104 protein-coding genes, 4 tRNA genes and 1 pseudogene (2 of these 109 only partly in view) are annotated in these 115,343 nt (G+C 42.8%); 29 read left to right on the top strand and 80 right to left on the bottom strand.

What is annotated here, in order from left to right:
- From UQW94_RS13850 to UQW94_RS13785, 14 genes are all read right to left on the bottom strand, one after another.
- A protein-coding gene (locus UQW94_RS13850; RefSeq protein WP_025767307.1) for a lysozyme inhibitor LprI family protein crosses the window boundary here: on the bottom strand, positions 1–303 show its 5' portion. 114 nt of this gene lie to the left of the window's left edge; 303 of the gene's 417 nt are visible here — the first part of the coding sequence; it begins with the start codon at positions 301–303; the stop codon falls past the left edge of the window.
- A 714-nt stretch (positions 304–1,017) separates the two neighbouring features.
- Complete coding sequence (locus tag UQW94_RS13845; protein ID WP_031781085.1) at positions 1,018–1,425, bottom strand: hypothetical protein; 408 nt, start codon at positions 1,423–1,425, stop codon at positions 1,018–1,020.
- Between the two features lie 112 nt (positions 1,426–1,537).
- The gene (locus tag UQW94_RS13840) at positions 1,538–1,999 is read right to left on the bottom strand and encodes a GNAT family N-acetyltransferase (RefSeq protein ID WP_062907560.1); all 462 of its coding nucleotides are present in this window, start codon (positions 1,997–1,999) and stop codon (positions 1,538–1,540) included.
- Between the two features lie 695 nt (positions 2,000–2,694).
- Positions 2,695–3,153 carry a hypothetical protein gene (locus tag UQW94_RS13835; protein ID WP_213970109.1) on the bottom strand — a complete coding sequence of 153 codons (459 nt, stop codon included), beginning with the start codon at positions 3,151–3,153 and terminating at the stop codon, positions 2,695–2,697.
- Between the two features lie 134 nt (positions 3,154–3,287).
- A complete protein-coding gene (locus tag UQW94_RS13830) occupies positions 3,288–3,797 on the bottom strand; it encodes an AAA family ATPase (protein WP_322142293.1) in 510 nt (169 codons plus the stop codon).
- Positions 3,798–5,133: 1,336 nt separating this feature from the next.
- The gene (locus UQW94_RS13825; protein WP_167415294.1) at positions 5,134–5,529 is read right to left on the bottom strand and encodes an ACT domain-containing protein; all 396 of its coding nucleotides are present in this window, start codon (positions 5,527–5,529) and stop codon (positions 5,134–5,136) included.
- A gap of 138 nt (positions 5,530–5,667) precedes the next feature.
- Entirely contained in the window at positions 5,668–6,177 is a 510-nt protein-coding gene (locus UQW94_RS13820) for an N-acetyltransferase family protein (RefSeq protein ID WP_322142292.1), read from the bottom strand.
- Between the two features lie 143 nt (positions 6,178–6,320).
- The gene (locus tag UQW94_RS13815; RefSeq protein WP_322142291.1) at positions 6,321–6,848 is read right to left on the bottom strand and encodes a hypothetical protein; all 528 of its coding nucleotides are present in this window, start codon (positions 6,846–6,848) and stop codon (positions 6,321–6,323) included.
- 244 nt (positions 6,849–7,092) lie between these two features.
- Positions 7,093–7,470: a DUF6979 family protein gene (locus UQW94_RS13810; protein WP_322142290.1), complete on the bottom strand. Its 378-nt coding sequence runs from the start codon at positions 7,468–7,470 to the stop codon at positions 7,093–7,095.
- Between the two features lie 587 nt (positions 7,471–8,057).
- A complete protein-coding gene (locus UQW94_RS13805; RefSeq protein ID WP_021448821.1) occupies positions 8,058–8,540 on the bottom strand; it encodes a hypothetical protein in 483 nt (160 codons plus the stop codon).
- Between the two features lie 150 nt (positions 8,541–8,690).
- Positions 8,691–9,272 (bottom strand): hypothetical protein, encoded by a 582-nt coding sequence (locus tag UQW94_RS13800; protein ID WP_322142289.1) that lies wholly within the window; start codon positions 9,270–9,272, stop codon positions 8,691–8,693.
- Positions 9,273–9,427: 155 nt separating this feature from the next.
- Positions 9,428–9,754, bottom strand: a complete 327-nt coding sequence (locus tag UQW94_RS13795; RefSeq protein ID WP_322142288.1) for a hypothetical protein — start codon at positions 9,752–9,754, stop codon at positions 9,428–9,430.
- 136 nt (positions 9,755–9,890) lie between these two features.
- Complete coding sequence (locus UQW94_RS13790) at positions 9,891–10,877, bottom strand: hypothetical protein (protein WP_050633414.1); 987 nt, start codon at positions 10,875–10,877, stop codon at positions 9,891–9,893.
- 163 nt (positions 10,878–11,040) lie between these two features.
- Entirely contained in the window at positions 11,041–12,192 is a 1,152-nt protein-coding gene (locus UQW94_RS13785; protein WP_213964663.1) for a hypothetical protein, read from the bottom strand.
- Between the two features lie 216 nt (positions 12,193–12,408).
- Between UQW94_RS13785 and UQW94_RS13780 the strand changes: the two genes are divergently transcribed.
- Together UQW94_RS13780 and UQW94_RS13775 are read left to right on the top strand one after the other, a co-directional pair.
- Positions 12,409–12,693, top strand: coding sequence for a type II toxin-antitoxin system RelB/DinJ family antitoxin (locus UQW94_RS13780; protein WP_038141525.1), 285 nt, complete (start codon positions 12,409–12,411; stop codon positions 12,691–12,693).
- Complete coding sequence (locus UQW94_RS13775) at positions 12,690–12,968, top strand: type II toxin-antitoxin system RelE/ParE family toxin (RefSeq protein ID WP_322142287.1); 279 nt, start codon at positions 12,690–12,692, stop codon at positions 12,966–12,968. Before UQW94_RS13780 ends, UQW94_RS13775 begins: the two co-directional genes overlap by 4 nt.
- A 647-nt stretch (positions 12,969–13,615) precedes the next feature.
- Here the strand turns inward: UQW94_RS13775 and UQW94_RS13770 are convergent.
- Both UQW94_RS13770 and UQW94_RS13765 read right to left on the bottom strand, forming a co-directional pair.
- A complete protein-coding gene (locus UQW94_RS13770) occupies positions 13,616–13,918 on the bottom strand; it encodes a hypothetical protein (protein WP_213906815.1) in 303 nt (100 codons plus the stop codon).
- Positions 13,919–13,966: 48 nt separating this feature from the next.
- Positions 13,967–14,110, bottom strand: coding sequence for a hypothetical protein (locus UQW94_RS13765; RefSeq protein WP_274887024.1), 144 nt, complete (start codon positions 14,108–14,110; stop codon positions 13,967–13,969).
- Positions 14,111–14,668: 558 nt separating this feature from the next.
- Between UQW94_RS13765 and UQW94_RS13760 the strand changes: the two genes are divergently transcribed.
- Together UQW94_RS13760 and UQW94_RS13755 are read left to right on the top strand one after the other, a co-directional pair.
- Positions 14,669–14,953 (top strand): type II toxin-antitoxin system RelB/DinJ family antitoxin, encoded by a 285-nt coding sequence (locus UQW94_RS13760; RefSeq protein ID WP_005398409.1) that lies wholly within the window; start codon positions 14,669–14,671, stop codon positions 14,951–14,953.
- Positions 14,950–15,228, top strand: coding sequence for a type II toxin-antitoxin system RelE/ParE family toxin (locus UQW94_RS13755; protein ID WP_122067420.1), 279 nt, complete (start codon positions 14,950–14,952; stop codon positions 15,226–15,228). Before UQW94_RS13760 ends, UQW94_RS13755 begins: the two co-directional genes overlap by 4 nt.
- A 149-nt stretch (positions 15,229–15,377) precedes the next feature.
- Here the strand turns inward: UQW94_RS13755 and UQW94_RS13750 are convergent, their stop codons facing one another.
- The 10 genes from UQW94_RS13750 to UQW94_RS13700 all read right to left on the bottom strand — a co-directional run bounded on the left by UQW94_RS13750 (position 15,378) and on the right by UQW94_RS13700 (position 23,130).
- Entirely contained in the window at positions 15,378–15,854 is a 477-nt protein-coding gene (locus UQW94_RS13750) for a GNAT family N-acetyltransferase (RefSeq protein WP_053807561.1), read from the bottom strand.
- 134 nt (positions 15,855–15,988) lie between these two features.
- Positions 15,989–16,312 (bottom strand): DUF6572 domain-containing protein, encoded by a 324-nt coding sequence (locus UQW94_RS13745; protein ID WP_010644637.1) that lies wholly within the window; start codon positions 16,310–16,312, stop codon positions 15,989–15,991.
- Positions 16,313–16,448: 136 nt separating this feature from the next.
- Positions 16,449–17,045, bottom strand: a complete 597-nt coding sequence (locus UQW94_RS13740; RefSeq protein WP_069546263.1) for a hypothetical protein — start codon at positions 17,043–17,045, stop codon at positions 16,449–16,451.
- A 134-nt stretch (positions 17,046–17,179) separates the two neighbouring features.
- Positions 17,180–17,521 (bottom strand): SH3 domain-containing protein, encoded by a 342-nt coding sequence (locus tag UQW94_RS13735; RefSeq protein ID WP_017635398.1) that lies wholly within the window; start codon positions 17,519–17,521, stop codon positions 17,180–17,182.
- 622 nt (positions 17,522–18,143) lie between these two features.
- Positions 18,144–18,713 (bottom strand): hypothetical protein, encoded by a 570-nt coding sequence (locus UQW94_RS13730; protein ID WP_020838881.1) that lies wholly within the window; start codon positions 18,711–18,713, stop codon positions 18,144–18,146.
- A 139-nt stretch (positions 18,714–18,852) separates the two neighbouring features.
- Positions 18,853–19,569 (bottom strand): riboflavin synthase, encoded by a 717-nt coding sequence (locus UQW94_RS13725; protein ID WP_031848070.1) that lies wholly within the window; start codon positions 19,567–19,569, stop codon positions 18,853–18,855.
- Positions 19,570–19,723: 154 nt separating this feature from the next.
- Complete coding sequence (locus tag UQW94_RS13720) at positions 19,724–20,047, bottom strand: DUF6572 domain-containing protein (protein ID WP_010644637.1); 324 nt, start codon at positions 20,045–20,047, stop codon at positions 19,724–19,726.
- Between the two features lie 686 nt (positions 20,048–20,733).
- The gene (locus tag UQW94_RS13710; RefSeq protein ID WP_176314205.1) at positions 20,734–21,654 is read right to left on the bottom strand and encodes a trypsin-like peptidase domain-containing protein; all 921 of its coding nucleotides are present in this window, start codon (positions 21,652–21,654) and stop codon (positions 20,734–20,736) included.
- A gap of 730 nt (positions 21,655–22,384) precedes the next feature.
- Positions 22,385–22,786 carry a hypothetical protein gene (locus tag UQW94_RS13705; protein WP_162093827.1) on the bottom strand — a complete coding sequence of 134 codons (402 nt, stop codon included), beginning with the start codon at positions 22,784–22,786 and terminating at the stop codon, positions 22,385–22,387.
- 8 nt (positions 22,787–22,794) lie between these two features.
- Entirely contained in the window at positions 22,795–23,130 is a 336-nt protein-coding gene (locus UQW94_RS13700) for a hypothetical protein (protein WP_162093828.1), read from the bottom strand.
- A gap of 246 nt (positions 23,131–23,376) precedes the next feature.
- Here UQW94_RS13700 and UQW94_RS13695 point away from each other — a divergent pair, with 246 nt between their 5' ends.
- Both UQW94_RS13695 and UQW94_RS13690 read left to right on the top strand, forming a co-directional pair.
- A complete protein-coding gene (locus UQW94_RS13695) occupies positions 23,377–23,757 on the top strand; it encodes a hypothetical protein (RefSeq protein ID WP_203505325.1) in 381 nt (126 codons plus the stop codon).
- Positions 23,758–24,029: 272 nt separating this feature from the next.
- The gene (locus UQW94_RS13690; RefSeq protein WP_047706519.1) at positions 24,030–24,770 is read left to right on the top strand and encodes a toll/interleukin-1 receptor domain-containing protein; all 741 of its coding nucleotides are present in this window, start codon (positions 24,030–24,032) and stop codon (positions 24,768–24,770) included.
- Between the two features lie 181 nt (positions 24,771–24,951).
- On the opposite strand, the gene UQW94_RS13685 is transcribed toward UQW94_RS13690, so the two are convergent.
- Complete coding sequence (locus tag UQW94_RS13685; protein WP_258626211.1) at positions 24,952–26,736, bottom strand: NACHT domain-containing protein; 1,785 nt, start codon at positions 26,734–26,736, stop codon at positions 24,952–24,954.
- A gap of 262 nt (positions 26,737–26,998) precedes the next feature.
- Here UQW94_RS13685 and UQW94_RS13680 point away from each other — a divergent pair, with 262 nt between their 5' ends.
- On the top strand, positions 26,999–27,961 hold the full coding sequence (locus UQW94_RS13680; protein ID WP_017636093.1) for an integron integrase: 963 nt from the start codon (positions 26,999–27,001) through the stop codon (positions 27,959–27,961).
- 43 nt (positions 27,962–28,004) lie between these two features.
- Here UQW94_RS13680 and UQW94_RS13675 read toward each other — a convergent pair whose 3' ends face one another.
- The 8 genes from UQW94_RS13675 to UQW94_RS13640 form a co-directional block, all read right to left on the bottom strand.
- Positions 28,005–28,478 carry a DUF2947 domain-containing protein gene (locus UQW94_RS13675; protein ID WP_017636094.1) on the bottom strand — a complete coding sequence of 158 codons (474 nt, stop codon included), beginning with the start codon at positions 28,476–28,478 and terminating at the stop codon, positions 28,005–28,007.
- Between the two features lie 13 nt (positions 28,479–28,491).
- Positions 28,492–29,079, bottom strand: a complete 588-nt coding sequence (locus UQW94_RS13670; protein WP_130545081.1) for an HD domain-containing protein — start codon at positions 29,077–29,079, stop codon at positions 28,492–28,494.
- Between the two features lies 1 nt (position 29,080).
- Positions 29,081–29,665 carry a ribosomal protein S5-alanine N-acetyltransferase gene (gene rimJ / locus UQW94_RS13665; protein WP_225474039.1) on the bottom strand — a complete coding sequence of 195 codons (585 nt, stop codon included), beginning with the start codon at positions 29,663–29,665 and terminating at the stop codon, positions 29,081–29,083.
- 36 nt (positions 29,666–29,701) lie between these two features.
- A complete protein-coding gene (gene tyrR / locus UQW94_RS13660) occupies positions 29,702–31,246 on the bottom strand; it encodes a transcriptional regulator TyrR (protein WP_005388272.1) in 1,545 nt (514 codons plus the stop codon).
- Between the two features lie 100 nt (positions 31,247–31,346).
- A complete protein-coding gene (locus UQW94_RS13655; protein WP_005388274.1) occupies positions 31,347–32,387 on the bottom strand; it encodes a YcjF family protein in 1,041 nt (346 codons plus the stop codon).
- A complete protein-coding gene (locus UQW94_RS13650; RefSeq protein WP_213868135.1) occupies positions 32,384–33,760 on the bottom strand; it encodes a YcjX family protein in 1,377 nt (458 codons plus the stop codon). Before UQW94_RS13650 ends, UQW94_RS13655 begins: the two co-directional genes overlap by 4 nt.
- Before the next feature lie 255 nt (positions 33,761–34,015).
- Positions 34,016–34,201, bottom strand: coding sequence for a hypothetical protein (locus UQW94_RS13645; RefSeq protein WP_005376906.1), 186 nt, complete (start codon positions 34,199–34,201; stop codon positions 34,016–34,018).
- Between the two features lie 174 nt (positions 34,202–34,375).
- Complete coding sequence (locus tag UQW94_RS13640) at positions 34,376–35,893, bottom strand: fumarate hydratase (RefSeq protein WP_064354118.1); 1,518 nt, start codon at positions 35,891–35,893, stop codon at positions 34,376–34,378.
- Between the two features lie 270 nt (positions 35,894–36,163).
- Between UQW94_RS13640 and pabB the strand changes: the two genes are divergently transcribed.
- Positions 36,164–37,528 carry an aminodeoxychorismate synthase component 1 gene (gene pabB / locus UQW94_RS13635; protein ID WP_064354119.1) on the top strand — a complete coding sequence of 455 codons (1,365 nt, stop codon included), beginning with the start codon at positions 36,164–36,166 and terminating at the stop codon, positions 37,526–37,528.
- 364 nt (positions 37,529–37,892) lie between these two features.
- Here the strand turns inward: pabB and UQW94_RS13630 are convergent, their stop codons facing one another.
- On the bottom strand, positions 37,893–39,593 hold the full coding sequence (locus UQW94_RS13630) for an ATP-binding protein (protein ID WP_005376903.1): 1,701 nt from the start codon (positions 39,591–39,593) through the stop codon (positions 37,893–37,895).
- 7 nt (positions 39,594–39,600) lie between these two features.
- The gene (locus UQW94_RS13625) at positions 39,601–40,140 is read right to left on the bottom strand and encodes a heme NO-binding domain-containing protein (protein WP_005388282.1); all 540 of its coding nucleotides are present in this window, start codon (positions 40,138–40,140) and stop codon (positions 39,601–39,603) included.
- Between the two features lie 231 nt (positions 40,141–40,371).
- Here UQW94_RS13625 and UQW94_RS13620 point away from each other — a divergent pair, with 231 nt between their 5' ends.
- From UQW94_RS13620 to UQW94_RS13600, 5 genes are all read left to right on the top strand, one after another.
- Positions 40,372–40,971 (top strand): CoA pyrophosphatase, encoded by a 600-nt coding sequence (locus tag UQW94_RS13620; protein WP_005376901.1) that lies wholly within the window; start codon positions 40,372–40,374, stop codon positions 40,969–40,971.
- Positions 40,972–41,316: 345 nt separating this feature from the next.
- Positions 41,317–42,570: an aromatic amino acid transport family protein gene (locus UQW94_RS13615; RefSeq protein WP_005376900.1), complete on the top strand. Its 1,254-nt coding sequence runs from the start codon at positions 41,317–41,319 to the stop codon at positions 42,568–42,570.
- Positions 42,571–42,667: 97 nt separating this feature from the next.
- Positions 42,668–44,029 (top strand): L-serine ammonia-lyase, encoded by a 1,362-nt coding sequence (locus UQW94_RS13610; RefSeq protein ID WP_005376899.1) that lies wholly within the window; start codon positions 42,668–42,670, stop codon positions 44,027–44,029.
- 211 nt (positions 44,030–44,240) lie between these two features.
- Complete coding sequence (locus UQW94_RS13605; protein ID WP_322142286.1) at positions 44,241–45,956, top strand: EAL domain-containing protein; 1,716 nt, start codon at positions 44,241–44,243, stop codon at positions 45,954–45,956.
- A 94-nt stretch (positions 45,957–46,050) separates the two neighbouring features.
- The gene (locus tag UQW94_RS13600) at positions 46,051–46,518 is read left to right on the top strand and encodes a GNAT family N-acetyltransferase (RefSeq protein WP_025767296.1); all 468 of its coding nucleotides are present in this window, start codon (positions 46,051–46,053) and stop codon (positions 46,516–46,518) included.
- Positions 46,519–46,607: 89 nt separating this feature from the next.
- Here the strand turns inward: UQW94_RS13600 and queD are convergent, their stop codons facing one another.
- The 4 genes from queD to UQW94_RS13580 form a co-directional block, all read right to left on the bottom strand.
- Entirely contained in the window at positions 46,608–46,979 is a 372-nt protein-coding gene (queD, locus tag UQW94_RS13595) for a 6-carboxytetrahydropterin synthase QueD (protein WP_322142285.1), read from the bottom strand.
- A gap of 584 nt (positions 46,980–47,563) precedes the next feature.
- Positions 47,564–48,481 carry a hypothetical protein gene (locus tag UQW94_RS13590; RefSeq protein ID WP_318123029.1) on the bottom strand — a complete coding sequence of 306 codons (918 nt, stop codon included), beginning with the start codon at positions 48,479–48,481 and terminating at the stop codon, positions 47,564–47,566.
- A gap of 20 nt (positions 48,482–48,501) precedes the next feature.
- Complete coding sequence (locus tag UQW94_RS13585; protein WP_322142284.1) at positions 48,502–53,289, bottom strand: PAS domain S-box protein; 4,788 nt, start codon at positions 53,287–53,289, stop codon at positions 48,502–48,504.
- Positions 53,289–54,491, bottom strand: a complete 1,203-nt coding sequence (locus UQW94_RS13580) for an EAL domain-containing response regulator (RefSeq protein ID WP_322142283.1) — start codon at positions 54,489–54,491, stop codon at positions 53,289–53,291. Before UQW94_RS13580 ends, UQW94_RS13585 begins: the two co-directional genes overlap by 1 nt.
- A gap of 380 nt (positions 54,492–54,871) precedes the next feature.
- Here UQW94_RS13580 and UQW94_RS13575 point away from each other — a divergent pair, with 380 nt between their 5' ends.
- The gene (locus UQW94_RS13575; protein ID WP_005389247.1) at positions 54,872–56,497 is read left to right on the top strand and encodes a methyl-accepting chemotaxis protein; all 1,626 of its coding nucleotides are present in this window, start codon (positions 54,872–54,874) and stop codon (positions 56,495–56,497) included.
- 189 nt (positions 56,498–56,686) lie between these two features.
- On the top strand, positions 56,687–58,087 hold the full coding sequence (gene asnS, locus UQW94_RS13570; RefSeq protein WP_213892472.1) for an asparagine--tRNA ligase: 1,401 nt from the start codon (positions 56,687–56,689) through the stop codon (positions 58,085–58,087).
- 90 nt (positions 58,088–58,177) lie between these two features.
- On the opposite strand, the gene UQW94_RS13565 is transcribed toward asnS, so the two are convergent.
- On the bottom strand, positions 58,178–58,402 hold the full coding sequence (locus tag UQW94_RS13565) for a hypothetical protein (RefSeq protein ID WP_017636102.1): 225 nt from the start codon (positions 58,400–58,402) through the stop codon (positions 58,178–58,180).
- Between the two features lie 98 nt (positions 58,403–58,500).
- The gene (locus UQW94_RS13560) at positions 58,501–59,892 is read right to left on the bottom strand and encodes a PLP-dependent aminotransferase family protein (RefSeq protein ID WP_322142282.1); all 1,392 of its coding nucleotides are present in this window, start codon (positions 59,890–59,892) and stop codon (positions 58,501–58,503) included.
- Positions 59,893–60,151: 259 nt separating this feature from the next.
- Here UQW94_RS13560 and UQW94_RS13555 point away from each other — a divergent pair, with 259 nt between their 5' ends.
- The 3 genes from UQW94_RS13555 to UQW94_RS13545 all read left to right on the top strand — a co-directional run bounded on the left by UQW94_RS13555 (position 60,152) and on the right by UQW94_RS13545 (position 62,450).
- Positions 60,152–60,382, top strand: a complete 231-nt coding sequence (locus UQW94_RS13555; protein ID WP_017636104.1) for a hypothetical protein — start codon at positions 60,152–60,154, stop codon at positions 60,380–60,382.
- 245 nt (positions 60,383–60,627) lie between these two features.
- Positions 60,628–60,927, top strand: a complete 300-nt coding sequence (locus tag UQW94_RS13550) for a hypothetical protein (RefSeq protein ID WP_005376885.1) — start codon at positions 60,628–60,630, stop codon at positions 60,925–60,927.
- Positions 60,928–61,259: 332 nt separating this feature from the next.
- Entirely contained in the window at positions 61,260–62,450 is a 1,191-nt protein-coding gene (locus tag UQW94_RS13545) for an amino acid aminotransferase (protein ID WP_017636105.1), read from the top strand.
- Positions 62,451–62,543: 93 nt separating this feature from the next.
- Here UQW94_RS13545 and UQW94_RS13540 read toward each other — a convergent pair.
- Positions 62,544–63,186 (bottom strand): annotated as a pseudogene (locus tag UQW94_RS13540) (outer membrane beta-barrel protein).
- Positions 63,187–63,500: 314 nt separating this feature from the next.
- Between UQW94_RS13540 and UQW94_RS13535 the strand changes: the two are divergent.
- Positions 63,501–65,390 (top strand): DUF294 nucleotidyltransferase-like domain-containing protein, encoded by a 1,890-nt coding sequence (locus tag UQW94_RS13535; protein ID WP_017636107.1) that lies wholly within the window; start codon positions 63,501–63,503, stop codon positions 65,388–65,390.
- A gap of 8 nt (positions 65,391–65,398) precedes the next feature.
- Complete coding sequence (locus tag UQW94_RS13530) at positions 65,399–66,118, top strand: 3'-5' exonuclease (protein WP_005376881.1); 720 nt, start codon at positions 65,399–65,401, stop codon at positions 66,116–66,118.
- A gap of 70 nt (positions 66,119–66,188) precedes the next feature.
- Here the strand turns inward: UQW94_RS13530 and UQW94_RS13525 are convergent, their stop codons facing one another.
- Together UQW94_RS13525 and UQW94_RS13520 are read right to left on the bottom strand one after the other, a co-directional pair.
- Positions 66,189–68,072, bottom strand: coding sequence for a methyl-accepting chemotaxis protein (locus UQW94_RS13525; RefSeq protein WP_005376880.1), 1,884 nt, complete (start codon positions 68,070–68,072; stop codon positions 66,189–66,191).
- A 231-nt stretch (positions 68,073–68,303) separates the two neighbouring features.
- Positions 68,304–69,875, bottom strand: a complete 1,572-nt coding sequence (locus UQW94_RS13520; RefSeq protein ID WP_005394723.1) for a BCCT family transporter — start codon at positions 69,873–69,875, stop codon at positions 68,304–68,306.
- Positions 69,876–70,262: 387 nt separating this feature from the next.
- Between UQW94_RS13520 and UQW94_RS13515 the strand changes: the two genes are divergently transcribed.
- Positions 70,263–70,739 carry a MarR family winged helix-turn-helix transcriptional regulator gene (locus UQW94_RS13515; RefSeq protein ID WP_005376877.1) on the top strand — a complete coding sequence of 159 codons (477 nt, stop codon included), beginning with the start codon at positions 70,263–70,265 and terminating at the stop codon, positions 70,737–70,739.
- A 40-nt stretch (positions 70,740–70,779) separates the two neighbouring features.
- Here UQW94_RS13515 and UQW94_RS13510 read toward each other — a convergent pair whose 3' ends face one another.
- The 6 genes from UQW94_RS13510 to UQW94_RS13485 all read right to left on the bottom strand — a co-directional run bounded on the left by UQW94_RS13510 (position 70,780) and on the right by UQW94_RS13485 (position 76,782).
- Positions 70,780–71,418 (bottom strand): response regulator, encoded by a 639-nt coding sequence (locus tag UQW94_RS13510; protein WP_005376875.1) that lies wholly within the window; start codon positions 71,416–71,418, stop codon positions 70,780–70,782.
- Complete coding sequence (locus tag UQW94_RS13505) at positions 71,411–72,766, bottom strand: cache domain-containing protein (RefSeq protein WP_322142281.1); 1,356 nt, start codon at positions 72,764–72,766, stop codon at positions 71,411–71,413. The genes UQW94_RS13510 and UQW94_RS13505 overlap by 8 nt, the downstream gene beginning before the upstream one ends.
- A 151-nt stretch (positions 72,767–72,917) precedes the next feature.
- Positions 72,918–74,204, bottom strand: coding sequence for a TRAP transporter large permease (locus tag UQW94_RS13500; RefSeq protein ID WP_005376871.1), 1,287 nt, complete (start codon positions 74,202–74,204; stop codon positions 72,918–72,920).
- A 12-nt stretch (positions 74,205–74,216) separates the two neighbouring features.
- Entirely contained in the window at positions 74,217–74,756 is a 540-nt protein-coding gene (locus tag UQW94_RS13495; protein WP_053306570.1) for a TRAP transporter small permease subunit, read from the bottom strand.
- 115 nt (positions 74,757–74,871) lie between these two features.
- Complete coding sequence (locus UQW94_RS13490) at positions 74,872–75,963, bottom strand: TRAP transporter substrate-binding protein (protein WP_158156641.1); 1,092 nt, start codon at positions 75,961–75,963, stop codon at positions 74,872–74,874.
- Between the two features lie 414 nt (positions 75,964–76,377).
- Positions 76,378–76,782, bottom strand: coding sequence for a hypothetical protein (locus UQW94_RS13485; RefSeq protein WP_047103233.1), 405 nt, complete (start codon positions 76,780–76,782; stop codon positions 76,378–76,380).
- 273 nt (positions 76,783–77,055) lie between these two features.
- Between UQW94_RS13485 and UQW94_RS13480 the strand changes: the two genes are divergently transcribed.
- Positions 77,056–77,721: a DUF2982 domain-containing protein gene (locus tag UQW94_RS13480; protein WP_005376857.1), complete on the top strand. Its 666-nt coding sequence runs from the start codon at positions 77,056–77,058 to the stop codon at positions 77,719–77,721.
- A gap of 18 nt (positions 77,722–77,739) precedes the next feature.
- On the opposite strand, the gene UQW94_RS13475 is transcribed toward UQW94_RS13480, so the two are convergent.
- From UQW94_RS13475 to nrfB, 15 genes are all read right to left on the bottom strand, one after another.
- Complete coding sequence (locus tag UQW94_RS13475) at positions 77,740–78,396, bottom strand: MBL fold metallo-hydrolase (protein WP_005376855.1); 657 nt, start codon at positions 78,394–78,396, stop codon at positions 77,740–77,742.
- A 129-nt stretch (positions 78,397–78,525) separates the two neighbouring features.
- Positions 78,526–79,074: a DUF882 domain-containing protein gene (locus UQW94_RS13470; protein WP_322142280.1), complete on the bottom strand. Its 549-nt coding sequence runs from the start codon at positions 79,072–79,074 to the stop codon at positions 78,526–78,528.
- Positions 79,075–79,240: 166 nt separating this feature from the next.
- Positions 79,241–80,782, bottom strand: a complete 1,542-nt coding sequence (locus tag UQW94_RS13465; RefSeq protein WP_005376852.1) for a L,D-transpeptidase family protein — start codon at positions 80,780–80,782, stop codon at positions 79,241–79,243.
- A 153-nt stretch (positions 80,783–80,935) separates the two neighbouring features.
- Positions 80,936–82,018, bottom strand: a complete 1,083-nt coding sequence (locus UQW94_RS13460) for a DUF1513 domain-containing protein (protein ID WP_322142279.1) — start codon at positions 82,016–82,018, stop codon at positions 80,936–80,938.
- The gene (locus tag UQW94_RS13455) at positions 81,999–83,036 is read right to left on the bottom strand and encodes an imelysin family protein (RefSeq protein WP_322142278.1); all 1,038 of its coding nucleotides are present in this window, start codon (positions 83,034–83,036) and stop codon (positions 81,999–82,001) included. The genes UQW94_RS13460 and UQW94_RS13455 overlap by 20 nt, the downstream gene beginning before the upstream one ends.
- A 10-nt stretch (positions 83,037–83,046) precedes the next feature.
- Positions 83,047–84,429, bottom strand: a complete 1,383-nt coding sequence (locus UQW94_RS13450) for a di-heme oxidoredictase family protein (RefSeq protein WP_258489714.1) — start codon at positions 84,427–84,429, stop codon at positions 83,047–83,049.
- A 92-nt stretch (positions 84,430–84,521) separates the two neighbouring features.
- Positions 84,522–85,784, bottom strand: a complete 1,263-nt coding sequence (locus tag UQW94_RS13445; protein WP_322142277.1) for an imelysin family protein — start codon at positions 85,782–85,784, stop codon at positions 84,522–84,524.
- Between the two features lie 174 nt (positions 85,785–85,958).
- Entirely contained in the window at positions 85,959–86,555 is a 597-nt protein-coding gene (locus UQW94_RS13440) for a GTP cyclohydrolase II (protein WP_025767283.1), read from the bottom strand.
- Between the two features lie 271 nt (positions 86,556–86,826).
- Positions 86,827–87,003, bottom strand: coding sequence for a hypothetical protein (locus tag UQW94_RS13435; RefSeq protein WP_020480909.1), 177 nt, complete (start codon positions 87,001–87,003; stop codon positions 86,827–86,829).
- Between the two features lie 146 nt (positions 87,004–87,149).
- Positions 87,150–87,560 carry a heme lyase NrfEFG subunit NrfF gene (gene nrfF, locus UQW94_RS13430; RefSeq protein ID WP_085569796.1) on the bottom strand — a complete coding sequence of 137 codons (411 nt, stop codon included), beginning with the start codon at positions 87,558–87,560 and terminating at the stop codon, positions 87,150–87,152.
- Entirely contained in the window at positions 87,547–88,080 is a 534-nt protein-coding gene (locus UQW94_RS13425; protein ID WP_054577026.1) for a DsbE family thiol:disulfide interchange protein, read from the bottom strand. The genes nrfF and UQW94_RS13425 overlap by 14 nt, the downstream gene beginning before the upstream one ends.
- Positions 88,058–89,965 (bottom strand): heme lyase NrfEFG subunit NrfE, encoded by a 1,908-nt coding sequence (locus UQW94_RS13420; protein WP_322142276.1) that lies wholly within the window; start codon positions 89,963–89,965, stop codon positions 88,058–88,060. Before UQW94_RS13420 ends, UQW94_RS13425 begins: the two co-directional genes overlap by 23 nt.
- Positions 89,966–89,974: 9 nt before the next feature.
- Entirely contained in the window at positions 89,975–90,946 is a 972-nt protein-coding gene (gene nrfD / locus UQW94_RS13415) for a cytochrome c nitrite reductase subunit NrfD (RefSeq protein ID WP_322142275.1), read from the bottom strand.
- Positions 90,943–91,629: a cytochrome c nitrite reductase Fe-S protein gene (gene nrfC, locus UQW94_RS13410; RefSeq protein WP_017636123.1), complete on the bottom strand. Its 687-nt coding sequence runs from the start codon at positions 91,627–91,629 to the stop codon at positions 90,943–90,945. Before nrfC ends, nrfD begins: the two co-directional genes overlap by 4 nt.
- 1 nt (position 91,630) lies before the next feature.
- Positions 91,631–92,233, bottom strand: a complete 603-nt coding sequence (gene nrfB / locus UQW94_RS13405) for a cytochrome c nitrite reductase pentaheme subunit (protein ID WP_053306575.1) — start codon at positions 92,231–92,233, stop codon at positions 91,631–91,633.
- 450 nt (positions 92,234–92,683) lie between these two features.
- Here nrfB and nrfA point away from each other — a divergent pair, with 450 nt between their 5' ends.
- The gene (gene nrfA, locus UQW94_RS13400; protein ID WP_322142274.1) at positions 92,684–94,111 is read left to right on the top strand and encodes an ammonia-forming nitrite reductase cytochrome c552 subunit; all 1,428 of its coding nucleotides are present in this window, start codon (positions 92,684–92,686) and stop codon (positions 94,109–94,111) included.
- An 85-nt stretch (positions 94,112–94,196) separates the two neighbouring features.
- Here the strand turns inward: nrfA and UQW94_RS13395 are convergent, their stop codons facing one another.
- The 3 genes from UQW94_RS13395 to gyrA all read right to left on the bottom strand — a co-directional run bounded on the left by UQW94_RS13395 (position 94,197) and on the right by gyrA (position 98,261).
- A complete protein-coding gene (locus UQW94_RS13395) occupies positions 94,197–94,751 on the bottom strand; it encodes a hypothetical protein (protein WP_054701243.1) in 555 nt (184 codons plus the stop codon).
- Between the two features lie 42 nt (positions 94,752–94,793).
- Positions 94,794–95,417: a tetratricopeptide repeat protein gene (locus UQW94_RS13390; protein WP_054701274.1), complete on the bottom strand. Its 624-nt coding sequence runs from the start codon at positions 95,415–95,417 to the stop codon at positions 94,794–94,796.
- A gap of 123 nt (positions 95,418–95,540) precedes the next feature.
- The gene (gyrA, locus tag UQW94_RS13385) at positions 95,541–98,261 is read right to left on the bottom strand and encodes a DNA topoisomerase (ATP-hydrolyzing) subunit A (RefSeq protein WP_054574746.1); all 2,721 of its coding nucleotides are present in this window, start codon (positions 98,259–98,261) and stop codon (positions 95,541–95,543) included.
- A 475-nt stretch (positions 98,262–98,736) separates the two neighbouring features.
- On the opposite strand from gyrA, the gene ubiG reads away from it, so the two are divergent.
- From ubiG to yfaE, 4 genes are all read left to right on the top strand, one after another.
- Positions 98,737–99,444 carry a bifunctional 2-polyprenyl-6-hydroxyphenol methylase/3-demethylubiquinol 3-O-methyltransferase UbiG gene (ubiG, locus tag UQW94_RS13380; protein ID WP_005376820.1) on the top strand — a complete coding sequence of 236 codons (708 nt, stop codon included), beginning with the start codon at positions 98,737–98,739 and terminating at the stop codon, positions 99,442–99,444.
- Positions 99,445–99,945: 501 nt separating this feature from the next.
- The gene (gene nrdA / locus UQW94_RS13375; RefSeq protein ID WP_005376819.1) at positions 99,946–102,228 is read left to right on the top strand and encodes a class 1a ribonucleoside-diphosphate reductase subunit alpha; all 2,283 of its coding nucleotides are present in this window, start codon (positions 99,946–99,948) and stop codon (positions 102,226–102,228) included.
- Positions 102,229–102,311: 83 nt separating this feature from the next.
- Entirely contained in the window at positions 102,312–103,445 is a 1,134-nt protein-coding gene (gene nrdB / locus UQW94_RS13370) for a class Ia ribonucleoside-diphosphate reductase subunit beta (protein WP_005376818.1), read from the top strand.
- Complete coding sequence (yfaE, locus tag UQW94_RS13365) at positions 103,445–103,726, top strand: class I ribonucleotide reductase maintenance protein YfaE (protein WP_005376817.1); 282 nt, start codon at positions 103,445–103,447, stop codon at positions 103,724–103,726. The genes nrdB and yfaE overlap by 1 nt, the downstream gene beginning before the upstream one ends.
- A 96-nt stretch (positions 103,727–103,822) precedes the next feature.
- Here the strand turns inward: yfaE and UQW94_RS13360 are convergent, their stop codons facing one another.
- Positions 103,823–105,055: a CinA family nicotinamide mononucleotide deamidase-related protein gene (locus UQW94_RS13360; RefSeq protein WP_322142273.1), complete on the bottom strand. Its 1,233-nt coding sequence runs from the start codon at positions 105,053–105,055 to the stop codon at positions 103,823–103,825.
- A 191-nt stretch (positions 105,056–105,246) separates the two neighbouring features.
- On the opposite strand from UQW94_RS13360, the gene UQW94_RS13355 reads away from it, so the two are divergent.
- Entirely contained in the window at positions 105,247–106,149 is a 903-nt protein-coding gene (locus tag UQW94_RS13355) for a DUF3943 domain-containing protein (protein WP_005376815.1), read from the top strand.
- 221 nt (positions 106,150–106,370) lie between these two features.
- Positions 106,371–106,883: a glycine cleavage system protein R gene (locus tag UQW94_RS13350; protein WP_005376814.1), complete on the top strand. Its 513-nt coding sequence runs from the start codon at positions 106,371–106,373 to the stop codon at positions 106,881–106,883.
- A gap of 77 nt (positions 106,884–106,960) precedes the next feature.
- Here UQW94_RS13350 and nspC read toward each other — a convergent pair whose 3' ends face one another.
- The 9 genes from nspC to uvrC all read right to left on the bottom strand — a co-directional run.
- Positions 106,961–108,094, bottom strand: a complete 1,134-nt coding sequence (nspC, locus tag UQW94_RS13345; RefSeq protein ID WP_005386789.1) for a carboxynorspermidine decarboxylase — start codon at positions 108,092–108,094, stop codon at positions 106,961–106,963.
- A gap of 103 nt (positions 108,095–108,197) precedes the next feature.
- Entirely contained in the window at positions 108,198–109,442 is a 1,245-nt protein-coding gene (locus UQW94_RS13340; RefSeq protein WP_012841628.1) for a carboxynorspermidine synthase, read from the bottom strand.
- An 18-nt stretch (positions 109,443–109,460) separates the two neighbouring features.
- Positions 109,461–112,337, bottom strand: a complete 2,877-nt coding sequence (locus tag UQW94_RS13335) for a pyridoxal phosphate-dependent class III aminotransferase (protein WP_322142272.1) — start codon at positions 112,335–112,337, stop codon at positions 109,461–109,463.
- Positions 112,338–113,236: 899 nt separating this feature from the next.
- A tRNA-Gly gene (locus tag UQW94_RS13330) sits at positions 113,237–113,312 on the bottom strand.
- Positions 113,313–113,325: 13 nt separating this feature from the next.
- A tRNA-Leu gene (locus tag UQW94_RS13325) sits at positions 113,326–113,412 on the bottom strand.
- 78 nt (positions 113,413–113,490) lie between these two features.
- Positions 113,491–113,566: transfer RNA gene (locus UQW94_RS13320), tRNA-Gly, on the bottom strand.
- 37 nt (positions 113,567–113,603) lie between these two features.
- Positions 113,604–113,677, bottom strand: a tRNA-Cys gene (locus tag UQW94_RS13315).
- A gap of 462 nt (positions 113,678–114,139) precedes the next feature.
- Complete coding sequence (gene pgsA, locus UQW94_RS13310; RefSeq protein ID WP_005394805.1) at positions 114,140–114,697, bottom strand: CDP-diacylglycerol--glycerol-3-phosphate 3-phosphatidyltransferase; 558 nt, start codon at positions 114,695–114,697, stop codon at positions 114,140–114,142.
- A 46-nt stretch (positions 114,698–114,743) separates the two neighbouring features.
- Positions 114,744–115,343, bottom strand: the end of a protein-coding gene (gene uvrC / locus UQW94_RS13305; RefSeq protein ID WP_315956421.1) for an excinuclease ABC subunit UvrC. 1,233 nt of this gene lie beyond the right edge of the window; the window shows 600 of its 1,833 coding nt (coding positions 1,234–1,833); its start codon lies beyond the right edge, outside the window; it ends in the stop codon at positions 114,744–114,746.

The raw sequence follows: 115,343 nt of genomic DNA, 5'->3' as shown, positions 1-115,343 counted from the left end.
CATAATTCCACGAATAGTTCCGTCACGCCATTGCGTATAAACCGAATCACAGTGAGAGGACATATATGCTTGCCAATCCTGTTGAGCAAGTTTAATTGCTGCTATTAGTTCTGGATCATAAGAGTTGTGTTCAAAGCTAGAGCTTAGATATTTGTCTAATTTAACTTGTGCTGACTCTAGTTCAATAGCGGCGCATTGATTTATCTCGATTGTAGTCATCGCATTATTACAGTCAATGGACTCTTCTTCAGCTAGGGCACCAAACGAAAGACCAGCCAATATGATGATTAGACACTTATTCATCGTTTTCTCCGAAAGCACATAACGCCCTGCTAAGGGGTGAGCAACGCAATACCAAAGCCGCCGCAAACCACCTTAATCACTAAATTCAACGCATAGTGAAAATGCCACGCGTTGCGAATCCCTCTTGAGCAGTTTGTTAGGCATCTTGTCACCACAAACTACTTACCAGTTTTGCACCTAATTAACTTCCAACATGAAAGCATGAAAATAACCAACGAGAAAACAATATGAAGCGTTGGTATGCCTCTAGACAAGGCATCAGACTCTACCAAATGAGAATCAAATTCTTTGCCACACAAATGATGACCTTCAATGGTCGTTTCAATTACAAAAGGAGCCCAGAAATAAGTTACCGACATAGTAGCCAACAAAGCAATTAAGGGCGTAATCCATATAAATTTTGAACCTCTATTTTCTCGAAGAAGCCTGACTATGATGAGAATGAACAGTACTGAGCCATACATTATCGAAGCATAAAAACGCCCATCATCTCCCTGTGTGCAAGTACCCGAAACTGCACCAAGTGAAACTAAAAGACCAAACAATATTATCAATATCGAGCTGTACATTTGTAACCTTTGATGCCTAACGCCCTGTTAAGGGGTGAGCAACGCCATACTGAAGCCGCCGCACACCACCTTAATCACTTAAACCAACGCATAGTGAAAATGCCACGCGTTGCGAATCCCTCTTGAACAGATTGTTAGCTGTGAACTACAACACTAGCATTAAAATCAAAGGTCCCAAAACTGCAACAACCATCATCAAAAACCAGAGATAAATCATCAATGATAGGTAGAGCGAAAATATCCCTTTTGCAGCATTTTCCAGCTCGATACCTTTATTATTCTGTAAAAAGTACGCTAACTCTGCCCTAGGAATGGAGCCTGCAACTTTTCGAAACTTAAGCTTCAAAAGCATAAGACCCATTGAGGTAGGTACACTAAGCACCAACAGATACAACATGTAAGACATGAAGGTGTTTTCGGGAGATTTGTTACCTGACACTATAGCAGCAATAACAATGACTAAGAGTAGAGAGGAAAAACCTTTAAATGATGAAAAGACTGAGTCTCGCGTTTTAACATATAGCCAAAATAACGGCTTATCGATTATTTTCATTTGTTTCTCAAACAGCTAACGCCGCGTTAAGGGGCGAGAACGCGATACCACCTAAACTTAAACATTAAGCCATAAACACTTAAGCTGAACTTTGAGCTAGAACCGCCAAGCGTTAGGAGTCCCTCTTAAACGCTTTGTTAGGCTTATGCTGCATGAGATACTCCAGCTCATTTTCGCCAACCATTACAAAACCTAACCTTGAATACAAGTGTTTAGCGGGATTTGTTTTTAATACACTAAGCCCAACCGAACTGCCCGTAAGGTTGGCTTTACCGATTAACATTGAAATAAGAGAACTTGCTATATTTTGATTTTGGTAGTTTGGATGGATTTGAATTTGGACAAGATACCATTCGTTAGAATCTTCGTTAAATTTTGCTTTGAACAAACCAGCCGAAGAACCAGCGACTTCAATAATTTTCGCATGTTCAAATTCGTATAATATTCGACTTAAATACGCATCTTCCGTTATAGGCATACCACAATCTTTAAGGTACTTACCCATCGTTATATCACGCAGATTAAGAAGAAAGTCGATATCTGAATCTACAGCTTGTCTCAATGAATATTTCACTATTCCTCCAAGTAAGCCTAACGCCTTGCTAAGGTGTGAGTAACGCAATACAAAAACTACCGCACAGCGCCTTAATCACATAACCCACCGCAAAGTAAAAATGCCACGCGTTACGAATCACTCTTAAGCAACTTGTTAGTACATGCGCTACTTCTATTTATGCGCTCCAAGATATTGAAAAATGGCATGATATGAGAGGCTTTGAACACTGAAGTGAGACGGGCACCTACAAAACTTTACCCCTATTGAAAGACGAAAGTTGGCTAGAAGAAAAACGCACTGAACTACCCTACATTCACTAGCTTCAAATTAGAAAAGGATTCTTTCCTCGTACTTCAACAGCCACACCAATAGTTATAAAGGTTCTCTCAAAAGCCACTACGAAAATGAAGAAGCGCCAAAGAAATAGACTAAGAGTTAGAAGCCGTAAACGGTGAAATCAAAGCAAACACTCCGCACATAGTGCCACCGGAAAGAACGTGAAAGGTACAAACTGAAAGGTGTAAAGACGAGCGCCAAAACAGATAAACACCAAAACTTATGACCTTTGATGTCAAACCCGTACTAACGCCCTGTTAAGGTGTGAGCAACGCAATACCGATGCCGCCGCATATCACCTTAAACACTAAACACAACGCATAGTAAAAATGCCACGCGTTGCGAATCACTCTTAAACAGTTTGTTATGTTGAAAAATCACGCAATGCGCTCGTCGCTATCTAACATTTTTACTGGAAGCTGATTCTCAACTAAAAAATTATAAAAACGTAAATCCTCGATTAAATCCGGTGACGCTAATTCAAAATCTTGATAAGTTTGATTCTTGAATCGAAATCGTATTGTATGTTCAAACCTTTTGGTCTGTACATATAAAATCTCGCTAATAGTAGATACATTAAGATTAACGTGTAAGAAAATTAGGCAACCATTATCTAAAATAACTTCTTCCGATTCCTTAGTTTTCCTTGAGGCTAAAAAATCAACAGCCAGTGATAAAGCTGAGAAAAACGCAATATATGCAAGTTGAGTTGAAAAAGGCTCCTTTGCTATTTCAGCCAAGTAATAAGCCAACATACCAAAAAATCCAGTTCTCATTATAAACTGATTCAATATATTGATATTTAATACTCTTTTTTGCCTTAATAATGTTTTCATAGAACCTTCTCTCAACATAACGCCCTGTTAAGGTGTGAGCAACGCAATACCTATGCCGCCGCATGCCACCTTAAACACTAAAAGCAACGCATAGTAAAAATGCCACGCGTTGCGAATCACTCTTAAACAGTTTGTTAGCATGTTGTTTCCGCTACAAACTCATTCACTTGAGAGCGTGTTGTGAAACGTACTTTAGAACCGTGAAAATCTCTGAACAATTGCTGATGGAACTGTCGTGAACTTTTGGATTCGCGAACCGAGTATTCAGAAGCCCATTTTAATAATTCACGAAAATTCTTCTCCGCCTGTTCCTCAGTAAGTTGCTTCGAGCTCTCCGAACCACGAGCATAAAGAGAACTTTCACATTCAGACCATTCCAAATCCAAAAACAACAGCATGTCAGCAGAAAAAATAAGCTGTTCGGCTAAAGCACCAAATACTCCCTCAACTACCCAGTTGCATTGAGACTTTATACTAGCAATTTCATTTTCGATTGCTCCGGTGGAGCGTTTTTGATTATAGCCACCTGGCTCCCATACAATCGAGTCCAAGTTAACTTCTTGCAAATGAAGTTTTCGGGATAACTGTTTCGACAACCAACTCTTGCCTGAGCCAGAATTACCGATGATGAGAATTTTCTTCATATTACTCCCGCATGCTAACGCCCTGCTAAGGGGTGAACAACGCAATACCGAAGCCGCTGCAAACCACCTCAATCACTAAATTCAACGCATAGTAAAAATGCCACGCGTTGTGAATCCCTCTTGAGCAGTTTGTTAGTTTGCAAACCCAAAGTGTTGATTTTACGTTATTTTAAACTTTGCGAACAACAAACCTTATGTACTTTAATGCACTTAAGTCAGGCGTAGTCTCAAAGCGGCTAGTCAATGAAACCACTTGGAACAAACAACGCCGCAGAAAACGAACTCACAACACCAAAAAGTACTTTTGGAAAACCAATCTCACAATGCGGACTTTCAACAAAGTCACTGAAACCACGTGAACTTACCACACCAGAGAAAACGTCCTTGCAGCGAGTAAATCGGCTTTTGTACCAACAAACTCACAGAGCAGAGTTTCAGCAAAAAAGTTCGACTCAGTTACCCAAAAAGTCACAGCACCAAAGAACAAATCAACCGCTGAAACGATGCCAATTTTGGTTCTTTACCACGCTGATTAACACTGAAGTTAAATGCCGATACGACATGAACTTTTACCGCTAGATCTTGCGATATAGCCACGTTTTTCCTCTTGCAAACTAACGCCATGTTAAGGGGTGAGCAACGCCGACCACGAAACTTAACCTGACCATCATAAACACTGTACTTGACCAGAACCAAACATGCTAAGCGTTGGGAATCCCTCTTAAACATTTTGTTAGCTTATTACCCGCCAAGTCCAAGAAAACTAAGCAACATCTGACTTTGAAGAAAGCACTGAGCTTGATTCCTAACACTGAGCCGATAACTACAAGTGATGGGCTTTGAATTTACTTGAACCAAGCTAAAAATGCCAAGCGTGGAGACTCACGGAACTTCACCCACTGAAGCTGAAATTTTACTTGCTACTTCCAAATGTAGAACTCAAATATTAGTGCAGATTAGGCGGACTAAACATTCCCTATAGCAACCAAGACCAAGACCAAGACCAAGACCAAGACCAAGACCAAGACCAAGACCAAGAAAGACTAAAACAACACAGCTCCAAAACACCAGTAAAAACTGATTCGAGTCGGTTTTAGGTTGCACGATATTTAGCATGGTACTAATTCAACGCATTGAATTTGAGGAAGAACACCGAGCTACCATGAGCTAGATTTGTTTGATTTTGATGCTCATAAGCTAACGCCGCATTAAGGTGTGAGTAACGCGACCACGAAACTCAACCATACCACCGTAAACACTGAACTCAACGATGGAATGAAAAATGCCAAGCGTTAGGAATCACTCTTAAATGCTTTGTTAGCAATATGGCTCAACGTTATGCACTGAACTCTTCTAATGCTGATACTGCCGCTTTAGCCTTACCACTTTGAACAAAGATATGGTCGTGATAATAAGCTGCAATGACATTAGCACTAATGCCCTTTGAAGCTAATTTGCTAGCAACTGCTGCTGTAAGACCAACAGCTTCCAAACTAGAGTGAACCGTTAAAGTAATTTGGCTATACGTGCCATCAAACGACAAACCTGCATTTTCTGCCACCGACTTCTCTAGGACTAAAGTTAAGCCCTCAGATTCGATAAATGTGGCAACCGGATTTAGGTCAACATAGTTTGCTAACACGCCAGAAACTGTACAAAACACGAACTCTGATTCCATTAATTTTGGACTCATCGAGCGCAATAATTCATCTAAATCTGTGATTCCTGACATATTGATTTCCTCTTATATTGCTAACGCCCAATTAAGGTGTGAGGCACGCAATACCGATGCCGCCGCATACCGCCTTAATCACTAAAACTAACGCATAGTAAAAACGCTACGCGTGCCGAATCACTCTTAAATTGTTTGTTATAAAGCGGACTCTACGTTAAACGCCTTTTCTAACCACACCGAGCTAATGTACTGTCCATTTTTCTTTGCATACTCATTGAAAACTCCGACTTCTCTGAAACCAAACCGTTTGTGTAATGCCACTGATGCGTCGTTTGGTAATGCAACACCCGACAATACACGATGAACACCATAAGCACGAATTGATGAGAACAACTGAGTATATAGTTTAGAACCTAAACCTTTCCCTTTAGCTTCTTGTGCCAGATAAACGGTCACTTCTACGGTGTCGTCAAAAGCTGAAATTGCTCTGTACTGTTGGGAACATGCAAAACCTAGCAACACGCCGTTTTTTTTGGCTACATATAGTTGATATTTGGTAGTACTAGAAAACTGAGAAAACCATTTCTGACGATTTTCCAGAGTAAATGGAACTTCCTCAAAGCGTGCATTAGTGTGCTCAATATAAAAATTAAAGATGTCGGTGATACCAGCAACATCTTCAAGTTTACCTGTTCGAATTTCCACGAAATTTCCTTTTTCTTCGAGCTTTATAACGCCCCGTTAAGGTGTGAGCAACGCAATACCGAAGCTCCCGCATACCACCTTAAACACTAAAACCAACGCATAGTCAAAATGCCACGCGTTGCGAATCACTCTTAAACAGTTTGTTAGCACACAGATCTATTCTCAAGCTCTAATCTGTAAACATTAGATTCTTCCTGGGAACGATATTCTTTTGCTTTAACTATTGGACTACCATCATGTAAAAGGGAAGATGCAATCTTATTGGACGGTTCATTTTCTATACTGACGACTGATTCGAGTACATAATTAAAGCTATCATCTGCACCAAGATCGTAGTTAGGACCATTGTTACTCAAAAAAGACTCTATTTCTTCAATACTGATATTAACAAGTTCTTTGCACTTACCAGACCCCCTTGAACTTTCCTGTACATAGTAACCAACACTATATGTAAATGTCCGATTTTCACCATTAATATCATTTTTGGTTACAACAAATACTGAATGGATTTTTTCGCTTTCATCTAACTTGAAGAAAATCATCGCGTCGAAGTCTTGGTTAAACTCATTCAGCATAACGATGCTTGATATATCAGGATTCTTATCCGACCTCTCATATGACAAATCTCCCGAAGCGATCAACGTTTCTAATCTGTAAGCGAAATCGCTCATGTTGGCTAGATCATTAAAGAATGGTTCAGAACCCCTGTCGTCATATAAGTTTATGCGCTTATCTTTCTCGTAATCCAACAAATTATATACCTCATATCTAACGACATTCGCCTGTGTGCTAACGCCCTGTTAAGGGGTGAGCAACGCAATACCGAAGCTGCCGCATACCACCTTAATCACTTAAACCAACGCAAAGTAAAAATGCCACGCGTTGCGAATCCCTCTTGAACAGTTTGTTATGTGCTTATTCCAGCAGTCCTCGAGACCACAGTGCCACAACAACATCCATTTGGCTATTATGCACTTTAGACTCAGAACCACATGACTGAACCCAGAGTTTTTTGATGTCATTTTGCATGCCTGGATTTTCGTTTAACAGCCTAACTGCCTCTAAAGCATACTGTTTATTTAAAACTGATTTTGTATAACTTCCTTTGGGCACACCAACGACAAGGCCACTTTCAGCTAAACCTAGAAAAGCGTTTTTGGGACAACTTTTTTTGATGGAAGCGACATTGTTCTTGAACTCTTTTTCTGCAGCTGTATTCCAAGCTTCAACTGGACAGACTCCAGTTTGAGCTATGTGAGTAGCTTCTATAGCAACATCACCATATCTGTTCATTTCATCTCCTGCACATAACGCCCTGTTAAGGTGTGAGCAACGCAATACCGAAGCCGCCGCAAATCACCTTAAACACTAAACACAACGCATAGCGAAAATGCCAAGCGTTGCGAATCACTCTTAAACAGATTGTTATGTATCTTACATCAGATTTCACACTCAGCTTAGACGTTGATCACACCATTAATAAACCATTATTAGAGCATGGATAAATGTATTGCTACAGAGGAAAAACAACAATATATTGAACACTAGGACAACAAAAACACAATATGTAGTGTCATTACTTTTGGTCAAACCTATGAGGAGAACCTTATGGCTAAAACACAAAGTGGTAAAAAGAAAGTGCACGTACCAGCACACACACGTAATGGCAAAAAGGTGAGAGAGCATTACCGCTCTACTCCAAATTAATGCCTGTAAGCAAAGCCCAAGCAACTAAAACGCTTGGGCTTTTTCGATTAGAGACATAACGCCCAATTAAGGTGTGAAGCACGCGACCACCGTACTCAAATTGACTACCGTAAACACTGAACTAAACCCAAACCAAAAATGCCAAGCGTGCTGAATCACTCTTAAATTGTTTGTTATGGCGCTGAACTCAACGTTAGTTCTTGTATGTCTATTAGGTCGACTTCCCTACCCAGTATTCGCTTGTACTCAACGAGACGATGAACTGGAATCACTGGTAATTCGATACCTTGATAGAGTTTTACCACTGACTCTGAAAAGTAGATTTTAAGCTCATGCCAAGAACCATCGAGAGCTGATTGTATCTTCGTGTTTTGAGATAAGCCGATTTCAATTTTTTGATTTTGGTAAACCAGCTGGAAATACTCTAAATCCCAACCGTACTCAGTGTAATGAGTTAACGGTTTAGATATGAACTTCGATACGCGAGCTAAGACCTTGTTTGCGTCAGAATTGCGAATATAAAGATCGATATCAGCAATTTCACGACTTCCACCATGAATAGTTGCCGCTAACCCACCAACAATTTGGTATTCAACACCCTCAGCCTCCAAGAGATCTTTGAGCCATTTCAGGGCCACTTTCACTTTATCACTCATCTAGTCCCCTTAGCTGGACTTTGCCCTGCGCCATAACGCCCTGTTAAGGTGTGAGCAATGCAATACCGAAGCTCCCGCATACCACCTTAAACACTAAAACCAACGCATGATACAAATGCCACGCGTTGCGAATCACTCTTAAACAGTTTGTTATGTTCGTGACTCAACGAAGTGTTGATATTGCTTTTCTTGTACTGTCGCAAGATATAACGCTTTTTGGTAAATAGCATTGATGGCGCTGTGCATACGATCGAAAACACTGTCGCTATCCGGTAAAAAAGACACAAATCTTTGAGACTTGACTAAGAAGTCCTCTATTTTGTGCTCTAAACCAGTATGGTTGATATTGTGTGCCATATGATTTCGAATATTGTTCAACTTCGCAAAACAATCCCACAATTGCATCGTCTCTTCACAGTTATCATCACAGTACGCACGACCGAGGCTGATCACTGTAGATGTTTCTTTAAACACTCCTTTGAGTGCCTTTTGATTTGGGAAGTGATTGTTTACGTAGCTACGAATTTGCTGCTCAACGAGTAAATGACCTTTCAGAACGAGCAGCATTAAGTCACCATCATTAGGTAATTTGTCAAAAAACTGCGTAAGGTTGTCAAAATACGAATCAGTGTACGTCGACAAAAGATAATTGTAGTTATCAACTTGCTGTTGATTCCCGGACTGTTTTGCTTGCTCAAGTTCTTTAAGCCAAAATTCTCTAGTATTATCCATGTACATCTCCTAGAACATAACGCTCTGTTAAGGTGTGAGCAACGCAATACCTAAGCCGCCGCATACCACCTTAAACACTAAAACCAACGCATAGTAAAAATGCCACGCGTTGCGAATCACTCTTAAACAGTTTGTTATGTGTGTAGTTACATTTTTCACGGAGCCAATAATGAACTGTAATAGTTGCTATAGCTGCCAAACAATGGCTTGTACTGTTCAACAATAACCTCCTTGCCCTCAATACAGATCGACTTGCATATAACCTGTACAACCTCACCATGCTCTAACTTTACAGCTGCTCTATAAATGTGGATGCTTCGGCTTTTACCAGAAGCATCGGTGTTATCCCACGAAGATAGAACCACGCCGTGATGAGTATCTATAAGCTTTCCTCGAAAGAACAGCTGTTCAAAGCCAACAGCTATAACAATTCCAATACCAAGGAAAAATAATATGTATTTTGCAATTTGCTTCTTTTGCATATTAATTCCTCCAAGCACATAACGCCCTGTTAAGGTGTGAGCAACGCAATACCGAAGCTACCGCATACCACCTTAAACACTAAAACCAACGCATAGTAAAAATGCCACGCGTTGCGAATCACTCTTAAACAGTTTGTTATATTTTTTTGTCTTTAAAACCTTTTTCGAGCTTCTGTCCTAATGAAGTGATCAGTGCACGCTTTGGTTTTAAGTCTCCAGACTTTTTGTCACGCCCATATACGACTGTAATATTGGCTTTATAGTTTCGCTCAAAAGCAATTTGCTCAAGATTCTCGTCTGAGTTAAAGCTAATTGGAATCCTTTTGTTTTCGGAGATCGAAGGGATATGCGCAGCCCAGCCAGTTTTATGACGCTCCAGATCCATGCTAGTAATGTAAACATCGACGTTATTTTGAGGAATAGATACATCGCCCTCATTGAAATCATAACTTGGAAGAGCCTCCACCAACTCACTATCAAAAGTTACTATTGGTGCATCAGATGCATTGGCACCAGAGAAAAACTTAACTTCAGCTCCCTGCTCTAACTTAGCTGGTGCAATAATTTTTCTTGCTTCTTTAGCAACCTTTGTTTGACCATGCACCTCAATTGCATGAGCAATTGCAGACTGAATTGCATCTGGCGTTGTACCGTATGCTTCAGCTCCTATATTGATGAATATGTTATTGTTTGCTTGGATTGTAGCAGTGCTCTCGTCGCGCCCACCAAGCAACTTTTTCATGTGATCAAGCGCCATAGAGGCTCCTGTTACAGCAAGTATTGCTACTAGTACAATCAAGCCGTTTCGAATATTCTTGTTAGTTATTCCTGCATTCATAAGTTTTTCATGAGCCCAGTCGTTTACACCAGTCAAATGGCAATCTAGTGATTGCTGACTACCAAAAGCTAAACCAATTAGTAAGACCTCCCAAAGGCTACCTTTACTGACCTCATCAACGTAAACCTTGATGTCTTCAATAACGAGGCTGTCATCAAGGTGTTCAAGCACCGTTGGAAGCATTTTTATTAATTCTGAATACCCTTGTAGTGATGCGATAACATCATCCAACGGAATTGGTTCTTTGTTGCTGTAGTAGATTTTTTCTTGTGACTCAATATACATCTTTATCCTCAGAGCCTAACCTAGCCAATTAAAAATATAACGCCCTGTTAAGGTGTGAGCAACGCAATGCCGATGCCGCCGCATACCACCTTAAACACTTAACGCAACGCATAGTAAAAATGCCACGCGTTGCGAATCACTCTTAAACAGTTTGTTAGGCGAATTATTGCTCGTCGTTTGTGTACACTTGCCTAGAAACCAAACACCCATCATGATGGATTTGGATTGAATGATTAGCCTTTGTATCGTAGCTGTTTTGGGTTATTTGCATGGTATTAAGCAACTTTCTATCGAGTGGAACTTCCGCAAAAGGGTTGTAGTAGACATGGAGACCATCTACATGACTTTCTCGCCACTCTGATGTGTGGCAAAAATGCATATCAGAGCCTCCAACTATATCCCCAATAGGGTAACGAAGAGATATTATGTCATGGGTGGCACTAATCCGTTTTTCAGACTTACCTAGTGTATTCTTCCTTTTGTTAGCCCGAAACTGCTTGAGAGAAAACTGTCTATACTTTGTAGCTCGAATCATAGCGTCAATTTTACTTTCGACAATAGCCTTTCCAAACATGCCTGTCGTTGAAAAAATGACCGCACTTATTTCTTTATAAGAATCATTAGTAAAGATGCCCAAGTCCAATTTGGTACCATTCTTTTTCTCAACATATTGCACTTTATCTTGAACAATCTCTCCAAAATGGTTTTGTCTTGGCGGGTTAATACCAAACAACACTCGATTAATCGCCATATTATTTTGTGTGAATGACAAATGATTATCGAATGGAGCTACTGCGATAACAAAAGGTTTGTTTTTAACATGTTCAAGAGATGAATAAGGATGTTCTTTAGCGTCTTCACCAGTGAATAGTTTCTTTTTATCTCGAATTACACCAAGTAGCTTAATAGTTGCTTCATCTAAAAACTCGCCCATTTCTTGTTGACTCGATTCGCTCACTATGTCCCTTTCGTAATACGCTTTGTCTCTATTTTGGGCATTGTTAGTCGTGACCGCTTCTACATTGATTACTTGACCATTTTTAGAAGTTAAGCAAAAGTCTGGTGACTCTTTAGAGTAATCTATTTCAAAGCCAAGATCTTTGAACGCTTTGTTTAAATACAACTCCCATAAGGAGGAGTTAAAGCTGAGTTGAAACTCGTCAATGAACTTTATCATTTCACCTTTTCGGTGTTCCATCCCCTTAGCCCACTCTGCGATTACTTCTCGTACCGGAGCATACTTTGATTCTTTGATTAGTCTGACAAAGTACGGATGGAGTGCTTTTTCTTTGAATCTTGGTGTAAATAAATCCACACAATTTACCTTTATAATGAATACTATTTTATTCGCCTAACGCCCTGTTAAGGTGTGAGCAACGCAATACCGATGCCGCCGCATACCACCTTAACCACCAAACACAACGCATGGTAAAAATGCCACGCGTTGTGAATCACTCTTAAACAGTTTGTTAGTTGCCCATCTCAAAGCCTAGTGCTAACATTTGTACACACACCAACAAAGGAATACGTCATGGACACTAGAATTCAATTTCGTGTTGATGAAGAAACAAAACGCCTAGCTCAACAAATGGCTGAAAGCCAAGGTCGAACTCTAAGTGATGCTTGCCGTGAACTTACAGAGCAACTCGCTGAACAACAAAGAAAAACATTATCTCACGATGCATGGCTAACTGAACAAGTAAACCTAGCATTTGAGAAGTTTGACTCAGGAAAATCCGTTTTCGTTGAGCACCAAACAGCTAAGTCTCGAATGGAAGAGCGCAAAGCCAGAATCCGTAATCGAGGTACGCAATGATTTTATGGGAAGAAGAGTCACTTAATGATCGTGAGAAGATCTTCGAGTTTCTCTATGACTTCAACCCTGATGCGGCAGAAAAAACTGACAACCTAATTGAAGCAAAAGTAGAAAACTGGCTTGAACAACCTTTAATGGGTGTACAACGAGATGGCATTCGCGGACGATTGCTCATTATTCCTGAGATTTCGATGATTGTCTCTTACTGGGTCGAGGGCGATATCATCCGAGTTATGCGTGTACTCCACCAGAAACAAAAATTCCCTACGGATTGATTGCTGCCTCTGGGGAACTAACGCCGCATTAAGGTGTGAGCGGCGCTTGGCTATACTTGAGCGAAGCGAAACCGCCAAGCGTTGCGAATCACTCTTAAATGCTTTGTTATGCTTGTTCTATCAGTGGACACCTTAAAATTCCAACGCTGCATACAGTTAGATTATGCCTAAAGAGATCTTATTTACGATGTTCTTTGCCACGTGAATGTTCGGCATACTTTTTGGAAATTAGTTGATGTATATGAAGTCCTGTTTTACGAACAAGATACCAATCTATCGCAGCTAAAATGACCAATCCTATGATAGTTCCCATCTAAACCCCTCCTTACACACCGGATCATAACTCTATCAAACCACTGAAAAGTTAGATAAGACAGAAGGCAATTTTTTGGGGGCAGCGATGGTTTTCAAAGAAGTTAGAGTCAAATAAGGGATAGAAACCTCATTTCTGATAAAGATGCTAGGACAGATACAAAGTGGTATTTGTTAAATACGTAAAGTGCTCATACTTATAAGTTTGAGAAAGAGCATAACGCCCTGTTAAGGTGTGAGCAACGCAATACCAAAGCCGCCGCACACCACCTTAAACACGAAAACCAACGCATGGTGAAAATGCCACGCGTTGCGAATCACTCTTGAACAGATTGTTATGCTGTAGGTTCGAGTTGATCTTGCTCCTGAGTTTCATCACTAGAAACATCCTGGATCTCAACCCCAAAATACTCAGTTAACTCTCTCTGAATACGATGATATTCGTTAACTGAAACTTCTATCAAGCAGCCGTTGAACTCACGTGTATAGTAATAAGAGTTGTCTTTATCATCTTTAGAAATAACCAAATGGTCATTATTCGTAAGAGCCAAATGGAACTCATTTTCAAATGTAGTTACCTGAACAATATTGTGTTTAGAAATAGTAAATTGTTCGTTTAATTTCAAACCAACTTTCATTATTTATCCTCATTATTGAATACTTTCAATTTGCAGCATAACGCCTTGTTAAGGGGTGAGCAACGCAATACCAAAGCCGCCGTATACCACCTTAATCACCAAAACCAACGCATAGTAAAAATGCCACGCGTTGCGAATCCCTCTTAAACAATTTGTTAGCTTGATATTAACCGGCTCTTTGATACCTTCCATACAGCCACAAACCTAGCAACACTAAACTAGGTAAATACCAAGACATCGAAGGGTCATTGTACTTATTGATCAAAAGGTATACAAAATTAATAAACAAGGTTAATTCACATGCTACGTAACTAACAAATAATGTTTTTAGCCATTCTAAAAGCTTCTCAGTATTTGATTTAAACCATACTTGTTCGTCCAATATAAAGGTCAAAGACACAAAAAACGCAACAAACACGCAAATAATTCGAAGCGGATCTACTTCAAAAAGGTCTATTGATACATTCAAAAGAAAATTACTTAGAAGAAGTGGCATCCCGTCCTCTTTGCAAAAGGGCTTATGTTAAGTTCACCGGTTGTGGTTTTCATAGCTGGAAATTTCGATAGCAAGCTAACGCCCAATTAAGGTGTGAGGCACGCAATACGATGCTCCCGCATACCACCTTAATCACTTAAACCAACGCATAGTAAAAATGCCACGCGTGCCGAATCACTCTTAAATTGTTTGTTAGTTGCCCATCTCAAAGCCTAGTGCTAACATTTGTACATACACCAACAAAGGAATAAATCATGGACACTAGAATTCAATTTCGTGTTGATGAAGAAACAAAACGCCTAGCTCAACAAATGGCTGAGAGCCAAGGTCGCACTCTAAGTGACGCATGCCGTGAACTTACTGAGCAACTCGCTGAACAACAAAGAAAAACATTGTCTCACGATGCATGGTTAACTGAACAAGTAAACCTAGCATTTGAGAAGTTTGACTCAGGAAAATCCGTTTTCGTTGAGCACCAAACTGCTAAATCTCGAATGGAAGAGCGCAAAGCCAGAATCCGTAATCGAGGTAAGCAATGATTTTATGGGAAGAAGAGTCACTTAATGATCGTGAAAAGATCTTCGAGTTTCTCTATGGCTTCAACCCTGATGCGGCAGAAAAAACTGACAACCTCATTGAAGCAAAAGTAGAAAACTTGCTTGAACAACCTTTAATGGGTGTACAACGAGATGGCATCCGCGGACGATTACTCATTATTCCTGAGATTTCGATGATTGTCTCTTACTGGGTCGAGGGCAATATTATCCGAGTTATGCGTGTACTCCACCAGAAACAAAAATTCCCTACGGATTGATTGCTTCCTTTGGGGGGACTAACGCCGCGTTAAGTAGTGAGCAACACTACCACTGAACCTAAATTATTGCGCCGTAAACACTAAAGCTGAATAAAACCCAAAATGCCACGCGTTGCGAATCTGCCTTAAACGCTTTGTTATACGATTTCTCACAACGAGCGCTCAAACTGACCATTTTGAGCTTTGAAACCTAATTTTTCAAACAGAGCTTTAGACCGAAAGTTACCTTCATCAATGTCTGCATACAATTTTTCAATGCCCACAGATTTTGCATGAGAAAATAATAAACTGAGAGCTTCAAACATATAACCTTGTCGCCAATATGATGAATTAAGTAAGCATCCAACCTCGCACGAATGACCGCAATCACTAAAACTATGTAAACCGCAAGTTCCGATAACTTTGTTGGTTGATTGTTCTAAGACTGCCCATTCCAACGATTCACCCGACTTTTCTAATTGGACGACGCTTTCTAGCATCTGAAATATCGTATCTTTCGATGGAAAAAACGGATCTGAGGCAAATTCCATTGTTTGAATATCTCCATAAATTTCAAACAAGTCATCAGAATCATCCATTTGAATTGACCTTAAAACAACCCTACTTCCGTGTAAATCAGGCTTCATTTTTCTCCTTAATCGTATAACGCCCTGTTAAGGTGTGAGCAACGCAATACTGAAGCTCCCGCATACCACCTTAAACACCAAACACAACGCATAGTAAAAATGCCACGCGTTGCGAATCACTCTTAAACAGATTGTTAGTTGTAATCCCTCACGTCGTGCGTAAGGCTAAAGCCCGCTTCACGTACTAATTTTGATGCCAATAAAATGAATTCTTTAGCTTCATTGTTAGGTTGGTATTTTGAAACGACCTGAATTTCAAATAGCTTGTTCTTTGCCAACGGGTATTGTTCAAACACTTCACCAGACTCAATAAATGACAAGTAAAGGTTTAGCTTTTCTTGGAGCAACAGGAGCTTTTCATTTTGGTCATCCCACCCTAAATGATCGGATATAACTAAAGTTACTTTTTCTTCGTCATGCGCAATGATGTCTACTTTATCTAGTTGCTCAATTGTCACGTCTTCTCCATTACAACTAACGCCGCATTAAGGTGTGAGCAACGCTACCACGAAACTAAACCAGACCACTGTAAACACTGAACTAAACGATAGAATGAAAAATGCCAAGCGTTGGGAATCACTCTTAAATGCTTTGTTATGCTTTGGACAACGCAGGCCAACCAAATCTGCTACGCCACGCCTGTTCTATTGCAACACGTCCTGTTTTTGAATCGCATAAACGCTTGATTTGAAGCTTGTCTTCATTAGATAGGTCATCATCGAGATCTAGGTGTTGCTTCAGGAACATATGAACAGTCCATCGTTCAGCAGAAAGACTATCATAATGCTTGATACCAAGAGCTCCTGTCCTATCATTTGATACGGAAAAATGAGACCTAATTCGGCTTATGACATTTGACTCATGTCCATTATATATAACTTTAGTTTCCAGTTTATTGTGAACAAGTTCCCCACCAAACAACATTTCGTTTTCTGTAAAAACTGCACCAAAATTACATGCATTTAATGGTAATTGTTCTGGTCTTTGTATCGACTCCAGCTCACTTAGGAGGCTACTATCAACTGAAAACCAATACCAACCAGGCCTATCCTTTCCAGTGACCCATTTATCGGGGTAATTATCGTTAAACCATGCGTACAAGAATGTGTTGTCATCCCATGCGTCAGACTCACCAAAATTGATCTCATGGCTATTGTTCCATATATATTCAACCACTTGTTCAAGATTCACTTACTTACCTCCGATGCATAACGCCTTGTTAAGGTGTGAGGCACGAATACCTAAGCTTCCGCATAACACCTCAACCACTGAACCTAACGCATAGTGAAAATGCCACGCGTGCCGAATCACTCTTGAACAATTTGTTATGTACGTTGTACCGAGCGCACTGGTACCCAACCAATTTCACCCGTTGACCTCGAAACTCGATACCACTCATTGAGTTCAAACTGCACTGACAGCTTTTCACCAATGACTGTATTGAGCTCAACATTGTCATAGTCATAACGCAAAACACCTTCTGAGATTCCTTCAATCTTTTCGATATATTGAACTGGAGCCCAACCCTGCAGACCTTCACTGCTGGTTATAAAAATCCAATTGGGAAACTCGTCGTCAATTGCACCGAGAGCCACTTTATCACCTTGTTTCAAATAAAACGGATTGGGATATTCTGAGACGTGTTTTTCCGTAGCGACTACTTCCATATTTTCTCCAAAGTACATAACGCCCTGTTAAGGGGTGAGCAACGCTAACCACCCAACCTAAACATTTGCACCGTAAACACTTTTACCAAATTTAGCATTAAACCGCCAAGCGTTGGGAATCCCTCTTGAACAGTTTGTTAGTTGCCAGACCCAAGGCTTTGATTTGAAGTTTATGAGCACTTTGCCAACACGACCTTTACGTATTTTGTAAAACTCAAATCAGGCGCAGTTTCAAAGCGCCTGTCACTGAAACCACTTGGAACAGACAACGCCGTAGAAAACGGGAGAACAACACCAAAAAGCTCCTTTGGACAGACAATGTTACACAGCTAACTTTCAACATATAAATCGGTTTCTGAAATAGAAAATCCAACCACAAAAGAAACCAACGATTGATTTTCACAAACCCAAACAACTAGAAGTTGAAATACGAAAACCGAGCCAAAAAGCACTGGACCTTAGCCCTAAACATTTTGTTTTAGCTCCGTTTTTCTCGTTGGCAACTAACGCCCTGCTAAGGGGTGAGCAAACGCAATACCGAAGCCGCTGCAAACCACCTTAATCACTAAATTCAACGCATAGTAAAAATGCTACGCGTTGCGAATCCCTCTTGAGCAGTTTGTTAGGTTTTTTCCATCATTTTTATAACTTGATTTTGAATCGTATTAGCGAGGGGACTTAACTGTTGCTGAAATTCTTGCACAGCTTTTGCCCAAGAGGGGGATTGGCTATTAAATTGATCGGAGTTAACTAAATTTTCAATGTGATTCACCGTAGCCATTAAGTTACCAAGCATTTCCTGAAAGCCTTCAATCTCCCTAAATGCAAAAGAGTACTGCATATTTAGTTTTGAAAGGTCTTCAAAAGCCATGGACATTCTTTTTGCTATTTTTTGCTTAGAACCAAAGTCTGTTCTTGTTCTAGGCACTACACATTTTTCAGCCCAAAACGTTAGTTCTCCGATTAATTCGCCTGCTTTTTCTAAATGGACTGCCTTCCGTGTGTATATATGGTTTGAAGCATGAGCTTCTTTAGAGTAAGCATGATTTATAGCAGATAACGCTTCAGAGTGATTTCTGTTCATTTCTTGCTCTGTTGAGTTTTGCTTACGATTTAGTCGGTGAACTGAATATAAAGCTAATATTGCTAGTAATGGTGTTACGACTTTTAGCACATCAAATAATATTTCCATTTATACTTTACCTATTAAAACCTAACGCCCTGTTAAGGGGTGAGCAACACAATACCGAAGTTGCCACATACCACCTTAATCACTTAAACCAACGCATAGTGAAAATGCCACGCGTTGCGAATCCCTCTTAAACAGTTTGTTAGTTCTTTGGCTCACCAAGCGATTTTGGTTTGTAACCCAACGCATCCAAGTCGATACCTTGCTCTAACAACATTCTTTCAAACAGTGGTAATAACGGACCCAAATTTTCGTTTAATGTATCACGAACTGTGTCCACAACTACTTGTGTACCGCGCTCGATTTCTATGTTGATGAAGTCTCCAACTTCTTTTGATTCAAACACCGTCATTCGACGAGTTTCTGGGATAAGCCAAACTTCAAACCACCCTTCTTGTTTATTTACGTCAGCAACTGTGAGACTTGCTCCGTTAAGTGCTATATAACCTTTAGAAAAGACATACCTTTTCCAAGCATTTGGAAGTGCTAAACGAATGCAGTAATTGTCCTCTATTTGTTTTACGTCGACGATCGCAACATTGAAGTCAACATGACCTGAGAGAGGGTGGCCGCCAATTTCTGCTCCATCCTTCGCAGCCCTCTCGGCATTAACTAGTTGGGTAGCATGATATTTGCTTAAAGTCGTAATTAAGAGGCTTTGCAGCATAACGTCAAACTTAACGCGAACATTTGATAGTATTTCAGTAACCGTTAAACACACACCATCGATTGCAATACTGGCCCCAACTTCTAAGTTGACACAAAAACCATCAGGAAAATCGATAACAAAGGTCCTAATTCCTTTTTGATCGGTTACATCAACTATTTTGGCTACAGCCTGAACTATTCCTGTAAACATATTTTCCCTTTTATTACTGATGTTTAATCCTAAGAACTAACGCCCTGTTAAGGTGTGAGCAACGCAATACTGAAGCTCCCGCATACCACCTTAAACACCAAACACAACGCATAGTAAAAATGCCACGCGTTGCGAATCACTCTTAAACAGATTGTTAGTTGTAATCCCTCACGTCGTGCGTAAGGCTAAAGCCCGCTTCACGTACTAATTTTGATGCCAATAAAATGAATTCTTTAGCTTCATTGTTAGGTTGGTATTTTGAAACGACCTGAATTTCAAATAGCTTGTTCTTTGCCAACGGGTATTGTTCAAACACTTCACCAGACTCAATAAATGACAAGTAAAGGTTTAGCTTTTCTTGGAGCAACAGGAGCTTTTCATTTTGGTCATCCCACCCTAAATGATCGGATATAACTAAAGTTACTTTTTCTTCGTCATGCGCAATGATGTCTACTTTATCTAGTTGCTCAATTGTCACGTCTTCTCCATTACAACTAACGCCGCGTTAAGTGGTGAGCAACGCAAACCACCACACTTAAACCACTGTGCCGTAAACACTAAATTCAACTTGAACTGAAATCGCCAAGCGTTGTGAATCCGCCTTAAACGCCTTGTTAGGCGAAGTTTTCCACCAGAGTTTAAGTTGTTTTGAAAGCAGATTACCCGAAACCGAATAAGCAACCAAACACCCACTGACTTTTTGTGATTCAAGAACCACAAAAGTCACTATGTTACAGCCTCACTTTTAACAACCACGAAATGCGACCTTTCAGCGACAAAGTAGCTTTTAAACCTGATAAACCTAAAGCTACGAAATAACAGCAAAAGCCAGAGCCTCGATTAACTTGCCTTTGCCACACTTTGAGCCAGTAAAACTCGCCACCAACCAGCACTAAAAACCAATGAGGCAACCCACGAACCTTGGCATGTTTTACGGCCAGAGAGATTCAAGAATTTGAGCCGACAATGCTAAATTGCCGACTTAGAAAAACGAATGCTCAAAGAGAACTAAGAAGATGAGAGCAAAGAACTTTCCAGCCCGTCGCCTAACGCCCTGTTAAGGTGTGAGCAACGCAATACCGATGTTGCCGCAGACCACCTTAAACACTAAACGCAACGCATAGCAAAAATGCCACGCGTTGCGAATCACTCTTAAACAGATTGTTATATGAGTTTCCCACAGCAGTTTTTGTATTTATTTCCACTGCCACAATTACAGAGGCTATTCCGTGATAATGGTGGCTCGTTACGCAACCTGTCTTCAATAACTTGTTCAAAAGCTAAAAGTTCAGACGAGTGGATAACTAATCCAAGATTATTGGGAATACTCCCCACTGAAATTGACTTAGAGTCTGTTGGAACTTCTATGACAACCACATCACCTGTAGTTGTATGTTGAGGACCTGCGTATAGAGTCCCCAATAATGCAATTCGAGTTCCAGCAACCAAAGCGCCTGTATGATCTACAAAACTACCAATATTTGCCAAGAATACAGGGGATCCTGATGAGCCTGGAAAACAAGCTGCGTCAATTAAAAACTCAGGCTTACCATTTAGGGGCAGTTTAGGGTGCGTTGCTGTAATACCCCTGCGAATGATCGGTAAATTATGCTTGGCATCCCATATCCCATTGGGATAACCGATCATAACGATTTCCTCCATTGAGGGAAGCGAGTTTAATAATTGTTCATCAGCGAGAACTCCTTTGCCAAGAGGGATATAATAAAACCTCTTACCCTCGAGCTCAGCTTTGTTGAGAATCGGGCCAATAGGAATAATCGCTAAATCTACGTTAGGGTTTGGATGAGGAATCCAATATTGAGAAAGGTTATCTAACGTAATTACCTCATGAGAGCCAAGTACTGGTCTATCGTCCTCACCTTTTAAGGTTAGATTAAAGCTACCAGTTTGGGCCCCCACCACAACATGCTTATTAGTTACGATACAAGGGATACTTTGTTCTTCTTTTTCACAGAAGAAAAAGACATAACCACTTCCTGATGAACTGTTACCTTTACCGTCATCACAATTAATACGTACAGTACTATGGATAAGCTGCTCAATAGGATTTACATATTCACTCATAAATTATCTCAAAATTTGTTCTGTTGAAGAATAAACTCATATAACGCCTTGCTAAGGTGTGAGTAACGCAACACAAAAGCTACCGCACAGCGCCTTAATCACCATAAGCCACCGCAAAGTAAAAATGCCACGCGTTACGAATCACTCTTAAGCAATTTGTTAGTACATGCGCTACTTCTATTTATGCGCTCCAAGATATTGAAATCTGGCATAATATGAAAGACTTTGAACGCTGAAGTGAGACGGGCAGCTACAAAACTTAATTCCAATTGAAAGACGAAAGTTGGCTAGAAGAAAAACGCACTGAACTCCCCTACTTTTAATGGTTTCAAATTAGAAAAGGATTCGATCCTCGCACTTTGATGGCAACACCCAACGAACGACAAGATTAACTCAGGAAGTACAACGAAAACGAAGAAGCGCCAAAGAAATAGGCTAAGAGTTAGAGACCGTAAACGGTGAAATCAAAGCAAACACTCCGCATATAGTGCCACCGGAAAGAACGTGAAAGGTAAAAACTGAAAGGTGTAAAGACGAGCGCGAAAACAGATAAACACCAAAACTTATGACCTTTGATGTCAAACCCGTACTAACGCCCTGTTAAGGTGTGAGCAACGCAATACCGAAGCTCCCGCATACCACCTTAAACACTAAACGCAACGCATAGCGAAAATGCCACGCGTTGCGAATCACTCTTAAACAGATTGTTATGTGTTTGAATTCAAGCTATTTATATCAAATGGGTTACGTCCACTAACAAGAAATAGTAGCCAATGGAAACAAAAACAATTTTCAAGAAAAAGAAGAAGTTTGTTGGATAGTTCATCCAAAATGGAGCTTCAAAATCAGCCTCTTCTATTGAAGCACCGTCATCTCCATATTTGTCCTGCAGTGCGTTTTCTTTTACATAGTCAAAAATCAACCAACTAGTGTAACCCCACACATATTGCACAAACTCGAAACACAAACAAATTAAGAAGAACCAGATAGGTAAAAAGTTGAGAACTTCTTCCTTATCTTTATCAGCCAACAACCAAACAATAGCGATACCTGCTAATGCGAGTCTCCTAGCGGCTTCACTGGTTGCTTTGCTATAGTCTTGGCACTCTTGCCTAACAAAGTCTAAGTTCATTGTTTTTCCTATTCCCTACCTTTCGGACCACCGCTTCGAGTTCCACGAGTAGCCCTTATGACCTTACCTTTGGCAATATCATTTTCAGCAATCCTGCAGTGAACTTTACGAGAAACAATGCCCCTGCCTCTTTTGGCTTTGGTTGTAACTCCGACTCCTACAACACATGTGTCCCCGTGAACATCCTTTATTGTTACTGTCGGAATACCTTTCTGAACACCATACGCTACAATTTTAAAGTCATAGTTTAAGCGCAAGTTACGTGCTATTTTTGCCTTTCCCCTATCGGTAATTTCACCAATTTCTATCGAGTAGTGGACTCGCTGCTTACTTCTTGTTGTCATAATTCCCTCTTTTTTCCAACTGATACAGTACGTTACACATAACGCCCTGTTAAGGTGTGAGCAACGCAATACCGAAGCCGCCGTATACCACCTTAAACACTAAAACCAACGCATAGTAAAAATGCCACGCGTTGCGAATCACTCTTAAACAGATTGTTAGGCATCAAAGTTGTGCATAATAACTTGCTGTTATAATCTACTGCTTGTATATACTTATCTAAACCGAAACTCACAGAGCAATAACCAATGACAATACCACCAAAAGACTCTCAAGTTGTGGCTACAACGCCACCCCCACCAACTGAAACACCTGACCTGAATCTGTTAAATCAGCAAGCAAATCAAGTTGAAGCAAAGATGAAGGCTGAAGGGATTGAAGAAATCAAATACATAAATGGTCCACATGCGACTCACGACCCAAAAACCAATAAAACCGTTGTATCAGGCGGAAATGCTATTGTCCATAAAACAGAGAATACAACAACAATCCAAATAATAAACCCTGGCGTTGATCCTAAGAAAGCTCTACCCGAAATGCACAATGCAGGCAACACTCAAAAACAAATAGGTGCAGCTACTGACTCTTCTCAACAGCAAGTTTCTGTCGATCTTAATACAAGTAAGTAACATCAATAACCCACTGGATAGGATGTGCCCCAGTGGGTTGCCTAACGCCCTGTTAAGGTGTGAGCAACGCAATACCGAAGCTCCCGCATGCCATCTTAAACACAAAACGCAACGCATAATTAAAATGCCACGCGTTGCGAATCACTCTTAAACAGTTTGTTATATGCTTTGTGAGCTAAGACTCAAAAAACTTGTAAGTTACCGAATAAGCTCTTGAATATTTGACCACTAGCCACCAAATCATAACCATATCATTTTGAAGGTTTTTTTGTATGACGAAGCAAGCACCTAAAGTTTTTATTTCATATTCCCACGATACACCTGAGCACAAAAGATGGGTTCTAGACCTTGCAACCAGACTTGTTAATGCTGGTGTTGATGCGAACATCGATGCTTGGAGTTTAGAACCAGGTGATGATCTTCCTCATTTCATGGAAACGCAACTCTCCCAATCAGATCGCGTGATAATGGTTTGTACAGAAAACTACGTAAACAAAGCCAATAAAGGGGCTGGCGGTGTAGGGTATGAAAAAATGATCGTCACATCAGCTTTGATGCGAAACATAGATGATAACAAGGTAATTCCTATAATTAGACAGGAAGGCTCAAACCTTACTCCGACATTTTTGACATCTAAATTGTATTTGGACTTTTCCAACGATGATGAATTCGAGGCTGTTATAGATGATTTGGTACGTGCAATTCACGGGGAGCCACTCTTCAAAAAACCTGAGTTAGGAAACAACCCTTTTAAGCCTGCATCTCAAACGCCGACAGTTAAGAACCACGACATCTCCTCAGATATTTTGAAGACCATTATCGCTATTTACGAAGGCGGTCGAGATGCCATAGAGGATAAACTGGTTTACAACCACCTAAATTTATCCCGCATAGTTTTTGAAATACACGCAAAACAACTTCATGAACAAGGCTTTGTAAACTATTCCCAAGGGTGGGTATTTGTGACAGACAAAGCTAAGATACATGCTGTCCAGCAAGGGTGGATTAAATAGCAATCAAAGAAAGATAGCAGCCCCGATTTGGTTGGAGCTGCTCCGGCATATAACGCCGCGTTAAGTGGTGAGCAACGCAGACCACCACAACTAAACCATTGTGCCGTAAACACTAAAGTTGAATCAAATCAAAAATGCCAAGCGTTGGGAATCCGTCTTAAACGCTTTGTTAGGCGGCAACTTAGAAAGGCAAGATTTCATCCGTATAGATATCGACTAAGTCAAGTTCTCTTTCAAGTTCGATAACTTCCCGTTTAAATATGCTGTTATTAAATTCTCTAGAAATAAATGAGCTCAGTTTTATTTGATGACTCGCATGTTTAATCAAGTAGTCTATGGGTAGCAAAAAATCACCATCATCTGTGCGGCAGTTATCATAATCATAGGTATCTGAAAATGAGATCACATCACAAATTTCGCTACGGATAGAAGTGAGATATTTTTCCATTTTGGACTTTGCAAAATCTGAGTATGATTTATAAAGCACAGACGCAGCAGTATCTCCCCAGTAAAAGCTCTTTACAACTCCGTCTTCTGTCACTAAAAATCGACTATCTTCACCGAGTAATTGCATTACTTGAGCGTAAGTCATTTTAACAGTATTTTTCTCTGTCAACCTTAATAGCTTTTTCTTAAAAGGTATTAAAAAGTACTTTAAATAGTTTCTGTGATCGACTGTTTCTAAAAATGCTAGAGAGTTCTGCCACTTTGTAAACTCATATTGTTTATTAACAATCATGTCGTAAAAAGCGGATTTTTTCTCTTCAGGTAATCGATTGATGAAAACAGCCGCAAAGTACTCTTGAATACTTTTATGCGTATATGAATAATCATCATACCCATCTTTGACAATAAGGGCGGTAATATCAGATATATCTGTAATTAAAAAATCTTCTAAATTTTCTTCTAGTCTTTCAATTTTTATTACCTTCTCAAGATAAGAACTAAACTCATACGCGCTAAAACGAGTATTGTTATCCTGTAACGATAGAAAGCTCAATGAATCAAACACTTTTTGCATTTGAAAGTCAGTGAGATTTGATTTCCGCTCTCGCTCAAAACCTACTTTCATTCGGTCATGCCTATAAAGCATCGTTGGAAAGATGAGGCTATAAAATTCTGACAAGCTATCTGGTTTAAACTGACGCGAGTTATATGTGATTGCAAACAGTGTCAGAAGTAACGGTGAAACCGTTACTTCTGACAGAAAAGTGCTACTGTCAAGAATATCGTTAATGCTTCTACATTGATGCGGGCACTCATAAATATGCTCGATAAACTCTTTCTGTATTGCTAAAGGCATTGGGTCTATCTTGATCTTAGTAAAATAATAAGACCCTCCCATACCTGCATCTGGTCTTGACGAGATTAACATTTTTAAATCAGGATATGCCCTACCAATGTTCTCAAGTTCTCGCGCTACTTTTCTTCTTGAACAATTAGGGATTTCATCAAAGCCATCAAGAAATAAGACCACCTTTTTCGATTTTGCTACAAAATCGAACATACTTGAGTCGAGACTAACACCAAGCTCATTTATTGCCTCAATTAACTCTATTCTCAAACTTTGTTCGAACTTTAAGTTACGAAATTCTATAAAAATAGGGATCAAGGAGCTGCCTTTGGCTTCATTTAAGCAGAGTTTACGCAAGAATAGAGATTTACCTTGACCCGGACCACCTTCAATAAGTACGTGAGGACGCCTAAATTGAGCAAATAACTCGAAATGGCAACTATCATACGCAACCGTTTTATCGAAATAGATATCATCCAGTTTTTTTATCGAGTCTGGGTTCAAGATAGTTTTTACGAAACCTATCCTTTGAATATTTTCACGAAAAACCTTCAGCCTTTCGATTGCAAACGCTTCAGCTAGCTTATCCTTTAGAGCTCCTGATGCAGCATTTACTATATCTAGAGCAACCCCCTCTAAACCCCCACTAGCTTTTTTTAACAAGTCTTCCATTTATTCTAAAATCTCATTTTCGATTGAGTTTTCCAAATTGACGCCTAACGCTTTCTATACGGCGATTTGCCGTTTTTCTGGCAGGCTACCGCCTTCTTTCTTATCAAAAGCGCTATCAATCGTAGCACTTATATATATGAAACAAATAGAAAAACAGTATGAATATGTGTGGTAGCGCGCGCAATTAGGCGGCGCACAGCACGCTAATTTCAAAAGTGGTGATACATTAAGGGAGCTGTATAAATAAACAGGTTAATTTATCATGAAAAGTCAGTTTTTACTTAGTGTAAAAGAGCACATGCTTACTCGTCATTATGCGAATAAAACTATCGAAAGTTATCTATTTTGGATAAAACGCTTTATCACTTTTCACCAGCTTGCTCACCCATCAACACTAGCAGAAGATGATGTCATTCAATTTCTGAGTTACTTAGCGGTAGAAGAAAAAGTTGCGGTAAAAACGCAAGCTTTGGCGCTGAACTCAATATCATTTTTATATCGTGATTATTTCAAAACCCCACTATCACTTGATATGAGATTTCAGAAATCCTTGACCGAAAAGAAACTTCCCGTTGTGTTAACCAGGGAGGAGATCCGAAGATTCGTTCAGCATATCGACCCGAGGTATAGACTCCATATTCAGCTGCTTTACGGCTCCGGGCTTCGAGTTATGGAATGTTTACGCTTAAGAGTTCAAGATATCGATTATGATTATGGTGCAGTTCGCGTGTGGCAAGGAAAAGGAGGTAAAAATCGTACAGTCACATTAGCCAAAGAACTGCATGAACCACTCAAAGCTCAAGTTAATTTAGCAAGAAACTATTACTTTAAAGATAGGCACATGCCTGGTTATGCGGGCGTATACATCTCTGAAGGTTTACGACGTAAATACCCAAAAGCGGAGCTAGATTTTAACTGGCACTTTTTGTTTCCATCAACAAAGTTAAGCGCAGATCGAGACACTGGTGAATTGAGAAGGCATCATATCAATGAAAGCGCAATACAAAGAGCAGTAAAGCGCGCGGCAAGCGACGCAAGCATTGAGAAAACTGTAACTTGCCACACACTAAGACACAGTTTTGCCACGCACTTATTGGAATCTGGCGCAGACATTAGAACTGTTCAGGAACAATTAGGGCATACTGATGTAAAAACCACGCAAATCTATACTCACGTTATCGAGCGCGGGGCTGGTGGCGTGTTGAGTCCATTATCCAGCCTTTAGAAAAACAAAGCCACCTCGAAAGGTGGCTTTGCTTTATAACTCGTTATTGACGAACACCGAGTTTCACATTGCCTTTTGAATCAAACCAAAGTGCTTGCGAACGGCGACGTCCTATTAGTATCGGACCATCGTCATAAAAGAGAAAGTTCTTCCAGTGCTTTTTAAAAATAGACCATTTCGTTTCGATGACATTGTACTTCTCGTAGCAAAAGTAAACGGTTACATCGTCTTGCCAATCGATATGTGCCTCAGCTTCCGCTGGCATGTCAGGATCATCCGACTCCCACGCAGCCATCCAATCCACAGTTTCAGACCAATTCGCCTCGTTCATTGGCCAGTCTTGGGAACTTAGTCTATCCATATCAGGGCTTTGAGCACTGATATTTTCTTTCCAAAATTGTGCTGAGCGGGCTTGGCTCATCGGCTTAATAAAAGCCAAATCTTCTTCTGGCACAGGCATCGACTGATGCGTAAAAATCCATTTTCTTTGGTATTCGTCCAAAGGCAAATAAGACATTCAGTCTCCTTTATTACGATTTCAGCCAACCTTTCTCTGTGGCTTCTTCAATCAACTCTTTCGCTTTGTCCCATAAGGTAACAGAGCCAAATTCAATTCGTTTATTAATGGTAAGTGCTTGTTCGCGTGAGACACCATGTTCCTTCCAACTCTGACCATTATTATGGTAGTTCAAGAGCATTGGAATTAACCGATCGAGTGCTTTTGCATACTTAGCATCATCGGTCTGCGCGGCTTCAAATTCATGCCAAAGCGCCAATAGCTCTTGCTCCTGATCGCTGGGTAACATACCAAACAAGCGCTCTGCGGCTCTAATTTCTTTTTTTGCTTGCTCTTGAGACGCAGCAGTATCATAAACAAAGGTATCGCCCGCGTCGATCTCTACTACGTCATGTATCAATAACATTTTCATCACTCGGCAAATATCAACAGGTGCATTCGCATGCTCTTCCATCAATATTGCCATCAGTGCGACATGCCAACTATGCTCACCACTATTTTCGAGGCGCCCTTCAGCACTTTTAACTCGAGTTCGGCGCAAAATGCTTTTGAGTTTATCGAGCTCGATTACAAGTGCTAACTGCTTTTCCAATCGTTCCATACTATCGCCCTTCTGGCTGCCAATTCGGATTAATAAGCGACGTTAGAACGTGGTCTTGCCACTCACCATTAATCAAAAGGTAATCTTTTGCATACCCTTCTCGGTTGAAACCTACATGCTCTAGCACAGCTTCACTGCGTTTATTGTGAGGCATGTAGCCAGCTTGAATACGATGCAGTTTCTGAACGTTAAACATGTAGTCGCAAGCCATGGTTAATCCACGACGCATATAACCATGCCCTTGCGCTTTTTCAGCGAGAGAATATCCGACGTTACAAGAATAAAAAGGAAAACGACTCAAACTACTAAAGGATATCGTACCTAGCATTTCACCCGAAGAGGCTCTGACTAAAAGGCAATAATACCCCAATCCCATTCGATGCAGCTCATTGAGCTTGATAAGCTTTTGCAACCAACCGTTAACTGAGAAAAAAGCCTCTTCACGTTTCGGTTCAAACGGTTTCAGGTATTCTCGGTTCGCTTGAAAATAGTCGGCAATCATATCTGCGTCACCGATTTCAGCGGTACGAAGAAGCAAGTCACCGTCCAACTTATGAACGGCGATAGATGAGCTGTTATCTTCCATTACAAATGATTAATTCCGTCTTTTCGTTCAATTCGATTAATTCTTACGTATACCGTAATCACGCAGTTTATTAGCGATTGAGGTATGCGATACATTTAAGCGCTTAGCAAGCTTGCGGCTTGATGGGAATGACTGATACAAACGTTCCAGAACTTGAGATTCATAATCACGCATGATCTCATCCAATGAACCGTCGATGTTAAGCGTTGTACTACCAGCGCCGACTGACTGAGGCTGAGGTAAATTGAAGTGATCCGCGTTTAGTATACCACCATCCATTTCCGTGAGCGCTCGAAGAACCATGTTATCCAGCTGGCGCATGTTTCCTGGCCACTGATAATTTGCAAGGGCATCAACTAGACCATCATCAAACTCTGGCTTATCAATCCCAAGCTGTTGAGCATGTTTCGCCACAAACAACTCAAGCAATGGTGCAACGTCGTTTGAGCGCTTACGTAACGGAGGAATGCTGAGCGTAAGTACGTTGAGGCGATAATACAAATCTTCACGGAACATTCCTGCTTCAGAAAGCTCGGCAAGGTTATGTTTTGTTGAAGCGATGATACGAACATCGACATGCATCTCATCTTCTGCACCGACACGACGGAAATTACCATCTTGTAGAAAACGTAACAGCTTGATTTGAAGGTGCGAACTCATTTCACCGATTTCATCAAGAAATACCGTCCCGCCATTTGCTTGCTCAAAGATGCCTTTGTGGCCTTGTTCATGATTAAATGAACCCGGCGCATGACCAAAAAGTTCGGTTTCTGCTACATCGTCAGGCATCGAAGCACAACTCAAAACTAGGAATGGCTTGCTCGCACGGCTAGAACGGCTGTGGCAAGCTTTAGCAAGCATTTCTTTACCGGTCCCGGTTTCGCCCTCGATCAACAACGGTTGGTCAAGCACAGACAGCTTCTTAGCTTGGTTCATTAGTGCTTTATGACGGTTCGATATACCAACAAAGTGCTCAAAACCCAGAGGATTATGCAGCGGTAGCGCTTCTTCAATTCTGGCAACTTGCTGACTAGAGCGAATCGTCATTAGAGTACTCGCTAGAGTCGAGTTTTGCGCTTCGTCTCGGATATAAACTGGCATCAACTCTAGAACATAGTCCAAGCCATCAATCACAAGGTTTTCCCGCGTTCGACCATTAACACCTTCAGACCAACGAGAGAAACGAACACTTGGTAACAAAGCACCGATTTGAGTACCAATCACTTCTTGCTTGTGAAGGCCAAGCAATGAAAGTGCAGACATGTTTGCCATGTCTACAGCACCTTTAAGATCAATGGCAAAAACCGGATCGGGCAAGTTATCAACTAACGAGAGCAGCTCCGTATTGTGGCGCTCCATCGGCATAAACTGGATTTTACGTACGTCTTTCACCCCCGGAATACGGCGGATTTCAGCCATCAGCTCACTAAACGTATCAAAATCAATATCTGGGCAATTCAAATAGATAATACCGCTAATATCGATTTCGATACCACGCAAGTCGATGCTTTTAGACGCTAAAATATCGAGCAGTTCTCGGGTCAAGCCGAGTCGATCTTCACATAAGACTTCAAGACGCACTTAAAATATCCCAATTCACAACTGTCAGGAAAAGTTGACAGTAGTTTCTATCATGCTTGGAATGGCGTCAAGCAATCCTATCCATCAAAGTTGATATTCGTTACGGTTTCATCGTAATTGATGCAACTTTCGCCGCCACTGCCTTGCGTATGGTGCCCAACTTAACCTGACGGTCAGGATACCAGGGTAGTGGACGCAATAAGGTCATCGCTTTCAAGCCCAAACGTGCCGTTAGAATACCAACACCTAGTCCCTGCCCTGCACGAGCAGAAACTTTGCCAGCAAGATCCATCGACATCAAATCCATACTGGCATCAATAGCGAGCTCACTGGCACCAGCCGCCGCCATATTGACAAATACCGCTCTTAGTAACTTGATGCGAGATGCATAACCTAGCTCTACCCCATATACCTTGGAGAGGTTGTCGATCATTTTGAAATTTCGCCACGCCACCAGCAACATATCAGCGGCAGCCAGAGGGCTCACGGCGACTAGGGCCGCACACTCGGTTGCGTGCTGTGATACGATTTTCGTTGCCAACTTGTCTTGTTGGCTCACCACCATCGAGTCATACATATCAAGAATTTCAGCGTCACTATGAGCAGGGTTAATACTGTTCTGCCAACGATCAAAGCCCGGATTCTCTGCCATCACACCACTTTGTTCTGCTACGGTTTCGCAAAAGGCTTTCCCTTTCCCAACGCTCTCACTATTAACAAGTGCTTCTGCTTCTTCTTGAACACTAAAATGATTTCGTAGTTTTCGCAGTTTCCAAAGCTCTTTACCCATAGCTCCTAAACCAAGCGAAGCGATCGCAGCAATAAACCCCGTCCAGCTTAAGGCCAGCCAATCAGAAGCCTGAATTGCGGTTATAACCGAGTCCACCGCTTGCCAGCCAACCAAACCAGCAAAAGTTGCAAATGCGCCAGTCGCGAGCCATTTTCTGCCCGATTTTGGACGAATGACATGCTCGAGTTGCAATTCCTGTTCGGTCTCCTGGTGCGCTTCTTTAACTTCAACAGGTACAAATGTTTCTTTTTCGCCGAATGTTTGCTGCGCCGTCAACTCCGGTTGATTCGATTGCTGCTCTTTTTCCATTACCTTTTCAGAGAAAACTTGTTTTTGCTTCAACTCACTCATTTCAATTTATCTCCAATCAGGTAATCCAGTGCTTTGTCTAAGCGTATGTGCTTCACTGGCTCATCATTCGGTGAGGGCATCGGACGAAACGACGTAAAATCAAACCCGTTGTTTTGCCAATAAGCTGCATTTGGTAGCTTTTTCGGCACCTCTCCGGGAAACATAGTCATCGGCTCACCACCCAATGTTGTTCCTTGTAACGCCGGGATGGTCTTATCTCCAGAGGAAATAAACCCCGTCGTGGTTGCTTGGATGGAAGCGATACTCATGCAGCTCATCTCAATATTCTCGTAGGCTGCCGTTTGCCATGCTGGATGCACCATTTGTTGGAGCAGAGACACCAAATTTGGGTGCTGATCGGGCGTGATATGATCCGCTTTTGTAGCAGCAAACAACACTTTGTCGATTTTTGGTGAGAACAAACGACGCAAAAAGCTACTACGACCATAACGGAAGCTATGCATGATCTGTTCTAGCGCTTGGCGCATGTCGTAAAACGCTTCATCACCAGCATTGAGAGGCTGCAAACAATCCACCAGTACAATCTGGCGATCGAAGGTCGCAAAATGATGCTTATAAAACGCTTTCACTACTTTCTGTTGGTATTCCTGAAAACGGGCTTCTAGCATCGCTAAGTTACTGCCCTTGGGCGCTTTGCTTTCCGAATCAGCACGACACGGAAAAAACTGTAGCACCGGCGCGCCTGCTAGCTCACCAGGTAATACAAAGCGGCCAGGCTGAACCCAATGAAGGCCAGCGTCTTTACAAGAATGAAGGTACTCTGTGTATGTATGTGCAACTTTCTCAAGTAGTTTCTCATTCACTTCTGCAAAGAGATCCACTTTCTCCAGTTCAGAAAGCCAAGCTTTGGCTAAATCGCCACGCTGGCCTTTAAGTGCATCAAACTGAGTTTGCGACCACGTTGCAAAGTCCATGTCCAATAAAGGCAGGTCGAGCAACCACTCTCCTGGATAGTCGATAATATCAACATTTAAAATTGCGGTTTTACTCAACAGCTTTTTCGTAGTTTTATTTGGTTTGTACTTGAGCGCTAAGCGAATCTCACTCACATCACGTGTCGGTACTGGCCACTTAGGTGGAGTGGCATGAATTTGGCTCATCGCCTCATCGTAAGCAAAGCGTGGCACCATCATATTCGATTGAGGCTCACGCTTCGCCCCAATAAGGCGCTTATCTCTAGCCGCAGTCAAAAGAGGCAAATTGTCATGGGTTGCAGTATGAAGAAGCTGATTCACTAATGACGTGATGAATGCCGTCTTACCGGCACGAGAAAGTCCGGTGACAGCAATTCGAACATTAGAGTCCATACCTCTGTTGATAAAGTCATTAACTTCTTTCTTTATTCTCTTCATTACGCTTCTTTATCTTACTCCACTTTAAAACAACGTTGTCAGCGACTTCGAATTTCGAGCTATGAATACTGTTCTATCCCGAATCCTATGAGTTTAACTTTATATACCTTAATAAAAGATGAACAAAACATCCGGCTTAATGCTGTGTTAAAAAAGAAAAGCCCCTGAGTGGTTCAGAGGCTTACTTAATCTACAGCATTAGTAACTCTATATGCGCTGATTACTATGTTAAACAGGAACCCGCTTTCTTTAAGCCTAGTCGTCTTCGATCAACTTATAGATAACAAATAGAGCGATTTCTAAAATCAACCACAACACACATGTGATGGTCACGTACTTTTCATCAAAGATGCTGATACCGTGAAGAATCAAGTCATAGCCAACAAAGCCACCTATCACTACAGCAAGAATAATTTGTAGAATCTGAATAAAACGAGGCATGCCGTCTCCTAATTATTGTTCGCATAACGTTTGATTGCTATGCCTAAAGGTTTATATCCTTAATTATATAGACAAAAAGTGCAGGTTTCGCTGCACTTTTGTCAATTGTTTGCTAGGTAAATCAGCACCTTGTCACATTCTCTCTACTGAGACGCAGCAAGATTGCCCTTTGCCTTATGCTTCCATCTCTTGAATTTTCACTTTCCAAGTGTCTGGACCAATTTGGTGCGCGTTAACACCATTTGAGTCGACAGCCACTGTTACTGGCATATCTTCAACTTCAAATTCGTAAATCGCTTCCATACCTAAATCTTCAAATGCGACAACGCGAGCTTTCTTGATCGCTTTCGCCACCAAGTATGCAGCGCCACCTACAGCCATTAGGTAAACCGCTTTGTGATTCTTGATAGATTCAACCGTTGCAGGGCCACGCTCAGCTTTACCGATCATGCCCATGATGCCGGCCTTTTCTAGCATCATGTCGGTGAATTTATCCATACGCGTAGATGTTGTTGGGCCAGCAGGACCAACGACTTCATCACCAACTGCATCGACAGGGCCTACGTAGTAAATGAACTTACCGTTTAGATCTACGCCTTCAGGTAGACCTTCACCGTTATCTAGCATGCCTTGAATACGTTTATGCGCAGCATCACGACCAGTCAGAATTTTACCTGATAGAAGAACCGTTTCGCCTGTCTTCCACTCTTGTACTTCTTCTTTAGTAATTGTGTCTAAGTTTACGCGACGCGTATTTTCGCCCGCTTCCCAAGTGATATCTGGCCAATCTTTTAGTTTAGGTGGTGTTAGCTCTGCTGGGCCGCTACCATCAAGCGTGAAGTGTACGTGACGAGTCGCCGCACAGTTCGGGATCAAACAAACAGGCTTAGAAGCCGCGTGCGTTGGCGCAGTTTTGATTTTAACGTCGACAACAGTCGTCAAACCGCCAAGACCTTGCGCACCGATACCAAGTTTGTTCACGCGATTGAAGATATCCAAACGAAGCTCTTCTTCTGCGTTTTGTGGGCCACGGTCAATAAGCTCTTGAATATCGATGTGTTCCATTAGAGATTCTTTTGCCAATACCGCTGCTTTTTCAGCCGTACCGCCGATACCAATGCCAAGCATGCCAGGAGGACACCAGCCAGCCCCCATTGTTGGTAGCGTTTTTTCTACCCACTCAGCAATATCGTCAGATGGGTTTAGCATCACCATCTTAGTTTTGTTTTCGCTACCGCCGCCCTTCGCAGCGATCTGAATTTCAACTTTATCGCCCGGAACCATGTTGATATGTACGACGGCAGGCGTGTTGTCTTTGGTATTAATACGTTTACCAGCAGGGTCCATAAGTACTGACGCACGCAACGGGTTATCAGGGTTCGTGTACGCTTGTCGAACACCTTCATCTACCATCTGCTGAACCGTCATGTCGGTCGAATCCCATTGCACGCCCATACCGATGTTGACGAAACACGTCACAATACCAGTATCCTGACAAATTGGACGGTGACCTTCTGCGGACATTCGGGAGTTAATTAAGATCTGAGCTATCGCGTCTTTAGCGGCTTGGCTCTCTTCGCGGTGATAGGCTTTTTCAAGAGCTTGAACAAAGTCTAGCGGGTGGTAGTAAGAAATATACTGTAGCGCATCAGCGACACTGCTGATCACATCCTGCTTGCGTATTACCGTCATTACATGCCTCGTTATAGTTATGCTTCCATTATTGGCTTGGCTTCAATCGTGTTTGTTGAGCTTATTGCTCTTTTGAGCTTCGTTTTTTATAAACAATTGTCGAACGGCTGATATCGACACACGAAATGCTGAAGTTGCCTACTTGTAAACCATCTCAAAACCCTATGAATAGAGGGAGTTTGGCTATACAGAGGAATATGATACTCTTGCTGCCCATGACATGCCATGCAGTGAACGATCTCTTTGTCACAAATTACACAAATGAACAACATGGACAATCAATTCATTGATTTTAAAGCGCTGGAATACGCACCAGAGTTTGCTCTTCACCTTTTTTCTCGCATTCAACACCAGCCTTGGGCGATGTTGCTGCGTTCTGCATCAGAAACGCATATCGATAGCCGCTTCGATGTGTTGGTCGCCAACCCAATTGCAACGTTAGAAACCACTGCCGACAACACACAAGTTGAAACGCCATCGAATGCCTATTCAACTCAAGATGACCCATTTGCGCTGCTTCATCAGTTGCAAGAACAGTGGCTTCCTCACGTAGAGTTAAATAAAGAATTGGATCTGCCTTTTGTCGGCGGTGCGCTCGGTTACTTCAGTTACGATTTAGGTCGCCGCGTAGAAACGATGCCAGAAGTGGCAGAAAAGGACCTCAACACGCCGGATATGGCGGTAGGTCTGTATGAATGGGCCGTTGTTGTTGACCACCAGCTAAAAAAAGCATGCTTAGTCGGTCAGAACATCGAGCAAGCTTGGCAATGGTTAAACGAGCAAAAAGCAGAACAAACCGTTGACTTCGCTTTGTCTGGTGATTGGCAGTCAAACATGACGAAAGAGAGCTACGCCACTCGCTTTGACAAGGTGCAAGAATACTTGTTGAGCGGTGACTGTTATCAGATCAATTTGGCGCAGCGCTTTAACGCACCGTATCAAGGCAGCGAGTGGCAAGCGTATCTGAAATTGGAGTCCGCCAACCAAGCGCCATTCTCAGCGTTTATCCGTATGCCTGAGTCTTCGATTTTGAGTATCTCTCCAGAGCGCTTTTTAGAGCTCAAAGATCGCGTCATTGAAACAAAACCAATCAAAGGTACTCGCCCACGCAGCGAAGATCCAAAGAAAGATAACGCTAATGCCCATGACTTGCAGACAGCGGAAAAAGATCAGGCAGAAAACCTGATGATTGTCGATTTGCTGCGTAATGATATTGGTCGAGTTGCATCACCGGGTAGCGTTCACGTGCCAAAGTTGTTCGATATTGAAAGCTTCCCTGCCGTGCATCATTTGGTGAGCACCATTCGTGCAAATTTGGATGAACAATACGCTCCTGCGGATTTGCTGCGAGCGTGTTTTCCAGGCGGTTCAATTACGGGCGCACCTAAAGTTCGCGCAATGCAGATCATTGAAGAACTGGAGCCGCATCGACGCAGCGCGTATTGCGGCAGTATTGGCTACATTTCACGCCATGGTCGTATGGACACCAGCATTACTATCCGAACTCTTGTAGCGGAAAAAAACAAACTTTACGCTTGGGCTGGCGGCGGCGTCGTGGCAGATAGCGATTGCGCCTCTGAGTATCAAGAAACGTTGGATAAGCTTTCAAAGATTTTGCCAGCGCTGCAATCGTAGATTTCAACCGTGGACAACGTCGCTTTAATGCTATTGACGAAAACAATCTAAAACGCCTCCAGAACGGTAATGCCGCTCATTTAACAGCGAGTGGCATATTTCTGTATCTCATCACCCTGCACAGCGACGAAGGAGCGTGATACAGGTTCTTCTATTCAAGCACTTTGTGGTCAAATTTGTTTCATTACCCGCTCATCGTGCTGCTACTAGATTCTTAGTCTCGCCAAGGCTCGCTAGAATGACCCAAAAAACGTCGTTAAATGATCGGCATTATCCAGTGTGGTGCGTTTTTTTGTGTGTTTTATTTGCATGTACTTTAGCTTTTAGCCGTTGGCCAACAAACATACTTTTTAAGAGGCAGCGTCTACTGCTCAAGCCACTTACACATAATCTGTTCGATATCGGTTGCGGTGTACGGCTTAGTGAGGATGTCGTCCATGCCTGAATCAATGCACTTTTGACGCTCTTCGATGGTAGTGCCAGCGGTTAATGCAATAATAGGATGAGTAAAGCCACGCTCTCTCAGATACATCGTCGCCTCATAACCATCCATTTCAGGCATTCGGCAGTCCATGAATATCAGTTCGTAGTCTTTACTTTTCACCGCTTCTAATGCTTCTTTGCCGTTGGCTTTTAAATCAGGTGTAATGTCGAGTTTTTTCAGCATTTGAGTAACAATGACTTGATTCATTCTGATGTCATCAACCACTAATATTGAGCGTCCTGCTAAATCGCTTCGCTCTATGGTGACCAATTCCCCCTCTGCTGTGCCTTGTGCTTGCCCTTCCTCAAGAGGAATAGCAACTTTAAAAGTTGTGCCTTTGCGCTCTTCACTCTCAAAGCTAATTTGACCTTGCATCAAATCCACGAGATTTTTACAAATCGCGAGACCTAAACCTGAGCCTTCAAAGCTGCGTTTCGCCGAGCGATCAACTTGGACAAATGGATCAAAGAGTGACGGCTGTGCTTTTATTGGGATGCCAATACCAGTGTCTTCAACCTCAAAATAAGCCGTGCCGTTAAGCCATTCCACCCGTAACACGACGCCACCCAAGTGAGTAAACTTAATCGCGTTTCCCACCAAGTTAACCAAAATTTGTGTAATGCGCTCTAAGTCACCGACTAAAAATTCCGGGATCCCCAGCTTTTTGTCGATAGAGAAATGGATACGTTTTTCCGCAGCCTTAGCTGCAAATACACCCATGATGGCTTTTTCAAGTTCCTCCCAGGCAAAGACTTTATGTATGATTTCCATCATACCGGCATTCATCTTACTGAAATCAAGAAGATCATTAATGATAACTCTCAATAAGTCCCCTGATTGAGTCAGATTGCTCAAGTATTGACGCTGCTCTTCTTCTAATTGGGTTCGACTCAATAACTCCGCACTACCCAATACGCCATTGAGAGGAGTTCGCAGCTCATGGTTAATCATGGCGACAAACTCCTTCGTCGCTTTTTCTGATTCCTCAGCCCGCTTTCTCAGCTCGACCTCTCGCTCTAAACTTAAGTGTCGACCAATAACACCATGAACTAAGTCAGACACGAGCTCCATCTGTTTGGAAATAAAAGACTGATCGATTTGATCTTGCAACACAGAGAAAATCAACTCCCCAACCGTTTCCCCATCAATGATAACTGGCAAATGCAAATTCTCTCCCTGCCAATTAGGAGTGGTGAAAATCTCGTTGTTATGACGAAGCTGTAAGTGACCAAAGTGATGACGACGCAATGAGCTCAGCTTTGTAGCGTCAAGAAACAAGTAAGCCGCAGAAATGATCGAGTTAGAAGTGAGCTGCTCAATAAAGCTCGCTATCATTGCTTCATCGAACGTGCTCGATAAAAAAGTACGACCGAACTTAATCAACGTGGCATCAATTTGCTCTTCAAACTCAAACTTACGAAGATCCTTTTTAGATTTCAGCTCTAGCTTTTTCAATGCAACACTGAGTTGCTGGTTGGATTCATATAACTCTAAGCTTTTCTGTTCCAACAGCTGCTCAGCTGCTTTTCTTGATGCAACTTCTCGTTTGAGTTTCCTTTCTAATGAGGAACTTCCCGTCATATCGTTCTTATTGAGCCTCTAACCAAAAACGTACTTTGCTGCCATCTTCTGACTGGTTTTGATGTTTGATATGAACTACCTCACCAAAATGTGCAGCACAACCTTTTATCAATCCTAAGCATACGTGAGACATACATCTTGCGCTGTGGTAGTCAAATACCAATTGGGATTGGTTTTCACTAATGAAATCAAATTGCGGAGGGTTAGCATCAGGATAGAGCTTCTTAACTTCGACATGAATAAAGTCTTCAACATGGCGAACAAATTGAAACGTCGTTTCACACTGTTGCAAACTGGCGTGACTAGGAATGGAGCGAAGTAAATTCAAAAAGACGCACTCTCCAAACACTTCTTGCAGTTGCTCGGGGGGAACACCAGATACTTTACTGAGATTCACGATCAACTTAACCAAGTCTTTGTGATCGTAACTACCAACAGCGGTGTAAACACCTTCATCGTTAGAAAGATCGAGAACTTGGTCTAACACATCAAGACCGAATTTCTCTTCTACTAACTCCATGAACTCGGTGAAAATAATCCCTTTCATTGGCCAATACTTGTCCTATAGTGACGTCCTAAAATAAAGAATGGTGTATAACCTTATAAGTTTCAAATTAATATGTTCAAGCAGAGTGAGACACACAACACAAAGAGGGAAAGTGCTGGCGAGTGCTTTAATGCGAATGTTTTATTTGGTAACCAGTAACGATAACGCCATACGCTTTGCCGTCTTTGAGTATAATAAATAATGGTTAGGCACGATAAATAAGGACTCAGTTTGGTTATCGACAAAACTCATTTACTACAGAACTTTCAATTTCGGCTTCCAACGGGCTACCACAAAGAGTCCCTTGCACGACTGAAATGGATGAAAGAAAAGTCCCTGAGAGATGCGGCAGTCTTAATCGGTTTTGTGGAACGCGATGACGGGTTACAAGTCATTCTGACTAAGCGTGCAGCCCACTTACGCCATCATCCGGGTCAAATCAGCTTTCCCGGTGGCAAATATGAGCAGGAAGATATTCAGCTCGTGAATACCGCTTTAAGGGAAACCAAAGAAGAAGTTGGGATAGAAGATGAGCATATTCATGTGTTTGGTCAACTGCCTACACTACCAACGATTAGTCAATTTAATGTGACACCTTTTTTGGCTTTTGTTTCTCCGGAATATAAAACGCATATTGACCCAAATGAAGTAGAGTCAGTTTTTGAGGTTCCTGCCAACCATATTCTGAACCCCAAAAAATTGTATAGCACCAAATTTGACCTAAAAAGAAGCAGTCATCGTGTATTTGCTATTCCATATAGACAGCATTTCATCTGGGGCATGACGGCACAAATTATCGAATCAATGCAAAAACATATTATTTCACATTAAACAGTTGTTGATATCGGTGCTTTTATAGGCGCGATCATTATGCGCATCAATATTAATAAAACGTTGCTTCATAAACATTCATTCACATTAGATTAATTTTCCATTTTCACCGCAAACGCTTGCGGTGAAATAAATTTATACAAACAGCCCTATTGATAAGTTTTTCTAATTTTACTCATTAGCAGAAATCACGAGTAGCACATCATTTTCGTGATAAAAAGCAGGTTTTTGACATATCATTCAATAAGCGTAAGCAATAAATGATTTAGATCTAATTTTCCTAGTGTAAAATCTTGCAAAATTACTCCCGACTTATTTCCTGTTCCCAAAATGAGTAACTAAAAAATGAATACAACTACTTCTGCGGTTTCTACCGCACAATCGTCTAGTAAGTTTTCTTACAAAGACTTTACCTGGTGTCTGTCCCTTTTTGGTACGGCAGTAGGTGCAGGTGTACTGTTCCTTCCTATTAAAGCAGGTGCAGGTGGCTTTTGGCCATTAGTAATCCTAGCCCTAATCGCAGCACCAATGACTTGGTTCGCACACAAATCTTTAGCTCGTTTCGTTCTTTCTGCGAAAAACCCTGAAGCGGACATCACCGACACAGTAGAAGAGCACTTTGGTAAGACTGGCGCAAACCTTATTACGTTCGCTTACTTCTTCGCTATCTACCCAATCGTACTTATCTACGGTGTTGGTATCACAAACACAGTTGACTCTTTCCTAGTTAACCAAATGGGCATGGAATCTATTCCTCGCTGGCTACTTTCTGGTGCACTTATTGCTGCAATGACAGCAGGCGTAGTATTCGGTAAAGAGCTTATGCTGAAAGCAACTTCAGCAATGGTTTACCCTCTCGTGTTCATCCTACTAGCACTGTCTGTATACCTAATTCCTGGTTGGAACACTTCAATGATGGAAGTGTCGCCTGACTGGGGTGCAATGCCAGCTATCGTTTGGCTAGCAATCCCTGTTATTGTGTTCTCTTTCAACCACAGCCCAATCATTTCTCAATTCTCTAAAGAGCAACGTCGTGTATACGGTGATGACGCAGTTAAGAAAACTGACACTATCACTGGTGGCGCAGCAATGATGCTGATGGGCTTTGTTATGTTCTTCGTTTTCTCTGTTGTACTTTCTCTGTCTCCAGAGCAACTAGCAACAGCGCAAGAGCAAAACATCTCTGTTCTTTCTTACCTAGCAAACGTGCATGAATCTCCACTGATCTCTTACATGGGTCCATTGGTTGCTTTCGCAGCGATCACCTCTAGCTACTTTGGCCACTTCTTAGGCGCGCACGAAGGTCTAGTTGGTCTAGTGAAATCTCGTTCAAAATCACCAGTAAGCAAGATCGAGAAGATGTCTCTAATCTTCATTGTAATCACAACTTGGATCGTTGCTATCGTTAACCCAAGCATCCTAGGTATGATTGAAACAATGGGTGCACCGATGATTGCGGCAATCCTATTCTTGATGCCAATCTTCGCAATGCAAAAAGTTCCTGCGATGGCTAAGTACAAAACTTCAGCACCTGTGCAAATTTTCACAGCAATCTGTGGTCTTGCTGCAATTAGTTCTGTAATCTACGGCGCTCTTTAATCATCTCTGCCCAGTGCAGTATGATTAATCCAAAAATATAACGATAAAATTAAGCCTCCCAACTCCCCTTGGGAGGCTTTCTTCTGAGGTAATCGATATGATTAGTGTTTTTGATATCTATAAAATCGGTGTTGGACCTTCAAGCTCACACACTGTAGGCCCAATGAAAGCGGGTAAAGAGTTTATTGATGATCTTCGTGCAATGGGAAAACTGCGCGACATCACTAAAATCACCGTTGACGTTTATGGATCACTATCACTGACAGGGAAAGGTCACCACACAGATATTGCTATCATCATGGGTCTTGCAGGCAACACTCCTGAGAAAGTTGATATCGATTCTATCCCGGGCTTTATCGCTCGTGTAGAAGAAACTGAACGCCTTCCTGTTGGCATGCACTGTCACACAGTATCGTTCCCACGTGAAGGTGGAATGAACTTCCACAAAACAAACCTAGAGCTACACGAAAACGGCATGCAGATCCACGCTTGGATTGATGACGAAAAAGCGTACTCAAAAACTTACTACTCTATCGGCGGTGGTTTCATCGTTGATGAAGAAAATTTCGGTAAAGAAGCTGAGAACCCAGTAAAAGTACCTTACCCGTTTACAACGGCAGAGGAACTGGTTAACCAATGCCACGAAAGTGGATTGTCCATCAGCGCACTAACCATGAAGAATGAGCATGCGCTTCATTCAGATGAAGAAACTCGTACTTATTTCGCGAACATCTGGCGCACAATGCGCGAGTGTATGGATCGCGGTATGAATGAAGAAGGTATTTTGCCTGGTCCACTGCGTGTGCCTCGCCGTGCAGCAGCACTTCGCCAGCAGCTACTTACTTCAGAAAAGACAACAAACGACCCAATGTCTGTTGTTGATTGGGTAAACATGTTTGCTTTCGCAGTAAACGAAGAGAACGCAGCAGGTGGCCGCGTTGTTACAGCACCAACTAACGGTGCGTGTGGCATCATCCCTGCGGTACTGGCTTACTACGATAAGTTCATCCAAACTGTGACTGAAAAAGATTACATCCGTTACTTTGCAGCTTCTGGCGCAATCGGAGGTCTTTACAAGCGTAACGCGTCTATCTCTGGTGCAGAGGTTGGCTGTCAGGGTGAAGTTGGCGTGGCATGTTCTATGGCAGCAGCAGGCCTTGCTGAGCTTATGGGTGGTAGCCCAGAGCAAGTATGTATGGCAGCAGAAATCGCGATGGAGCACAACTTAGGTCTAACGTGTGACCCAGTTGCAGGTCAGGTTCAGGTTCCATGTATTGAGCGTAACGGTATTGCGGCAGTAAAAGCAATCAACTCTACTCGCATGGCACTACGTCGCTCTTCAGCTCCAACTGTTTCTCTAGATAAGGTTATCGAAACCATGCTAGAAACAGGTAAAGACATGAACGCGAAATACCGCGAAACATCTCAAGGTGGTCTAGCAATCAAAGTGATTTGCTAACACGCCTTTCTGAATACCAATCAAAACCCGAGTTTATGCTCGGGTTTTTTTATACCTAAAAAATCCAGGAAAATGCGTTATCAGGACAAGTAAAAAAAACCTAAAACGTTGAATATATCCAAATATTATGGATATCTCAGTAAAAAATCACATCTCTTCCCTAGCTTTATTGATAACGTAGCCAAAAATTAAACTTGGAGCACATCAACACATGATTAGGTTTGAAATTGGAAACCAAATCTGCGTTTGCTTGTCCGAAAACGAAATATCTCTAGAGCTCAATCAGTCACTCCACCACTCCATTCCTGTCAACCCAAATGAGTACGCCATTCTGTCAACTATCGCCACATACGGCAGTTTAAATACGCCGATTAGTCAGCGGTTAATAGAAAGCAAAATCACTCAACAATACAAAATGACACTGCCTGAAAATGGCTTTAAAAACGCGGTGGCCGCTCTAAGAAAGAAATTTCGCAAGCTCACGGAAGAACACTTAACCACTAACAAAAACATTATCGAAAACATTCACCGGACCGGATACTTCATCCCTTTTACTATGCAAAACAACCACCAGAATGGCATCGAACATCAACAGAAGATCAATCAATACACAACCAATAGTCTTCGAAAAGCACTTCGTATTTGCCTGCGTAATAAAAAGATCTATTCAGAAGCGATGTGGGTTGTGTTGATCACTGCGATCATTTTCTTTGCTATCTGTTACTACGCGATAAACAGCATCGTTAAACATAATTATCTGGATAACGCCTTCGAAATTGCAGAGAGCCTTTCCCGCAGGAGTTGCTTTGCTAATGAAAGCGAACTGAAGTCGCTATTTGATAATGTGAAGTTGGTGGAATCGAGCATGATGCTAGATCGTTTCAATATTCGATGCTTAGTCACTCCAGAAACCGTTGTCCCTGTCAGCAAAAAAGCCTTTGAAGAGTGGAGTAACAATAACAATTACACGACCCAATCATTTGACTTAAATAACGCAACTGTTTTGGTTCGTGTTAAAAACATTAACTTATCCGACAATGTTGAAAATCATATTTCACGTTTTTTTCTTTCCGGTATGAAGCTATCAACGAATACCGGAACGTCGTTAGAGATTGGTAACACCAATGAACGCTTTTTCAATTATCACGTAAAGAATAGTGGCTATAAAGAGGTGTATTACATCTCTGGACCGTTTCAAAGTATCATTCTACTGAGCTTACTTTTTCTCATTATACTGCGTCACCGCTCCCTACAAGCCTTTATGGCTTACTTGTGCGCAATTCGACAATTCAAAATAAAACTGGAGCCGATTTATAACACTTCGGCACAAAAGATTGTGCACTACGAAGCCCTCTCCCGGTTTAAGGTAAAAAATACGCAACGGTTTATTGAAACACTGATCCGCAATGGATTGCTGCTAACTCATACCTTACTGGTGATTGATTCCATCTACACCAAACAAAAAGCGTTGCCCATCCCTATCAGCATTAACGTTTGTCCTTCTTTGCTGCGAGGGCGTAACTTTTCAATCCTATATAGAGAGCTATCTAATCGGGATTGCCGTTTGCTGACAATCGAAATCACAGAAAATGCATCGATGTACTATACCTCTGAGATTTATGGCAATGTCGCAAAACTAAAAGCTCTGGATTGTAAAATCAGTATTGATGACTTTGGCACCGGCAATAATAACGTGGCGCTTATCAGCAAGCTGAATCCGGACTACCTCAAAATCGACCGAGAATTTGTTATTGGCCTAAAATCTGATGATAAAAAGATAGAAACCTTGCGTCAGTTAATTGCTATGGGCAATACGTATCGCTGCACGATCATTGTTGAAGGCGTAGAAACGGCAGACAGTGCTCACTTACTCACAACATTGGGCGCCTATATTCACCAAGGTTATTATTACCCTCTTCATTGCTAGCTTTTCTTCACTCGGTTAGTTACTTAAAATAGATTTAATACTCTATAAAAACTCGTGGTGGCATAAAGGTATGCCGCCAATTTGTGATTGAGCGATGATTGCGATTAAACCCACCAAACTGAAAGATTTTTCAAGTTTGATGCAATTGGATGTGCAAGAAGAGCAAAAAGGATTTTTTACGCCGTTTGAAATGGCTTATCAAAAACGTAGTAAGTCAGAGGCGTTCTTTACGATTTATTCTGATGACCTATTAGTAGGCTATCTTGTTATCGATAAAGGTTTCTCCCAACATGCACCGTTTGCTAAACGATACGAACTGGAGCTTAAATACTTGATGATTGATCAACGTTTTCAACGTCAAAGGGTTGGGAGTGAGGCATTGCGTAAACTGTTCCTTTATGCGTATACCATTAACCCTAAAAGCACCTCTCTTTGCGCCACTGTTCCACAAAGTCAGCAATACGCTATCAGTTTTCTTGATGCGTGCGGATTCATTAATACAGAGGAAACAACATTGGGTGATAATGAAAAAGAATGGATTCTACGACACCCATTAAGCTAGCTGGTGAAGCATAATCAAAATTGGGCCATTCAGATACAACAAAGGCAAGCTTCTCGCTTGCCTTTGTTTAATGCTCAATAGAAAGTGACTTATTCGCCTTTGTAAATACAACCCGCTGTGCACGTTTCTTTGATTTCTACTTTACTTAGCTGTGGTAAGCTTGGCTTAAGCTGCTGCCAAATCCATTTTGCTAACACTTCGCTAGTCGGGTTCTCTAACCCTTCAATGTCGTTTAGGTAGTAATGGTCTAAGCGATTGTAAATTGGTTTAAATGCAGCTTTGATCTCTGCAAAATCCACTACCCAACCTGTATGTGGATCAACTTCACCTTCTACATAAAGACGAACAAGGAAAGAGTGTCCGTGCAAACGACCACACTTGTGACCTTCTGGTACGTGTGGCAAATGGTGTGCTGCTTCGAACATAAACTCTTTGTATATTTCAGATGTATAAGATGACAACTTAGTAAACCTCTGTTTTAAATGACTTTTCACACCGCGATTTGAGTATTAATACGTCTCGATAGAAACACTCACATACACGCTGTATTTCTCATACTCCTCGATGTACAAAAATCTTAATGATGGAGCAGAGAGCGATAAATAACGACACGGTTATTATCCTTAGCACAGAACCAACGTGCAAGCTTTCTAAAAGTAAGTTCATGACAAAAAGAACTCTCAATGCAACCCATTTAGTAGATACTAGTTATTCTTTCTTCATATCACCAGTCATACTCAAGGACGGTAACTGGCTATTGGCATCGTGCTTACATTGAACACTGTAGAACGTCTCATTGTATTCAAAAGTACCCATACGAGTTTTTCTATATGCAATCAGACAACTTCAGCTTAAAATTATCGTAGGTTACCAACGGCTAACAAATACACCCAGTCGATCACGTGAGTTGATTAGTCTTAATAAATTAGTCCTAGTTCGTAAAGAACGCCGACAAACCCGAAGCTATCGAAAAAATATAAATTAAAAAGAAAATCATATGAAACATGCTGTCGAGATATTAATTAAAATTACAACATCTCTATTCTTATTGAGCGTCTTTTATAGCTTCAATAACTGTATCGTCTAAGTTTTTATTATATAAATGTTTCTTACATCCGATTTTAACCTGAAGCTCTAAATTAGATATATTTTTGTACAACTCATGGTATAGATTATTAAAATCTATAGTGTTTATATCATGTACTAATATAGTAAAGATGCTATCATTTAGTCTGGCTATATAATTATCACCTCTTTGAAAATTTTTTAAAATTTCACATAAATTGTATAAATTACTCTTATAAGAGTCTCCACTCTCATCAAATATACCCAGTGCATCAATAGCAATTATATATAATGGAACACCAACGGTTCTGACATCGCTCTGCTCTTTTTCTAAAAATATAGACCAACCTAATCTATTAAAAAAACCAGTCTCAGCGTCCTTAAACTGACTTGGGAGGTGGTACATTTGTCTACTCGCCGCGGTATTTCTCTCTATTTCCATACACAGCATGCTAGACAAAAGCTTTGAAATAAGCTCTACCGTGGCTTGCCCATCAGATGGAATAGATTTATGAACTGCAGTATCTATAGCACACAATGTTCCAAACAACTCCCCATCAGGGTAACAGATAGGGATTCCAACATAAGAGCAAATACTTAGCTGTTGGTTTATAGGTGCACATTTGTAATTTTCAATAGCTTGCACAGAAGGAGCCCACCTAGGCCCGTTACCTTGTACCATTCGGCTACAAATCGAATCGCTCCAAACCAACGTCGATAGCTCCTTAATATTGTACTTGTCGCTTTCTACCTGCAAAATGATCCAATCTTCTTCATTTTTTCTTGTTAACATCCAGGCGCCAAATCCATACTTTTTATGAAGATACTTCAGTGTAAAGCGACTAGCTTCTTCGAAGGAGTCGAAAGGAGCTTGATCTATCGTATTTGAGTTAAACATCCATATCTCCTAAAGGAACGCTAAATTATATTCTCTTGCATTAACTGGCTCTCAACCTGTTTAATGAGCTGCTTTATCTCTCTCATAAGAGAGTCAACTTTCGTAGCATTGACGTAGTTTTCTTCTAACCTTTTGAATAAAACCCCTAATGACAATACCCCACTTGATGTAGCCGCGCCCTTAGCTCCATGAGCAAGGTTTCTCACTAGTTCAAGGTTAGCCTCTTTAATGGCAACTTCTAGATTCTCTATGTCTCGAACAATATTATCCCAAAACATTGAGAGCACTGCTTTCTGCATCTCCACATTGTCAGACCCGATAACGGCGGATAGATGATCATAATCGATCAATTTAGAGAAATTAGCCTTCTCAATTGAATTCATATGCGATGTTTCAATCAGCTTAGTATCACTCTTGTTTCTTAATGTTTTTCCCCTTAAGCGTAACGACAGCACTCTATTCAACGTTTTTAACTCCACAGGTTTAGTTATGTAGTCATCCATACCGGCTTCTAAACAATGCTCAGCCTCACCTAACATTGCATTAGCGGTAAGGGCGATAATTAGTGTTCTCCCCTCGCCCCTCATTTCCTCTACTCGCCTTATTTCTGATGTCAACTCAAATCCATCCATCCTTGGCATATGACAATCTGTTAATACTAAGTCATAATCTCCCTCTGACCATCGTTCAAAAGCCTCTTTTCCATCAGAAGCCATATCATAACTGAAACCAAGATGGTCCAGCTGTTGAGATAGAACTAACTGGTTAGTCGGTTGATCTTCAGCACAAAGTATAGTGATGCCACTTTTATCCTTATCATTCGAATCAAACTGACAATTATCTTTACCATAAAGGCACTCAGACCAATCAAAGTCAGGGCTTTCTTTTCCAGATAACACCGCAAGGGCCGTAATAAAATCACTGGGTTTGAAAGGATGTGTACCAATCACATACTTATTAGGTTTAATATAACCTTTAATTGCTGTTGGATTATCTATGACTTCTAAAACACGGCATTTACTATTTTCATCTAATTGGTTTGCTTGGTCACCAATATAAATAATGCTCGACTCACTCTGATTCGTTAATTTTTCAATCTCATCAAAAATATCTGCCACCTTGAGGTCCAAAAGCATTTTTCTGACAATATGAGATAAGTTTTCATCATCGATTTTTAATACAACTTTAAAACTCGATAGTTCATAACTGTAGAGTGCTGGCGACGATTCATTAGGCTCTGCGGGAATGGAGAATGAAAAACAGCTTCCGTAACCAAGCTTGCTTGAAACTTCTATTTGTCCTCCCATAAGCTCAACAAAGGATCTGCTAATACTAAGCCCTAAACCTGTACCTCCAAATTTTCGTGTAGTTGAGCTGTCCGCTTGAACGAAAGGAGTGAAGAGTCGAGACACTTGCTCTGGGCTCATTCCTACTCCGTTATCGTCAACTGAGATTCTTAAACTATTGTTTTGATAACTTACACATAATTTGATAACTCCTTTTTTCTCTTCGCTACTTGTAAATTTGATAGCGTTACCTAACAAATTTAGAAGGACTTGACGAATTCTAACGGTGTCTAGCAGTAGTTCTTGAGGAATTGTATTTTCGAAATAAAGATACAAACTGATACCTTTCTGATGAGCATTAACCCATAAGGCATCTAGGGTTTTTTCAATTAAACTGAGAATATTTACAGTGGTAAGGTCAAGCTCGATTTTTCCTGACTCTATTTTTGAAAAGTCTAATATGTCGTTTATTATCTCTAGCAAAGAAAACGATGAATCACGTATTGTACGAACCATACTGTGCTGATCTGTACTCAGATTTGTTTCTTTAAGTAAATCAACCATACCGATTACACCATTCATAGGCGTACGTATTTCATGACTCATGGTAGCGAGAAAACGAGACTTCGCAGCATTAGCCTGTTTTGCCGATAAGGTTTCACGCTCTAAAGCAGCTTGAGCATCCTTCTCATCAGTGATATCCACGTTAACTCCAAAAACCATCTCATCACCAGATTCTTTGTCGAAGACAACATCTCCAGCCGCTTTTATCCACCGAATTTGATCTGTATCTTGATTAATTATTCTAAACTCAGCGTTGAATACTTCCTTGGTTTCTAGAGATTTAGTAAAGGCATTTGTTGCTTGTTCGTAATCGTCTGGATGTATTGCTCCTTCCCAATCTTTTACTGAAAGCTTAGTGCCTTTTTGGACGCCATAAAGCTCATACATCTTATCGTCCCACTTAAAAACTCCTGATTCCGTGTTCAGCACCCAATTGCTAATTCCTCCTGCATCCGAAGCTAAGCGCATACCCCTTAATAACTCATCTCTAGATCTTTTCGCCGATCGAAGCTCTTTCTCAATTTTCTTCCGATTAGATATATCTTCTATTACTGATATAAAATATTTAGGTTGATTATCATCGTCTAAAACAGCCGATACAGAAACCGTAGCCCAAAATATTCCTTTTTCTTTACTAAGATATCGCTTGTCTATTGAAAAACTACGCTTTTTACCTTCAATTAATAAAGACATCATTGCTCGACTTTTGTTGAGGTCGTCGAGATGAGTAACCTCTTCTACTGACATACAAAGTAATTGCTTTTCACTGTAGCCAAATATGTCACACATTTTATCGTTAACTTCGATGAAACTTCCCTCTAAACTAACACGACAAATTCCTACAGCGGCTTGGCTAAAAGCGGCTCTGTAGATAACTTCTCGTTCACGTAGTTCGTTTTGAAGCATTAATTCTCGTTGCTTTGTATCCTCTTGACTAGTTATATCTTTTATAATCCCAACAAACACTTGAGAGTCATCAACCTTAGTTTCTCCTACAGATATCTCTATTGGAAAAACACGTCCTGACTTATGCAAACCTTTAACTTTTCTTGGAGTTCCAATTAACTTCTTATCACCAGTAAACAAAAACTTACGAATATATTCATCATGTTCATGAGCATAACTCGATGGCATAAGTATAGAAACATTCTCTCCGATTAGTTCTTCTCTAACACGTCCAAATATAAGTTCAGTTGATCGATTAATATCTAATACAATTCCATTTTTGTCGATAACAACGGTGCCATCTAAAGCGGTATCAAATACCGTTCTTAATCGAGTCTCAGACTCTCTAGCTTCTTTTGTTCTAGTTTGTATTTCTCTTTCCAGCTTAATCTTTGTCTCTTCTTCACGTCTTTTTATCTCTGTTATATCAGTAATGATACCAATGAAATGTGTGATTTTATTTTCATCATCAAAAACTGGGTCAATTCTTAAATTATTGTAGAATAATGTTCCATCTTTACGGTAGTTCCGCAAAATAACAGATATAGATGAGTTGTTTTTTAGAGCCTCACGTATCGCCTCCAAACCATCTTGTTCTTTATCGTCACCTTGTAAAAATCGACAGTTTCTACCAAGAACTTCCTCTTTAGAATAACCTGTAAGAATTTCAAAAGCTCTATTTGCAAAAATAATTGGATAATCTTCCCGATTAATATCAGTAACAATTATTCCTGATGCTGTAGAGTCTATTGCTTTACTCTGAATATCTAACAAAAACTTTTGTTCATCCGTTTCTTTCGTCAGCCTTTCTCTTTCGATAACAATTTCTTTTAAATTATTAAGCTCTGCTACCATAACCGCTAGTTCATTTTTACCGTAAATAGCAGGAAGCTCTATATTCTTCTCTCCACTTGCTAATCGCTTAATACTCAGCGCTAAGGCACTTAGCGGACGAGCAATCTGTTTGCCCAAATAGAATGATACTAGTAAAATCAAACCCAAAATTAGTATTGAAAGAAGCAATGTATTTTTAAAAAGGGAGTCAGACTCGTAAAATGCTTCATCAACACCAACACGAATCATTGCAGACCAACCCAGACCAGGGTAATCATAAGCACCACTGGTATGTGCGTAACCTGTAACTTGTTGCACTTGTTTTCGAAAATGTCTTGAAATATTAGACCCACTGAGCCCTGCGACCGCCAGTCTTGCTCCCTCGACACCATTATTTGCTAGATTCAAACGACTTAAGACACTAAAATCTCGTGTATATCTTGACTTACTCTGTCCAACAGGATCATAGTCCACGATAATTCTTCCTTGATCATCAAGGATGGTTAGCTCTGCACTTTGCAGCCCTCGGCTTGAAAGTAGCTCATATGTTTCCTCAACTATCTTTTCGACCGCGCTAAAATCGACGACATTTACCCAAAGTCCTATACTTTGACCATTAGCGTTGCGAATAACTGATGCAAAAAGCATATCGAAAGAGTTAGAGTCATTATCAATCAAATATCGATTCGGACCCGTTACATAACTGCTTTCTGGTTGCTCTGGCTCAAGCGTAAGACCATTCATAGCCTCTTGAAACCAGATGCTATCACGTATTTTACTAGGGCTTATATCAAGATCTATGAGTTCCTTTCCAAAAGGATTTTCAGAGTTGCTAGCTAAAACATTTCCATTAGAATCAAATATTATTACTCGTCTATACACCTTATAATTTCTTACAAAATCATTTAGGTTATCTATAACTTTAGGACTGAGAGCGTTTTTGTCTAAATAATTCACTTCAAATTGACCTAAAGAAAGTTTAAAAGCCTGTACATCGTGATATCGTTCAAATAAATTTCTCTCTATTAGTCTAATTAATAAAGTGGCTTCCCTTTCTATATTTGTTAAAGTGGTATCCTGAAGAATATCTTTACCTTTCCAAGAAACAAATGTAACCGCACTTAGCATAACCAAACTTAATATAAAAAATAATAAAGGTAACTTAATAGAAAACTTCATTAACGACTCTCACTATTAAAGTTAAATTCATTAATTACATTTATTATTTCACTAGACTTAGTTGGTATGTAATAAAAATATCCCTGTCCTATTTCACAACCCTTACTAATTAGAAACTCCTCCACCTCAATGCTTTCAATACCTTCTGCAACAACTGACATTCCTAGCGCTTTTCCCATTGCTATACTTTGCTCAACAATCGCAGCAGACTTAATGTTAGTGAGACAGTTAAAAACAAACTCTTTATCTATTTTTATTTCATTAAATGGGATCGTATGTAACTTAGCTATTGATGAGTACCCAGTACCAAAGTCATCGATAGATAACTTAAATTTCATAATTCTCAACCTGAGCATTTGAGTATCGACAATAGTCGGGCTGGAGCTTATTGCTGTTTCAGTTAACTCACAAATAATGTTTTCATGTGGAATACCATACTTATCAACCGTTCTACAGAGCCAATTGGGAAAGTCATTATTTTCTAAAACTTTCCCTGATATATTAAACGCATATGTTAGATCACAAAAAGAGTCATAGTTTTCTGATATTTCTTTCAAGGCCTTATCAATAACATTCTTCGTAAGATCAAGTATGATAGAAGGAGACCTTTCTGCTGTGGGAATAAAACTATCCGGTGGGATCAATGAACCTTGGTCATCACTAATTCGTGCTAAAATTTCTACACCTTTCATCTTTCTTGACGCCAGATCTACTTGAGGTTGAAAGTAAGCTTCAATTTTCTGTGCTTCTAGGTATTTAACTAGTTCATCTTCAGGCAGTTCGAAAAGTTGTGTTTCTGTACGTTTAAGAGTGGGTAACGCTTCAATTCCCTCTATGATATTTTGAACCACTTTAAACGTTATAGGTTTTTCTACACACCCTATAATGTTCAAGTCATAAAAGCGCGCTAAGTTAGATGTAGATGCTAAGATTTCTTGTTCTTCACTACTAATGATTATGACAGCACCTGGAAACTTCATGGTACCTAAAAACATCAGGACCTCGAAGCCATCCTCTACTGGCATATTCAAGTCACAAAAAATTACGTCGAATTCGTCAAACGCCACAAGCTCCTTTGCTTTCTTGCCATTTTCAGCTTCTAAAACTTTCTTTATACCTAAGTTATTCAAACAGATCGTTAATGTTTTCCTGACCACTGGCTGATCGTCAACTACGAGTATCTTATATTCTGAAGTCTTCACGCTATCCTCCCCTTCAGAAAGATGTGAGCCACTAACTACAAGTACTTCACTTCTATCAATTTTCAGTGTAGATGCGAGCAACGGTTTATGCCAAAATTACGCGTGATTACATGTGCTGCTCTCAAAAATGACGTATGTTTTGGTTCAACTTTACTAAATACAAACGCAACAAAACGTGGAGGGCTCTCAGCGCAAGTAATCAAAACTTTTGTCTCGGCGTCGTATTTTTGTCACGCGCCAAACATTTGATTACACAGCACTCACATCACAATTACATATCCCCAACATGTGTGGGGTCACAATCATTCATTTCGTTGTTCGCAGTGCGCATTTGTGCACATTAATATTGTGCAGTTCGTTCCAATTACACTTATAAATTTATGCGCTCAACTATCACTTTTAAGCTCTTACTGGCGTTAATTGCTGTCTTCAGCTGCGTTCTAGCTGCCTCTACGGCTTACCAATACCATCAACAAAAAACCTTAATCAATGATGTTCTTAGTGAACAACTCCATGATAAGGCTAGTAATTATTTCGATAGCCTAAATATGATGATGCTTACGGGCACCATGTCGCAAAAAGAGACCTTACGTCAAAAAGCCCTGGCCCAAGAAGGCATTGAAGCAGTTCGCGTGTTGCGAGCTGATACTGTGACCAAACTTTACGGACCTGGGCAACAAAACCAGCAGCCTGTCGATGATATTGATCAACGAGCGTTGAATGGTGAACTGGTGATTGAACCAATCTCAGCCGATTGGGGCAAAGGGTTAGTAGTCGCGCTACCAATGAAATCGAGCGAAAATTACCGTGGCACCAACTGCGTTTCTTGCCACGTTGCACCAGCAGGAGAAGTGTTGGGCGCGATTCGCTTGGAATACAACATGAATCATGTCAATTCAATGATCAGTAAACAGGCAATGTTTGCGATGGGAATAATGGCCGTAATCGCATTTGTGGGCTTCATCATAACGATGAGTTTGATTCAGAAAATCATTGTACGACCAATTCAAAGAACGTCGAAATTCATGTCGAATGTGAGCCATAGCAAAGATCTATCTCAACGACTTATGCATCACCAACAGGATGAAGTGGGCCAACTTTCTACAGCCATCAGTTCATTCATGGATACGGTCTCCGAAAGCTTAGAACGTGTGCAAGACACCTCTCACTCACTTGCCGACTCCGCGAGTAAACTAACTGCTGTCGCGCAGTCCACAGATAAAGCGGCCAATAACCAACAGCTAGAGACCAACGAAGTACAAAGTAATATCACCGATATGTTGCAGCAACAAACTGCGGTTGAGGACTCGACTAACAACGCTACTGTTTTGGTCAATCACACCGTTGATGTCGCCACTCATAGTGCAAGCCAAGCACACAATGTAAGTGAAGACATCAAACAACTAGTAAGTAACATTGATACCGTACGGGAAAAAATCAGCTCTCTAAATCAAAGAACCGAAGAAGTGTCGTCCATTCTTGTGGTTATTAAGGGTATTGCAGAACAAACCAATCTGCTCGCGTTGAATGCTGCTATTGAAGCCGCCCGCGCCGGAGAGCAAGGGCGCGGTTTTGCGGTCGTCGCGGAAGAAGTGCGTAACCTGGCTTCTAGGACGGCTGAGGCCACCGGTAATATTGAACATATCATTTCTCAATTCCAGCAAGGAAGTGAAGAGTCATTAACTTCTGTTGATACCGTCTGCCAGTTTGCTCATCAACGCTCTGTCGATGTCGAGGCACTATCAGCCACAATGCATAACGTTGTTGACGAAATGCGCCAAGTGCTCAGACATGCAGAAGATATCCAAAACCAGACGCAAACCACATCTGATGTAAGTCAGCATATTCAATCTAAAATAGATGTGATCACACTGCATGCTAACGACACATCGCAATCAGCATCGCACACGCGTGATATTAGTGTTGATTTAGAGCATCTATCCGAACGTTTAGAGCAATTACTAAACCAATTCACACTTTCAGAGCACAAAAGAGTGAATAAATAGAGAGATTCTCCCCATCAAAACGAATATAAAGGTTGATGCGAGCGAATTGACAGGTAATATGTCTCGTTGAATCTGTAAAATGCTACCCAACTCAGCGCTTAGCTTGTTTTTTGAACAAAAATGTTATTAGACAAGTACTTTAAGTAAGCGTTGAGTTGAATTTTTACCTCAATGGAGAATATTGAAAACATGACTTACGCGCCTGTATCAGACGTATTGAAAGGTCAGCTAGCAGTAGACAGCGAAGTGACTGTTCGTGGCTGGATCCGTTCACGTCGTGATTCCAAAGCTGGAATCTCTTTCCTTGCCATATATGACGGCTCTTGTTTCGACCCGATTCAGGCCGTGGTCCCAAATAATCTTAATAATTACGAAGACGAAGTATTAAAGCTAACGACTGGCTGCTCTGTTGAAGTAACTGGTAAGATTGTTGAATCTCCTGCAAAGGGTCAAGACTTCGAACTTGCTGCCACTGACGTTAAAGTGGTTGGTTGGGTTGAAGATGCTGAAACTTACCCAATGGCAAAAACTCGTCACTCAATCGAGTACCTACGTGAAGTTGCGCACCTACGTCCGCGCACAAACGTAATCGGTGCAGTAGCACGTGTACGTAACTGTCTATCTCAAGCGATCCATCGCTTCTACCACGAGCAAGGTTACTTCTGGGTATCTGCGCCACTAATCACTGCTTCAGATGCTGAAGGTGCTGGTGAAATGTTCCGCGTATCTACGCTAGACATGGAAAACCTACCTCGCACTGAAGAAGGCAAAGTAGATTACAACGAAGATTTCTTCGGTAAAGAAACGTTCCTAACCGTATCTGGTCAGCTAAACGCAGAAGCTTACGCTTGTGCGCTAAGCAAAGTTTACACTTTCGGCCCTACTTTCCGAGCTGAAAACTCAAACACAAGCCGCCACCTAGCAGAATTCTGGATGGTTGAGCCTGAAGTTGCGTTCGCAGAACTGGATGATGTAGCGAAACTGGCTGAAGACATGCTCAAGTACGTGTTTAAAGCAGTGCTTGCAGAGTGTCGTGATGACCTTGAATTCTTCGCTCAACGCATCGACAAAGAAGCAATCACTCGTCTAGAGCAGTTCGTTTCTTCTGACTTCGCGCAGGTTGACTACACTGACGCAATCCAGATCCTTCTTGATTCAGGTCGTGAGTTCGAATTCCCAGTTGAATGGGGTATCGATATGTCTTCTGAGCACGAGCGTTTCCTTGCTGAAGAACACTTCAAAGCACCTGTAATCGTTAAGAACTACCCGAAAGACATTAAAGCATTCTACATGCGTGCTAACGATGACGGTAAAACAGTTGCAGCGATGGACGTTCTAGCACCGGGCATCGGCGAAATCATCGGTGGTTCTCAGCGTGAAGAGCGCCTAGACATTCTAGATGCACGTATGCGTGAAGTGGGTATCGATCCTGAACACATGAGCTGGTACCGCGACCTACGTAAATACGGTACAGTGCCACACGCAGGCTTCGGTCTAGGCTTCGAGCGCCTAGTATCTTACGTAACTGGTATGGGCAACGTTCGTGACGTGATCCCATTCCCACGTACTCCTCGCTCTGCGAACTTCTAATCACTTTTTAGTGATATCGAATTAAAAAGACCTCCCATGTGGAGGTCTTTTATTTGTACGAATGATTTTCTAGCAACCAGTGTATGCACTCTAGTTGTTATTTTCGTCGTCATCCTCATCTGCTCGCGCTGCGTATTTTACTCCAACCACACACAAGCCAAACATCACAAATGGGATAACGGCAGCAGTGTATTCCGTCCAAACCATATGAGAGAAAGATTTCGCCAATATCAAGTGTGCAAACACCAACAAAAATGCGCTAAAAATAGCAACACCCATCAACCTAAGTTCATGCTTTACCAACTGCTTTTTCATTACGGCTCCTAACCTAAATGGTTGTCTGCCCATGATTGAAACACAGCTTCGGTATCGTCCACTGATACAGTTTGAGCAAAAAACAGGTAAACAGTTGGCTAATGAAGTAATTCTCCGACCGTCTTCACGGCTTGTTCTAATTCATCATTTACAGGTAACGATGTATTAAGCCTCAAGTAGTTCTCATAATTTGGAGCGACAGAAAACAACTGACCAAATGCTACAGTGATGTTCGCTTCCAATAACTTTTGATAAATCGCTTTTCCGCACTTTGTTTTCGGCAGTTCTATCCAAAGAAAATAGCCGCCTTCCGGTTGCGTGTAACGAATCGATTGGGGAAAGTACTTATCAACCAGTTCAATAAACGCCAATTGCCGCTGCTCAAGATTCTTTCGCAGTTTTCTAAGATGGCTATCATAACTATCGTTTTGCAAATAATGCGCGATACCCTGCTGGATTGGTGCACTGCCTGACAACGTCGAGATAAGTTGCAGCTTTTGAAGTTGCTCATTGAAGCGTTTGTTTACCACCCAGCCCAGCCTATAGCCAGGGCAAAGGCTTTTTGAAAATGATCCACAATGCAACACGCGCTCTTGTGTATCAAAAGCTTTAAGTGAGCTTGGCTTTTTTTCAGAAAAATAAAGCTCTGAATACACATCATCTTCGATCAAGTACACATCGTATTTATCAGCCAGTTCGACGATACGTTGCTTCTGCCCGTCACTTAATAAGGTTCCTGTTGGATTGTGAAAGTTAGTCATTAACCAACATGCGCGAACATCATTGTCGGCAAAAGTCGCTTCAATTTGATCCACTGAATGTCCAGTTAACGGATCCACCGTTATTTCTATCGCCTTTAGACCTAAACGTTCAATCGCTTGAAGTGCGCCATAAAACGTCGGTGATTCAACTACAACAGTATCTCCAGGCTGGGTCACGGCCTGAAGGCTCAAATTCAACGCTTCTAATGCGCCAGAAGTAACGACAATATCATCATGGGTAAACACCATACCTTGTTGGATGTACCGTTGAGCAATCAAACGGCGTAGAGACTCACAGCCCGGCGGCAAGTTATCCAATAACGTCTCTGCCCCCATCTTCCTGCCTGAGCTGGCTAGGTTGCGGTTTAGCGCTTCTAATGGGAACAATGCTGGGTCTGGAAACGCGGAGCCAAACTTCACCGCATTCGGTGAGACCTGATTTTTGAGGTAGTCGTAAAGTTCATCGTTGATGCTAGAGCGATAAACGGAAGTGGTTGGAGAACTCGGTTCGAAGCGGTCCAACTCCGCAGTAACAAAGTATCCAGACTGAGGTTTCGCTGCGACCCAACCTTGTGCTTCGAGCAGCTGATAAGCTTGTAACACCGTACCTGCGCTGACAGAATGGTTTCGGCTTGTTACACGCACTGATGGCAGCTTTTCCCCTGCTCTCCATGTATTTTGCTGAATCTGCGTTTTGAACAGCTCAGCCAGTTGACGGTATCGGTTCATGTTTCCCTCATTTCACTTACAGCCGCACCATAGCATACTTCGCGCCAGCATTCTGATATGGGAGTATTCAATTTAGCAACGTAATTTATCAAGCTTATCAATAGATATTTCAGCCACGAAGTGAGCGTTTATATCCCATACTTTGACTGTTACACACATATTGCCTCACATCTTTGCAATACCTAAAGGCCAAGGTTTTACGTTGGACTGAGTGCGTTAAACTCACTTCGAGCTACGGTCTTTAAATCAGGAGGAAGCGATGAAAGTTTTTACAATGGACGATCTCTCGTATCGCGGAAAACATAAAGGTGTACATAGTTGGGACCATCCTGGCAGTACCACCCCTTATTATTGGCATCCTGATTGGCTGCATATCGCTGAAGATGCTTTGGGTGAACACAAAAAGGCTGACCTTGAAGTCCCTGATGGAGAAACAGCGACAGAAGAGCATGCAAAAGCGGCGATTCTCAAACACTTGAATGACGAGTAGTTTAGGCTCTATCACCGTTCATGAATAGCATTAGGTAGGCGAATCCATCGTTGTATGCTTTAAACACAAATAAAGCTAAAACCTGCCAAATAGTAAATTCTTCTGAATGAGAAGTACGCATCTTCTATAGCGTTCAAAGGGCAAAATAAGTCGATTGTTATCACATTAATTTTCATTACATCTGTTACATTTAAATAGTAATGGTGATGCACACCTCAACTCATGGATTATGAGAGAAAACAATAATGGCGAAATACAACGAAGAAGATATTAAATACAAAGGTGAATCCAACGGCGTACATTCTTGGAGCTCTCCTTCCGGCCAACCTTATTACTGGCACCCAGATTGGCTACACGTTGCGGAAGATGCGACGGGTACGCATCCGAAGCAAAAACTTGAAGTTGAAAAGACAGAAGTACCAACCGAAAAGCACGCATTAAAAGCGATCTTAAAGCATATGAACGACTGGGCGACTGAAAAACTTTCTTCTAACCCTGACATCGAAACCAATGCGGTTGAGTCGGAAATCAATCTGAAGAAATAACCCCAACCGATATCCATACTTCTAACAGTAAACGCTCCACCTTTGGTGGGGCGTTTTTGTCTCAAAAAATCCTCACTAGACAACTATAAACGCGTTAACGCAAAGCACTGAATTGAAACGATTGGGATGTGTGCAAAACTTCTCCAACCATGGCATAAATGCCCTTCAAACTCTGTGCCTACCAAACGTTTTCATGGCAAAAACTTTAGTTATGTTAGAATTCTGTTTCAAATCGCAACTTTTTTAGGTTTTCTTTTCAGTAACGGTTGTAACCAATATTGCTGAAAGGTATAAATGTTAGCACACCCCTTCGATTAACATGGATGAAGATTATGTTTGAAAAAGTAGTTGCCGCTCCGGCTGACCCTATTCTTGGCCTTACTGAAGAGTTTAAAAAAGATGCTCGCGCAGACAAAATTAACCTTGGCGTAGGTATTTACAAAAACGAGCAAGGCGAAACTCCCGTTCTTGCGACAGTAAAGAAAGCTGAAGCAGCACTTGTTGAAACTGAAAAAACCAAATCTTACCTAACCATCGAAGGCACAGCAGAGTACGGCATTGCAGTGCAAAAACTGCTTTTCGGCTCTGATGCAGAAATTGTAAACGAAAAACGCGCTAAAACAGCTCAAGCTCCGGGTGGTACTGGTGCACTACGTGTTGCCGGCGAGTTCATTAAACGTCAACTAGGCGATGTAAAGATCTGGATCAGCAACCCAACATGGGCGAACCACAACGGCGTATTTACTGCTGCTGGTATCGAAACGGCACAATACAGCTACTACAATGCTGAAACAAAAGACAAAGACTTCGATGCGATGCTAAATGATCTGCAATCTGCATCTGAAGGCGACATCGTGCTTCTACACGGCTGCTGTCACAACCCTACAGGGATCGATCCTACGGCTGAAGAGTGGGAAACATTGGCGAAACTTGTCGCAGAGAAGAAATTGCTTCCTCTGTTCGACTTCGCCTACCAAGGCTTTGCTAAAGGTGTGGAAGAAGATGCTGCAGGTCTTCGTACTTTTGCTAAATACAACAAAGAAATCCTAGTCGCGAGCTCTTTCTCGAAAAACTTTGGCCTATACAATGAACGCGTAGGTGCCTTCACGTTAGTAGCTGAGTCAGAAGAAGTCGCAACAACCGCATTTTCTCAAGTTAAAGCCATTATTCGCTCTATCTACTCTAACCCACCTGCACACGGCAGCGCTGTCGTGACTCACATTCTTGGCAACGCCGAAATGCGTGCGGAATGGGAAGCTGAAGTAGCAGAAATGCGTGACCGTATTCAAGAAATGCGTGAACTGTTTGTAGCGACACTAAAAGCAGAGGGTGTGGACGCAGACTTTAGTTTCATCGAACGTCAAAATGGTATGTTCTCTTTCTCTGGTCTTTCTAAAGAGCAAGTTAACCGCCTAAAAGAAGAGTTCGGTATTTACATTGTCGGTTCTGGCCGAATCAGTGTTGCTGGTATGACGAAGTCAAATATGGGCCCTCTGTGTAAAGGCATTGCAGCGGTTTTATAATCGACTGTCGCATACTTCATTAAAAGGAAAGGTCAGCATAAGCTGACCTTTTTTGTTTGTTTTAACTTAACGCCAAAAACGAACCCGTCCGATCTAGTAGACAAACTTCAAACTCAGCCCAACTTCATTGACGAAATCTGAGCTTTCACCGCTGTAATCAGTATCTCTAAACTGATAAAAAAGACCAGTGCCGATGACTTTATGCCATTGGTAGTTAAAACCGATTCTTAAAATTGTTCTCATCAACGATATCACTTCGGTTCAACTCCACTTCAGCTGTCGCAATAAGCTTTTCACTGAGCAAGTAATTCACCCCAACAGTTACAGCTTGAATCAATTCGCTATCGGAAGACAACGTATTATCCGTTTTGTCGTCCGTCGCTTTCGCTTTGATTGCGCCTATTCCATATATCCCGTAGATATCGAATTGCTCCGTAACTCCGTAACGGTAACCACCACCAAACAAAAGGCGGTCAATGCGAAGAGTAAAATCATCCGGATGGAAAAACTGCGCTGAGTAATCAACATTAAACAACCAGTTCTCAGTAAACAAATAGTTACCACCGAGTCCAACTGTGGTCGCATTAGAGTTATCTAACCATTCTTCGTTTGTCGTTCCGGCACCAACATCCAAATGAATGTGTTCGTACCCAAATTTTTCTGCTTGGTCCATGACCGCTGCGCTTGATATCGCCGGCAAAGCAGCTAAAGAAACAAGCAATAAATTTCTCACCATTCGACTTCCTTTCATGAGAATTATCTAAACACTGTATTCCATCGCCTGAGCTACTTGGCTCAAGAAGAATAGCTTCATCTAAAGACGTGATAACGATCTGAAACAGCCAAAGATCTAATCAGTCATCACGAAGAAAACATATCGACGACGTCTTTTTCAATTGAGGTGACCATATAGTAGTAAAAATGAAGCTCCCTTATCGTGCGATATGTCAGAATCTTATGACTGAGCACGAAAATCGCGGTTCAGATAAGACTCTGTTTTAAAACTAAGTTAAGATTACTTTATTATTTGCGAACTAAAAGGCGCCTTCGATGGATGCAGAACTTCTCGAGATTTACAACTTTCTCGCCAAGTATCCCCCGTTCAATGAACTCCCTGAAGAAACACTAAACAAGGTGACAGAGAGTGTCGAAATCTCGTACTACCGAGAGGATACCCCCATCATCCATTTTGGAGACTATATCCAAGATTTATACGTGGTGCGAAGCGGTGTTGTTGAAGTTTATCGACGCAAAGGTGAGCTGTATAACCGCCTTGACGAAGGTGACCTATTTGGCCAGATGGGCATGCTCACCAATAACAAAGTCCGCTTTCCGGTAAAGGCCATTGAGGATACCCTGCTCTACTGTATTCCTGGTGACATTTTCCAAGAAATTTACGATAACTTTGATTCCTTTGCGGATTTTGTTGAAGTTGAAAATAGCGCTCGTTTACGCCAAGCCATTTCAGAAAACAAAGACGCCAATGACCTGACGACGTCGAAAGTGAAAACCTTGCTGACTGGCGATGCTCATACGATTGATCGTGGTCAGACAATCCAGCAAGCCGCGCAGCAAATGGCGAATGACAACGTATCGGCTTTACTTATCGTCGACCCAGATTTCGTTCGTGACGAAGACGATCCACAGTCCCCAGTACTTGGTATCATTACTGACCGTGACTTGTGTACCCGTGTGTTAGCTGAAGGTTTGTCCCCACAGGACGATGTGTCCAGTGTGATGACCACGGAGGTCATGTCTCTTGACCACAACGCTTACATCTATGAAGCAATGTTAACGATGCTGCGTTACAACGTACATCACCTACCAGTGGTAAAAAACCAATTACCAATCGGTATTATCGAAACAACCGACATTGTTCGTTATGAATCTCAGAATTCGTTGTTGTTGGTGAGTAGTATTTTCCAACAACAGACTATCGAAGATTTAGCCGTTGTTGCCGAAGAAGTGAAAAGCAGCTTCGTGCGTCTGGTCAATGAAGATGCCAACTCTCACATGGTGGGTAGCGCGATGTCGGTCATTGGCCGAAGCTTCAAACAGCGTCTGCTAGAAATGGCAGAAGAAGAGCTTGGCCCACCGCCAATTCCTTATTGTTTCCTTGCACTTGGCTCAATGGGACGAGATGAGCAACTGTTGGTGACTGACCAAGATAACGCCATCATTCTAGATGAGACCTATCAAGAAGAGAAACATGGTAAATACTTCGAAGCCCTAGCAAAATACGTCAGCGATGGGTTAGATGCCTGTGGCTACAAATATTGCACAGGCGATATTATGGCAACCAACCCACTGTGGCGCATGACTCGTTCAGAGTGGGAAGAGTGTTTTGCTGACTGGATTGATAACCCGAACCCGAAAGCACTACTCAACGCCTCCATCTTTTTCGATTTGGATGGCGTCTATGGCCGCTTAAAATGGGCAGAACAGTTAACCAGCTTTATTGTTCGTCGCGCTCGAAAGAACAACCGCTTCTTAGCGTGTTTGGCTCGTAACGCACTAAACAGAACACCACCTCTGGGCTTCTTTAAAGACTTCGTGATGGAAAAAGATGGCAGACACAACAACTCCATCAACCTCAAACGTCGCGGTACTGCTCCTCTGGTCGACTTAATTCGTGTTCACTCTCTGGCAGTTGGCTCACGTGCACAGAACTCGTTTGAGCGTCTCGACGACATCATTGACGCTGGCATTTTGCCAAAAGGTCGAGCACAAGACTTAAAAGACGCGTTAGAGTTTATTTCCATGGTGCGTATTCGTCACCAAGCGACGGATGTGGAACTAGGCATTGATCCTGATAACAATATCGAACCGGAAAACCTCTCTGAGTTTGAACGTCGCAACCTAAAGGATGCATTCCAGATCCTAAGCAATGGTCAAAATTTCCTTAAGTTCCGCTACCAAGCGAACAAGAGCTTTAAGTGAGGTTTAGCATGATTAAAAAGCTCTTTCAGAAGCCAACCATTCAGTGGCCAACGAAGTTTGAACAAAAGCTGGAGATGGCGAAGGATGAGAATTTAATTGCGTTTTATAGCAACAAGCCGCCTGCTCCAGAAACACCGTTATCTGAGGTGGAGTTCGTGGCGTTAGATTTCGAAACGACGGGTTTGAATCCTGAAAAACATGACATCATTACTATTGGTTTAGTGCCGTTTAACCTGAAGCGAATTTTCCTACGTAACTCGCGTCATTGGAAGGTACGTCCACAGCGTGCACTCGATGAAGACTCAGTCATTATACACGGTATTACTCACAGCGAATTGATCGATGCGCCTGACTTAGGCGATATCTTAAGCGAGCTGCTACCATGCTTAAGCGGGAAAATCATTGTTGTTCATTACCGTCGTATCGAGAGAGAGTTTCTGGATAAAGCGCTCAAAAGCCGTTTAGGGGAAGGTATTGAGTTTCCTGTTTTAGATACGCTGCACCTTGAAGAAACGATTCAACAGAAACGTTCAGGCTCTCTCTGGGAGCGTTTAAAAGGGAAAAAACCAGAATCGGTTCGGCTAGCGCAATCTCGACGCCGTTATGGGCTGCCAGACTATACGCCTCACCATGCATTAACCGATGCAATTGCTACCGCAGAGCTACTGCAAGCGCAAATCGCCCATCATTACAGTGAAGAGCAACCCATCAGTGAGTTCTGGCTGTAATATACTTCACGCTTAATAGCGATCAAAAAAGGAGCCAGATGGCTCCTTTTTTACTTAGGTTGAGACAAGATTACAGCTTAAAGCGTTGAATCTCTTGTTCAAGTTCGTGTGATAGCTCAGACAGGTGAGCAGCTTGTTCTGCTGCTTGATGAGCTTCGACTGACAGCTCGTTAGACACATCACGAATACCTTCAGTGTTACGAGTGATCTCAGTGGTTACCGATGCTTGCTCTTCTGCTGCTGAAGCAATCTGCGTTGCCATATCACTGATACGCTCAACAGCAGTGTGGATTTGCGTCAAGCTCGCTGCAGCCGCATTGGCATCATCAACACTGGTATCAGCTAGACGACGACTGTCACCCATAATACCGACCGCCTTGGCTGTTGTGCCTTGTAGCATCTCGATAGTTTCTTGAATCTCTTGCGTTGAAGCATGAGTACGTTGGCTCAATACGCGGACTTCATCTGCAACCACAGCAAAACCACGGCCTTGCTCACCTGCACGTGCCGCTTCGATCGCCGCGTTCAGTGCAAGTAGGTTCGTTTGCTCTGCAATGCCTTGAATCGTTGATAGAATCGTATTGATGCTATTTCCGTGTGCTTCTAGCTCTTGAATCACATCAGTAGCAACTTGAACTTCTTGCGCTAAGTTCTGAATAGAGCCTTGCGTTTGAGTTACTTGGCTTGAACCATGTGAACAAGCTTGAACCGCTTCTTCTGAATTACTTGCCGTGCTATCAGCATTACCTGCAATTTCTTGTGTCGCTGCTGCCATTTCGTTCACAGCCGTCGCCACCATGTTGATTTCATCTTGCTGGTAAGAGATACGCTGACTACGCTCCTCAGCTTGCTGTGCTGTCGTGCGAGCTTGCTCTGAAAGCGCAGAAGATACGTGGCTAAGCTTAGTAACCATTGTGTGCATGTTGCCAACAAAACGGTTGAAGTTTTCCGCCAGTTTACCTACTTCATCATCACTGCGTGGTTCTAGGCGTTGCGTTAAGTCACCTTCGCCAGATGCAATTTCTTCCAGTGCATTTGATACGCGGTTCAAGTCACGGAACAAGAAACCAACTAGCCAAGAAACTGCAAGAATAACCACAATCGTGATCGCCACAGCAGTAAACAATAGATCTCGTAGCAATACCGCATGACCTGCTTCTTCTGTTGCGCGATCCATTTCAATCGCAAACATCCAATGCGTACCAGGAACTTTATTGAAGTAGTAAAGCTTCTCTTTTCCTTTGATTACCGTATCTTCGATACGACCTTCATCGGCGGCGCGCTCAATTGCCTCTTCTGAAAAATCTTTTAGAACACTGGTGATAGGCTTAAGCGTCAAGCTTTTATCTGGATGCGCTAAGAAGGTGCCTTCATTCATGTCGATTAGCATCGCATGCGCGTTTTCACCTGCATCTAAGTTAATCACATCGCTGATAAGCTGATCGATCAGTACGTCCGCACCAACAACACCAACAAACTGACCATTTTTCATTACTGGCTCAGCAATGGTCACAAGTAGTGCATTCGTGATTGCGTCTTGATATGCGGCTGTGATGATTTGCTTACCCGCGGCATCAGCATCCTTGTACCAAGGACGTGTGCGAGGGTCATAATCAGCACGGTTACGCTCCGGATGAGAGCGGTACATATCACCGTTTGGTGTACCAAGGAAGATGTCATCGAAGCCACCAGCCTTGCGAGCTTGTTGTAGGAAAGGAACAACGTCTTGCTCGGTCGAGTAGTCGTTGAACGCAGTGGCAATATCTTTACGGATATTGACCCAATCAGAAATTCCCTCTGACGCAGTAGTACTAAGACTTTGCGCACGTGAATAGACACCTGAACGAGTCTGATCAAATAATTGACCAGCCGACAACCAAGTAAGTGCTGTTGCCATCACAACAACAGCAGAAAGGCTTGCGCCTATAAGCTTTTGTTTTAATGATAATTTCATATTTATAGTTTTTTGAGTTGGGAGAACAGTTAAGGTGCATGAATATTACACACTTTTTTACGACTATTCACTAATTTTTAAAAAACAAAATAGCACATTAACTCTTTGTAAAATATGAACTTTCATGTGTCATTTTTTTGTCTCGAGCGTCATAAAAACCGCACAAAAAAAGCCAGCAAATTGCTGGCCTTTTGATTAATTGTTAGTCAGACGGTTTTATAAAATGCCGAATTACTGACGCTCTGTTCTCATACCCATCAATAAGCTCACACACATTGCAAGCAGAATGAAGGTAAATGGCAGTGCTGTAGAAATGGCACCAGCCTGAAGAGCTTGAACCGCCTCGGAGCCACCAATCCATAGCAGAGCAACCGCAATTGCACCTTCCATGAATGCCCAGAAAACACGTTGAAGTACAGGTGCATCAACTTTACCACCTGCCGTGATACTGTCGATAACAAGTGAACCAGAGTCAGAAGACGTAATGAAGAACACAAGTACCAACACAACAGCGATGATAGAAAGCATGCTACCAAATGGAAGAACATCAAACATTTGGAACATAGCGAGAGATACGTCAGTCAAGCCATTTGTGCCCAGCTCACCTACTTTATCAACAACTTGCTCGATCGCCAGGCCACCAAATACAGACATCCAAACAACGGTAACCGCAGTTGGAACCAGCAGAACTGCTGTGATGAACTCGCGAACGGTACGGCCACGAGAAACACGCGCGATAAACATGCCTACGAATGGCGACCATGAAATCCACCAAGCCCAGTAGAACACTGTCCAGCCTTGGAACCAAGCTTCGTCCGTACGACCAAACGGGTTACTTAGTGGGATGATATTCTCTACATATGCCATAAGTGTGGTTGGAATCGAACCTAAACTCGCCGCCCAACCGATAAGACCAACAAGAATCAGTAGCAAGAACGCCACAACCATGTTGATGTTACTAATGACTTTAACACCACCATCGATGCCGCGTACGACTGAAACAACAGCAAGTAAAGTCACCACGGTAATAACGACGATTTGTAGGCCCAGGCCTGGCTCAACACCAAATACGTGATGAATACCACTTGCTGCTTGCTGCGCACCTAGACCTAGGGATGTAGCAAGACCAAATAAAGTCGCAAGCACAGCCAGAATGTCCACAATGTGGCCAGCCCAACCCCATGCACGATCACCCAGAAGTGGGTAGAAGATCGAACGCATAGATAGCGGTAAACCTTTGTTGTAGGCAAAGAATGCTAAAGAAAGTGCTACAACACCGTAAATTGCCCATGGGTGAAGGCCCCAGTGGAACATCGTTGCACCCAGTGCCAATCTCGCGGCTTCTGGTGTATTTGCCTCAACACCAAGTGGCGTTTCATACCAACCGGTGAAGTAAGCGACAGGTTCTGCAACACTCCAGAACATTAAACCGATACCCATACCAGCTGCAAATAGCATTGCAAGCCATGACATAAACGAGTAATCGGCAACAGCGTCTTTACCACCTAGTCGGATCTTACCCATTGGTGAGACGATAAGCGCCAAACAGAAAATAACGAAAATGTTACCTGCAATAATGAACAACCAATCGAATGAACCAATAATTTTCCACTTCAGCCCATCAAGTGCCGTCTTTGCGGTATGTGCATCTAGAACTAATGCAGCGACAAGAAACAGCGCAATTAAACCTGCACTAATACCAAAAACTGGGTTATGAACATCAAAACCCCATTTTTGAACGTTGTCCTGACCTACCGTATAGTCGGTACTATCGATACTGTACTTATCTATACCCTTTGTCATCGTTCCTCTCTATTTTTGTAGTGTTTTTACGTACCAAACAAAAAAATCTTTCGAACACGATACGTTTTGCATTCCGTGAAGGCGCAAGATCCTATCATTTGACACGTTTTTGTCTATCTTTTTGCTATTAAAAAATCCAATAACTTACTTTTCACTGTGTGGTTACGGCCTTTGATAGAACAAATCACTACTACAATAGTTAGACCACAAACATTTATTGCTATAATAATTTTAGCTCTTCTTATTTTGTCGAAAAGGCGCGACAAAATGGTATTGAGGACACGGCGTAAAATTGTAGAGGTAATTTTTGATTTCCCCCCTTTAAATAAGGGCGTATTTAAGTTAGTGTCGCCTCGATAAATGTTCCCTACAGACTGGATGAATAAATTGGAAAAGTACGAAGAAGTATTGGTCTCGATTCGTCAGATCATCCGCGCTATTGATTTACATTCTAAAAAGCTGAGCAAAGAGTCTGGATTGACTGCTCCACAGTTGATTTTGATGCGCGCTATCAATGACTTAGATAACGTGACGATTAAACAGTTGTCTAGCCACACTAACATGAGCCAAGCGACCGCAACGACCATTCTAGATAGACTAGAACGAGGCCAGTTTGTTGAGCGTCAGCGCAGTGTTCAAGACAAGCGTAAAGTGCATGCTGTACTTACGAGCAAGGGCCAAGAAGCCTTAAAACAAGCACCAACGCCGCTGCAAGAGCACTTCATTAATCGATTCCAAAAATTGGAAGAATGGGAGCAATCCCTTCTACTATCTTCCGTTCAACGCATCTCGACGATGATGAATGCAGAGGACATCGATGTTGCTCCAATGCTAGAGCTTGGTAGCATTACCAAAGCCGATTAGTTTCGCTCCCACGTGCTCGCTTTTTGCGGGCACTACTCTCCTACTCAGTCAACCCAGTTTCAAACGCATATTTTGCTAACTCTGCCGTCGAATGTAAGTCCAACTTGTGCTTAATGTTATGGCGATGCGTCTCTACCGTTCGATAACTAATATTGAGTAAAGTGGCGATTTTCTTGCTGCTGTTTCCTTGAGCAACTAATTTAAGTACCGCTTCTTCCCTGCGGCTGAGAGGATTCGTTTTTTGCGTGGCAGGCACCACTTCTTGGGTAAAGAGTGTTTGTGTGACGGATTCACAGAAATACGTCGAGCCTTGGTTCACCGTTTTTATTGCTTGCACCATTTTCTCGGCCGAGATTTCCTTGAGCATGTATCCTACGGCACCAGCTTGCATGACCTTCATGATGTACTCGCGATTATCGTGCATGGTCAACATAAGTATTTTGCTCTCTGGGCGAGCTTCTTTAATTACACCAGTCGCTTCAATACCGTTCATTATTGGCATGCTGATATCCATCAATATGACGTCCGGTTGCAAGTGCTTTGCGACCTCTATCGCTTCCAAGCCATTACTTGCTGTACCCACCACTTCGATGTCAGGCTCTAACTCCAAACGAGCCATGAAGCCATCCAATACTACTTGATGATCATCGACAATCACTACACTAATCGGTTTATCCATAAACTATTTCATCCAAATTAAGCAGCACAGTAATCTCTGTTCCCAAGCCAAGCTCACTCATTAGCTCAAATTCACCACCGATGAACTCTACACGCTCTTGCATGTTCCTTAACCCAATCCCTTGTTGGTGCACTGCATGGTTAACCACAAATCCAAGCCCATCGTCACGTATGAGTAATTGCAGCATATTGCCCATTTTTTGCAAAGTAACCGTTACTTTTTTCGCTCGCGCATGTTTTTCAATGTTATTCAAAGACTCCTGAGCGACGCGATATAGCGTCGTTGCGACTTCCGAAGTCAGTTTATGCTGCTGAGTATCGAAATTGCTCTCGATATCAATCCCGGAATGGGAATGAAAATCCTGTAGCAAGGTCGTCAGTGCTGCTTCTAAACCTATATCATCGAGGGCGCTTGGACGGAGCTGATGAGAAATATGCCGCACCTCATTTATCGCGGTGACGAGCGATCGTTGTGATTTATCTAAGTGGGATTTGAGTTTTTCGTCTTCCAGTCTATGACTCATTAAGTCTAAATGACATTTACTGGAGACTAACAACTGATTGATTCCATCATGCAGTTCTCGCGCTAAATGCTTTTTCTCATCTTCTTGGAACATCACGGTTTTATGTGCCAATTCTTTCAGGTTCTTATCAGCGAGGCGATGCTCGTGCAGATTGATCGCCAGAGTGAGAACAATGATTACAGCAACGGTCACCGCTAAGATCACGACGACTGAGAAAAATGTCGTTTCGATATTTTTGTTCACTGCCGCGCGCATATTGGCGACTTCTCGGCTTACATCCTCAATATACAGCCCAGTCCCTATCATCCATTCCCACTTATCGAGCCATGCAGCGTAACTAAGCTTAGGGACGACTTCACCTGTAGATGGCTTTTGCCACAGGTACTGATGAAATCCACCACCTGATTGCGCTTGATACAATAAAGCTTCGATTAAGCGATCGCCATTTTCGTCTTCAAGATAGAGTAAGTTTTCCCCGACAAGCTCCGGAAGAACTGGGTGTACAAGGTTGATACCATATTTATCATAAGCAAAAAAATAGCCGTCCGACCCATAACTCAAACGATTTAAAATCGCTTTCACACGCGTTTTGGCAACACTCTCTTCTAAAGTCGGATCGTTGTAGATGTAAGAAATGGAGTCAAAAGCGACGTCGACCGTATCTTTCAGCGCCGCTTCTTTTGATTGGATCAGGTTTTGATGAAAGATCTCAACCTCCCTTTTGCCAAGGGTCTTGGTTTGATAGATAGAGATCCAGCTGATACTCGCTGACACCAATACCACGGGTATCAGTGTCAGCAGAATTAACTTTGCTTTGAGAGGCATCCCTTCCCTCCATGAAACGCTGCCTTTACAGCTTACTATCTTAGCAGTACAAACGAATCGATTGTGTCTGCATAGACATAATTAACAGCTTAACAACTTGTCTCAAAAGGTAAAAACTCTCAGTTCACAAAATCTCTTTATTATCGAGTGATTAACTCATACCGTAAAAACCTGGGAAAAACAGCAAAGACGCCAACACAACAATCTGAATCGCGATGAATGGCATCACACCTTTGTAGATATCTCGCGTAGTAACCCCTGCTGGAGCGACACCTTTTAGATAAAACAAACTAAAGCCAAATGGCGGTGTGAGGAACGACGTCTGCAAGTTCATCGCAATAAGAATCGCAAACCACGTCATATTAATGCCCATCAATTCAGCGACTGGCGCAATAATTGGCACGATGATAAAACAGATTTCAACGAAGTCGATAAAGAAACCTAAAATCAGAATCACCACCATGGTAATAATAAGGAATCCCCACTTTTCACCCGGCAGTTCTAACATCCACTCTTCAACTAAATAATCACCACCAGTGTAGGTAAATGCCATTGAGAAGGCGGTCGCACCAAGTAAGATCGCAAAGACCATTGCGGTTACTTTAACTGTCTCTTTTGATGCATCATAAATCATCGACCAACTAAACTGCTTATACAATAGCGATAAAATAATCGCACCTGCACCACCCAGTGCCGCTGACTCTGTTGGTGTTGCAATCCCTGCAAAGATGGAGCCCAATACCACGATGATCAATGCTAAAGGTGGCAATACAGCTTTCAGTGCGGTGAGCACTTCTTGTTTACGACTGATCGACTCATCGCGCTCTATCGCCTGTGCGGCTTGAGGGTTCAACTTCGCGTAGATGAGAATATAGATCACATAGGCGCCAACAAGTGTAATACCGGGCCAGATCGCAGCTTGAAATAGGTCCCCTACCGGTACGCCAAGTACATCACCCAACAAGATCAACACGATAGAAGGTGGGATAATTTGACCCAACGTGCCAGACGCACAAATAGTCCCACACGCTAAACCTTTGTCGTAATTGTACTTGAGCATCACAGGAAGAGATATTAAGCCCATCGCAACAACTGATGCGCCTACCACACCCGTTGAAGCGGCAAGCAATGCGCCAACTAACACGGTAGAAATAGCGATACCACCGCGAACGCCACCGAACAAACGCCCCATTGATTCTAGTAGCTGTTCAGCAAGCTTCGTTTTCTGTAGCACTAGTCCCATAAAAACGAACAGCGGTACGGCCATTAGCACCGTATTTTCCATAATGGACTGAATTCGATATGGCATAAAAGCAAACATCTCGATGCCTTCAGCCCAAACACCAAAAATCAGCGCGATACCACCAAAAGTAAAGGCAACGGGAAATCCCAATAGAAGCGCAAAGAGCGCAACAAAAAACATCACTATACCGATCATAATGACTTCCTTTTACGACTTACCGTTATTACCGGCATAGATGAGATGAGGGTTGACAATTTTGTTGATTGAATGAAGTAACAATCCAATACCACTCACCGCCATAAAGAAAAATGACAGCGGAATCATCGCTTTGATAATCCAACGATATGGTAAGCCACCTGGGTCACCAGACGTCTCGCCTAACGCGTAACTTTCCTTAGCGAAATCAACACCAAACCAAGCTACCAGTAGGCAAAAAGGGAATAAGAAAAATAGTGTGCCTATGATGTCGATGATGGATTGTGCTTTGTAAGATAAGCGTTCATAAAAAATGTCGACGCGAACATGGCCACCGGACTTAATTGCGTAAGGCACACCAAGCAAGAACACGGCAGAGAATAGATGCCATTCCATTTCTTGGAATGCGATAGACACATCATTAAACACGTAACGCATGACAACGTCGTACACAACGTTTGCTAACAACAAAATAAACAGGATGCTGGATAACCATCCGAGAAAATCGCTAAAGCGGTTAAATAATCGCTCAATATAAATAAGACTTCTCATTCCGAACTCCGTGGAACGTTTAGATGCGCTCCGCTATGGTGCGGAGCATTCATTATGAAGTTTTCTTGGGCTTCGATAGCAGGCTAAACCTCTCGGCATCGCCTGCTTCATAACGTTATTGTTGAGCTTGACTGTTTAAGTACGCTCGGTGCGAAATATCTGACCATGGTCGAACTTGATTCATATAGTTCGCTTGCGACTCTTGAATCTCTTTCGCCAAAGCATCTTTTTCTGCATGTTCTTTCAACAAACGATCGTTTGCTTCTCGCAACGCAGTTACTACTTCAGGTGGGAAATCTTTTACTTCAACATTTGGGTATTCAGACTTAATAGATGCCCAGTTTTTGCCGCTTTCGTGTTTCGATTGCGTGTACATATCGTAAGCGGCCGTTTTCATGGCTACTTGCAAAATCGCTTTTAGATCATCAGGTAGACGATTCCAGGTACGCTTGTTAACGAGGAACTGAAGCTCAGTCGCTGGCTCATGCCAACCTGTGTAGTAGTAAGGCGCGATTTTGTGGAAGCCCATACGTAGATCCAGCGATGGACCAACCCATTCCAAGGCATCAATTGTGCGACGCTCTAGAGAAGTATATAGCTCACCAGGGGCGATATTCGTTGGCTTGGCACCTAACTCAGCCAAAATCTCACCAGCAAACCCTGGGATACGCATTTTCAAACCCTGTAAGTCCTCGACGGACTTGATCTCTTTTTGGAACCACCCGCCCATCTGAGTATCGGTATTACCGCCAGGGAAAGACATCAAGTTATGTGGAGAGTACACTTTTTCCATCAGCTCCATACCACCGCCGTAGTAAAACCATGCATACTGCTCAGTTGGCAACATACCGAAGGGCATAGAAGTGAAGTAAAGTGTGTTTGGAACCTTACCCTTCCAGTAATAAGACGCTGAGTGACCCATGTCATACTGACCCGACTTAACCATATCAAACACCCCAAAAGGCGCTTTATGCTTGTTTGCGGAATCAATGCGGATTTGCAAACGTCCGTTGGACATCTCTTCCGCCATTTTTGCCATGTTTTTTGTGGTATCACCAAAAATTGGGAAATTAGGCCCCCAAGTTTCAGCAAGCTTTAAACGATAGACTTTTTCAGCAGCGTTTACAGAAGTCGCTGCGAGTGCCATCGCGGCAGCGACAGCGGTTGTTTTGAGCACTCGTTTTAAAGATTTTTGGATTAGACTCATCGTTCACGTCCTTTATCACCAAGGTTATTGTTGTCATCCATTTCATTAGGATTGGCTGTATTCGGTATAAAAGATGTAACAATGTTGTCTAATGCGAAATGGGCATGAACACGGAAGCGAGTAATTCATCAATAAGGCATTAGCCTAAGGTATTACGTACAAGTACGTAGGATAATCGTCATGACAAAAGACTGTTAATAGCAAAATCAATAAATTATATTTTTATCTATGAATAAAAATAAAAGACAATACGTACGTATTTTTCTGCCAAAAAATTTACATAGTATTTAAGAAAATGTGACAAACCACTTATTGGTAGTGTTAAAGTCAGTACTTAATGCATTATTTCCAATACCAAGATAAAAAAATACCTCGGCATCGGCCGAGGTATTCAATCTAGAACGGTAGTGGTAATTAAACTGCTTTGTAGATAACTTTGTTACCTGCTAATTGCTCTTTTTGAACTAGGTTTTCTTCAAGAAGCTTCTTTAGTGCGCCAGTAGCCCATGATGCCGCTTTAGTATCTTCTTGACCTGCAGCTAGACCGATGCCTTTAGGGTTAATACCTTCAGCATTCGCAATAACGATGTCTAATACTTGTTGTTGCTTAGGAGTAAGGGCAACATCAACTGTTTTCACTGCAGCTACTTTTTTATCAGCTACTACTTTCTCCGCAACAGCTTTTTCAGCAACAGAAGGTGCTACTGCTTTTTCCGCAACAGGCTTCACTGCTTTAGGTGCTGCAGCTAAGTTTGCTACTGTCGCTTTAATGCGTTTTTGCAGTTTCATCTGCACTTTACGCTTATGAGCAAGTCTCATTGAATATTTCTCCAGTTCACTGCATCTCAGCAGGGATGAAAATTTGAAGCGCGTTTTATACCAAAATTCACAAGCAATTTGTAGGTTTTAGCGGCGAAACGCGATGAAAAATGCGCTCAAAGCATAGAACGTCTACTATTTAATCAGATATTTTATGAACGGATTTATTGAATACTGGGTATAAAAACAGAGGTTTGTTTTATTTTAAATGCAAGTCAATGCACATAAAGCTGCCCACTTATTTTTGAACAAGTATTCGATGAGGTTATAAGCATGGAAACGCTGCACCTAACAAATTCACATTTCAAACCCGACTCCCCTATCAACAGAATACTTTTGTTACTCGTTGCACTCATCACTTTGTTTTTGGTTGCCATTTCTCCGGGATGGAAGCAAGCCATGTTGTCGGTCATTTTGATGTCTGCAATCGTTGGTTTCGCCATCTTGATGATTAAGAAAAGCCAAGTCACTTTTACGCTGACAGCTTCTCACTTTCAGCAACACCTTTTTAAAGGGGGTTGGGTCGTCAGATGGCGAAATATTGAGTCAATCGGTATTTGTAGCTACCAACAGGAAGGGTGGCACCAACCGCTACCTTGGATCGGTATTCGTCTAAAACACTACTCACCCTACTTAAATTCAATCTGCCCTCGTATAGCGACAGAAATTCTCCTCAGCCAGCGAGCACTGCTTTACTTAGGCGCAAAACAAAATCAGTGTGAAGATAAGTTTGAGGATATGGTGCTTGACCCTAAACCGTATATAAACAGAGATGGGATTGAGTACAAAGGTTTGTTAGCGATGCTCGCCAACCGGATGAAGTATCAGAGAGGCTTTTATGGCTATGATCTATTTATATCAGCAAGTGATCTAGATCGTGAGGCTGAGGATTTTGTGGGACTGACTCGGCGATACTTAGCTGCCGCCGAGCCAGAATAATGCTTAGTACACGCACTTTTAGTAAAGCGGCATCTCGTCAGCAACGAACGGGTTAGTTTTACGCTCATGACCGAAAGTCGATTGAGGGCCGTGACCAGGGACAAACGTGACATCATTACCTAAAGGCCACAATTTCTCTTTGATAGAACTAATCAACGTATTGAAATCACCTTGTGGGAAGTCAGTTCGACCAATGCTACCGTTAAACAAAACGTCACCCACAAACGCTAAACGCGCTTCTTCACTGTAAAGCACAACGTGACCAGGTGTATGACCAGGTGTGTGGAATACATTCAGCACTTGATTACCAAAAGTGACAGTGTCACCCTCATTTAGCCATTGGTGCGGTTCAAACGCTTCTGTCAGCGGGAAACCAAACATTTGGCTCTGACCTTCCAAACCTTGCAACCAGAAGTTATCTGCCTTGTGAGGGCCAACAATCTCTGTACCGCCAAGCAGTGCAGACAGCGGCTCCGTGCCACCTACGTGGTCCAAGTGACCGTGTGTTAGCACTAGGTTTACCACGTCAACACCCAGCTCTTTGATAAGCATAGCGAGCTGCTTTTCATCGCCGCCTGGGTCAACCACAATACCTTTCATGGTTTCGTCACACCAGACAATAGAACAGTTTTGAGAGAAAGATGTTACTGGAACAACTTGGTATTTCAGAGCCATAGATAACCTATACCGAATAAATTTGCGTGAAAACTGCCGCAACTATGACACTAAGGCCTAGCGACTTCAAGCTTTGAACTGTGGGTAATCGACGACGTTCTGAGACTAGAAACCTTGTCTCAACTAGCACTACCAGGAACGAACAGCTCCCGTATCGATATGAACAAAGTTACTACCTGGATAATAACCCACGCCACCGGCTTTTAGGCTTAATGCAGCATCACGGACCGTTGAAAGCTTCACGCCGTCTAAACGAAAATCAATGGCCTTTCCTTCCATGTGCATGCTCTTTTTCGCTACACGAGAAGACCCGTTGCGCAGCGAGGCGTTAGTGGCAGGAGAACGGTAACCTGAAATGACGATCACCTCTGCTTCTGTACCAATTAACTTTTGAATTTGACTTATTTGATCGAACAAGCGTCTATCCATGGGATGAACCTCATTTCGTCGATGGTCTCGACAAAACTCACTCAGCCTTTGAAGTTCATCATTAATGTATCGTTTTCCATCGAAATAGCATGTTTCGAGGATCTCTCCAGTATTAAGATTGTTCATCGCCAGCGCACGTGGCTCGTCAGGGAGTGAAGCCCAAGAAAATGATGGCAGGGCAGACGCCAACACCACACCACCAGCGGTCATTTTAAGGAAATCTCGGCGGGAAAAGTTACGACTTACCATTTCAAAATACAGTGCTCAACAACTAGACAAGTCGTGGACATTAACCAAACACATTTGTCACGTCAAACGCATAAAATGCTCCATCTTGATTTTCAGATGCAGTAATTATTGATTAATTATTGAACGAAAAGAGAATTCTTCGTTTTGTAAATTTTCCTTAAAGATTTCAACTGCGGTGATCGTACTTATAGATATCATCACGGTAGTAAAGCGTTCCCTCTTCCAACCATGCTGTTTGATAAATGATGTGTACTTGAATGCGCTCTCCCAAAGGAACTGACGTGTTAGACCGACGAGAACTTTCTCGCTTTTTCGCTAAACGTTCTTCCAACCCCTGAGTTTTGAACAGAAGTTCTGCTAACTGGTCTGCATGTTCTACACGAACACATCCTGAGCTGAATGCGCGTCTGTCCTGTTCAAACAAGTTCTTACTTGGCGTGTCATGCAAATAAATAGCTTGTGGGTTAGGCATATTGAACTTGTACAATCCCAGTGCATTTTGTAAGCCCGACGCCTGTCGCATACGATAAGGAAATGTTCTCGGATTCACCGTTGCCCAATTGATGGTTGTAGGGTCAATAATTTCGTTCGAAGTCCAAGACCGAATGATTTGAATGTTATGGTTAATCAAATACATCGGATTACGTTTTACTTTAGGAATAATGTCTTTAACCATGATAGTCCAAGGCACGTTCCAAGTTGGGTTGAGAATAACTGAATCCAGTGCTACCGACATGATGGGCGTTTTTCTTGATGCTCTCCCTACCACAACTTTAGACTCAAACAAGGGTTGACCGTCATGCCAATACGTGACTTCGTATCCAGGCACATTAACAAAGACAACATTATCCCTTTCTTTCGACCAAATTCTTGAACGCTCAGAATTCAACGCCAGCAGATGCAATCGCTCTTGAGGAGAAAAGTTGATCCATCGAATGGTATTCGGGCCGATAACGCCATCTTCTTTCAAACCATGAATACGCTGGAACTCTTTTATCGCAAGCTCTAATTGTTCGTCATATTCTTCAGTGACTAAATCCAAGTAAGAAACATCTACGCCTACGATCTCCATTCGCTCAATCAATAGGGGTCTGTTTTCTAATATATCGCCAACACGTGCTAGCCCAGTTTGTTGATAGGCAGGATATTGGTACTGAGAATGTTCCGATAGCGAAGAATAGGCGGAGTAGAAAGCATCATCTGTTTGTAATGGAGACCGGAGACTTGCCAAAAACTGACCAAGTTTGCCAACCGTAATCTCATTACTCAGAACCGATAAAGTATCGATGCTAGGAGCGGGTAACGTAACATGGGCTTTGTCTGTAAATAGCCAATTAATCCCTTCTTCGGGGAGTTGCTCAAGATAACTAAGGTACATCAAGAGTGAATCTGTCATCACTAAATCGAAGTCGAGATTATCTCCCTGCCACCTTACTTGGTTTATCCGGTGAAGTTGATTTTCGAATTCATCGGTGACATCCGCAAGTGCAACCAGGTTTACTTGAAAAAGAAACTGCTCAATATCACTTTCATTTTCCCAGTTCAAACGGTAATTGGTGCTTTGATACAGTTGATCAATCACCTCTGGATAATGGATCATTTTTTCTACAGACAGCTTTTGTACCGCTCCCTCTTGCTCGACTTGCGCTGAAGCTTCGAGAGAAACGACGGTGGAAAAGCTGCAAAACGGCACCAGAAGTGCCGTCATGATTAAAACCCTAGCAAACACTGAAATGATCCTTGCGCTACTTGCCATAATAAAAAGTATGGCAAATATCTCACAGCTTGCAGGTTTAAAATTAAGAATCTGATGCCGAAAACGACAACAAAACTCTCTATAAGTAATTACTCAATGATCTTTCTAGATAATTCTCGACCAATGGTTATCCCATTGCACACCGCTTGCGAAGGTATTTTTTGACTCTTCAGGCCTTTGCTCTACCACTTTTCCCGCTCCAGAACTGACTCGGAATTCATCACCGTAGATCACAACACCAGAAGCGTCTGGTAACGCACTTAGCTCGACCAATTTGCCCGTAGACTTAGACCATATACCATAACAACTGCCTGGAGGCGAAGTGGCTAAGATCCATTCATCGGTTGCTGCAATACTCGCAACGTAGTGATTGAAACGCGCCCACTCTTCAGGTTCAGCTTGAAGATCTTGCATTTCACCACCACGCTTGTGCATGGCGATCAAGGCTGGATACTCGTCCGGCTCACCACGATATTGCTGACCACAAAGCACGGTTTCCGCACCATCATGGGCTAAGTGGCGAATACTCAACTTATGATCCGGTAAAGACACTTGATCCAGTAGCTCCCCTTCCTGTGAAAGGTAACTCAGGCTCGGTCTCATGCTATCAAGATTGAGAGGTTCACGGCCATTAGTGTGTACGCCACCGACGCCAATCGCCAATGCGCCATCAGGCATCATGATCACTTCATGAGGGCCAAGGCCAAAGCCTGTTAACTCATCGATTTTTTGATATTGCTTCTGCACATCATAAACACCAATGATCCCACGACTTGTCCCCCTCTCCCCTTCTGTGGCAAATAGCAACGTGCCATCATGGGAGTAAACGCCATGCCCATAGAAATGGCGATTTGGTTTTGCCAGCTGCAGTTTGATCATCTGCTCTGAGCGATAATCAAACACCATGAAGAAAGTACCTGGTCGACGACCAAAGACTACGGCGTGGCCTTGTTGGTTTGTTGCCACACCGTGACCACGCTCAGGAATCGGCAATGAAGATAGCGGCATACCATGCTCATCCGCCACCACCGCTGCGAATTTGTCTCGGCCAATGATAGAGCAGCCGATCAACGCAGGCTCACGTGAGCTTGTTGAAGCACAACCAAATGGCATCATAGGTGTAGCCGCCCCGAATAGAGCGGCTTTCAGTAAGTTTCGGCGGGTTTGATCAGTCACCATCGGTTGCATTAAATCCTATAACCACGCCCAGCTCGATTGCCACTTCTTCGTGAATCAGGTACTTCAATTGCTCTAGCTTATTGTATTGAGCAAGCACCATGCGATAGCCTTCTTTTGTTTGTAGTGCAGCAAACAAGCTCTTATCTTCTGGCCAAGTTTCTAACGCTATTTCAAACTGATGAACAACACGGTCTGCGAGATCTGCATGGCCTTGCTCTCTAAGTAGCGCATCTAGACCATTTCCGTTAGCAAAGTACAACGCTTCCATCCCTTGTAGGTTGGCTTTTAGGTTTGAAAGCGAAGTTTCTGAACGCCATGACTCTGAAAAATACGGGCGAGGCTTACCAATCTTCGCTAGCGGTCGACTCAACTTCTTCATGCTGTATTCAAGCTGATTAGAGAGCAGTGAAATGTACTCAGATTCCCATTCCGTCATCTCTAGCGATTTCCAAGGATTCTCTGCCCAAGAATCCGCAATGATCTGCGCTTTGTTATCGAGGTTTTCTGCAATCGAAACACCTGTCGCACAGGTATTGCTATTGCTAGATAAGGTCGACGCTTTATCGTAAAGCAGCCATTCCAATGCACCTAAACCTTGCACGGTGACACTTTGGGTGGAGATATCTTCTGCACTCCAAGCTTGATCAGATTTCGTCAGTACAGACATTTTACGACCAGTGGTGTTCTTTTTATCTGGCCAAAACTGAACATTCCAGCTTTGCTCCAACGCCGTAGCAGGGCCACGTTCTTGACCTTGTAATGCCATCCACGCAAGCATCGTTTGATGCCATTGCTGTTTTACTTGTGCATCATCTTTCGACTCTGATGCGCAGTAATCCGCGAAGCGCTGTTCAAGTTCTGTGGTTTGCGCTAAAAACGTCTGAGCTGATTGAAACTCAACCTCGTACACGCTTTGAGAAATATGACTTGTACTCTCAGGCTTGGCTGAGCTCGAACCGACGGTCGATTGGCAACCAACCAAACTTAACGTTGCGGCAATCGTACTCACTAACAGTGTTTTTTTCATGGTTGCTTCCTTATAGAGAGTTCAGAAACGCAATCAATGCGTCACGTTCTTTTTTGTTCAGTGCTAAGACGTTTTGTTTTGCCGTTTCAGCTTCGCCGCCGTGCCACAACACCGCTTCCATCAGGTTACGAGCGCGGCCATCATGTAGAAAGTACGTGTGTCCGTTTACTTCTTCGGTATAACCAATACCCCACAACGGTGCCGTTCGCCATTCACGGCCGTTTGCTAAGTATTCCGGACGGTTATCGGCTAAGCCTTCACCCATGTCATGCAAAAGCATGTCTGTGTATGGGTGGATAAGCTGCTCAGAAAGCGCTGGTAACTCTGGTCGTTTCGCCGTTTTAACACTGGTCTTGTGGCAGCTTTCACAGCCAGACGCAGCAAAGATTTGCTGACCAAGTTTCACGTTAGGGTCATTGACATTACGGCGAATAGGTACAGCTAAGTGCTGGCTGTAAAACTCTACGAAGTCGAGAATATTTTCACTCACTTCTGGTTTGCCGCCATTTGGCATGTCGTCACAAATGCTTTGTTTCGAGGTACAGTTTTCATTTGGGAATAAATGGCTCGTCAGACCGACATCACCATTGAATGCTGCTGCATTTTGCTGCATTAACGTCGGTTGTCCTGCTTTCCAGCCAAAACGACCAATCGAGAAATTGTCCTTCTCAATATCCCACACCTTATTGACTTTGCCTGAGATACCGTCTTTGTCGGCATCTTGTTCATCAGCCCAAGCAAGTAGCGTTTCGTCGGGAATACTCTCTAACAAACCAAGGCCGATCATTGGCGGTGCCACGCGTGCTGAGAACTCGGTATCAGGGTGCATATCGCCGTAACCCAGATCGGTAATGTTCAAATGAGGTTTTCTTAGCGTCACCGTCGTACCGTCTTTAAATTTCACTGGGACATCGGTGTAAGTGATTTCGATTTTGCCTTCTGGCGTTTGATCTTGCAGGGCGAAATCTTGAAGCTGGCCACCATAAGTCGGCTCAGGTATGCCGCCATCTTTGATGTAAGCTTTCTTTTGTTCTGGCGTCATCGCAGGAATGCTTAAGCGCACTAACATAGACACGGCATGTAAATCATCTTTCTCTGGCGGATGACCACGACCGTCTTTGATGTGGCAGTTCTGACAACCATTGGTATTAAAAAGCGGGCCTAGGCCGTCACGAGCGTCTGTTGACGCTGGCGCTTGTACCCAAGGGTTGCGGAAAAAGCTGTTACCGACACTAAAATCGAGGCGTTTGCTCATTGGCAAGTTAGCAGCAGGAAGAGAATAGGCATTCGCGCCGTCTTTTTTAACACTGGTTTTGCCACCGGACTTAACATCGTAAGCCATGGCAGAAGAAGAAAGGATCGCGGCTAGCGCAGAAATTAGGTATGGCTTCATATCATTGCTCTACATAGACAACAAGGGTGATAACAACGAGCTCAAACGGCAAAAGGGCTCACAAAGAGCCCTTATTTATTATGGTTTTCTTATTAAAACTCGTGGTCAGCAGTATCAGGGCTTAGGCTATCGATGCCGACAATGCTTGCCGCGCGCTCAATCGCACCGGTTTGTGCTACCAACGACATGATGGTGTCGTTTACTAGCGCGTTGCCCTGTGCGTTACCCGCTGCAATAAGTTGGTCAAAGTGCTGGTTGTTCTTCTCTGCAGAAGTCACTAGCTCACCAACTTGGCTAAGTGTTGTATCAAACTGTTTTTGAATTTCGCTCGCCGCTTTCTTATCTTTTTGAGCAACAAGATCAGCAATACTTGGACCAGATAACTCTTTGCCGTTTACACCTTTGTATGTACCTGTGTAAACGTTGTAGATGCCTTGCTCATTGTAGTAGTGAGAATTATGCGTGTTGTCTGAGAAACAATCGTGCTCGTCTTCAGTTGAGTTCGCTTCTAGTGCCACCTTCATGCGCTCACCCGCTAGCTCACCTAGAGAAAGAGAACCCATGCCGAATAGCATCTTACGAAGACCATTATCAGCAGATTCGTTTAGTAGCTCTTCACGGTAGTTACCTTTCACTTCAGCAGACCACTGCTTTTCCATCCACTCAAGGTCTTGAACCAGTAGATTAGCGGCTGCTTTTAGGTACTCACCACGACGGTCACAATGACCATTCGTACACTCAGAACCGACAACGAAATCAGTGTAAGCACGTTGACCTGCACCCGCGTTAGTGCCGTTTAGGTCTTGACCCCAAAGCAAGAATTCAATCGCGTGGTAACCTGATGCAACGTTTGCCTCAGAACCGCCTACTTCGTTTAGATCCGCTAGCAATTCTGGAGTGATTTTTGAAACGTCCAGTTTAGAAGCACCAATCTGCAGACTTGTGTTCGCGATGATGTTGGCAGCAGCGCCCTCGTTACCCAATTCGTATTGGTAATCAGCCGCTACGTAGTCAATCAAACCTTCATCAAGTGGCCATGCGTTCAGCTGACCTTCCCAATCATCAACAATCGCGTTACCAAAACGGAAAACTTCAGACTGTTGGTAAGGCACGCGAGAATCTAGCCAAGCTTGTTTTACTTCTTCAAGCTTTTTCGCTGATGGTGATTGTAGAAATTCGTCGATTTTCACATCAAGCGCTTTCGCTGTTGTTACTGAATCAGCAAATACAGCATGGGCAACGTCCGCGTAATGTTCGACTACTTGTTGTTTAGTTACTGTGGCAGCAACGGTAGAACCACTGGCAATGAGGAGTGATGCAGCAATAGATTGGACTAAAACTTTTTTTGCATTCATCTGAAGCATCCTTGTTGAGCTTTTCAATTATCGTATTGGTAGTGCTAATTATTCTTATTTGCACTTTAGTCTCGAGATAATACAAATTTACAATTTATTTGCAACTCCAGATACAAAAAAACCTCATAAAAATGAGGTTTTTCACAGACTTTATTGTCAGTTTTATCTTTAGGATTAAACCTTTAGGTCATGTTTTCCGTGAGAGACTTTTGCCTTCAGATAATTTTCGTTGCCATCTTTGATATGTGCAGAGGTATTGACAACCTCGCCAATTTCAATTCCGTACTCAGATAACTCACGAATTTTCTTAGGGTTGTTCGTCACGAGGCGGATCTTATTCACGCCTAAAGCTTCTAGCATTTGTGCTGCTTCTGTGAAATCACGCAGGTCATCATCAAAGCCCAAATGGTTGTTAGCTTCGTACGTGTTCATGCCCTGGCTTTGTAAGCGGTATGCATCGATCTTATTGTACAAACCAATACCACGACCTTCCTGACGGAGATACAAGATGATACCACCGGACTCGCCCATGCGATTGATCGTCTCTTCTAGTTGCTCACCACAGTCACAGCGTGAAGAGTGAAACACATCGCCTGTCAAACACTCAGAGTGCATACGAACTAAAGGCATGTCCTGAGTTTGGTCCGCTTGTTTAAAGATAATAGCAACATGCTCTTTGTCTGTCTTCAGACCATGGAAAGACAGAATTTCGGCATCAATGTTACTTTTTGCCCCGACTTTAAAATCTACTCTGGCACGTACTTCCGCCATATCTATACTCACTCGATTTATTGCTTGATGCGCTTGATGCGTTTTCGTTATTGCATTCATGGGATTTACTCGTTGCTCTTCAACTATGGGGACTGATACCGCATTTTGCAATATAGAGATCACAATTGAGGGCAGTTATCCACTCAAGACAGCAAAAGAGAAACACTCTCCAACTGAACAATTGTTATATTATAACAATTTAAAAAAACTACAATAAAAAACCCCAGACAAATTTTGTCTGGGGTTTCAAGAAGGTCGTTTGGTCTATCTTTTAATGGGTCTGACTGCGCTTCCAAACGGCGAGTTCAATCCAAACTGCTTCGAGTTCTTGGATTTCCTCGTCGGTCAACACGGCGAGCGTTGAAGTAACTTGAGGCAGGTTCGGTGATTGCAATGCACGAATCTGCGAATAGAAGTCTTTTTTAAGTTGTAATATAACTGAATCCACTGCGTGCACCTATTTCGTTCTTTTATTACTTATCCAGCTCAAAATTTTTATTTTCTTTATACTGGAAACTTCATAAATTCGGAAAAATGATAACATTCTGCTTGTTAAGTGCACAATTTATTTTTAATAGTGGAATAACGGTCACATTAATTACGCTTCACCATTCGGATCGAATATAAGACAAAAAAGATCAAAAATAGCACAGGAAAGATCCACAACAGCGCCGTGGAATAATTTAATGGTGGTTGATACAGAACAATATTCCCATAACGAGCAACTAGATAGTCCTTTATTTCTTGATCTGAGCTGCCTTCATTGGCCATCGTATACACTTTCAACCTCAGGTCTTTGGCCGCCTGTGCATTAGACTCGACAAGGTTTTGGTTTTGACACTGCGGGCAGCGTAATGTCTTGGCTAGCGAGGTTGCACGCTGTTGCACTTCAACAGAATGAAAATCAAACAGATCAACATTCTGTTCTAAATCCGCACTTCTCGTGAAAGGAGAAAATAGTATAAATAGGATTAAAGTGAGGAGAAGATTATTAAATCGAAACATTCAAGTATCCTGAAAATATATCGTTCCATTTATCTGCCGTTAGCTCTCCACGATATTTGATCAATATACGACCATTTTGATCAATCAAGTAAGTTTCCGGCGTTCCTATAACACCTAGCTCCACAGCGAGCTTTCCATTAGGGTCACTAATTACTTCAATATATGGGTTTCGTTTAGAGCTCAAATATTCACGGGCAGCTTGTTTTTGATCTCTATAATTCAGCCCAATAATAGGCACACCGAGTTCTGCTAACTGCAATAACTCTTCATGCTCTCGCTTGCATACCCCGCACCAAGATGCCCAAACATTCAATAATTTATATCCGTCGCTTTTGAACAATTGCTCAGAAACTATGTCATCAGAGATCAGAGAAGTAGAGCGAAAATTAGGTGTCTCTAAATTTCGTTGTGGGGACAATTCGACATGTGGTCGCTCAGACAAGGCCACCGCAGTAACTACAGCAAACACGGCAACAGCCACAACGAGACCTGCGAGTTTAAGCGTATTTCTCGATCGCATTGATAGCCTCTCTCCTTTTCTTTAGGCCTGTTAATAGCGCACCAAACACAGCTAATAGCCCGCCAGACCATATCCACCAAATGCCTGCGCGGTACTGAACTTTAATCGCATAAGCATGAGTGTCGACTTTGTCACCCAATGTCACGTAATAATCGCCATGCCATAGTGAACGAATCGCAGGCTCGGTCATATTCATCACTCGCACAGGGTAATGACGCTTTTGCGGGTTGAAATTGAGCATGCGGCCATCTTCCAAGTGCAAGGTGATCTGTCCTTGTTCAGCGGTGTAGTTTGGCCCCACCAGCCATTCGATACCATGATAATCGATAGTGATCCCCGCCCTTTGTTGAGAACTGCCGGGTTCGACACGTAAATTGTGTTCATATGAGTAGTGACTGTTGAATACAGCTCCACTCACCGCCAGCGCAAAACCGATATGTGCCATCACGATTGGCATGAGTTTGCGCTTATTGGAACAACGAAACAGCATAACGAGATGCGCCGCAATCACCCAAGTAGCCAACGTTATGGTTAGCAATACTTCGAAATGCAGTGCGTGCACTAAGAAGATAAACCCGATCCCAGAGACAAGAGATAACGCAATACTGATCGCAATATCAGCGCTTACACTCGGCACTGTGCCTTTTGTCCATTTCAGCAGCGGCGTGAAAGCTAAGGAAATCAGAGCCAGTATGCTTAATGGGAAGATCAGACTATTAAAATAAGGTGCGCCAACTGAAATGTTCCCTAAACCGAGCAGTTGATAAACCATCGGATAAAAAGTGCCAAGAAAAACGATAGCAGTCGCAATAACCAGCAGCCCTTTGGCGATGTAAGCAGTGTAAGCTCGGCTCGCTAGAGATTGAAGTTTGAAGCGAGGGAGTTGTTCTCCTCGCAAAATCAATACGCCAAAAGTGATGATGATAAGCAAGCTCAATACACCAAGCAGCACTAAACCCTTAGTTGGGTCCACCGCAAAAGCATGCACTGAAGTCAGCACGCCAGAGCGCACCACGAATGTCCCTAAAATGCTTAGGCTGAACGTAGCAAACGCCAGTGCATAGGTGCTCCAAATTGCGCCTCTGTTACGTGTTGCGACAACACCGCTGTGCAACAAAGCAGTACCAGTAAGCCAAGGGAGTAGAGAAGCGTTCTCCACAGGGTCCCAAAACCACCAGCCGCCCCACCCTAGCTCATTGTACGCCCACCATGATCCCACCAAGATACCCAACGTGAGCGTTCCCCATGCAAAAAACGCTGCGCTTCGAGCAACCACATACCAATCGCTCATCGGTTGTTTACCCAATAGCGCTGCTAATGCAAAAGCTAATATTGCTGCGTAACCGACATAACCGAGATAAAGCAATGGTGGATGAATGATAAGCCCAACATCTTGCAACATTGGGTTTAGATCTCGTCCTTCCGACGCCAATACTTGGGCATACTCGAACGGGTTAGAGGTCATTAACGTGAACCAAGCAAATGTCGCAATAAGAACGTTCATGATTCCTAAACAGTCACAAGTATATTGGGCGTTGAGCGGTGACTTAAATGCAATAAACGACGCCCATAAACTCAAGGTGACGACCCAAAACAACATGGAGCCTTGGTGCCCACCCCAAGCGGCAGCAATTTTGAACGCCACGGGAAGTTGACTGTTGGAATGCGTAACAACATATTCCAACGCGAAGTTGTCTTGCACGAAGCAGACGATCAGAAGTGCTAAACAAATGATGGAAGCTAAGCTAATGATGTGGGACATCGCGACTTGATGCGGCAATGTCGCCTTCTTACACATAGCACGACGTAGCCAATGCAGCAACGATGCACAAGTCGATGTTACAGCCACCAATATCAGTAAGAAGAACCCTAGCTCAGCCTCCATTTTTCCCCCTTACACTATGGTCATTTGACCGGCATAGAGAATGAAAGTACGTAGCATAAGTACGCCAACCAAGCTCAACGTCGTGACCACAAAAACGTAACTGCCTTTGTGGCGCACTTCTGAAGGCGTTAACCAATTGAGAGTCAAAGGCGTAATCATGCCGATGAACACTACGCCAACCCAGAACCATTGAGCCCAGAATCCACTCGAAATAGCATTCCAAGCCGCGACTTCGTTCTGACCACCGCTGAAGATCAGTCCAGTAAAGAATGTCACTAAGGCAAACAACTCAAACAACACTACAGGGCGTTCAAATCCGTGCACCCAAGACACACTTGGGCTGCTGGTCGACTCTTTAAACACCAAGATGCCGAACATCAAGCATGCCGCTGCACCCGAGGACAAACTAGAGAACAGGAACAAGATTGGCAGTACTGGATTGTTTAGCATTGGGTAAGTCTTCAATGCAGACAATAGAAAGCCAGTGTACGCTGCAAGCACGATGGCTAAGAAGCCCAAGAACAATTCAATTGCGTTGTTGGCTTTCCCCGCCTTAATCAAAATGCCATCGGCAAAATCCAACAGTTTGCTCGGTAACTTACCCTCACAAAAGCTGATGATTTGATGGCGGAAGATAACGCCGATCCAAACAAACAGCACCAGCATGTACACTTGGAACAAGATCACGCCCATCGACATCACAGACGTTGGGTTGTAGTAAATCATGATCTTCCAAAACTCTAAAGGCTTGGTTAAATGGAAAATCAAAATTGCCAACCCAGCAATGATGCCAAATGGCGCAAGCCAAGCCATAGCTTTCATGATGCCGTTGTTTGCGGGATCACCTTCAATCACTTTGCGTTTTAAATAGATAGAAATCATCACCGCACCTGCTGACATCCCAGCAAGGAATAAGTAAATCGCGATGATCCAATCCCAGACTAACGAGTCAAAGTGGAATGCACTTTCGAAGCCGTTCATGATGACACCTCCCCTTTGCTATGCGGAATTTTGTACAGTTTAGGTTGCGTACCTAAATGCGATTTATCGCGATAGACAACATGGCTTTCGATAGCTTTGCTCACCTCGCTAGTTGGGTCATTCAAATCACCAAAGATGAGTGCTTTTGTTGGGCAAGATTCCACGCAAGCTGGCTGTTTACCTTGCGCTAGGTTGGTATCACGGCAGAAGTTACATTTATCCGCAGAGTGATCGACTGGATTAAAGAAGCGCACTTGGTAAGGGCAAGCGGCAAGGCAATAACCACATCCGACACATTTCTCTTTGTGCACATCCACGATGCCGGTCGCTTCATCTTTGTATGCAGCGCCTGTTGGACAAACGTACACACATGGTGGGTTATCACAGTGCTGACAGGATTCGCGAGTAAACTGGTATTCCACATCTGGAAATTCGCCAATCGGTTCACTGCGATGAATTTTAAGTCGCGTTACGCCTTCAGGGACTTTATTTACTTCGCGACAAGCATCGGTACAAGCGGTACAGCCAATACAGGCATTTTCATCATGAACCATACCCATGCGTTTCGCTTGTTCACTGTTGCTGGCATAGAGAGAGGAGCTAACAACGGAAGTGCCTGCAACGCCTGTAGTTAAAATCAACGCGCCGCTGCCGGCTAAAAAGTTTCTTCTCGAACATTTCATGCTATCTCTCCTCTTCTTTGGCAAGTTCAGGTTCGACGGCAAATTCAGAGTGACAATCCACACACTGCTTGATCAGTTGTTTTCTGTCGTACGACAACGCTTTGGTTTTCGCTGCGTGTACATCGTGGCAATTTGAACAAGTGAGGTTTTTGGCGTGCACATCGTGCGTCCAGTGGCTTTCTCTCAGCTGTGTCGGTGCGTGGCAATCCACACATTGGCCGTTGGCTTTAAGAATCATGCTTGGATCAAGGAACACTTTGTCGTGTACCTCTTTCGATTGCGCGGCAGAAAACTTAATCACATCAGGCGCACCTTCACGATGGTCGGGACCAATGTTGCTATGGCAATTGGTGCAATTAAGTTGCTTCCCTTGGCTGAGTAGAGCTTGCGGGTCATGCGAAAGGTTCAGAGTCTCTTTTGCATCCTTATGACATTGCAGACACTTGTAGTCACGGTCACGGATCAACTCGACTTGATGACGCTCAGCTTGAGCACCTTCAATCGGCTCTGAAGAAGTCGCATGGGCGGCGATGGAGAAACCATAGATGGCAAAGACGAAGAGAAGTTTCAGCATTGTCTCTATGGTCAATTTTATATTGCCCATATTGTTCTTTCCTTAGCTCGATAATAATTGATAACTATTCTCAATTATTTATTTGAGCGACAATTAATTTCCTCTGAAGATATTTTTTAGATCTTCAAATGACATCAATTCTTATTTCGGAAAGCCACAACGCTAAACCTATATTTATAATACCTCTATTATTCATAAGGGGTAGAAACACCTGCTCAAAAAGCGAACTAAATCACCCTATTTTTAAAAAGGTTAAAAACCCAAAGCATTGCAGAACAATGACTTAACAACTACCACTTTAGAGGTATATAAATTCAAACATGACTGAGATCACTGGTGTAAATTGATCTAAAACAAGACAAGATTCACTCACTATTTCATCTATCCAATTAAGCAATATTATTAATCGTAGATCTCCAGTTCTTATTTGGAATAGCTCCTCACAACGCTGCTAATAAAAACGAATATGGAGATAACACTGTGAGCATAAAACACTGGATGAGCGCACCTATTGCGGTTGCGACCTTATTCGCCAGCCAATTATTTTTGGTTGACGCTCCGTTAGCGGCAGAAGAGAAGGATTTTATCGATCCTCGTAACGATGTCTTTGAACAGAACCACCCTGATCAATACCATTCTTGGAAAGCAACATCCGAAAGTGAGCACATTGAAGATGCTCTAAGTGAAGACCCAAACATGGTTATCCTGTGGGCAGGTTATGGCTTCGCGAAAGACTACAACAAAGCGCGCGGTCACTTTTACGCACTTGATGATGTTCGCCAAACCTTACGTACCGGCGCACCAACCGACGAGAAGTCCGGGCCTATGCCGATGGCGTGCTGGAGCTGTAAAAGCCCAGACGTTGCTCGCGTGATTGATGAACGTGGTGAAGACGGTTATTTCGAAGGTAAATGGGCACGCTTAGGCTCAGAAATCGTCAACCCTATCGGTTGTTCCGATTGCCACAACATAGGCTCTGAAGCCTTCAAGAAAGGCGAACCTGCGCTAGCACTGACTCGCCCATACGTCGAGCGTGCTTTTGATACTATTGGTAAAAACTTTGATGAACAGTCTCGCCTAGATAAGCAAGCATCGGTCTGCGCTCAATGTCACGTTGAATACTACTTCACCGGCCCAACTAAGGCGGTTAAATTCCCATGGGATATGGGCACCACCGTTAATGACATGGAGAAATACTACGACGCGTTGAATTTCAAAGATTGGACGCATGCCGTATCTAAAGCGCCGATGCTAAAAGCGCAACATCCAGGTTTCGAAACTTGGAGAGCGGGTATTCATGGTAAAAACAAAGTGGTGTGTGTGGACTGCCACATGCCTAAAGTGACCAAAGAAGACGGTACGGTGTACACAGACCACAAAGTGGGTAACCCATTTGATCGTTTTGAAGACACCTGTGCGCAATGCCATACCCAAACTAAAGAGCAGCTACAAGGCATCGTCTCGACTCGCAAAGCGCAAGTACTGAACATGAAGCTAACCGCCGAGAAGCAAATCGTAGCGGCACACTTTGAAGCAGGAGCAGCGTGGAAAGCAGGTGCAACAGAAGCAGAGATGGAACCTATCCTACAAGATATTCGCCATGCACAATGGCGTTGGGACTACGCGATTGCTTCTCACGGTGTCCACATGCATGCTCCTGAGATAGCACTTGAAGTACTAGGTACTGCAGTTGACCGCGCCGCTGACGCCCGTACCAAATTGGTTCGTTTACTGGCAACCAAAGGCATTACTCACCCTGTTCAAATTCCAGATATCTCGACCAAAGCGAAAGCACAACAAGCACTGGGCATGGATATGGAAAAGATGAACGCAGATAAGAAACACTTCCTAGAAACGGTGGCACCAGAATGGGATAAAGCAGCGGCTGAGCGTGAAGCCACGTACTGACCAGTATCAATCACACAAGGTTAAGTAGAGAAAACTAAGGGCGTACGTTGCGCCCTTAGTTTGATAGAAAACAGAGGGAAACACATTAGCGACGAGGAAGCCTCGGTCTAGGCTGAATATTTGGACGTGCTTTAGGTATCTGCACATTTGGGCGAGCAACTGGACGCTGGATCTTCGTTTCCGGCAGTGCTTTTCTTTGTTGAACCTTTTCTTTCACCGCCTTGCCTTGTAAAGTCGCTGGTTCAATATGCTCCGGACGATTCTCCCATTTGGTTTGAATCTCTTGCTTTTGCTCGTCAGGCAATGATTGCCAATGATCATCAAGCTGGCGTTTCATGTTATCGATATTGGCGGACATATCATCGTCTTTCCAATCTTCGACTTTGTCTTTGATGGATTGCTGTTGGTCTTCATCTAAACCATTCCACCACTGTTCCAGTTTCTCTTTGTATTCATCGTCGTTGTCGCAACAGCCCGGATAGTAATAAATCCAGTAGTCGTCATGATCGTACCACCACGGGTCGTAGTAACCCGATGAATAATAAACCGTAGAGGAAGAGCCAGAATGATCGGAAGAGCTACAACCCGCCAGCACAGAGCCGCACAGCAAAACCAATATGCTTAGTGCTTTATTTTTCATTCGTTGCCCACCTTTCCCTCTATTGCTTGTTAAATTGTACGCTTACAACAGCTCTTTTGCTTTGTTAATAGAGTTAATGATTTGCACCCTATCTAAATTTGGATCATTAGAATCTAATAATAGTACCCAGGCATCAATCGCTTCCTGAAATCGGAATGACAGAAAATGATCATTTGCGATCAAAGACAAAGCGGCTTCATTGTGCGGCTCTATCTGCAAAGCTTGCTCCAAAAGCAAGCTAACTTCTTGCGTCATTGATTGCTGGTGAATGTAGTACAAGGTCGTCGCTTTTGCGGCAAGTTGCGTGGCACTGACTGGCTCAGTCAGCTGGATCGCGTAATCAAAACAAATCAGCGCGCCATCAAATTCCCCCTCTAGCAGGTAGCCCTGCCCGAGTTGGAACCACAATTCAGCGTTGTTCGGATCTTCACGCAACTGGTCTTGGATCTCTTTCATGATGTCACGAGCTGTCATCATTCGTGACATTTCCGCTTGTATTGGTTTAGGCGGTGTTTGATGCAGCAATAAGAAACTGGCACTCGTCACGACAAGTACTAACAGGCAAAAGCCAAACCATTGAGCAGGTTTAACTTTTGATGCACTCAATGATAAGAGTACGATAAACAACCCCATCAGAGTGATGGCAGCGAAAAACCAAACAGACATAACACGTCCTGTAAACAAAGATAACGTCAGTGTACGCATTTCTTACTTTAAATGCGTTGATACAGATACAAAAAAGCCGAGCAACTAAGGCTCGGCTTTTCATATCAGGATAACGATGTAAGATTACTCTTCGTTACCTTCCTCTGCATCATCAGCAGCTGGAGCTTCTGAAGCGTCTTGCTGCGTATTTTCGTCTGTTGACTCTAACGCTTCTGCATCTTCATCAGTAGGCAGCTCTTCATCATCAACTTCTTCAATACGTTGCAAACCAACAACTGATTCATCTTCCGCAGTACGGATAAGCGTTACACCTTGTGTGTTACGACCAACCTGGCTAACTTCACCCACACGAGTACGTACTAACGTGCCAGCGTCGGTGATCATCATCATTTCATCACCTTCAACAACCTGGATAGCACCAACTACCGGGCCATTTCGCTCAGAAACTTTGATAGAAACTACACCTTGAGTGCCACGACCTTTTGTCGGGTACTCGCTAAGTGCTGTACGTTTACCATAACCGTTTTCTGTAACCGTTAGGATGTCGCCTTCGTGCGAAGGAACAATAAGTGATACAACTTGGTCATTTTCAGCCAGTTTCATACCACGAACACCAGAGGCGGTACGACCCATAGGACGAACACCTTTAAACTTGATCTCTGGCTGACCATTCTCATCAAGAACTGGTTTACCATTTTCATCAAGTACTGGAATCTCTTCTGCTTCTTTAAAGCGAACCACTTTACCCGCTTTAGAGAACAGCATGATTTCGTTTTCGCCGTTAGTGATATCCACACCGATTAACGAATCGTCTTCACGTAGGTTCACAGCGATTAGGCCGTTTGAACGTACGTTTGCAAACTGGTTCAACGGCGTTTTCTTAACCGTACCGTCACCTGTTGCCATGAAGATGAATTTGTCTTCAGAGAATTCATCTACACGTAGAATCGCGGTAATGCGCTCACCTTCTTCGAGCGGAAGGATGTTCACAATTGGCTTACCACGCGCAGTACGGCTCGCTAGAGGCAATTGGTAAACTTTCAGGCGGTATGTCTTACCACGAGTAGAGAAACACAAGATGTTATCGTGGGTATTCGCCACTAGAAGACGCTCGATATGGTCTTCATCTTTCATCTTAGTCGCACTCTTACCTTTACCACCACGGCGCTGTGACTCGTAGTCGCTCAGTACTTGGTACTTAACGTAACCACCGTGAGATAGAGTAACCACAACGTCTTCACGTGCGATCAGCTCTTCCATGTCAATATCATGGCTCGCAGCTGTGATTTCTGTACGACGAGCGTCACCAAAGCCGTCACGAACCGCTTCAAGTTCTTCACGGATCACTTCCATCAAACGCTCAGTGCTCGCAAGGATATGCATGAGTTCAGCGATTTCTTCTAGAAGTGTTTTGTATTCGCCAAGAATCTTCTCGTGTTCTAGACCTGTTAGTTTATGTAAACGTAGATCTAGGATAGCTTGTGCTTGTTGCTCAGTCAGGAAGTACTGACCATCACGAATACCATATTCAGGCTCTAGCCATTCAGGGCGCGCAGCATCTGTACCAGCACGCTCTAGCATTGCTGAAACGTTGCCTAAATCCCAACCACGAGCGATAAGACCCGCTTTTGCTTCAGCCGGTGTAGGTGCCTTACGGATAAGCTCAATGATTTCATCAATGTTAGCAAGCGCTAGAGCTAAACCTTCAAGGATATGAGCACGTTCACGCGCTTTACGCAGTTCGAAGATAGTACGACGTGTCACAACTTCACGACGGTGATCAACGAAGCACTTCAACATATCTTTTAGGTTGAATAGCTGTGGCTGGCCATTGTTTAGGGCCACCATGTTGATACCGAAAGTGGTTTGCAGCTGAGTTTGAGCGTAAAGGTTGTTTAGAACTACTTCGCCCACAGCATCGCGCTTACACTCAATAACAATGCGCATACCGTCTTTATCTGACTCGTCGCGCAGTGCACTGATGCCTTCTACTTTCTTATCTTTAACTAGCTCAGCGATCTTTTCGATCAAGCGAGCTTTGTTCACCTGGTAAGGAATTTCAGTGACGATAATGGTCTCTTTACCATTCTTCTCCACTTCGATGTCCGCTTTCGAACGCATGTAGATTTTGCCACGACCTGTTTTGTACGCGTCTACAATGCCTTTACGACCGCTGATAAGCGCCGCCGTTGGGAAATCAGGACCAGGAATGTAATCCATTAGTTCATCAATAGTGATTTCTTCATTATTGATGTATGCAAGACAGCCATCAATCACTTCGCCAAGGTTATGAGGCGGGATGTTGGTTGCCATACCTACTGCGATACCAGAAGCACCGTTAACCAATAGGTTTGGAATTTTAGTTGGAAGAACCGCTGGGATCTGCTCAGTACCGTCGTAGTTTGGTACGTAGTCTACGGTTTCTTTATCTAGGTCAGCCAATAGTTCATGGGCAATTTTTGCCATTCGAACTTCGGTGTAACGCATTGCCGCAGCAGAGTCGCCATCGATCGAGCCAAAGTTACCTTGACCATCGACCAGCATGTAACGAAGCGAGAACGGCTGAGCCATACGTACGATTGTGTCGTACACAGCACTATCACCGTGTGGGTGATATTTACCGATTACGTCGCCGACAACACGGGCTGATTTTTTATATGGTTTGTTCCAATCGTTGCCTAGTACGTTCATCGCGAATAAAACGCGGCGGTGTACTGGTTTTAGGCCATCACGCACATCTGGAAGAGCACGACCCACGATGACTGACATCGCATAGTCTAGATATGAACCTCTAAGCTCATCTTCAATGTTTACGGGCGTGATCTCTTTAGCTAAATCGCTCATAGAGCCATTATCCCTCTATTATCTGATCGTAATTACGATACGTGTAAGGTGCAAAAATATAACACACAATTCATCACTTCGGCATCACTTTCCCTCTCCTTTTATCAGGTTGTGAGCTTGGTTATGAATCAAATGTCGAGAATTTGCACACTCATCCCATATCTTTCTGATTAGTGGTTATATTTCGGTCAATATTGAGCAAAATCGGACTCTTTACGCGGAAAAGCGAGGTAAATTCCTTTAACCACACAACGCGAAAATGCAGGTTTTAGAGTTATTGTCACTGGCACTAGTTCAAGGATGAACCAAAAACAATAGCTAGCGCTTTAAAAATTACAGGCACCTGTCTCGATTGCCGCGCCAGTGAACTCTGTCATTGTCCCTTAACTAAGCACATCGAGGTTGTTTGGGTGTAAAACGTTGGAGTATACTGGCGCCCTCTAAAGGACTCAGATTGAATGCAATAAAACCAATTATGACTAAAGCACAAAACGTCGACCCAAGTGAAATTAAGAAATTCGAGGACATGGCTTCTCGATGGTGGGATTTAGAAGGCGAGTTTAAGCCGCTTCATCAAATTAACCCACTTCGTTTGAACTATGTACTTGAAAAAGCAAATGGCTTGTTTGGCAAGCGAGCACTTGATGTCGGCTGTGGTGGTGGCATTCTTGCTGAAAGCATGGCAAAAGAAGGCGCTATTGTGACGGGGCTTGATATGGGTAAAGAACCATTAGAAGTCGCGCGACTACATGCATTAGAAACAGGCACTCAACTGACCTACATTCAGAGCACAATAGAAGACCACGCTATAGAAAACGCAGGAACTTACGATGTCGTGACTTGTATGGAGATGCTTGAACACGTTCCAGATCCTCTCTCCGTTATCCGCTCTTGTGCTGCGCTAGTCAAACCAGGTGGTCACGTGTTTTTCTCAACTTTGAACCGAAACATTAAGTCGTACTTATTTGCTATTGTCGGTGCTGAGAAGCTTCTTAAGATTGTTCCTGAAGGCACTCATGAGCACGATAAGTTTATCAAGCCAGCCGAAATGATGAAGATGATAGACCAAACTGACCTGACGGAAATGGGCATTACTGGGCTTCATTACAACCCTCTAAATGACAGCTACAAACTCGGTCGTAATGTAGATGTAAACTACATCGTTCATACTAAAAAATACTGAACGCTGTTGCGTTAAAAAATGTGTTTTGTGATTGACATTTTTTAAAGAAAATGAATCGGAAGCGGTAGCACAAAGTTGCCGCTTTTTTTGTCTTTTTATGGCTAAAATTCGTGCTCTAGATTCCATTTTGACCAAGCCATTTTTCGTAGATAAAAACGGCCAAAGATCAAGGAAAATATTTTTGCATGCGGTTATTTCTAAACCGATCTCGAAACCGTACTTTTAACCATTCAAGTCTGCCCTTTTCTCATCGGTTAGTGTTCACTTACTGATTTTTTTCATTTTGTCAGTTATCCACAAGTCATCCCCGATCTGTACCTTGATAAATCAGTGTAATAGCACTATCTTGTAACCCGCAAACAAATGAACCCCTATATGTTGTGTTTAAGCGACAATATATAGATAGACTTTGATCACAAAGCCGCCGCAAGCTTTACTCATATTGCACATAAACAAACAAAAATACGGCTTTTATCAGTTTTCTTAGGGAAATAAAGCAGAATGAACCAACAACTTACCGTCACCAAGCGTGATGGCCGTAAAGAAAGTATCGATCTGGATAAAATCCACCGCGTTATCACTTGGGCTGCAGAAGGTCTAGATAATGTTTCGGTTTCTCAAGTAGAACTTCGCGCTCACATCCAGTTTTACGACGGCATCACAACGACAGATATTCACGAGACAATCATCAAGTCTGCGGCAGACCTGATCTCTGAAGAGACTCCGGATTACCAATACCTAGCTGCTCGCCTAGCGGTATTCCATCTGCGTAAAAAAGCGTATGGCCAATACGAGCCACCAACGCTTTATGATCACGTGTCTCGCCTCGTCGATATGGGTAAGTACGATCAACATATTCTAGAAGACTACACAAAAGCAGAACTCGACGAACTTGATGCGTACCTCGACCATAAACGCGACCTAAACTTCTCATACGCGGCAGTTAAGCAGCTAGAGGGTAAGTACTTCGTACAGAACCGTGTTACGGGCCAAATTTACGAAAGTGCTCAGTTCTTATACATCCTTGTAGCAGCGTGCTTATTTGCGAAATATCCAAAAGCGACGCGTCTTGATTACATCAAACGTTTCTACGATGCGACATCGACATTTAAGATTTCTCTACCTACGCCAATTATGTCTGGCGTGCGTACCCCTACTCGCCAGTTCAGCTCATGTGTTCTGATCGAGTGTGGCGACAGTCTTGATTCTATTAACGCAACAGCAAGCTCAATTGTTCGTTATGTATCTCAGCGCGCTGGTATTGGTATCAACGCAGGTCGTATCCGTGCATTAGGCTCAGAGATTCGCGGTGGTGAAGCATTCCACACTGGTTGTATTCCGTTCTACAAGTACTTCCAAACAGCAGTAAAATGTTGTTCACAAGGTGGTGTACGTGGTGGCGCAGCTACTGTGTTCTACCCAATGTGGCACGGTGAAGCACGCTCACTAATGGTACTTAAGAACAACCGTGGTGTTGAAGAAAACCGTGTTCGTCACATGGACTACGGTGTTCAGTTAAACAAACTGATGTACCAACGTTTAGTTGAAGGCGGCAATATTACGCTATTCTCACCATCTGATGTACCTGGTCTGTACGACGCATTCTTCGAAAACCAAGAAGAGTTTGAGCGTCTATACGTGAAGTACGAGAACGATCCTTCAATCAAGAAAGAAACGGTTAAAGCGATTGAAATGTTCACTCTGCTAATGCAAGAGCGTGCATCAACGGGTCGTATCTACATCCAGAACGTGGACCACTGTAATACTCACAGCCCATTTGATTCTGAAGTCGCTCCAGTTCGTCAGTCGAACCTATGTTTAGAAATCGCACTGCCAACGAAACCATTAACTAACGTTGAAGATGACTCAGGCGAGATCGCACTGTGTACGCTTTCTGCATTCAACTTAGGTGCTATCAAGTCTCTAGATGATTTCGAAGAGCTATCCGATCTTGTTGTTCGTGCGTTAGATGCACTGCTTGATTACCAAGATTACCCTCTACCAGCGGCATACAAATCGACTATGAACCGTCGTACGCTAGGTGTTGGTGTGATTAACTTTGCTTACTACTTAGCGAAGAATGGCGTGAAATACTCTGACGGTAGCGCGAACGGCCTAACTCACCGTACGTTCGAAGCAATGCAGTACTACCTATTGAAAGCATCTGTAGCACTGGCGAAAGAACAAGGTAAGTGTCCTTCATTCGACGAGACGAACTACGCGAAAGGCTTACTGCCGATTGATACGTATAAGAAAGATATCGACCTAATTTGTGACGAAGCGCTGCACTACGACTGGGACAGCCTACGTAAAGAAATTATGGAGCACGGCCTACGTAACTCAACACTGACTGCGCTAATGCCTTCTGAGACTTCTTCTCAGATTTCAAACGCAACTAACGGTATTGAGCCACCACGTGGTTACGTTTCAGTAAAAGCTTCGAAAGACGGTATCCTGAAGCAAGTTGTACCAGAGTTCACAGAACTTAAAGACAGCTATGAACTGCTTTGGAATATCGGTTCGAACGACGGTTATCTACACCTTGTGGGTATTATGCAGAAGTTTGTTGACCAAGCTATCTCTGCTAATACTAACTACGACCCGTCACGTTACGAGACTGGCAAGGTTCCAATGAAGAAACTACTTCAAGACCTGCTAACAGCGTATAAGTTTGGTGTGAAAACGCTTTACTACCACAACACTCGTGATGGCGCGAAAGATGAACAGAAAGACGCTGTTCAACCACAAGATGACGATTGTGCTGGCGGCGGTTGTAAGATTTAATCTTCCCGTACCTAGCGAACCCGTAAAGACAGACTATCGATAACCTCCCCCTTACGGGGAGGTTTAAAAGGAATTGAGGCATTATGGCTTACAGTACTTTTAACCAAAAAAAGAATGACCAATTGAAGGAACCAATGTTCCTAGGTCAATCAGTAAACGTTGCACGTTACGACCAACAAAAGTTTGAGATTTTCGAAAAACTTATCGAGAAACAACTTTCTTTCTTCTGGCGTCCAGAAGAAGTAGACGTATCTAGCGACCGTATCGATTACAACAAACTGCCAGATCACGAGAAGCACATCTTCATCTCTAACTTGAAGTACCAAACGCTTCTTGACTCTATCCAAGGCCGCAGCCCTAACGTGGCACTGCTGCCGCTTGTGTCTTTGCCAGAACTAGAGACTTGGATTGAGACTTGGTCTTTCTCTGAAACGATTCACTCTCGTTCTTACACACACATTATTCGTAACATCGTGAACGACCCTGCGGTGGTGTTTGATGATATCGTTGAGAACGAGCACATTCTGAAGCGTGCAAAAGACATCGCGCACTACTACGACGATTTGATTCAAGCGACGAATGATTACCATCGCTACGGTGAAGGTGAGCATGTCCTTAACGGTGAAACGGTTAAGGTTAGTCTGTACGATCTTAAGAAGAAGCTGTACATCTGTCTGATGTCTGTTAACGCATTAGAAGCTATTCGTTTTTACGTCAGTTTCGCATGTTCTTTCGCTTTCGCAGAACGCGAACTAATGGAAGGTAACGCGAAAATCATCAAGCTGATCGCTCGTGACGAAGCACTTCACTTAAACGGCACGCAGCACATGATCAACCTGCTACGTAACGGTCAAGATGACTTCACTTTCATGCAAATCGCAGAAGAGGCAAAACAGGACTGTTTTGACCTATTCAAAGAAGCGGCTGAGCAAGAAAAAGAGTGGGCAGAGTATCTATTCAAAGATGGCTCTATGATCGGTCTAAACAAAGACATCCTAAGCCAATACGTTGAATACATCACAAATATTCGTATGCAAGCGGTAGGTCTACCAGCAGCGTATCCAGAAGCAACAACCAACCCAATTCCATGGATTAACGCTTGGTTGTCTTCAGATAACGTTCAAGTTGCGCCTCAAGAAGCAGAAATCTCTTCTTACCTTGTGGGTCAAATTGACAATGAAGTTCGCGCAGATGACTTCGAAGGATTCGAGCTGTAATGGCAACACTCAAAATCAACAAACTGATCAGCATTGAATCCAACCCTTCCAATACGATTTTGGAAACAATGGAGCAAGCTGGCCTATTACCAGAATACAACTGCCGTGATGGGCACTGCGGCGCCTGTCGCTGCAAATTGGAGTCTGGTGAAGTGGAGTATGTTGGTTTTGCCATGGCTTACACACAAAGTGATGAAATATTACCTTGTATCTGTAAAGCAAAATCAGATTTGTCACTTAGCGGCGTTAACTACGCGATGAAAGAAAAGCAGCGCGCATAACGTTGACTCGACGGTATAAAATGCAAAAGCCAAGGTAATCACCTTGGCTTTTTTGTCTCTGTTTTTTGTCTCTCAGACTACTGTAGAGAGCTTTGGTTATAAAGCACTGCTCGGGAGGTGCATCTCTTTAACTTTCTCTAAAAATGCATAATGCGCAAACATCGGTTTACGTTCTAGGTAGCGACGCAACAAGTCTAGAGCTGCCGTGCTGATCACTTTAACTTGATCACTGCGCTGATACTTTTTCGAGAGTTTATATAACGCTCCCCACTCGCCTGACGGTGTCGATAAAGCGACGGAAAAAACACCCTCTTCAATATGGCCAGTAACGAGTGATAAATCCGTCCCACACTTCTCTCGCGTAGCACCAGCCAGAGCAAACGTTTCTGCTAATGGATCTCCGCTGTTGGCCATCGCTTGAGTCAGGCTCGGTAGTATCCAACCATGCCCTAGTTGCTTTTCAGCGTTTTCATCACCGTTTAGCCAGTACGTTAAGTATCCTCCGCTACTTTTTTCGGAGGTCGACACCGTTAGTCCTTTATCGACCAACAACTGACCGACATTTTCAACCATAGATAAGTCAATACTAACGGTATTACTCTCAAGGTGTTTATTAATTATCTGTACTAGTTTCAAACGCTGTTCAATCTGATCTGAAGGACCAAAAAGTTTCACTTCAATAAAAGGCAAGTAAGAGCGATACCCTAGCTCATAGCCTTGAGGAAGTTTTAGCTGATCTAGCTTATCTGAAATACCGGATTCAGACAGACCAAACGTGTAGATTCGGCTACAACATGAACCTTGCACATCGGGAAACACTCTTCTCAGATCGGGAAGAATTTGCGTCTCTGCCATGAGCTTAAATTCACTTGGCACACCCGGTGTGAAATAAAAAATGGCATCATTAATCAGCATTTTGAAACCGCAAGCAGTGCCTATCGGGTTGTCCAATATCTCTGCCGTTTCTGGCAGCATTGCTTGCTTTAAATTACTGTCCGGCATAGGGATGCCACGTCGAGTATACAAACTTTCTAGATGCTGCAACCACTCTTTGAATAGCACCAGTTTACAATCGGCGGCTCTCGCGGCGGCGGCGGCACTCATGTCATCCGTTGTAGGGCCTAAACCACCATTAACAATAACCACATCGTTGTTAAAGCTGAGCATTAAAAACTCTTCAACCAAACTCGATAGGCTATCACCAACCGTTGAGCGCTTTGTTAAGCCAAATCCATGTTGATAAAACAGGCTAGACAACCATGCCGCATTAGTATCAACAATATCACCGTGGAGGACTTCCTCACCAGTACTAAGCATTGCTATTTTCACAACTGACTCCTGAACGTAAGCACAATCCTATTTTCGTTATAGCGCTTATTTTTCTTTTTATTTGGACAAATCTCGCCGAGGTTTGTTGGGACTAAATAAGGGTCAAGTGTTTAAATGATTGATGTTTTGAGGGATAATTACGAGCCCGAACATACACCATTAACTCGGAGACCTTTGTGTCAAAATCATCCATGTTCAAGACGACTCTAACAGGCCTTTGCTTGGCTTCGTCAGCGCTTGCGCACGCAAGTCACTATGACCTAAGCCGTCATACAGAGTTTTCTTACACACCTGATTGTTTGTCAGGTTACTGCGAAACGACGACTCTGTACACCTTCGAGGCTCAAAATCGCGGTGTTATGTATGAACAGAATAATGATGATTCGCTAAACCTTGACGCAGGGCTTCAGCCTAAACATCTCATCATCCCTCAAGATAAAGACTGGGATTATCTGATGGGTCAAACCTACACCATTCTAGGTCTCAGTATCGCGACCGTAGGCATGATGACTTTTCTTCCAGAAAGTATCACCAAATGGGACGAAGAAGACCGAGACATGAGTAAGTTGGGGCAAAAGTGGAAAGATAATGTCTCTGACGGCCCCGTTTGGGATCGCGATGAACATGTCCTCAACTACATCATGCACCCATATTTTGGCGGCGTTTACTACACGGCAGCACGTCACGCTGGCTATAATGAATTTCAGTCGTTTTTGTACTCCGCAACTATGTCGACGTTCTTTTGGGAGTATGGCGTGGAGGCGTTCGCAGAAGTACCATCTTGGCAGGATATTTTTATCACACCATTCTTTGGTGCTGTTGTTGGTGAAATGATGTTAACGGCTGAGCAAGACATTATTGCAAACGGCGGCGAAGTTATGGGCTCTGAAACCGCAGGTGATGTTTCGCTCTTCTTCTTAAACCCTGTTGGACATATTCATTATTGGGTAACTGATGCATGGGGCGGTAGTGCAGAACTACAATTCAATTCATCACCTTGGTTTGGAAACCAAGATGTTGCAAAATTCGCCATGGACGCAGGCGCAAACTATGACAGTCAATTTTATGGTGTCGAGTTAAAAGTAACGTTCTAATCCTAAGTTGATACTCGGTAAAAAGCAGCCTTACGATGGCTGCTTTTTTGTGCTCTGAACATTATTTTAATTATTTCCATCACGAATTAGTGTTAAAAATTGACTTTCATCAAACATTACCTGCCCTTAGCACCTACACTAAATAAAAGGATTTATTCCAATAACTTAAGTAGCACGTTTATTCGTACTGCGTCCAAACCTTGATTCCAGGAGGGGACATTATGAACACCGTATTTATTGTTAATTTTGTCGGACAAGCGTCACCCGCCACGATTAAAGAGCTCGCTGCAATCACACACGAAAACGGCGGGAAATGGCTGATCAGCAAAGTAAACTTTATCGAAGACCAAGTTGCAGGTGTCATCAAAGTGGAGCTTCCAAGAGAAAATGCCGACATCGTTAAACAGGCGTTCTCTTCTTGTCAGACTCTTGTTGTTAGGTTCGTCGACTCTGAGCCTCACTCATATCGTGAAGACACTATCTTCCAACTTCGTTTAGATGCCAACGATAGAGCGGGTATTGTGAATGAAATTACCCACGTTCTTGATAATCAAGGTATCTCAATTTTAGATATGGATTGTCAGCGTGTATTCATTGCAGGAGGCGGAGGGGTAAGCTCTAGTTTATTCAGCGCTAAAATGGCGATAAAACTACCTAGCGAGCTAGAAATTGAAGACATAGCCAATGAGTTAGAATCTCTGAGTGAAGACACTCGTGTAATTGTAGAAAGCTAACTGCATACCTTTAACGCTTCCCCAATAAAAAGAGCAGCAATTCAGCTGCTCTTTGTCGTTCTAATACTCAATACGTTTTATTTCACTGACCACTGAGACAGTGAACGTTTGAAATCAGAGTAGTCAAATTCATTCAGTTTTTGAATGTCACCATTCGAGCGTTCACAGTAGACCGACGGCATACGTAGACCGTTAAACCAGTTCAGTTTCACCATGGTGTAACCGGCACTATCTAGAATATGCAGACGCTGTCCTATCTCTAGAGGCTGTTCGAAGTTCGCCACGCAGAACTGGTCACCAGCCAAACAAGAGCACGAGCCGATCACATACTCATGTTCACCATTTTCAGATGCTTCAAGAATTGACGCTGGCTCATTGTAGATCAACGTATCTAAGCGGTGAGCTTCTGTGGCCGAATCGACAATCGCCGTCTTCTTTACGTTCTCTACAATATCAACCACTGTTACAACGAGATCAGTGGTCTTAGTAATTATCGCTTCACCCGGCTCTAAATACATTTGTACGCCGTGTTTCTCTGAGAACGCTTTAAGTGCTAACCCCAACTTCTCGATATCGTACCCCGGCCATGTGAAGAACACGCCGCCACCCATGCTTACCCAGTCCAGCTTATCTAGGTACTCGCCAAACTGAGCTGAAATAGCATCGAGTAAGCCGATAAACGCATCCACGTCTTTGTTCTCACAGTTCATGTGGAACATTACGCCATCAATACCATCAAAAATTTCCGGTTTGATGTGATCAGCCTGAACACCAAGACGAGAGAATTGACGCGCTGGGTTTGCTAAGTCTTGCCCTGCATAGCTCACACCTGGGTTTAGGCGCAAGCCAATCGATGCTTTGCCTTCGACAATATGCCGATAAGCCGCTAGCTGTGACTGAGAGTTAAAGATCATCTTGTCACAGATGTCCGCCACATCGCGAACGTCATCTTCGCTGTAACCCACACTGTATGCGTGTGTCTCACCACCGAACGTTTCGTAGCCAAGCTTCACTTCAAACGGGCCAGAACTTGTTGTTCCGTCTAGGTAAGGCTTGATGATGTCGAATACACCCCATGTTGAGAAGCACTTCAGTGCTAATACAAGCTTCACACCAGAGATGTCTTTTAGCTGTTTTGCTTTCTCTAGGTTCTCAATCAGCTTGTCTTCATTGATCATGAAGTATGGCGTTTTTAGTTCGTTTTGTTGCATTTTGATACCTTACGTCCCTTCGCCTTAGCAAAGACACTATAAAATCGAACAAAGCCGACGCAAGTGCATCGGCTTAAACGTACAAATAAGAGTCGCTAAATTCTTACTTCAATTTATGGATAACAGGTTGTCCTGGCTCCAGTTCTTGAACATGCCAATCTAGACCAATAGATGGCATGGTTTCTAGGAATGGGTCAGGATCTAGCTGCTCCATGTTGAACACGCCTTTGTCTGCCCATTTGCCACGGAAGAACTGCAAAGCAGCAGTGATCGCTGGTACGCCAGTGGTGTATGAGATAGCTTGGTGTTCAACATCTTCGTATGCGACTTCGTGATCAGCGTTGTTGTAAATAAATACACTGCGCTCTTTACCATCTTTCTTACCTTGAACCCAAGTACCGATACACGTTAGGCCAGTGTAGCCTGGCGCGAGTGATGTTGGATCTGGTAGTAGTGCTTTTAGCACGTGCAAAGGTTGAACAACCGTACCGTCGTGAAGCGTTAGTGGATCTGGGCTGAGTAGACCGATGTCGCGCATCACATTGAAGTAGTTTAGGTAACGGTCACCAAAGCCCATCCAGAATTCGATGCGTTTCGCCGGGATGAACTCTTGCATAGATCGAACTTCGTCGTGCGCCATTGAGTACACTTTGTGTGAACCACAATTCGGGAATTCAAACTCAAGCATACGTGAGTGACAAGGTACTTGTTTCCACTCGCCGTTTTCCCAGTAGAACGAATCGCCTTGAATCTCAAGCATGTTCGTTTCTGGATCAAAGTTAGTTGCGAACTTCTTACCGTGGTCGCCTGCGTTTACATCCATTACGTCGATAGTATCGATTTCATCGAACAGATGCTTCACTGCGTATGCGGCAAACACCGATACTACGCCCGGATCGAAGCCAGCACCAAGAATACCTGTAATGCCCGCTTCTTCAAACTTCTCACGGTAACCCCACTGCCAATCGTAAGCTTGAGGTACTTGTTGGCCTTCAGAGCACAAATCAACCGCAACAGATGTATCAAGGTATGACACTTTAGCTTGGTAACATGCTTCCATAATAGACATGTTCACCCAAGGAGGACCTGCGTTGATCACTAAGTCAGGTTGTACTTCTTTAATTAAAGCAACTAAAGAATCTACGTCGTCCGCGTTTACCGCTCGCGCTTCTAATTTCTTAGTTGAATCTTTCAGATTGTTTTTCTTCTGAATCGATTCGATGATTTTCTCACACTTACCTACGGTACGTGATGCGATTGTGATATCACCCAGAACGTCGTTGTTTTGTGCTGCTTTATGTGCAACTACCCAGCCAACGCCGCCTGCACCAATCTGTAGAATTGCCATAGTTTTCCGTTACCTTTATTAAACTAGCTCTGCCGCTAGCGTATTGATTTTTGAGAGCAAAGATTCAAAGTCCGCCGTCGTCAGACACGGGTTCAAAATCGTAAATTTCAATGCAGTTTTATCGTCGACAATGGTTTCACCCAATACCGCGATACCGCGTGTTAACGCTTCTAAGCGCAACGTTTTGTTCAGTTCATCAAGATCCGCTGATTCATGTGTCGCGCGGAACAGAACCGTAGATAGTGATGGTTCAGCCAACAACTCAAAGTGTTTGTTATCTCGAATCATGTCCGCCACTTCAAGCGTCTGTTCAAGCAAATGATCATACATATCGCCTAGGGCTTTTGGCCCTACGCTTTGCATCGTCATAAACACTTTGAGCGCATCAAAACGCTTAGTTGTCGCAATAGACTTATCCACCAAGTTCGGTAGTTCGTCGTGTTCGCGGTTCAAATAGTCTGCATGGTGAAGAAGGAATTTAAAGTTAGACTTGTCATTTACCAATAGCGCACCACAACTGATGGTTTGGTAAAACAGCTTATGGAAGTCTACGCTGATGGAATGTGCACGCTCACAACCTTTCAGACGCGCTTTTTGGCTACTTAGAATCAGAGCTCCACCGTATGCACCGTCGACGTGCATCCACATGTCATGTTTCGCTGCGATATCGGCGATAAAGTCTAAGTCATCAATAGCACCGTGGTCCGTTGTACCCGCTGTACCAACAATGGCAAATGGGATCAAACCTTCTGCTTTGGCCTGATTGAGAACTTCGTCTAATTTAGTGACATCCATCGTTCCATCGGCATTAGCATCGACGGTCATGACCGCTTTTTCACCCAATCCCATCCAAGAGGCTGATTTTTGAACCGTGAAGTGGGATTTTTTCGAACATACAATACGTAGCTTGTCTGCGTATTCAGGAAGGCCAAGCTTTTGAATTGAGTGTGCACTGAGTTTGTCAGCAATCCAATCTCGCGCAAGCATCAAACCCATTTGGTTACTTTGCGTACCGCCGCTCGTGAAGATACCGTCCGCTTTTTCACCTAACTCATATTTATCGCATAGCCAGTTCACAACTTTCTGTTCAACATAAGTCGCTGATGAAGCTTGATCCCATGAGTCCATCGACTGGTTCAAAGCCGCAATCATTGCCTCTGCCGCAATCGCTGGCATCAACGGTGGAGTATGTAGGTGAGCAATACAATCTGGATGTTGAGTAAAAATTGCGTTTTTCGCGACCAGCTCAGCAGCATCGTCGATAACGGTTTTAAGAGGCGCATTTCCATTATCAAGATCAACGTCGTGAATCGCTGCTTCCAATGCTTTTGGATCCATACCTGAATACGGTGCAGTCACTTGTTCAAACACTGACTTCATTACCGTAGTAGTGTGATTCATCACCGAAGCAAATTCATTGCTGCCGATCTCTCCAGTGTGGATGAAATGCTTCTTCCATTCATCTTGTGGCTGAGTTTCGATGTGACTACCGCCTGCGGCTAAAATCGCGTCTTCAAATACACGTAAAGCAAAGTCGATTTGTTCAAACGAGATGATAAGAGGAGGAAGGAAACGAATTACTGCGCCTTCGCGTCCACCTTTTTCAACGATCAAGCCACGCTCGAGTGCTGCGCGTTGAATAGAAAGTGTGAGTTCACTATCCGCTTGAGGTTCACCAAATTTATTGAGCTCACCGTCTGGATTTTTAATCTCCACGCCTAGCATCAAACCTTTGCCACGAACCTCTGCGATACAGTTCACACGCTTTTGAATACTTTCAAGGCCGTAGCGCAAGTACTGACCCGCAATATTGGCATGCTCAACAAGATTATCACGCTGGATAATTTCTAATGCTTTCGCACCAGAGACCATAGCTAGCTGGTTACCACGAAATGTACCTGTGTGCTCGCCCGGCTTCCATGTATCATGTTGCTTGTTGATAACCAATAGCGACATTGGTAAGCCACCACCAATTGCTTTTGATAAACACAGAATATCTGGAACAATGCCCGACTCTTCGAACGCGAAATTGTAGCCAGTTTTACCAACACCACACTGGATCTCATCGAAGATCAGTAAGATACCGTGTTCATCACAAATACGACGTAACTCTCGTAGCCAGAATGCTGGCGCAGGAACAACACCACCCTCACCTTGCACTGGCTCCACGATAATCGCGGCAGGCTTCATAATGCCTGACTCATCATCGTTTAAAAGACGATCGATATAGCGAATACTTGCTTTCGCACCTTCATCACCGCCAAGCCCAAAAGGACAACGCAGGTTGTATGGGAAAGGCATAAAGTGCACATCCGACATCAAACCAGTTCGACGAGCTTTCGTGCCTAAGTTACCCATCATTCCCATCGTACCATTAGTCATACCATGGTATGCGCCACGGAAGGCAAACATAGTGTTGCGACCGGTAGTCTGTTTCGCGAGCTTGATAGCAGCTTCAACCGCATCAGCTCCAGACGGGCCACAAAATTGGATAACGCTGTTCTCGCTTAACTCTTGAGGAAGAAAAGACTTAACAGATTGAATAAACGTCGTTTTTGCAGATGTTGCAATATCTAGCGTCTGATATGGCAGTCCTGAATCTAATTGCTCTTTCAGCGCTTGGTTTATTTCAGGATGGTTATACCCCAAAGCTAGAGTGCCTGCCCCCGCAAGGCAGTCTAGAAAGATCTGTCCACGCGTATCTTCAACCAAGCACCCAAAGGCTTGTTTAATTGCGATCGGCAAACGACGTGGATAAGAACGTACTTCAGATTCATGCTCAGCCTGATCAATCAATACTTGATCTGGCGTTAAGTCATACGTTCCCTCAACGATAGGAACCTGAGACGAAAAAATGTTTGCGATATTGCTATCGACTTCAAAGGCAGTGCTCATACTACATAATCCCTTGAATTATAATAATTCTGTATCCTGTATTAATAATCATTAGAATGAAATTACAGGAGGTGTGAATACCCCTCCGCATTTGTCAGTGCATAAATGACAAATACAGATCATCCGCCACGATACTCGCGACTTTATATGTAAAAGGGATTAATCAAGGTTCTGTAATGCACCCGTTTTGTAAAACAGGACATTTCGGCAGTATGAAGCTGATTAGTGTGTGTTTATTCAAAGGTTTCAATGTTGGGTTTCCCATTAATATGCCGCGTTTACAGCATTAGTATCCCGTCTATCGACAAAAGGCTTTGCCGATACCTACCCTACGCAGTGTCACAATCAGCTTGAATGGTCACTACGCGTATCCCCCAGAGATCAAACGTTGTTAATTACGCTCCGAGATTGCGCGCGAATTTATCACAAAATAAAATCTTCTGGCAACGATTTTTCATATTAGTAACAGTGATGTAAATCACAACAAAACATACCCCATTGCAACTCACATGTTCATATTCATGAGCTATGCTTTTCTGCTTCTCTCAAATAGCTGTTATTTAAACAAATATTCTTGAGATATCATCACCTCATCTAAACAGAGGTTTAAGGTTGTGCTGCTTAATCGTAAAACATTCCTTTCTATATCCGGAACATTTAAAAAGATAGCATTCTCGTCACAGCTTTGCCTGGAGTAAGAGTGGTTATTCACCACAAGTGATGGTTTAAACATAGACTAGTAGGAATAGCTAAGATGTTTTGCAATGGCAGAATTAACAATCACTTGAGTCAATGAGACAAAGGGTTCGCTACTTAACGAAGTCTGTGACAGAAAAGAAGTTTGAGATTTTCAAAAAAATACGAAAAAGGCCTAACATTTTCATGTTAGGCCTTAAATCTGGAGCGACACACGAGGTTCGAACTCGTGACCTCAACCTTGGCAAGGTTGCGCTCTACCAACTGAGCTAGTGTCGCATTTAATATGAGATGGTGCCCCGGGCCGGACTTGAACCGGCACAACGCGAACGTCGAGGGATTTTAAATCCCTTGTGTCTACCAATTCCACCACCAGGGCACACAAATATTCTTTGTGATGCCTTTACAGAAAAGTAAAACACCATCTGATACCGCTAAATGCCATATCAATAAAATTTGGAGCGACACACGAGGTTCGAACTCGTGACCTCAACCTTGGCAAGGTTGCGCTCTACCAACTGAGCTAGTGTCGCATTTATTCTCGAAAGCCATTCACTCTCAAAAGAATAATGGAGGCGCCTCCCGGAGTCGAACCGAGGTCCACGGATTTGCAATCCGCTGCATAGCCACTCTGCCAAGGCGCCTCATTTGTGAATAAAGCTAAGCTTTTTCACCACCCTTTTGAGCCGTGCTCTCCTGGGTACGGGATGCATTCTACGGATTCGAGCGATCGAGTCAACACTATTTTTATTTTTTTAAATCGTTTGACTAGAATTTGTGCGAAAGACGATGGATTGCTTAGTTTTAATACTAAAAATCGCTTAAATACACTTGTTTATCATAAAACTTTGGCTACGCCTTACACTGCAGGCCGTGCGTTGCGTGCATTGAAGTATTAATAATCAGAAGACTCGCCTCTCTAAGACTCTCCAAGGACAAAAACAAGACTTAGATCACAAATGGAACTCTATCGAAGCAAAAGCCCCAGATACAAATTGTAAGCATGGCCGTTAGCAAGCATTGAAAAGCGAGAGAAGCAAAAAATGCTGTAGATTGTCTTAGATACAAAAAAGCAGGCTATTAAGCCTGCTTTCTAACATCAGAATTTAATGGTGCTCTTCATTCAACAGATCGTCTTTCGCAGCAGCCAAATATTGAATCATTGACCAATATGTCAAGAAAGTTGCCACATACAAGGCCGCAAAGCCTAGCCAAACCATCCATTCATCGTAACGCCATATCAACACCCATAAGGCGAACATTTGCGAAACAGTTTTTACTTTGCCAACCCAAGATACCGCAACACTCGCTCGCTTACCGATTTCAGCCATCCATTCTCGCAATGCTGAGATAATGATTTCTCGCGCAATCATCGTTACCGCAGGAATGGTCACCCAAATTGAATGATAATGTTCCGTGATTAGAATCAATGCCGTTGCCACTAGCACTTTATCAGCGACAGGATCAATAAACGCGCCAAAACGAGAAGTTTGGCCAAGTTTACGGGCCAACATGCCGTCAAGCCAGTCAGTAAAACCCGCTACCCAAAACACCATTGCTGCTGCAAACGGTGCCCATGAATAAGGTAGATAAAAGACAACCACAAAAACAGGGATTAGGAACAGTCTAAGAAGAGACAGAATGTTCGGGATATTCAAACGCATTTTATTATTCTCTTACACATTGCGGCTTAATGTTGCGCGATTTTCCTTATTGTTTCAATGCTTGGAAAATAATTTCTGCTAAAGAGTGACTTATTCCCGGTACTTTGGCGATTTCTTCGACACTTGCACGTTTAAGTTCTTGTAACCCACCCATGTACTTGAGTAACGCCTGACGTCGTTTAGGGCCGATTCCCTCAATCCCTTCGAGTGCACTCGTACGTCTGGTTTTACCTCGCTTAGCACGGTGCCCCGCTATAGCATGGTTATGGCTTTCATCACGAATATGTTGAATAAGATGCAGCGCAGGAGCATCGCTTGGTAAATGAAACTCGTCCCCATCGACTGTAATCAGCGTTTCTAAACCTGGTTTGCGAGTAACGCCTTTTGCAATACCAATCATGATAGGACGCTTTGGCCAATCCCCCCAGTACTGCGAAATGATGTCATGCGCACGATTTAACTGACCTTTACCGCCATCGATAAAGATGATGTCGGGAATTTTCTCTACGTCCAATTGCTTCGAATAACGGCGCTCCAACGCTTGTCCCATTGCTGCGTAATCATCACCACCGGTAATCCCAGTAATGTTGTAGCGACGATACTCCTGCTTTACGGGGCCTTCGTTGTTGAACACCACACATGACGC

Source organism: Vibrio sp. PBL-C16, assembly GCF_034321865.1.
Classification (GTDB): domain Bacteria; phylum Pseudomonadota; class Gammaproteobacteria; order Enterobacterales; family Vibrionaceae; genus Vibrio; species Vibrio alginolyticus.
The sequence above is the reverse complement of the archived record's forward strand: the minus strand, read 5'-3'. Positions and strand labels throughout refer to the sequence as shown.

What these genes read in the sequence shown, in the direction of transcription:
- UQW94_RS13845 (WP_031781085.1), bottom strand. Translation starts at nt 1,425, where the DNA reads ATGAAAATAATCGATAAGCCGTTATTTTGGCTATATGTTAAAACGCGA.
- UQW94_RS13835 (WP_213970109.1), bottom strand. Translation starts at nt 3,153, where the DNA reads ATGAAAACATTATTAAGGCAAAAAAGAGTATTAAATATCAATATATTG.
- UQW94_RS13830 (WP_322142293.1), bottom strand. Translation starts at nt 3,797, where the DNA reads ATGAAGAAAATTCTCATCATCGGTAATTCTGGCTCAGGCAAGAGTTGG.
- UQW94_RS13825 (WP_167415294.1), bottom strand. Translation starts at nt 5,529, where the DNA reads ATGTCAGGAATCACAGATTTAGATGAATTATTGCGCTCGATGAGTCCA.
- UQW94_RS13815 (WP_322142291.1), bottom strand. Translation starts at nt 6,848, where the DNA reads ATGAGCGATTTCGCTTACAGATTAGAAACGTTGATCGCTTCGGGAGAT.
- UQW94_RS13810 (WP_322142290.1), bottom strand. Translation starts at nt 7,470, where the DNA reads ATGAACAGATATGGTGATGTTGCTATAGAAGCTACTCACATAGCTCAA.
- UQW94_RS13805 (WP_021448821.1), bottom strand. Translation starts at nt 8,540, where the DNA reads ATGAGTGATAAAGTGAAAGTGGCCCTGAAATGGCTCAAAGATCTCTTG.
- UQW94_RS13800 (WP_322142289.1), bottom strand. Translation starts at nt 9,272, where the DNA reads ATGGATAATACTAGAGAATTTTGGCTTAAAGAACTTGAGCAAGCAAAA.
- UQW94_RS13795 (WP_322142288.1), bottom strand. Translation starts at nt 9,754, where the DNA reads ATGCAAAAGAAGCAAATTGCAAAATACATATTATTTTTCCTTGGTATT.
- UQW94_RS13790 (WP_050633414.1), bottom strand. Translation starts at nt 10,877, where the DNA reads ATGTATATTGAGTCACAAGAAAAAATCTACTACAGCAACAAAGAACCA.
- UQW94_RS13780 (WP_038141525.1), top strand. Translation starts at nt 12,409, where the DNA reads ATGGACACTAGAATTCAATTTCGTGTTGATGAAGAAACAAAACGCCTA.
- UQW94_RS13775 (WP_322142287.1), top strand. Translation starts at nt 12,690, where the DNA reads ATGATTTTATGGGAAGAAGAGTCACTTAATGATCGTGAGAAGATCTTC.
- UQW94_RS13770 (WP_213906815.1), bottom strand. Translation starts at nt 13,918, where the DNA reads ATGAAAGTTGGTTTGAAATTAAACGAACAATTTACTATTTCTAAACAC.
- UQW94_RS13765 (WP_274887024.1), bottom strand. Translation starts at nt 14,110, where the DNA reads ATGGAAGGTATCAAAGAGCCGGTTAATATCAAGCTAACAAATTGTTTA.
- UQW94_RS13760 (WP_005398409.1), top strand. Translation starts at nt 14,669, where the DNA reads ATGGACACTAGAATTCAATTTCGTGTTGATGAAGAAACAAAACGCCTA.
- UQW94_RS13755 (WP_122067420.1), top strand. Translation starts at nt 14,950, where the DNA reads ATGATTTTATGGGAAGAAGAGTCACTTAATGATCGTGAAAAGATCTTC.
- UQW94_RS13750 (WP_053807561.1), bottom strand. Translation starts at nt 15,854, where the DNA reads ATGAAGCCTGATTTACACGGAAGTAGGGTTGTTTTAAGGTCAATTCAA.
- UQW94_RS13735 (WP_017635398.1), bottom strand. Translation starts at nt 17,521, where the DNA reads ATGGAAGTAGTCGCTACGGAAAAACACGTCTCAGAATATCCCAATCCG.
- UQW94_RS13730 (WP_020838881.1), bottom strand. Translation starts at nt 18,713, where the DNA reads ATGGAAATATTATTTGATGTGCTAAAAGTCGTAACACCATTACTAGCA.
- UQW94_RS13725 (WP_031848070.1), bottom strand. Translation starts at nt 19,569, where the DNA reads ATGTTTACAGGAATAGTTCAGGCTGTAGCCAAAATAGTTGATGTAACC.
- UQW94_RS13710 (WP_176314205.1), bottom strand. Translation starts at nt 21,654, where the DNA reads ATGAGTGAATATGTAAATCCTATTGAGCAGCTTATCCATAGTACTGTA.
- UQW94_RS13705 (WP_162093827.1), bottom strand. Translation starts at nt 22,786, where the DNA reads ATGAACTTAGACTTTGTTAGGCAAGAGTGCCAAGACTATAGCAAAGCA.
- UQW94_RS13700 (WP_162093828.1), bottom strand. Translation starts at nt 23,130, where the DNA reads ATGACAACAAGAAGTAAGCAGCGAGTCCACTACTCGATAGAAATTGGT.
- UQW94_RS13695 (WP_203505325.1), top strand. Translation starts at nt 23,377, where the DNA reads ATGACAATACCACCAAAAGACTCTCAAGTTGTGGCTACAACGCCACCC.
- UQW94_RS13690 (WP_047706519.1), top strand. Translation starts at nt 24,030, where the DNA reads ATGACGAAGCAAGCACCTAAAGTTTTTATTTCATATTCCCACGATACA.
- UQW94_RS13685 (WP_258626211.1), bottom strand. Translation starts at nt 26,736, where the DNA reads ATGGAAGACTTGTTAAAAAAAGCTAGTGGGGGTTTAGAGGGGGTTGCT.
- UQW94_RS13680 (WP_017636093.1), top strand. Translation starts at nt 26,999, where the DNA reads ATGAAAAGTCAGTTTTTACTTAGTGTAAAAGAGCACATGCTTACTCGT.
- UQW94_RS13675 (WP_017636094.1), bottom strand. Translation starts at nt 28,478, where the DNA reads ATGTCTTATTTGCCTTTGGACGAATACCAAAGAAAATGGATTTTTACG.
- UQW94_RS13670 (WP_130545081.1), bottom strand. Translation starts at nt 29,079, where the DNA reads ATGGAACGATTGGAAAAGCAGTTAGCACTTGTAATCGAGCTCGATAAA.
- rimJ (WP_225474039.1), bottom strand. Translation starts at nt 29,665, where the DNA reads ATGGAAGATAACAGCTCATCTATCGCCGTTCATAAGTTGGACGGTGAC.
- UQW94_RS13655 (WP_005388274.1), bottom strand. Translation starts at nt 32,387, where the DNA reads ATGAGTGAGTTGAAGCAAAAACAAGTTTTCTCTGAAAAGGTAATGGAA.
- UQW94_RS13650 (WP_213868135.1), bottom strand. Translation starts at nt 33,760, where the DNA reads ATGAAGAGAATAAAGAAAGAAGTTAATGACTTTATCAACAGAGGTATG.
- UQW94_RS13645 (WP_005376906.1), bottom strand. Translation starts at nt 34,201, where the DNA reads ATGCCTCGTTTTATTCAGATTCTACAAATTATTCTTGCTGTAGTGATA.
- UQW94_RS13640 (WP_064354118.1), bottom strand. Translation starts at nt 35,893, where the DNA reads ATGACGGTAATACGCAAGCAGGATGTGATCAGCAGTGTCGCTGATGCG.
- pabB (WP_064354119.1), top strand. Translation starts at nt 36,164, where the DNA reads ATGGACAATCAATTCATTGATTTTAAAGCGCTGGAATACGCACCAGAG.
- UQW94_RS13630 (WP_005376903.1), bottom strand. Translation starts at nt 39,593, where the DNA reads ATGACGGGAAGTTCCTCATTAGAAAGGAAACTCAAACGAGAAGTTGCA.
- UQW94_RS13625 (WP_005388282.1), bottom strand. Translation starts at nt 40,140, where the DNA reads ATGAAAGGGATTATTTTCACCGAGTTCATGGAGTTAGTAGAAGAGAAA.
- UQW94_RS13615 (WP_005376900.1), top strand. Translation starts at nt 41,317, where the DNA reads ATGAATACAACTACTTCTGCGGTTTCTACCGCACAATCGTCTAGTAAG.
- UQW94_RS13610 (WP_005376899.1), top strand. Translation starts at nt 42,668, where the DNA reads ATGATTAGTGTTTTTGATATCTATAAAATCGGTGTTGGACCTTCAAGC.
- UQW94_RS13605 (WP_322142286.1), top strand. Translation starts at nt 44,241, where the DNA reads ATGATTAGGTTTGAAATTGGAAACCAAATCTGCGTTTGCTTGTCCGAA.
- UQW94_RS13600 (WP_025767296.1), top strand. Translation starts at nt 46,051, where the DNA reads ATGATTGCGATTAAACCCACCAAACTGAAAGATTTTTCAAGTTTGATG.
- UQW94_RS13590 (WP_318123029.1), bottom strand. Translation starts at nt 48,481, where the DNA reads ATGTTTAACTCAAATACGATAGATCAAGCTCCTTTCGACTCCTTCGAA.
- UQW94_RS13585 (WP_322142284.1), bottom strand. Translation starts at nt 53,289, where the DNA reads ATGAAGTTTTCTATTAAGTTACCTTTATTATTTTTTATATTAAGTTTG.
- UQW94_RS13575 (WP_005389247.1), top strand. Translation starts at nt 54,872, where the DNA reads ATGCGCTCAACTATCACTTTTAAGCTCTTACTGGCGTTAATTGCTGTC.
- asnS (WP_213892472.1), top strand. Translation starts at nt 56,687, where the DNA reads ATGACTTACGCGCCTGTATCAGACGTATTGAAAGGTCAGCTAGCAGTA.
- UQW94_RS13565 (WP_017636102.1), bottom strand. Translation starts at nt 58,402, where the DNA reads ATGAAAAAGCAGTTGGTAAAGCATGAACTTAGGTTGATGGGTGTTGCT.
- UQW94_RS13560 (WP_322142282.1), bottom strand. Translation starts at nt 59,892, where the DNA reads ATGAACCGATACCGTCAACTGGCTGAGCTGTTCAAAACGCAGATTCAG.
- UQW94_RS13555 (WP_017636104.1), top strand. Translation starts at nt 60,152, where the DNA reads ATGAAAGTTTTTACAATGGACGATCTCTCGTATCGCGGAAAACATAAA.
- UQW94_RS13550 (WP_005376885.1), top strand. Translation starts at nt 60,628, where the DNA reads ATGGCGAAATACAACGAAGAAGATATTAAATACAAAGGTGAATCCAAC.
- UQW94_RS13545 (WP_017636105.1), top strand. Translation starts at nt 61,260, where the DNA reads ATGTTTGAAAAAGTAGTTGCCGCTCCGGCTGACCCTATTCTTGGCCTT.
- UQW94_RS13535 (WP_017636107.1), top strand. Translation starts at nt 63,501, where the DNA reads ATGGATGCAGAACTTCTCGAGATTTACAACTTTCTCGCCAAGTATCCC.
- UQW94_RS13530 (WP_005376881.1), top strand. Translation starts at nt 65,399, where the DNA reads ATGATTAAAAAGCTCTTTCAGAAGCCAACCATTCAGTGGCCAACGAAG.
- UQW94_RS13525 (WP_005376880.1), bottom strand. Translation starts at nt 68,072, where the DNA reads ATGAAATTATCATTAAAACAAAAGCTTATAGGCGCAAGCCTTTCTGCT.
- UQW94_RS13520 (WP_005394723.1), bottom strand. Translation starts at nt 69,875, where the DNA reads ATGACAAAGGGTATAGATAAGTACAGTATCGATAGTACCGACTATACG.
- UQW94_RS13510 (WP_005376875.1), bottom strand. Translation starts at nt 71,418, where the DNA reads ATGGATAAACCGATTAGTGTAGTGATTGTCGATGATCATCAAGTAGTA.
- UQW94_RS13505 (WP_322142281.1), bottom strand. Translation starts at nt 72,766, where the DNA reads ATGCCTCTCAAAGCAAAGTTAATTCTGCTGACACTGATACCCGTGGTA.
- UQW94_RS13500 (WP_005376871.1), bottom strand. Translation starts at nt 74,204, where the DNA reads ATGATCGGTATAGTGATGTTTTTTGTTGCGCTCTTTGCGCTTCTATTG.
- UQW94_RS13495 (WP_053306570.1), bottom strand. Translation starts at nt 74,756, where the DNA reads ATGAGAAGTCTTATTTATATTGAGCGATTATTTAACCGCTTTAGCGAT.
- UQW94_RS13490 (WP_158156641.1), bottom strand. Translation starts at nt 75,963, where the DNA reads ATGAGTCTAATCCAAAAATCTTTAAAACGAGTGCTCAAAACAACCGCT.
- UQW94_RS13485 (WP_047103233.1), bottom strand. Translation starts at nt 76,782, where the DNA reads ATGAGACTTGCTCATAAGCGTAAAGTGCAGATGAAACTGCAAAAACGC.
- UQW94_RS13480 (WP_005376857.1), top strand. Translation starts at nt 77,056, where the DNA reads ATGGAAACGCTGCACCTAACAAATTCACATTTCAAACCCGACTCCCCT.
- UQW94_RS13475 (WP_005376855.1), bottom strand. Translation starts at nt 78,396, where the DNA reads ATGGCTCTGAAATACCAAGTTGTTCCAGTAACATCTTTCTCTCAAAAC.
- UQW94_RS13470 (WP_322142280.1), bottom strand. Translation starts at nt 79,074, where the DNA reads ATGGTAAGTCGTAACTTTTCCCGCCGAGATTTCCTTAAAATGACCGCT.
- UQW94_RS13465 (WP_005376852.1), bottom strand. Translation starts at nt 80,782, where the DNA reads ATGACGGCACTTCTGGTGCCGTTTTGCAGCTTTTCCACCGTCGTTTCT.
- UQW94_RS13460 (WP_322142279.1), bottom strand. Translation starts at nt 82,018, where the DNA reads ATGCAACCGATGGTGACTGATCAAACCCGCCGAAACTTACTGAAAGCC.
- UQW94_RS13455 (WP_322142278.1), bottom strand. Translation starts at nt 83,036, where the DNA reads ATGAAAAAAACACTGTTAGTGAGTACGATTGCCGCAACGTTAAGTTTG.
- UQW94_RS13450 (WP_258489714.1), bottom strand. Translation starts at nt 84,429, where the DNA reads ATGAAGCCATACCTAATTTCTGCGCTAGCCGCGATCCTTTCTTCTTCT.
- UQW94_RS13445 (WP_322142277.1), bottom strand. Translation starts at nt 85,784, where the DNA reads ATGAATGCAAAAAAAGTTTTAGTCCAATCTATTGCTGCATCACTCCTC.
- UQW94_RS13440 (WP_025767283.1), bottom strand. Translation starts at nt 86,555, where the DNA reads ATGGCGGAAGTACGTGCCAGAGTAGATTTTAAAGTCGGGGCAAAAAGT.
- nrfF (WP_085569796.1), bottom strand. Translation starts at nt 87,560, where the DNA reads ATGTTTCGATTTAATAATCTTCTCCTCACTTTAATCCTATTTATACTA.
- UQW94_RS13425 (WP_054577026.1), bottom strand. Translation starts at nt 88,080, where the DNA reads ATGCGATCGAGAAATACGCTTAAACTCGCAGGTCTCGTTGTGGCTGTT.
- UQW94_RS13420 (WP_322142276.1), bottom strand. Translation starts at nt 89,965, where the DNA reads ATGGAGGCTGAGCTAGGGTTCTTCTTACTGATATTGGTGGCTGTAACA.
- nrfD (WP_322142275.1), bottom strand. Translation starts at nt 90,946, where the DNA reads ATGAACGGCTTCGAAAGTGCATTCCACTTTGACTCGTTAGTCTGGGAT.
- nrfC (WP_017636123.1), bottom strand. Translation starts at nt 91,629, where the DNA reads ATGAAATGTTCGAGAAGAAACTTTTTAGCCGGCAGCGGCGCGTTGATT.
- nrfB (WP_053306575.1), bottom strand. Translation starts at nt 92,233, where the DNA reads ATGGGCAATATAAAATTGACCATAGAGACAATGCTGAAACTTCTCTTC.
- UQW94_RS13395 (WP_054701243.1), bottom strand. Translation starts at nt 94,751, where the DNA reads ATGAAAAATAAAGCACTAAGCATATTGGTTTTGCTGTGCGGCTCTGTG.
- UQW94_RS13390 (WP_054701274.1), bottom strand. Translation starts at nt 95,417, where the DNA reads ATGTCTGTTTGGTTTTTCGCTGCCATCACTCTGATGGGGTTGTTTATC.
- gyrA (WP_054574746.1), bottom strand. Translation starts at nt 98,261, where the DNA reads ATGAGCGATTTAGCTAAAGAGATCACGCCCGTAAACATTGAAGATGAG.
- ubiG (WP_005376820.1), top strand. Translation starts at nt 98,737, where the DNA reads ATGACTAAAGCACAAAACGTCGACCCAAGTGAAATTAAGAAATTCGAG.
- nrdA (WP_005376819.1), top strand. Translation starts at nt 99,946, where the DNA reads ATGAACCAACAACTTACCGTCACCAAGCGTGATGGCCGTAAAGAAAGT.
- nrdB (WP_005376818.1), top strand. Translation starts at nt 102,312, where the DNA reads ATGGCTTACAGTACTTTTAACCAAAAAAAGAATGACCAATTGAAGGAA.
- yfaE (WP_005376817.1), top strand. Translation starts at nt 103,445, where the DNA reads ATGGCAACACTCAAAATCAACAAACTGATCAGCATTGAATCCAACCCT.
- UQW94_RS13355 (WP_005376815.1), top strand. Translation starts at nt 105,247, where the DNA reads ATGTTCAAGACGACTCTAACAGGCCTTTGCTTGGCTTCGTCAGCGCTT.
- UQW94_RS13350 (WP_005376814.1), top strand. Translation starts at nt 106,371, where the DNA reads ATGAACACCGTATTTATTGTTAATTTTGTCGGACAAGCGTCACCCGCC.
- nspC (WP_005386789.1), bottom strand. Translation starts at nt 108,094, where the DNA reads ATGCAACAAAACGAACTAAAAACGCCATACTTCATGATCAATGAAGAC.
- UQW94_RS13340 (WP_012841628.1), bottom strand. Translation starts at nt 109,442, where the DNA reads ATGGCAATTCTACAGATTGGTGCAGGCGGCGTTGGCTGGGTAGTTGCA.
- UQW94_RS13335 (WP_322142272.1), bottom strand. Translation starts at nt 112,337, where the DNA reads ATGAGCACTGCCTTTGAAGTCGATAGCAATATCGCAAACATTTTTTCG.
- pgsA (WP_005394805.1), bottom strand. Translation starts at nt 114,697, where the DNA reads ATGCGTTTGAATATCCCGAACATTCTGTCTCTTCTTAGACTGTTCCTA.